This is a genomic window from Gemmatimonadaceae bacterium (assembly GCA_020852815.1).
In the GTDB taxonomy this organism is placed as follows: domain Bacteria; phylum Gemmatimonadota; class Gemmatimonadetes; order Gemmatimonadales; family Gemmatimonadaceae; genus SCN-70-22.
On sequence record JADZAN010000010.1, the window covers coordinates 1 to 115,343 of the forward strand.

A 115,343-nucleotide genomic window follows, 5' to 3' on the forward strand; every position below is an offset into this window, starting at 1 on the left:
GAGACGGGAGTGCGAACGGCGCCTTTGGCGCCGTTCGCGTTTGATGGGGTGCGGGCTTAAGTGTGGGTACTCCCCCGCAAACTCCCCGCCACGCACCTCGCACGCGACCGCCCGAATGCCCCGCCGCCCCGCGCGGGGCAATGCCGCGCGCACTCCCGTCGCCCGTCTCCCGTCCCCCCTCTCCCGTCCGCCGTTCCCACACACGGACTATCTTCCCCCCATGCCGCCAGAGAATCGAGACGGGAGATTGACGCCAACCGCCGCAGCGGCGGTGCGCGCGGCGATCCGTCTCGCTTCTGGCCGCGAGGTCTGTTTCGTCTGCAAGGTCGATGACGACCAGAACATCGTTGCGGCCCGTGTCGTCGCGCGGGGGGACGTCAAGTCGGTGCTCGCGCTCCCGGGCTTCGCGCAACGCGGCGAACTCCTCCTGCACAACCATCCGTCGGGGAATCTCGAGCCGTCGGGCCCCGACCTCGAGATCGCGGCGCGCATGCACGACGCCGGCGTCGGTTTCGCCATCACCGACAACGACGCCAGCGAGGTCTACGTCGTCGTCGAGGTCCCGCGCGAGCGCAAGCAGCACCCGGTCGATCCGCGCGCGGTCGACCAGGTGCTCGGCGTCGCCGGCCCCATCGCGCGGCTGCACCAGCGATTCGAGGACCGGACGGCGCAGCGCGGCTACGCGCGCACCATCGCCCGGCTCTACAACGGTGGCGGCATCGGGGTGCTCGAGGCGGGGACGGGGGTCGGCAAGTCGTTAGGCTACCTGGTCCCCGCGCTGCGCTGGGCGGCGTTGAATGGTGAGCGCACGGTGGTCTCCACCAACACGATCAACCTGCAGGAGCAACTGGTCGGGAAGGACCTCCCCTTCCTGGCCCGCGCCCTCGACGACCAGCCGGTGCGCTTCGCCCTCCTCAAGGGGTGGCACAACTACGTCTGCCTGTTGCGGCTGGAGCAGGCGCGCGCCGCCGGCGCGACGCTGTTCGACACCGGCTCGGTCTCCGACGTGGAATCGCTGGCCAAGTGGGCCGAGCGAACGGGCGACGGTTCGCTGAGCGACCTCGTGGCGCCGCCGCGCCCCGAGGTGTGGGACGAGGTGGCCGCGGAGCCCGACCTCTGCCTGCGGCTGCAATGCCCGCACTTCGACCGCTGCTTCCTGTTTGCCGCGCGGCGACAGGCGGCGCAGGCCGACGTCATCGTCGTCAACCATCACTTGCTCCTGGCGGATCTGGCGGTGCGCCGCGCGTCGCAGAAGTGGGACGATAGTGCCGTCCTCCCCCCGTACTCGCGCCTCGTGATCGACGAAGGGCACCACATCGAGGATGCCGCCGCGTCGCACCTGGGGGCCACCGCCACGCGACGCGCCCTGCAGCGCCTCTTTGGTCGCCTGGAGCGCCGGGGCAAGGGGCTCCTCCCGACGCTGTCGGCGCGGCTCGGCGCCCGCAGCGACCTGCTCTCGGTTGCCTCGCTCGACCTCGTGCACGCGCGGCTCTTCCCCTCGGCCGTGGCGGCGCGGGAGAAGGGCGGCGTGGTCTTCGACCTGCTCGACGGGCTGATGTTCGAGGCCAGCACGCCGGTGTTGCGGCTGACGGATGCCTTCGCCGACCACCCGATCTGGAAGGCGGGGCTGGCCGCGGCACTCGAGGACCTGCTGCGCGAGCTGGCCCTGCTGGGCGACAACCTGCGACTGGTGCGCGAGCGACTGGAGACCGACGAGAAGGCGCTGGAGGCGCACGCCGCGCTCCTCGGCGAACTGCGCGGCGTGGCGCGGCGGCTGGACAACGCGGGGAATGCGCTGCGCGAGGGGCTCGCACCCTCGGGGAAGGCCAAGACCGTCCGCTGGCTGGAAGTCCGCGGCAAGGAGCGCAACCTCGCCGTCACCTCCGTCCCGCTCGACCTCGCTCCCATCCTGCGCGAGGATCTCTTCAAGCGGCTGGAGACGGCGATCGTCACCAGCGCCACGCTCACCGCTGACGGGAAGTTCGACTTCGTGCGCGCGCGACTTGGCCTCACCGAGAGCGACGTGGAGCCGGAGACGCAGGCCTTTCCATCGCCCTTCGACTATCCGTCGCAGGCGATGCTCGCCATCCCGACCGACATTCCGGCGCCTAACGTGGATCCGCGCGCGCACTTCGACGCCGTCGTCGACGCCATCGCGGCGGTGGCGTATGCCGCCGGCGGCGGCGTCTTTGCCCTGTTCACCTCGCACCGCGACGTGCGCGAGGCGGCGCAGGTGCTGCGCGAGCGAGGCGTGGACCAGCGATTCCCGCTCATGGTGCACGGCGAGGACCAGCGAGCCGCACTCCTTCGCCGCTTCACCGACGCCGGCCACGCCATCCTCCTCGGCACCGCATCGTTCTGGGAAGGCGTGGACGTTCCCGGCGACCCGCTGCGCGCCCTGGTGCTGAGCAAGCTCCCCTTCAAGGTCCCGAGCGAGCCGCTGACCGCCGCGCACTGCGAAGCCATCGAGGCGCGCGGCGGCGACGCCTTCCGCGAGTACATGATCCCCCACGCCGCGCTGCGGCTCAAGCAGGGCTTCGGCCGGCTGATCCGCTCCGCCACCGATCAGGGGGTCGTGCTCCTCATGGACTCCCGCGCCGAATCCAAGCCTTTTGGCCGCGACATGGTCGAAGGCCTCCCGCCTGCCCGCCGCCTCATCGCCCCATGGGACGAGGTGGCCCGCGAGATCACCCGATTCTACGCTCGCCCCGGCAAGCCAAAGACAGGATGAGACGGTAGCTTTCAGCGCACGTCCGCAGCCTTCGCTGGGGAAAGGGCTGGACCCCAGCTTTCGCTGGGGAAGGGCGCAGACCCCAGCTTTCGCTGGGGAAGGGCGCAGACCCCAGCTTTTGCTGGGGAAAGGGCTGGACCCCAGCTTTCGCTGGGGAAGGGCGTGGACCCCAGCTTTCGCTGGGGAAAGCCTCTCGTCTTCTCGTCTTCTCGTCTTCTCGTCTTCTATGAACACCCCCAGCAAAATCGTCTGCATCGGCCGTAACTACGTCGACCACGCCAAGGAACTCGGCAACGATGTCCCCGTCGAGCCGCTCTTCTTCCTCAAGCCGCCGTCGGCAATCATCGGTGATGGCGACGCCATCATCCTCCCGCCGCAATCCGACCGCGTCGAGTTCGAGGGGGAGATCGCGATCGTCATCGGCCAAACGCTCACCAAGGCGACCGAGGCCCAGGCGATCGCCGGTATCGCCGGCGTCGTGGCGCTCAACGATGTGACGGCGCGTGACCTTCAGTTCAAGGACTCGCAGTGGACCCGCGCCAAGGGGTTCGACACCTTCTGCGCCGTCGGGACTCCGAAATCCGGGAGCTTCGACTTCGCCTCGCTCGAGGTGGTGACGCGCGTGAATGGGGTCGAGCGCCAGCGGGCCAAGGGGTCGGACATGGTCTTCTCCGTCCCGTTCCTTCTGTCGTACGTCTCGCACGTGATGACGCTGGTGCCGGGCGACCTCGTCGCCACGGGGACGCCGGCCGGGGTGGGGAAGCTGGCCGCGGGAGACGTGGTGGAGGTGGAGATCGTGGGTGTCAGTACGGTCAAGAACCCCGTTCGGGGGTAGGAAACGAGGGAAACCGGTTCTCCGTTCGAGGTTACCAACGACCAGCCCCGATCGCAGAAACTCACCCGAACTGACCACGCGCTGACCGCGCTGACCACCCTGAGCCTCCGGACCGCCCTGACCGCCACGCGATGCTGACGCTTCACCCCCGACACAACCGCGACCTGCCGACCACGGCGGCGCGCTCGGCGCGCGTGACGCTGGTGTCGGTGCTGGTGCACGTGGTGGCGGTGCTGGCGATCTTCAAGGCGGTGCAGTCGACGGGCGCGATCCAGCGAATCTTCACGCCGAGCACGTCCTTTCGCTTCGAGCAACCCCGGGAGCGATTGACGTATCTCTCCGTGCAGCCGACGTCGGTGCCGCCAACGGTCGTCGCGCCGACCGCCACCTCGTCACGCGCCTCAGTGGAGGGAGAGGAGCGCGCCGGGCGCACCACGGGCGGCGCGGGGACCCCGGGGCCGGCCATTCCATCGGTCCCGCTGGTGGCGCCGAGCGCGGTTCCCAGCGGGATTCCGGCGCCGGGCGCCGGCTTCGACGTGAACGCGGGGACGCCGGCCTCGGGGCCGCTGGCCAGCGGTCGCGGCGCCGTGAAGGGATTGCAGCCGGGCTACGTGGACCCGCGCCTCTGGCCTAACGCGCCTGCCATCGAGTACGCCCCCAAGACCGACGAGGAGCGCCTGGACTCGGCGGTGGTCACGAGCATCATGCGCTATCGCGACTCCGTGCTCGCCAACACCTACACGCCGAACAAGTTCGAGCGCGGCGACTGGACGTATCGCACAAAAGACGGAAAGCGGTACGGTGTCGACCAGCAGTTCATCCGACTGGGCAAGTTCTCGATTCCCACCGCCTTGCTCGGGCTCCTCCCGCTCAACCAGATGCAAGGGAACCCGATCGAGAACGATCGGCAGGCGCGACTGGCGGCGATGCGCGCCGACATCATGCGTGGCGCAGAGGCGGCGATGAACGAGGAGGAGTTCCGCGCCGCCGTGAAGAAGATCCGCGCCCGCAAGGACAAGGAGCGCAAGGAAGCCGAGGAGCGGAAGAAGACCGAGGCCAAGCCGATCTCGGAACGGTAGCGCCTCGCGTTGCGGCGACGCGTGACGTCCGTCGCCCGTCCATTCGGCTTACGCCCCAGGTTCCATGGGCGCGGGTTCGTCATGCCACGTCCTGAAGATGGCCGTGACGACGCCCAGCACGGAGAAATCGTCGCTCGGCCCGAGGAAGAGTTCGCGCGCGTCGCCGTTGGTGGCCGAGAGGGAGAGGACTGCGCCCTGTCGCTGCACCACGCGCACCAGGACGTGCGGGCCGATGCGGGCGGCGACGAGGTCGCCATCGCGGGCGCGCGTGGACGGGGCCACGAGGATCCAGTCGCCGTCGTGCACGCCGCGCGCCATCATCGCGTCGCCGCTCTGTCGCAGGAGGAAGGCGTCGGACGACGGGACAAAGCTGCGATCCATCGCCACCCACCGCTCCCTGTTGTCGTCCGTTAGGTAAGGCTCAACCGGGTTGACGCGCGCGTAGAGTGGGACGGGTTGCACTTGTCCCATGGACGACCAGCCGACGATGCGCACGCCGCGCGAGCGCGCCCCTTCGCGTTCGATGAATCCCTTCCCGGCGAGCGACTGCAGCACCTCGGCCACCGTCTTGGTGGACTTGATGCGGAATCGCTTGCCGATCTCACGGACGCTGGGCTGGAAGGTGTTCTCCGCCAGGAAGTCCAGGAGGTAGTGATACACGCGCCGTTCGAGCGGCGTGAGCGGGTCGTTCATGCGGAGCTGGAAGGCGCGGGGCGCGGTGTAGGGTAGACCGCGGGGGACCGACGTTGCACCAGTGCGGGCGCTGCGTCAACCGCCCTCGCTTGGGGGGCGCGATTTACGCCGCGCGAGCGGTGAGATGCGTCACCGCCCGTTCCAGCCGAGCCAGCGACCGGTCTCGACCGATCGCCAGGAGGACGTCGAAGATCCCCGGCGTTGCGGCAACGCCCGTCAGGGCGACGCGCATGGGCTGGAAGATCTTCCCGGCCCCCACGCCGCGCGCCTCGCCCAGCGTGCGCAGCGCCGTTTCCATCGCCTCGGCCGTCCAGTCGCTGCCAGCGAGGCGGTCGTGCACCGCACGCAGGAGCTCGGCCGTTGCAGCTGCATCTTTCCATTGCTTGGCTTCGGCATCGGTGTCGTAGGCAAAGTCGTCCACGAAGTAGGGGCGACACTGGGCCACGAACTCGTTCACCGTGCGCGCGCGCACGCGCAACAGCTCCATCAGGTGGTGCCACCACCCCGTGCGCGACGCCAGCTCGTCGGCGGTGGCGAGCCCCGCCTCGACGATGAAGGGGCGCAGGTACGCGTCGAGCGCGTCGAGGGGCATCTGCGTCATGTGCTGTCCGTTCATCCACTCCAGCTTCTTCATGTCGAAGATCGCCGCCTTCTTGAGGAGGCCGTCGGCGGAGAAGTAGTCGATCAACTCCTGCCGAGTCATCACCTCGCGGTCGCCGCCCGGCGACCACCCTAACAGCGCAAGGAAGTTGCACATTGCGTCGGGGAGGATGCCGAGCGCGCGATAGTCACCCACCGCCGTGGCGCCGTGACGCTTGGAGAGCTTCTTCCCGTCCATGCCGTGGATCATCGGCAGGTGGGCAAAGGTCGGGAGCGGCGCGCCTAACGCCTCGTACAGGAGGATCTGCTTGGGCGTGTTGGAGATGTGGTCGTCGCCGCGCATGACGAGCGTGATCGCCATCGCGATGTCGTCGGAGACCACGGCGTGGTTGTAGATCGGCGTCCCGTCGGAGCGCAGGATGATGAAGTCGTCGATGTCCTTGTTGGGGAACTCGATGCGGCCGTGCACGAGGTCGTCCCACCCCGTTACCCCCTCGGGAACGCGAAAGCGGATCGTGTACGGGTCGCCGCGCTCGAGGCGCAGCTGCAACTCGGTCGGGGCGAGCGCGGCCATCTCCCGCTGGAAGTGGAACTGCTCGCCGCGCGACTCGGCCTCGGCGCGCAGCCGCTCCAGCTCGGCCGCCGAGGTGAAGTCGCGATAGGCGGCGCCGCTCGCCAGGAGGCGATGCGCGTCGCCCTGGTGGCGCGCGAGGTTCGCCCCCTGGAAGGCCACCTCCTCGTCCCAGTCGAGCCCCAGCCACTCCATCCCCTCGAAGATTGCCCGCGTGCTCTCATCCGAGCTGCGCGCCCGGTCGGTGTCCTCGATGCGAAGGAGGAACTTCCCGCCCGTCTTGCGGGCGTACAGCCAGTTGAAGAGCGCGGTGCGCGCCCCGCCCACGTGGAGGTAGCCCGTGGGTGAGGGGGCAAATCGAAGGCGCGGGGGAGTGGTCACGCGAGGAAGACGGGTCAGGAAGTTGGGTTCGATCCAGCGGGACGCGGTACGACACGCCCCGCGAGCATCAGAAAAGAGAGACGGGAGACGGCAGACTCGCGTCTCCCGTCTCCCGTCTCAGGTCCCGAGTATTTGCAGCGGAGACGGAGGGATTCGAACCCTCGATACAGGTTGACCCCGTATGCCGGTTTAGCAAACCGGTGCCTTCAGCCTCTCGGCCACATCTCCAGGTGGTGCGGATCTCTGGCCGGCGGAACGGTTCTCGCTTCGCGCCGGACCGGGAGGATGTTAGTCCCGGGTGGGGGGGAGGTCAACGGAGCGAGGGGGCGGGGGAGTGAGGGCGGCGGTGCGCGTTCGGGGCGCGGGCGCGAGTGCGAGTGCGTTGTGCCGGCCCCTCCCGTTCTCGAAGGAGACGAGCGTACGCAGCGGACGGACCGGCGCGTGGCGTCGTCCCAATGCGCGGATGCCGGGAACCCCCTCTTTCGAGATCCTGGACCTCTTCGTGCGCGCCGGCATGGGTGACGCCGTTTCTCAGCAGGAGACGCGGGCATATCTTGCTGAGGGGGACACGCTCGCGGTCAACGGGAAGCGCCAGCGGATCGCCGGAGACGGAAGCGCCTTCTGACCTCAAACCACGCCTCGCTGCGCGTCACGGCACGCGGGGCGTCCGACGTCGCGTTTGAGGTTCTGGTGCTCCACGATCGGGCGCTCCGGCGCGCGGAGGTGCAGGTCATCCGCAGCGTCACCCCGTTCGACTGCGCCCTCCCCAATGGCGACCTCACGATCGTCGTGCGCGCGGCCGATCGCGCGCCAGAACTCACGGTCGAGTACGTGCTCGAGTCGGGAGGAGAGCCGCTGCTTCGAGGGCGCACAACGTTCGACACACCCGTCATTCACGTCCGCGGCGGGCGCATCACCTGCGCCGGCTTCACGCGCGAGGAGTGCGGCGCGGCCTGACGGGGGACCGTGTCACCGTGCTCCTGACGACGCCAAGGACGGTCGCAATTCGGCCGATGCACTACGGCGACCGGCGCGTCACGTCGCGAAGCGATGGAATCGCGCCTTACAGGCGACCGTTGCACTTGGAAACTGGCGATGCACGCGCTCGAGCTCGCGGGTCGCGCGTGACAGCGCTTGTTTCGTGCGTGGCAGTGCTTGACTCGTGCGTGACAGGGCCCGCGTCGCGCGTGGCAGCCGCGCGACGGATTCTCAAGACGACGAACCGTCTCGCCCTACCGCTGCGGCGGTCGCGACTGCCCAGGGGCGTCGGTGGTGCGATCGCTTCCCACACCCACCTCACGCACGCCGAACAGGAACGGTTCGCTCCCCTTGGGCTGCACCCGCAACCCGACAGCCGCCATCGCCGTCCGCCCGGCCGGGATGTTCGCCACCCAGGCGTTCCCCTTCGACGCCCACCGCACCCCGACTGCTCGCTCTGATGGCTGATCCGTGACCGCGACGTAGCCGAAGGCGGGATTGAACAGGACGTCCTGATAGTCGAAGGCGATGGACGACGCGGGGAACCCGCTGTGGTCCACGACCGCCTTCCAACGACCGGCAGCAGGCGACTCGATGCGTATCATCTCGCCGCCGCCCGACGGGTCTCCGTCGGCGCGTGCCGCCACGCACTCCTTCTTGGTGCAATCGTAGAGGTACAGGTCGAGATCTCCGCTGCTCCCCGCCGCCGGCCGCACGCGCGTCGAGAGCATGGTCGTTCCCGGCGGGACCTCGATGTCGAATAGCTGCTGGGCGCGAGGCGCCAGCGTCCCGGTCGAACGACGCGCGGCTCCCATGGGCATCCCGATCGCGTTCCCGTCGGGGAGCACGCCGAAGGTATTGGTGAGCGTCACGTCGAACGCGCCCCCGGCGGCGAGCGCCCCGGCGGCCGTGGCGCCTAACGCCGTCACGGTCACGGTCACGGCGGTGGGCGGGACCGCCGAGTCGATCTTGGCCTGCTGCCAGTCGAAGGTGCGCGTGTCGTCCACGTCCTGGAGGCGCACTTCCCAGGTTCCCGCGACCGGCTCGCTCACCCAGTACGTGGCGTTGTTGCTGGCCGGTGCGCCGAAGCCGAATCCAGCACCCGAGCCCCCCGTCGCTCCCGTGGTGACCATCGACGCGGTGCGCGTGTCGGGACGCATGATCGCGACGGCCGGCTTTCGCTTGGTCGACGACACGTCGACGCGAAGCGCCGACACGCCCGAGGGGATGCGATAGTATAGATGGGACATGCCGGGGCGCGGGATCTCGACCTTCTGCTGCGATCGGTAGCCGCTGTCGCTCGCCAGGAGCTGTGCCGCCACCACGGTGGCCTGCGTGCGATACTCGATGCCGGGTGATCCCGCATAGTCGAGCGTGAGCATCGCCGAGTGCACGCCGGGTGCGGTTGGCGCAATGCGGACCGGGACGTCGACCGGCGTGCGGAGCGGGAGCGTCACGGATGCTGCCGAGCTGTAGGCTCCGAGCTCGTTCCCCTTCCAGCCGATGGCAAAGGTGAGCGGCCCGCGCGGACCCGTGGTGCGCGTGAACGTGATCACGCGCGTCCCGGTGTCTCCCGTGGTCCACCCCTCGCGCTCGAAGATCCCAACGCCGACGTTAGGCTCGGCGAGCAGGTGGCTCGTCGCGTGCTGGACCGGTGCTCGGCTCACGATCGTGAGCGCCGTGCGTGCGGTGTCGAGTGCCTTGAGCGCTTCCCAGGCGCCGGCCACGTTCACCACACCGTTCCCCTGCTTGTACGAGGGGAGGTGCGCGATCCAGCGTCCGGAGTTCATGATGGCCTGGCGCAGCCGGTAGGCGTCGAATGACACGCCGCTCTGTCGTGCCGCGCTGATGAGGAGTGCGACTGCCCCTGCGGTTGTCGGTGTCGCCGTGGAGGTGCCGCCGGCGATGTTGTAGCCTGGTGGGAGTTGCATGAGCCCGGGGATCGCGGTCCCCTCGAGGAATCCGCGCCCGGTGCTGACGTAGTTCGAGGGGGCGATGATGTCCGGCTTCTGCGCGCCGTTGCCCATTGGGCCGTATCCACCGGTGATGAGCAGGTTGTCGTCCATCGCCACTCGCACGCCGTGGTTAGCCATGAAGTTCGCCTTGCTCTCGTGCGCGCCGATCGAGATCGCGCCCGGTGCCAGGGCGTAGTCGTCGATCGCCGCCAGCACGGCATAGTTGTGCGTCGGGATGACGAGCGGCTTCTTGTACCTGGCGATCAGCCGACCATAGATCACCGTCGGCACCAGTCGTCCGTCGAAGAGCAGGTAGTTGCGGGCGATGACCGAACTCTGCTCCAGGAAGACCACGTCCACGGCGGGGTGCTTCATTGCGATGATCACGGCCTCGGTCTGTCCGTACGCCGCGCCGCCCTCGGCCACATTGACCAGGCGCGCGCCCGGCGCAACGCCGTCGAAGCGCCCCGCGGTGCCTCGGCTCGCCGCCGCGGCGCCGACCACCAACGACGCGTGGCTGGCCACGCCAAAGTTGAGGGAGACGAGCTTGCGCGCGCGATCGGTCTGCACGGCGTAGCTCACGCTCTCGCGAACTGGCGTGGCCGGGTTGTCAATGCCGAGCACCCCGAAGTCCGGCCGGACTGCATAGTCGGTGTAGGGTTTCTCGTCGCGAAAGTCGTGGTCCTGGTCGGTGTCGAGCCAGACGTCGTTGCTCGCCTCGTTCCACAGGACGCCGAACAGGCGGCTCGATCCTTTCGGGTTCCCGTCGCGATTGAGGTCCTTGTCGATCCCGGCGCGGTTGAGCGAGTCGAAGACCGCCTCGTCGAGGATGGCGATGCGATAGGGGCCGGCCGCAGGCGCCGTGTAGGCAACGCCGTTGTAGCTGAAGCGGCCGTCGGTGCCGGCGCTCACCGAGTCCTTCATGCGCAACCACTGCCCGTCGTTCTCGTCGTCGATGTCCACGGCCGTCATGTACCCGGCGATCTTGCGCGTCGGCGTGCCGTCGAGGGTCCTCGCCACCTGCAACTCGGGGAGGAGGGCGTCGAGGTTCTGGTCGATGATGGCGATGCCCACCCCGCGTCCATCGAACGTGGGGTTCGCGCGCCGCCAGTCGATCGCCCCCATGTCGGTGAGCGGATCGTAGCGATCAGTGAGGGGGGTCTCGGGGAGGGGCGGTGGCCAGCGCCCCTTCGTCGTGTCGCGCACGACGCCAAACGTCCCGTGCGGGACCGTCCATGGAGCGAACGGGAGAACGGAACCGATGCTGGTTGCTGCCGACGGCTCCGCCGGTGACCAGGCGCTGGCGGGGACCTGGTCGTTGGCCCGACCAAAGGCGCGGCTGATTCCGGAGATCGAGACGTCGACGCTGTGGATGTTCGCGTCGCCGACCAGGCGGTCGACGCTGTCGAGCGGGAGGTGCACGCGCAGGTAGTCCACGTCGTCGTCGCGATAGCGCACCGTACCGCCCAAGCGCTTGGCGAGGAGCGCCGCCTTTGCATTGGCGCCGGGCATCGCCGCGACCACGAGCGTCACACCGCTGTCACCGCGCGCGCGGGCGGTGGCCAACTCCCCTCGCGCATCCTTGAAGAGGAACGCTCGTCGCGGCGGATCGACCGATTGCTGGGCGGAGATCGTCGAGATCGCGACGAGGAGCGAGGCGGAGAGGGCGAGCGGCAGCGCGCGCATGACACACCGGTGTGGTGGGGGGATCGTCCAATCTCAGGACGGGTACCGATGAAGTCGAGGGGGGCGCGTGGAGGAGCGGACCACGTACGCCGTCCGCCAAGCGGAGTGCGGAACGCTGGTCAATCACAATCGCCGGGAGGGCATCATGGGAGCAACGGTGCAGCACGCTCCAGTGGTCGCGCATCCAGGCATCATACGGGCTCGAGAAGAATGTCGCGTCTGGATTGCACGCGGCGGTCTCGCGTTAGTCGCCGTCTTGATGGCCTGTTCAGATCGCCCGGCCGTCATCGAGCCACGCCCGCGCGTGAATCCGGCCTTCGTGACTGGGGCCGCCGCTGCGGCTCTACAGGCCGATGGACGCTTCGCCCTTTCGCCAGCGGTGGTCTCGCCGCCCGGCCAGCTCAATGCGGACCAGGCCAAAGCCGTCGCAGTCCGGTATGTGCGCGAGGTGGCACCCTTCCTCCTGAACTCCTGGATAGCCGCACATGGTAGTCCCATCGCGCCGGCAACCCTTTCCGCGTGCGATCGCGCGCTCTATGCGGCCAGCCCCTACGCGCCCTTGCCGACAACGGTCTCGGAGCTCTCGGTACGTAAGTTCGGACCGCACTGGATCGTACCGCTCTGCCCACCCGCCGGGCCGCCGCAGGTGGTGGTGAGCTTCTCGGCGCTCGCCACAGAGGTAGCGGCCGATCTGAATGCCAGCACGAGCGTCTTGCGCATCGCGCGGGCGGACTTGTTGACATTTGGTCTACCCAGAGGGACGGTGGGCGGCATGTACAGTCCGGAGAGCGTGGCCTCGTACGCATTCACGAAGACAGGTCAGCGCGTGAGTAGCGTGCCAGAACTCGTAATGACGCCTATGCCGCAGGTGCCTGCCCTTGCACGCTGGTCGTTGTCCATCGAGGGATCGGTCACGCTCAAGGGCTCCGAGAGTGGCGCATCTCGCCAACGATCATCGCTGATGATCGGCTTCACGGATCGCTTCACGGAATCCGGCCTGCTCGACCGGAATCCGAGCGCCGCCGCCAAGCTCCTGTCGTGGACCGATCCGGTTACCAAGGTGACTTTCACACCCGTGCTGCTGTCGTCCGCGCCAGTCGACGTCGAACTGGTGACGCGGGAGAAGCCATGACCTTCGGGCGCATTCCGCTCTGACAATGTGTGTGAGACACCGACCTCCCCGCAGTTTGGTGTTCGAGGGTGATCGAGGATGTCGTTGTGTCGTCTGCTCTTGCCTCTTCCGTTGTGACTGCGCTGTATGCGGGGGTGTCAGCCACCCAGAAACCAGGAGCGGTTCACCGCGCCATCCTGCCTAACAGTTGCTGATTCGGTACGCTGGCACGTCGTCTTCCTACCTGCTGCAATCGGTGAGAGCGCCGTCGTTCTCCCATCACGCTGGATTCGAGGCAATGCGCTATTCGTCTCGCTGTGTCGCGGTGCTGTTGATCCACGCCGTCTCCGTCGCGGGGTGGTCGCAATCGCCCGCGCGGTGGACCGTCGCACCCAACCCCACGGTGACCATCGGCGGGGCTGCGGCAGACACCACCGACCTCTTGACCGCCGCAGTCGGCGCAACACGGTTGCCGGACGGAAGAATTCTCGTTGGGGACAATGCCGACTTTTCCCTGAGACTCTTCACCGCCAGCGGCAGGTTCTTGCGCGCGTATGGAAGGAAGGGGAACGGCCCGGGCGAGATCGGTCAACTCGGCGCGCTTCTGCGCTGTGGTGACTCACTGGTAACGTTTGATCTGGACGGTGACCGCGCCTCCGTTTTCTCACCCGATGGACGATACGTTCGCAGCTTCCGGTTTGATGCGCCCGGCGCTAGCCGCTCTCCGTACCAATCCCGCTGCAATAGTAACGGCTTCTTCGCGCACTTCGGGTGGGAACCCGAGAGTGACACTAAAACCGGAGTGTACCGCCCGCTGGTTCCATTCTGGCTTTCGGGAACGAACCCTGCAGTCCGACGCGTCTTCGGGCGCTTCGCCGGCTCAGAACGTTATGGAAGCGTGGCGACAAACGGAGTCTTCGGGTCGCGTCCCCTGCCGCTCGGAAAACAGCCGGTGGTCGCGGTCGGGACGAACCGGGTGTACTTGGGCACTGGGGATCGCTACGAGATCCTGGTGTTCGATTTCTCGGGAAAGCAGTTGGCGCCGATTCGAAAGGGCGGCGTCGATCTTGAGACGACGAGTGACGACATCCGCTACGCCAAAGAGCGGGAGATCGCCAATTCTGGGCCACGTGCGCGCGCGAGTGTTGAGCGGGATTACAGCGCGATGCCGTTGCCAAAGACGGTCCCAGCATACGCAGGGCTTGTCGTCGACGCGGACGGACACCTGTGGGTGCAGGATTACCCGCGTGGCAGGGCCACGACCGTATCGTGGTCGGTTTTCGCACCTGACGGGCGATTGGTCGCGGAGATTCCTCTTCCCGTCCACCTCGAAGTGTACGAGATCGGCAGGGATTATGTGCTCGGGCGTTTCTTGGATCCGGATGAGTCGGTACCGCAGATCAGGCTGTACCGGTTGAATCGATCTATGCGTCGCTAATCACTTCCCGCGCTTGGCCAGTCGGTGCTCGCAATCCGCCAGGCTTCGTCGAGGCGCGCCTGAGTTGGTTCAGCGAGAATAGTCGCCGGACGCCACGGTGAGCGGCTGCAAGCGCGCCAGCTCGACGCGCCCCGGACCACGGGCGGCTCCTTGGTCGCGCGCGAGTGACGGACCTCGTTGACCTCGCACAGCCAGTCGGTGAGCTGCCGCGGCAGGTCCTCCGTCAGATCGACGCAGCGGCGCGCGCGGAAGAAGGCCCGCTTCACGAAACCCACCAGATTCTCCACCGCCCCCTTCTGATCGGGACGGCGCGGGGTGCAGAGCTCGATGCTGACGCTTCCCTGAAGCCGTAGTCGAGTACGACCTGCGCGAGCGTGGGATTCCACACGATGCGCGCGCCGTCGCGTCGGACGACGACGGTCTTGGGATTGTCGAAGACAACGCGCAGCGGCACGCCGCCGCTCGCGGCAAAGCTCGCGAGGAGGCTGCGCACGAGGGGCTCGACGCGCTCCGTCGCCACGACGACCACGTGCATCCAGCGCGAGTACTTCAAGCGATAGGCCGCGAAGTGGATCCGGCGGCGCGCGTCGCTCGTCACTCGTCAGGCGGACGTCGACCTGGCCGAAGTCGAACTGGGCGTGCCTCGCCGGCGACCCCCTCGAAGCGCACCATCACCTCGGCCGGGATCTCGGTGCGTGCCCCGGCAATCACCCAGTTGGTCGTCGAAAGGCCGAGCGGCGTGCCGGCCTCCCGTAGACGGCGCCAGATCTCACCCGGGGCGAGCCCCGGCTCCGTGGTGAGCCAGTCGCGCACGGTCGTGCGCAGCGCCGCATCGACACGGGGGCGCCCCAGCCGCCGCGCGGCACGCGCCGCGGCGTCATCCGCCGCCGTGACGGCGGGCTCCTTGGCGATGCGCTCCACGGTCAGCCGCGAGATCGCGTACTGCTGCGCCACGGCGCCTGGCGTGACGCCGCTGGCGAGCAGCGCCTGGACGGCATGTCGGTCGAGCATCCTGAGCATCCTCCTCGGCGCCTCCCCGGGTGGGGGCCCGGCCGGTGCCGGGCACGACGCCATCGTGGGTCAGCGGCCCGCGGATGCGACAGACTTCAGAGAAGAAGTGCGACGGATTCTAGAGAACCCACAGCGCCCGGAGCGCGGCGCGCTCAGTCGCCTCGAACACGCTCCGGCGACTGCCAGAGAGCTTCTGGAAGGGGCGGTCGTTCACGCGCTCGCAGCCCAGGGCGAGCGCCTGGTTGAGGGCGGCCAGCGAGTGGAAGACCTGGTGGCGGAGCGGCGCCAGGATCTCGCGCTCGACGATCTGCACCGTCGTCTCGACCTTGGCCTTGTCGCGCGGATGCCGGACCCGCGTCGGCAGCACGGCGGTACCGTAATGCGTCGCCAGATCCTGATAGGTCGGGTGGACCGTCGGCTCGTAATAGCACGGCTGCCCCACGGCACTCTTCAGGTTGTCCGGGACCAGCAGCGCCGGCACGCCGCCCAGGGACTCCAGCATCCGCACATGGGCGCCGATCCAGTCGGGCAGCGCCTGCGTCCAGGTGGCCTCGACGTAGAGCAAGTGGCTCGCGCCTAACGCGCCGACGAAGATGTGCGGCGCGCCTCCTCGCCCGTGTCGAGATCGACGACCGGCATGGTCATGCCGGCGTAGTCGACAAAGACGCGCTCCCCGGCGACGTGCACCTGCCGGAGCACCGGCTCAAGCGTGTCGCACCACGCGTCGTAGTGCCGGCAGAACTGGGTATACGGATACCCGTCGGGCGCTGTCGCCTTGTTCTCGGCCCAGAGCAGTTGGCGCGTGACGCCCTTCTGCTTGAGCTGCTGGTGCACCGTCGGCCAGTCGGGCATCGGCCGGCTGGCGGTCGGCGGCGCCGCCGCTCGCCGGAAGAGCTGGGCCTCGAGCGCCGCCTCGTCGAGAGCCGGTGGCAGGGGCCACGGGAGCCCCGACGGCTGGAAGCGGGCGAGGTACTCGTGCACGGTGCTCTGCGAGAGCGCGAGGCTCTGGGCGATCTCGCGCTGGCTCAAGCGCTGGTCGAACCGGAGGCGCAGGGCCTCCCCTACCATTCGCATCGGGATCCTCTCGGCAGGCACCGCCTCGCTCCGGATTGAAGTCCGGCAGAAGCTGGCCCCGCGGTGGGATCCCGCACCCCTCAGGTCACCAGGCGGTTACCCGGTGATCGCCTTCGGCCGAAATGGGTGATCGGCTTCGAGCGAAACGGCTGATCCGCTTCCTCCGAAATGGGTGATGGGCTTGGAGCGAAATGGGTGATCGCCCTCGACCGAAACGAGGGATCGGCATCGACCGAAATACGCACGCGCACCTCAGGACTGAACCGCTGTTGCCGCTTCGATGTGCTCATCGCTCCAATCTCCCACAGAGTGGAGCCTCCAGTAATCCCGGGGCGGTTCACATAACCCTCGCCTAGTGGAGCCGCCGCAGCGTCCGCTCAAGTCGTGCTCCGCGCCATAGACGCCTCGGTGTGCAGCAGTCACCGCTATGGGAAACCAACACCCCCACCACCCGACCCAATAGATCGCTCGAGGCGAAGAACCCAAACTCGCGTGAGTCTTGACTGTGCTGCCTATTGTCACCCAAGAGAAAGTACTTGTCTGTCGGCACGACAATCGGGCCCCAATCCTCATTGGTGGGAAAGAAACCGCGCATGCTGGGCCGCTTCACGTAGTCAATCTGCCACTGCATGGCTATCGAGGCGCCGTTGAGCCGCAATGAGTCGGTTCGTGCATATGGCTCATCAATGGTATGATCATTGACGTACAGCTGCCCGGCACGCATTTCAACAGTCTCCCCGGGCAAGCCCAGGATGCGCTTGACCACCCGAAGATCGCCGACGCTCATCCGTTCCGGAAGGCGCGCCAATACCAAGTCGTTGCGCGCCCACGAATCGCCCCGAGCGTACGTAAGACCGGTCGCACGTCCCAGCCACGTGGGGCGCACCGCGAGCAATACATCGCCGGCCTGTACGGTGTCGAGCATGGACGTGCCGCGGGCGATGGCGGTGATGACCAAATACTTTCGCAAGACCAGTCCCAGCATCAGCACGGCCACCCACAGGCTGACAGTACCTAAGACGCGGCGACATCCGACACCCGGCATCAGTGACAGCTCAGGTCCGGGGGCCGACGGTACCGCAGCGCCACCACGTCGCGCTTGCCAAGCCGATCTTCCACCCACCCTAGAATTTCCGAAGACGTGATCGTCCGTGGGACGATGTCTCCCACGAGGCGTATCGCTCCAACAATCGTTCCGCGCTGTGTCAATACATGCCAATCATCCCAGGCCGCCTTCCCCACAAAGTCGAATCGCACCCACAAGCATCCCTCCTCGTCCATCACGAGACCATCGACTGTTGGAAAGAACTCCGGCCACGTCATCGCCTCGAAGGTGTGGCGAAGCTCCCGGCGATACTGAGGCTTCGTTCGATCCAGTTGCTCTGCAACGACGCGAGCAATGCTGGAGTCGGCTAAGGGACGCGCGTTCGCATCGGTCAACGCGATGAGACTGACGAGAGTGCCGGATGGGGTGAATTGCCCGATACGAAAGCTGTCGCCTGTCGTGAGGAAGAGCGTCGAATCGCCCATGGCGAATTGCGGGCTGCGGGCGAAGTCGCCGAGTCGCCCCACCTGCTCGGGCCAGCGATACGAATCTGCCCCAAGGACGCGAACGACGCTGCGAGCGAGCGAATCACTGGGGGTTATCAGTACGATGGGCACCACAGGGCGAAACGGCCCGAAGCGATTCGTCCGCGGTGTCTGGGGCGGCCCTTCGCCAACGAACACGCCGCGCTGGTTGCACGAGAGACGAGAGCCGAGCGTGCCACCCCCCTGGACGCGCATGTACCTGGTGCCCGTCACGTGTCCGTCGGTATCGAGCGAGGTTCTCACCCCCATGATCGGGTCGTAGACCTCCAGTCCGCGCGCGCCGCAGCGGCCCAACCACGTCGGAAACTGATACTCTCCGGGGCCGCCGCCTTTCCGCCCCCACCGCGTCGGATTGCCGGACGCTGATGCTCCCCGTGAGAAGACCAGCACCTGTGCGCCTGGTGCATCTGCGACTACCACGCGGCCATCAGGTAGGAGGGTGACGTCCTCGGGGTTGCCGAGTTCTGGCGACGAGTCGTGTGCAGCAAGTACGAGAGCTGTCTGGGCGGTTGCCCAGCGTGGCGCCTCGAGTAAGGCCGCAACGGTAATACGGTGAATCGTCGTCATCGAGGAGGGGGACCATGCAGCAAGTTCTGCGTCTGTCGTCGACGTTCCGCGATCTCCGCGACCGCAACAGACGAACGCTCCAAAAGCGCAGAAGAGCGCCGTACTGCGTAGCATGTGAGTCCACGCCTGCCATTCTCGGCATAGCCGCCTTGAGTCCAAGCGGCGCCGCCCGATCAACGGCGGTACTCGATGCGGCGATTGCCCTATCGTCATATGCGCGCTGATGTTCTTCGTTCTCAACTATGCGCTGGAGAGGGGCACCGTACGCGACTGTGCCCCTCTCTATTCTCAGCTGTGATGCATCATCGGCGCGAGGTCAGTTGCACCAGGGGGTTCCGACCGTGCACTTGTTGCTTTGAGAAGCCGGCGCGCTACAGTCTGCGCAGCAGATGTTTTGGTGTGTAACGCAGTCTTCGCATCGGACTGTGGACGCCAGTCGTCCGACGCTACTAAGGTTGCTGCCAATCGGTGCGAAGGTCACAAGTGCCAGTCCGGTCGTCACGGCGATGAGCTTACTGAGCATGTCGCTCCTCCTGAAAGCGAGTGGTTGCCCGAAGCTTGAAGGGTGAGTTCGTGTCGTCAATTCGCAGAACCGCAAATGTTGTTCGTTCCGCGCAATACCGAGTTCTACTGCACGTTCCGCAGCTGCATAACGACGCGGAGGAGAGCAGCGGAAAGTCCACCATTTTGGAGCGCAGATCCCGGCGATTGACCCAGATGGCGGCGAAAGTGGCTCGACCACGAGCTGGTGGATTGATGACCACTTGTGGCCGCGACTGCCTTTTGTGACTTACCGGCGACTTCAAGGGCCCACAGGGAATGGAGGGCGTGAATCGTTCCAATCAAGGCGCGAGGGGTCATGCCAGTGTCTCGTTTGATACGCCACTCCAAGGTGCGGGGCGGGATTCCGGAGAGCTGGCTCAGGCGATCTACTCCGAAGCGTCGATGTCCGGCGACAATGAGAAGCGCGAGGAGATCAACGGTCGGCACCGTTAGGCCTCGCAAGAGAGCACGGGCGAGCTCGTAGGCTGAGCCGTTCGCAGCGACCGCGCCTCCCGGAACCGCAGCGTCAGAGATGGGTTCCACCTCGCGGAGGGACAACCGAGCGGAGGGCAAATGGTCGGCGACCACGAGAAGGAGACGCGCGAGACCGATGGACGCGCGCACGCGAAATGTCACGAAGGTGGCTGAGGCTATTCCTCGCACGGTCTGCCCAAGCAAGACAAGATCCTGCTCGTCCCGTGGGGTGACGTCGGCGACGAAGTGCGAGGAGCGTTCGAGTGTCAACTGCGTCCGCAGATCGGAGAACGTTGCGACAAAGGTTAGCTGGCTCGCCGTGGGCCGAAGCTGCTGCAGGACACTACGTTCCTCGGGGGACTCTAGATAGGCCACAAGGCGAGCACCCTCACGTCGCGAATGTCCCACAGCCACCTGCTCGAACGTCATGACAACGCGCGCGATGTCGAGCGCTCGTAGAGCGGCCATCTTCCGCCCACGTGCGCGAGGGCGTCGCGATAGCAACGCCGATCCTCGTGCTCGCCAAGTCTCACGAAGGGCAGGACGAAGGTATCTCCCATCCTTACCGAGCCATTCGTGTCGGCCACAGCAAGTGCAAGTGCGACCTCTGCCGTACGGCATTTTGATTCGGGGATGCCAGTCGTCCAGACGCCGTCTCACAGACTGCAGGCGACGGGCAAGTCGGGCGCTCGCTCGACGGAGGAACGCGGCGCACGATGCGCCATCCCTTCGTCACTGGACACTAGGGTTACCCCTAGTCTGCACGCACGGCGGAACCAGAGCAGCCGCGGCAGTAGTTCTTGCGTGCTCGGTACAGAGAGCCGCACGAGGCTTGCGACGCGGCTGTGCGGTCCGATTGCTATCTCGGCGCGCTAAACGCTCAGCTCGGCGCTGCCTTCAGTTACGCCTGCCTAAGCGCCCGCGCGACGATGTACTTGGGGAGCGCGAACTCGCGCGCCAGCTGAACGAGCTCGCCGTCGGGCCAACGCCCGTTCGGCTGCAGCTGGTCCGCCGAGCGCGCCGCGAGAGCCGCCACCTGATCTGAGCCCCCCCGCTTTCGTGGACACCTCCCATCGACCGACTATCGTTCGGGTACGGAGGTGACATATGGGACGGAAGCGACGCGCGTTCAGTACCGAGTTCAAGGTGGAGGCGATCCGGCGCGCGGGTGAGCGCCGGGAGCGGGGCACGGCCCTCACGGTGATCGCGCGTGAGCTGGGCATCACGGCCGACCTGCGGCGGCGGTGGACCCGCGAGCTCGGCGATGCGTCGCCTCAGGCGGTGACCAGTCGACAGGAGTTCGAGGCGGAGAATCGCCGGTTGCGGCGGGCGAACGACGTGCTGCGGCAGGAGCGCGACTTCGCAAGAAAGAACGGCGGCGTACTTCGCGAAGGAACACCGGTGAGCGCGAAGTACGCCTGCATCGCCGCGCATGCCGACGCGTTCGCGATCACGCGGATGTGTCGGGTGCTGGGCGTGAGGCCGACGGGGTACCACGCGGCGCAGCGGCGGCCGCCGAGTGCCCGGGCGCAAACGGACGAAGCCGTGCTCGTCGCGAGTCGCACCGTGCATCGGCGGCGTCGGACGCGCTATCGCGCGCCGCGCGTGCACGCTGAGGTACGGGCCGAGGGCCACCGCGTCAGCCGCAAGCGGGTCGCGCGGTTGATGCAGACCGACGGACTGGCGGGGCGCCGGCGCCGACGGTTCGTGCGCACCACCGACGCGCGGCATGGCCTCCCGGTCGCCGCCAACATCGTCGCGCGCCAGTTCGCGCCGGCGACGATTGGGGCGCCGGATCGGGTATGGGCGAGCGACATCACGTACCTCCCGACGCCTTAGGGGTGGCTGTATCTCGCGGTTATCCCGGATCGAGCCACCCGGGGGGTGGTGGGCTGGGCGACAGCGTCGACGTTAGGCGAGACGCTGGTGCTGACGGCGTGGCACCAGGCCGTCGTGGCGCGTCAGCCCCCGCCGGGGCTCGTGGTCCACTCGGATCGCGGCCGTCAGTATGCGGGTCGGGCGTTCCAGGCCGCGCTCACCGCGGCGGGGGCCGTGCCCAGCATGAGCCGAACCGGCGATTGCTGCGACAACGCCGTGGCGGAACGCTTCTTCGCGACGTTGAAGGGCGAGCGGGTCCCCGACGCCGCGTGGCCCGATGCCCGCGCGGCGTGGCGGGATCTGTGCGCGTTCATCGAGGTGTGGTACAATCGGCAGCGACGGCATTCGACCCTCGGGTACCGGACGCCCGCCGAGTACGAGACGGTCCTCCGCACCAAGGGCCGAGCAGCCTAACCGAGGTGTACACGAAAGCGGGGCAAGCCTAATCCGCGGTGATGCACGTGTACGCTGGCCTCTCGCGCCCCTGCGCGTCCCGTGCGTTGCGAGTGTTTGGCGTGCGCGTGATAGGCGCTGGGCGTGCGACGCGAAACTTCACCAGCGCGACGTCGCCGAGCTCGCACTGTTGCTCCCTGCATGACCGTCCGGGAAGAGGGGAAACGCCACGAACTTGGCTGACCTCGCGCCACACCCGTGTACGAACGGCGCTATGGATAGCGCGCGTTAGTACTCGTGTAGTGGTTCACCGGAAACCGCACTTTCGGGCGATCTGAGCGAATGACACGCTTCCCTCGACCGGCGAGTGGCCGGGACGCGAAGGGAGGCATGCCATGAGTGAGCAGACGGGCCGGGTGAGGCTGGGGCCGCGCGCGAAGGGGCGGCAGTTCACGGCGGATGAGAAGCTCAACGTGCACTGCGTACAGCCGCTACGTGGTCCACTGGGAGCTGTTGACGACGATGCGTGCGAGCGACGTGCGGCTGGTGATCCAGTAGGCCCTCGAGGTCACGGGGGCCGCGCGACGATTGGTGAGGGACGTCGGGAGCCAGTTCACCGCCGCAGAATTCAAGTGCCTGGTGCGGCGCTTCTCGGTGGAGCACATCCGGATCCGGACGTATCATCCGGAATCGAACGGCCTCGTGAAGCGCTCTCATCGCGCGACGCGGGAGGCCCTGTGTTGGTTCAGCGAGAGTATGACGGGTGGGGCGGGTGTTTAGTGTAGCACCGCGGTGTGACGATCGCTCCGGATGCACGGGTGGACGACGTGTGGCGCCGGGCGGCGCGCGCCGCTTCGAGCTGATGACCACGGCGATGCGCTACGTGCCGCAACGGCCGCTCGTTGCCCCACCCCTCAACGAAATACTCCACCCGTGCAGGTGGCGTATTCGAGGGAGCACATCGAAGCGGAGGGCAAGGGATTCGAACCCCTAAGTCCTTGCGGACGCCGGTTTTCAAGACCGGTGCAATAGCCATTCTGCCAGCCCTCCCGACTGACGGATAATGGCCATGTGAGAGGCGCCGGGCAACAGGGCGGACAAACGGGGCGGGCTGTCGGCGAGCGGCCGATCGCCGCATCTTCTCGCCCCATGATGACCCGTACTGCCATCGTGCGCTTTGCTCCATTCGCTCGCCTCGTCGCGTGTGTCGCGCTAGGCGTGGCCCTTTGGCCCGCACGAACCACCGCGCAGCAACCGGCGCGCGCACGCGCGTGGGAAGGGACGCTCACCCTCCCCACCTACGACGAGGGAGCGCCCGACCCGAACGCCCCCTTCGATCTCCTGCAGCCGGCGGGGCGCCCCAACTATCCGTACACCATCCGCGACGTCCTCACCGATCGCCGTCGGCCGCGCGCGTGGCGCGCCCTCTTCCTGGAGAACGAGTTCCTCAAGTGCTCGGTCCTCCCCGATCTGGGGGGGCATCTGTACTCGTGCACCGACAAGGTGAACGGGGAAGAGATGTTCTACGCCAATGGGGCGATCAAGGTCTCCAATATTGCCTATCGCGGCTCGTGGGCGGCGTTCGGCATCGAGTTCAACTTCCCGGTCTCGCACAACTGGATGACGACGTCGCCCGTGGACTTCGCGCTCCGCGAGGAGCCGGACGGGAGCGCCTCGGTGTGGGTGGGAAACGTCGACCGCCCCTACGGGATGCAATGGACGGTGCAGCTCACGCTGCGCCCCGGCAGCGCGTTGTTGGAGCAATACACGACGCTCTACAACCGGAGCGACGTGCGCCGGCGCTTCTACTGGTGGACCAACGCCGGCGTGCGGGCGCATGACGACACGCGGATCCTCTATCCGATGAAGTTCACCGCGTCGCATGGCTTTGCCGACGTCGACACGTGGCCGGTCGACGCGCGGGGGACGGACAACTCGGTGCTGAAGAACCACATCTACGGCCCGGTGTCGCGCTTCGCGCACGCCAGCCGTGAGGGGTTCATGGGGATCTGGCACCCGCGCACCAACGCCGGCGTGGCGCACTATGCCCTGAGCGAGGAGCTGCCGGCCAAGAAGATCTGGTCGTGGGGGGTCGATGCCGACGCGCTCGATTGGCGGCGGCAGCTCTCCGACGACTCCAGCGCCTACGTGGAGATCCAGGCGGGGCTCTTTCGCGACCAGGAGACGTACGGCTTTTTGCAGCCGCAGGACCAGGTGTCGTTCCACGAATACTGGATGCCGCTGCGGGGGCTGGGGGGGCTCACGCGGATGAACCCGAACGGCGCGTTGCACCTGGAGCGTGTTCCCCTCGGCAAGGACTCGGTGGAGCTGCGCGCCACGGTGCAGGTCACGCGCACGGTTGCGGGTGCTCGCGCCACGCTCTCGCTGGGGGCGACAGTCGCGTTGACGACGAGCGGGCTCACCCCGGGTGAGCTGGTGCGGCTGTCGACGCGCGCCCTGGCCAGCGCACCGCCGGCCACCTTCACGCTGCGCGACGGCACCGGAGCCACGCTCCTGCGCCAGGTGGAAGGGGTCTACGACTTCCTCCCCGACTCGCTCGTCAGGCGCGGGAAGCAGCCGGTGGCGACCTGGCCCGCCGCGGCTGACCGGCGCGAGGGGGACTGGCTCACCTTCGCCGAGGACCGCGAGGTCAACGGCGACATGCTGGGCGCGTTAGGCGCCTATCGAGCCGGGCTCGCGGTGAATGCGCGCGACCTGGCACTCCTCCGCGCCACGGCGCGCCTCGAAGTGACGCTGGGCTTCCATGCCGCGGCCCAAGGGCATGCGAGTGCCGCCCTCGCCTTGCAGCCGGCGGACCACGAGATGGCGTACTACCGCGGGCTGGCACGCCTGGCCATGGCCGACACGGCGCGCGCGCGCGTGGACTTCGAGCTGGCACGCCAGTATGGCCCGTTGCGGCCGGCGGCGATGCTCGCCCTGCAGCGCTGCGGCCCCGCGGCGAACGACGATGCGCTCGCCTGGGCCGGGCGCTTCGCCGCCGACTCGGGCGCGACGCCATCGGCACGCCTGCGCGACATGCGGCTGGTCGCCGCCTGGCAGGGCGCGCGCCCGGTTGCGCCTGGCGACGCACCCCCGACCTCCGTGCGCGAGGACGCACAGGCCAACGCGCGCGAGTTTCCCACCGGCAACCTCGCGCGCTGGCTCAACCGCCAGCTGGCCGGCGGCGACGACGCGCTCCTGGTGCACCTGGCGGGCGACCCGCAGCGCATTCTCGACATCGCCGACGCGCTCCTGGACGCGCACGCCAACACCGAGGCGGCGGCCCTCCTCGCCACGCGCTGGCCCGACGATGCGCGCGTGGTGCGCGAGGCGGGGATCCCGCATCCCAACCGGCACCCGATGGTTTGGCTCTACCGCGCCTTTGCCGCACAGCGCGCGGGGCTCGACCCCACCGCCGCCCTCGACACCGCCGCGTCGCTCCCGCTGGGCTACGTCTTCCCCAACCGGGCGCGCGAGCGCGAGGTGCTGGCGTGGGCTGAACGCCTTCGCCCGCGCGACCCGTCGATTCGCTACCTGCAGGGGATGCTCGCCCTGCAGGGCGGCGAGGTCGAGCGCGCGATCACCCTGTGGCAGTCGGTGGTCGCGGAGCGCCCCACCGGGATCCCCGGTCTCTATCGCAACCTCGGCGCCGCCGCGCTCATCGCCGGCAACACGGCGCTCGCAGCCGACATCTTCGCCAGGGGGACGTCCGCCGAGCCCACCAACGCCGCCGTCTGGGTGGGGAACGACTCGCTGTTGCAGCTGACCGGCGCGTCGGCCGCCGCGCGTGCGGCGCAACTCGATCGGTATCCCGACAAGGCGGGGATGCCGACCGCGCTGGTCTATCGCTACGCGCGACTCCTCGCCGCCGCCGGCCGCTTCGACAACGCCGAAGCGCTCTTCGCCGACCGCTTCTTCTCGCGCGTGGAAGGGGGGATCAATCCGCGTGGCGAGTGGATCAACGTGCGCCTGGCGCGCGCCGAGGCGCTGGCGAGTGTAGGGAAGTGCGGGGAAGCAAACGCGATCGTGCGGGGGCTGGGTCGAGCGGTCCCCCGCCTGGCGTTCACGCGCGATGGGATGGGGGAGCAGGTGGGGCGCGCGGAGAACGTGAATCGTGTTGGTGGGGTGCGTGCGCGGTGTGGGGGAAGGGGGTAGGGCGGACGGGAGACGGGAGACGGGAGACGGGAGACGGGAGACGGGAGACGGGAGACGGGAGTGCGCGCGGCGGGGCCGCGCGCTGGGGGGGGCGGGGGCGTGTGAGCGGTTGACTCTCTCCCGTCCCGCCAGAAGCGCGAACCGATCCCGAGCCATCCACCACCAGCGCCCACTCCCCCCAAGGGTGCCGCGCAGCGGCCACCCCACCCTCAGCGCTGCCGAAAACGCGAACGGCGCCTAACGGCGCCGTTCGCACTCCCGTCCCCCCCCAGCCTTCGCTGGGGCAAGCTTTCCCCCGTCCCCCGTCCTAGTTCTTCCGTGTCGTGTCCTTCGGCGCCACATTCAACGGCACCGCCGGCTTCACATCCCCTTGCATCGGCGTCGGCGCCGACTGCTGCAACGCCTCGAAGTTGAAGAACTCGGCGATGCGCGTCGACTGGGCGACCTGCTTGGCCGCGTCGAGCGCCTTGTTTGCACCTGCCGGGTCGCCGATTGCCGTGAGGACGTCGTGCATCATGAAACCGGTCGACACATAGAGCGCCGGGATGCCCACCGAGGCCTTGTCGGGCCACCCGCCCTTGCGCACGAACGACTGCTGCCCCTCGAAAACGTTCTCCCAGAGCGCCTTGCTGCGCTGCACGTCGACCCATCCCTCGCCCGGGACGAGGAGCGTGTCCTTCGACGCCATGGGGGCGTGGTCGAGGAGGCGACGCGCCAGCCCCTGCGTCACCAGGTACTCGTCCAGTCCCAGTTCGCGCCCGTAGCTCCCGGAGGTGCGCGAGAAGTAGATGGGACGCCCCGGGTTGTCCTTGATGATCTGGAGCACGAAGTAGTCGGCGCGCGTGAGCAAGCGCGGCGGGATCTTCGTGCGCAGGCCGTAGCCCTCGAACACCACCGTGTCCGGAAGCTCGAAGTACAACGGGACCGAGTCCGCCTGCTGCAACGTCATCTTTACCGGCGGCCCCGAGGGCTTCTTCCAGTTCCCGCCCTTGTAGATCGCCGGCCCCTTGGTGGCGTCGTAGTCGCGCACCGGGTTGCGGATCAGTTGGCGCGTGTACCAGTCGGTGTTGAGGAGCGACGTGTTGGCGACCACGACGTCGGGCCGGATCCCCTCCACCTCCTGCGCATACCACAGCGGGAAGGTGTCGTTGTCGCCGACCGTCACCAGGACGCCGTACGGCTCCACCGAGTTGAGGAGGTCGTGCGCGAACTTCGCCGTGGTGTCGTCACCCTTGCGCGTCGCCGCGCTCCAGTTGCCTACCAGCGGAAAGAAGGCGATGCCCAGCACCGGCGTCGCCATCAACCAGCTGCGCTTCCTCGGGAGGTCGAGCGTCTCCTTGCCGAGCTTGACCTGCTCGCTGCCTAACAACGCGGCCACCGATTCCCACACGAAGGCCAGCCCCAGCGCCGCCCATACGGACCACGCCGAGAAGCTCCAGAGGTAGAAGTAGTCGCGGTCACGCACCTCTCGCTCGACCGCATCCCCCAGTTCCGGCGCCTGGGAATAGCCGTAGCGGAAGTTGAGGTACTTGATGAGCAGGAGCGTCATCGTGAACATCAGCGGCCCGAAGAACCAGAACGACTGGCGGTCGCGCTTCCAGTGCACCCACCCGCCAAAGAGGCCGAGGACGAGGTACAGCGCGGCCAGGACGCCTTGCAGCGTCTGGTGCTCGCCGTACGGGTCGCGCCACCACTGCCACTTGAAGTACATCCAGTACATCGAGACCTGGGCCGGATAGACACGGCTCGGGTCGTTAGGGTCCGGGGCGCCATACTGCCCGCGGTTGAAGTTGTAGACGAAGCGCTCCCACGTGACCTTGTCGAAGGTGCACTTGGCGGTCAGCTCGGTGGTGCAGGCGGTCGGCTCGCCCTCGGCGATGGCCGGGAAGTGCGCGGCGCGAATGGGCTGCGTGGCGAACGGCGTCATCCCGAACAGGACGGCACCGACGCAGGCCAGGATCAGCTTCCAGCGGAGAATCGTCCTGGGGCGGCGGACCATTACCGCAAAGGCGAAGGCCGGGGCGGCGAGGAAGCCCGCCATGTGGTTGGAGAAGCCGAGTCCCAGCAGGTAGGCGATGAGGACGAGGAGCTTGTCCGCCTTGGGACCGTCCGGGTCATCACACCAGCGCACCGTGAGCCAGGCGACGACGGCGACGCCGATGAGGGCGACGGTGTAGACCTTCTCGTTGACGACCGACTGCGACCAGACCGTGAACGCCGTGGCCCCGATCAGCGCCGCCAGACCGCCGCCGACGATGCGCTGCCACCGTTCGCTGAACCACGAGACGAGGACGCGCTCGGTGATGAGGAACCACATCGCCGCCGACGAGGCGGAGCAGAGCGCGGCGAGGATGTTCACCTTCATCGCCACGCTCCCGCCGATGGGGAGGATGGAGAAGACGCGCCCGAGGAGGACGAAGAAGGGATTGCCCGGCGGGTGCGGGAGCCCGAGGATGTACGCCGCCGCGATGTACTCGCTCGTGTCCCACATGGCCGTCGAGGGGCCGATCGTGAGCATGTAGAGCGTGAAGACCAGGGCGCCGGCGATCGCCGCGGCCAGGTATGAGGGGCGGTAGTCGAGCTCTGTCTGGGACATCAATCTCTAACTAGAAGACGAGAAGACGAGAGGACGAGAAGACGAGGGGCCTGCCTCAGCGAAGGCTGGGGCCTGCAAGACGAGAATCGGCGGTCTCGTCTCTTGGGCACGGGACGGGGGGGGAGCGTTGCCCGTTCCGGGCGGATTTTGGCTCCTCATGCAGCCGGGAAGGATACCCTCGGTCCCCCGGCGTTGGAAGGCAGTCCGCCCCAGCACCGCCGTCTGCCCCGCTCTCGTCGTGAAGTCAGGCCCCTCGTCTTCTCGTCCTCTCGTCCTCTCGTCCTCTCGTCCCCCGGCTAGTGGCGAAAGAGTCGCTGCCCCGTGAACACCATCGCGATCCCTTTCTCATTCGCGGCTGCAATCACCTCGGCGTCGCGCACCGAACCGCCGGGCTGCACGATCGCTGTGATCCCGGCCTCGACCACCACGTCGATCGAGTCGCGGAAGGGGAAGTAGGCGTCCGATCCCACCACCGATCCGGCGGTCTCGAGCCCCAGGCTCCGCGCCTTGTGAACCGCCATGAACGAGGCGTCGACGCGCGACATCTGGCCGGCGCCAATTCCCACCGTGGCGCCGTCGCGCGCCAGGACGATGGCGTTGGACTTGACGGCGCTCACCGCCCGCCAGGCAAAAAGGAGGTCGATGCGCTCCTGCTCGCTCGGCGAGCGCTCGGAGACGACCGTCCACTCGCCGATGCCTAACGAAGCCGGGGGACGATCCTGCAGCAGGAAGCCGCCGCGCACGCGCTTGAAGTCGAGCGACCCCTCGCGCCACGTGGCCGTCCCTTGCAGGAGGCGCAGGTTCTTCTTCCGCCCCAGGATCTCCACCGCCTCCTCGCTGAACGAGGGCGAGACGATGCATTCCACGAACAGCGACGAGATGGCCTCCGCCGTCTCGGCGTCGACCGGGACGGTGAAGGAGATCACGCTCCCGAAAGCCGAGACCGGGTCGCAGGCCAGCGCCTTCTTGTACGCGTCGAGTGCGCCCAGCCCCGTCGCCAATCCGCACGGCGTGGTGTGCTTGATGATGGCGCACGCCGGCTCTCCCGCGAACGGATCGGTGGCCAGCAGCGCCCCTTCGAGGTCGAGGAAGTTGTTGAACGAGAGTTCCTTTCCTCCCCTCTGCACGAGCCCCGCCAGCCCCTCGCCTGCACGCTCGATGTAGAAGGCGGCCTCCTGCCCGGGGTTCTCGCCGTAGCGCAACGTCTGCTTGCGGGTGACGGCGATGGGGACGACGTCGGGGAAGTGGTCGCCGCGCTGCTGGGCAAACCAGGTGGTGATGGCGCTGTCGTATGCCGCGGTGTGCGCGTAGACCTTCTCCGCCAGGCGCCGCCGCAACGCCGGGTCGCCAGCGCCCGAGGTGATGGCCTCCAGCACCTTGGCGTAGTCGCTCGGGTCCACCACGACCCAGACCGCGGCGAAGTTCTTTGCCGCCGAGCGCAGCATCGACGGGCCGCCGATGTCGATGTTCTCGATCACTTCCTCGGGATGCACGCCGGGTTTGGCCGCCGTCTCGCGGAAGGGATAGAGGTTGACGCAGACGAGGTCGATCGGGTGGATGTCATGCTCGGCGATCGCCGCCATGTGCTCGGGGAGGTCGCGTCTGGCGAGGAGCCCGCCGTGCACCGCCGGGTGCAACGTCTTCACGCGTCCGTCGAGCATCTCGGGGAACTGGGTGACGTCGGAGACATCGCGCACCACGAGGCCTGCCTCGCGCAGCGCGCGCGAGGTGCCACCGGTGGAGACCAGGTCCCACCCCGCGGCCACGAGGGCGCGGGCGAAGTCGACCAGTCCGGACTTGTCGGAGACGGAGAGCAGGGCGGTAGGCATGGGGGCAACGACGGAAGAGTCGTGGAAGGATTGGCGAGGAAGTCGCGTTCCCGGTCGCGCTAGCCGAGGAGGGCGTTGATCCCTTCGGCCGCGGCGCCCGGGTCGGCGCGCAGGGCAAAGTGCGTGGGGGCGAGGTGGCCCGGCGCGCCGTGGACGCGCCCATCGTCGCCTAACGTGATGACACCCGCGGCGAGCTGCTGCACCACACGCGGAAAGAGCGCGTGCTCCACGGCCAGGACGCGGCGGGCGAGCGTCTCGGCATCGTCACCGGGAAAGACCGGGACCGGCCACTGCGCGATGATGGCGCCGTGGTCGTACTCCTCGTCGACGAAGTGCACCGTGGCCCCGCTCACGCGCGCGCCGTGCGCCACCACGGCTTCGTGCACGTGGTGCCCGTACATCCCCGGACCTCCAAAGGCGGGGAGCAGCGCCGGGTGGACGTTGACGATGCGCCCGCGATAGGCGCGCGTCACCTCGGCGGGGATCATGCGCAGGTAGCCGGCCAGGACCACCAGGTCGATGCCGTGATGCGCCAGGAGGGCGAGCATCCCGTTGCTGCGTTGCTCGCGCTCCATGGCCAGGGCGGTGATGCCATGGCCGCGGGCACGCGCCAGCGCCCCTGCCGACGCGCGGTCGCAGGCGACGAGGACGATCTCGCCCGGGCGCGCGGCGCCAAGGGCGGTGAGGTGCTCCTGGATCGACTGGAAGTTGGACCCGCCCCCCGAGGCGAGCACGGCGATCTGCTTGCGCATGGCGCCGCATGTTAACGCAGGCGTTGGCCGGGGAGTAGAGTTGACCGGGCCGAGCTGAGGTTCGTGGAGCCTCAGATTCTCACGATCACGCACCCGCGGGGCGCCGCGATGGGTATGACCCTCAGCCTCGACCCTCGCCGGCCGCCGATTCCCTTCGCGTCCATGCACTCATCGAGTGTCAATTCATGCTTGCCATGCGAGTATGCGGCAACCCGAGTGGTCCCATCATTTCGAGTGCGTGCGGAACCGGAAGTTTCCCCGACGAGCGCTTGTCGACCTCCCAAACTGCCGATTCGGCGACGTGCCCGTCGGAAACGCTGGCCACAAAGATCTCATCGCAGGTGTCCTGCGCCGTGCTTCACTCGCGAACCAGCAGTTGCGGCGGGTGCTGGAGTCCAGGTGTCGATACATCATGCGTTGCTCGATATTCGGGCGCGGAGCGTGTTGAATCCGTGGCCTGTTCCTTCGGCATCAGAGTACTAGGGAATCCGTTTGCAGCTGAGGCTGCATCGGGCAGGTGCAAAGGCAGCTTGCGTCTTGGGGTGACGGCCGTACTATTGGCGCTCGCTGGACATCATCCTGCAGCGTTCCACGCAATTCGACATGCAGTTTCGATGACACCACGGCTGCGACCATCGTGCGATTCAGGAGATCCTGCGCCGCGTTGGACTCTACGCCTCATGCGTCTACTCTTCCCGTATCTAGTGTCCGCCGTCGCCGCCTGCGGCGACTCGGCGCCCGACGCGGGGTCGCACTCCTCACGAGTTCTGTGGCGCCTGCCGTTCGCACCGAATGAGCTCTTCTCATGGGGAGGAGTCCCCGCAGTTCGCGATGGGAGGGCGTACTGGAAGACGATGAATGGACTACTCGCCTTGGATATGATCTCAGGCGAGCGGCGATGGACAACGCCTCTCCCGATTCGCAGTCTGCAGGCTCCGAACGTACTGTGGCACGATGGGTTGCTTGCCATCGCCGACTGGTGGGGTGTGACCGTAGCCGATGCTGAGACCGGAACGGTGGTCTGGACCGCCGCGGACACGACGAGGCGGCACGATACCTTTCTCGATGCACGTGATGGAACGCTGTTTCACTTTCTTACGTCGGACTCGAATCGCCCTGGCCCCTACCTCGGTGTTCTGAAGGCTGTCGATTTGCGGACAGGTACGCCGAGGTGGGAGCAGGTACTGCTGCGCCATGAGACCTTTTCTGTACTGCCCCAGGGTGTCGTGATCGAGGGCGACGCGGTGTATGCGGTGGGGAGTCGCAGTCTGAGCGCCTCAGGGCACCTGAAGACGATCTTCGTCAGCGCGTTGCGTAGGATTGACGGCGCGTTGCTCTGGCACGCCGAGCTTCCGGGCGAGTTCCACGCGGCATCAACCAATGCGACGATCTTCGGATCCCTTCTCCTATTGGGCGACGGTTTCGGTTCGGGATTCCTGGCACTGGACCGCACCGATGGACACGAAGTGTGGAGGCTGTCGGGCGAGTCGGGATTCTACGGACCCACCTACGCGCCGCTTGTGCGGGACGGCATCGGATACGGCGTGTCCAGCGACCGACACGCGTACGCGTTTGACGCGGCCACGGGACGTCAGCTTTGGACGACGAAGCTTCCCGCGAGCGCGCACCAGCTCGCGCTTTGTGGCCGGTTCCTTCTGGTCGAAAACCAGGCAGTGATGCTTCTGGATCGCACGAGTGGCGCCATCGTTGATTCGCTCCTGACGAACCCCGATGGCAGTGAGATCCCGAGCAGCGGTTTCGCTGTCTCGGATCGCATCGCTGCCATCAGCACAGACCGGGAGATTGTAGGGTTCTCCTGTGAGTAACATGACCGAGGGGCACGGCTCACATGGGCAGTTCAGCTGATTGCGAACTCGCGTGTGCGTGGCGGGCGCCCGAATCGGGCAGCCCCCGCGGGGTCATGGCCACCGGGCGTGCCGCGCGAGAGGCAAGCGCCGCAGACGTATTCACCCCTCGCTCGCCGCAATCCACTCCTCGATCGCCTCACCCAGCGTATGCGCCACGTCCGCATGCGTGCGCGCCCAGTGCACCTCGCTGAACGGCGTCGCCGGCGACGGAACGAGGACGCCGATCCCGCCCAGTTCGAGCGCCGGCTCCACATCGCGCCGGCGATCGCCGACATACAGCGAACGCGTGAGGTCGATGCCATGGTCGCGCGCGGCGCGGAGGTACATGCCGGTGGCGGGCTTGCGGCAGTCGCAGGCCCCGGAGACCGAGGGGTGGTGCGGGCAGTGATAACTGTCGTCGAGGCGTGCCCCTGCGTCGGCCAGGAGCTGCGTGAGGCGGCGCCGTGTTGCCTCGTACTGCGCTTCCGTCAGGAGCCCCTGTGCGATCCCGCTCTGGTTGGTGACGACGATGGCCAGCAGCGCGCGCTGGTTGAGCGCGATGATATGCTGCGCCACGTCGGGAAGGACGCGCACGCCGTCGGGATCGGCCAGATAATGCGCGTCCTCGATGAGCGTGCCGTCGCGGTCCAGAAAGGCGGCGGGGCGGAGCGTCATGCGGCGCTCGCGGTGAGCGTGTCGCGCAGGGCCTGCGCGAGCGCGCCGTCGAGCGACGGGGGGATGGAGCGCAGGTCGAGGAGGAGGCGGTCGCGCTCGATGCGACCGACGATCGCGGTGGCGCCGTGCCGCAATGCGGCGTCAAGGGCGGTGGCGTCGCCGTCGAGCGCCAGCGCGGCCGACGGGATGCGCGAGGAGGGAAAGGCGCCGCCTCCGACAGTTGCAACGCTGTCCACCACTGCCGCATTGCAGCCGGCGACGCCGGCGGCGCGCACCGCCTCGCCCAGGGTGGCGACGCGCGCGCGCACGACCTCGAGCGGGGCGGTGAGCATGGCGAGCGCGGGGACCTCGCGCACGGCGCGCGCCGGGTCGCGGTAGAGCGCCAACGTTGCCTCGAGCGCGGCAAGCGTGAGCTTGTCGACGCGCAGCGCGCGGCACAGCGGGTTGCGGCGGCACGCCGCCACCGCCTCCCCCTTGCCGAGGATGATCCCCGCCTGGGGCCCGCCCAGGAGCTTGTCGCCGCTCATGAGCGTGAGGGTGGCGCCGTCGCGCACCACGTCGGCCGCCAGCGGCTCGCCCGAAAGCCCAAAGGGGGAAAGATCCACCATCAGCCCGCTCCCGAAGTCGTGAATGAGCGGAATGGCCTGCTCGGTGGCGATGGGGGCCAGGTCGCGCAACGACGCCTCGGCCACGAAGCCGGTGATCTCGAAGTTGGAGCGATGGACCTTGAGCAGCGCGCCGGTGCGGTCGCCTAACGCCGCGCGGTAGTCGTCGGCGTGCGTGCGATTCGTCGTCCCCACCTCGCGCAGCACCGCACCGCTGCGCGCCATGATGTCGGGAACGCGGAACGATCCGCCGATCTCCACCAGTTCGCCGCGCGAGATGACGGCCTCGCGGTGGCGGGCAAAGGTGTTGAGGGCGAGGACGAGCGCGGCGGCGCAGTTGTTCACCACGATGGCGTCCTCGGCACCGGTCAGCTCTCGCAGCAGCGCGACGCTGTGCACATACCGCGAGCCGCGGCGCCCCTCGTCCACGTCGTACTCCAGGTTGCACGCGCCGCTGGCCGTGCGGGCGATGGCGTCGAGCGCCACCTGTGCCAGCGGGGCGCGCCCCAGGTTGGTGTGCAACACAACCCCGGTTGCGTTGAACACGGCGCGCAGCGATGGACGCTCGAGGTTCGACAGCGCGCGCGCGACGCGCGCATTCCATTCGTCGTCGGCCGCGGGGGCGCTCGCGCGCCCCTCGCGCACGTCGGCGACCACCCGGCGTGCCGCCTCGGTGAGCAGTGCGGCGGGAGCGTGCGCGCCCAGCGCTCGCACGGCGTCGCGGGCGAGGAGCGAGCCGATGGCGGGAAGTGCGCGTCGTGCGTCGCCCATGCGTGCCTAACGCAGCAGGTGGCGCAGGCGCGCGTCGAGCGCGCCGCGCGCTTCTGGCCCGCCGGGCGCGCCGACGGTATCGCGCGCGGCGGCGCTGTCGGCCTTGGCCTTGCCCCCCGCTTTCGTCGTGTCCTTCTTCGTCGTGTCCACCTTGGGCTTGGGCGTGCTGAAAACGCGCTCCGACGAACGCCGGCGCCGCAGGAGCGACGGAAGCTCTACCGCGCGAATGCGGTACTGGGTCCCGGGGGCGAGCGGCGCCGCGGTGGTGATGATCAACTCGTTCACCGGCGACGGCTTGCTGGGCTTGGGCGGTGGTTCCTTGGCGACCGTGTCGCGACCGGTGAGTCGGTCGATAGCCGAGTCGATCTGCGCGCGGCGCGGCGGGAGTGTGCGGCGGTTGGTGGGGGGCGGGGGCGGGGCGGGCGCCTTGGCGCTGTCGCGCTTGGCAGAGTCGGCACGCGACGAATCCTCCTTTGCCGCGCGGCGTAGCGAGTCCTGGATTGCCTTGGTCTTGCGCCCTCGCTCCTGCGCCAGGTCGTAGGCCTGGCGCGACTGCGTGCGGGCGATGGCCACGACGCTCGAGTCGCGCTTCTTGAGCGAGAAGTGCGACGCGTCGATGACGAAGGCGGTATCGAGCGCACGATCGAGCTGCAGGCGAATCGTCATGGAGTCCATCAGCGTCACCGTCTGGATCCCGACGCCGATGGTGTCGTGCACGTACGCCAGGATCTCGCGCCGCGCCGAGTCGACGAGGGCGACTTTCATCGTGTCGTACAGCTCGCGCGGGTCGAGGAGGCGGTTCTTGTTCTGGTCGATGATGCCGCGCAACAGGTACTCACCCACCGGGAGGTTGGCGAGGTCGAAGCGCCCCAGCGAGTCGGCCAGCGTGAGGTAGCGCAGCGAGTCCTTCGACGTGGGGATGGGGAAGGCCTCGATGAGCGCGAGCTGTCCCGGCTTCTCGCTCTGCCAGTCGAAGATGTTGCCGCGGATGTGCGCCTTGGCAATCACCGGCCCCGTGGAGAAGACAAACTCGCGGGTGACGGAATCGACGTTCCCTTCGAGGTCGGTGAGCCCCGGGAGCATGCGCACATGATACGTCGTGTTGGCGCGGAAGCCTCCCTTGGGCGAGACGGCGATGAAGTCGCGGCGCCACGACACGCTCGGCTCACCGTACGAGGGCGAGATGAGGAAGAGTCCGGCGAGTGAACTCGCGCCCATGGGGCGCTCGTTGATGACCTTGTCGAAGTCGAAGGCAATGCTCCCGCCGCGAACGTTCACCGCATTCGTGTCGGGGCGCATGCGCAGGATGCGGGGCGGGTCGTAGGTCTCCGGCCCGCCTGGCGGCGTGCTGGCCGACGCGCAGGCCAGCACACCGGCCAGTACGCCGGCCAGCACCGCGAGCGGGAAGGCGCGCGCGGCTACCCGCACAGCGCGGCCACCTTGCTGGCGAGCTGCTCGCGCCGCGCCGTCCACTCCTGCTCCTTGCGCCGTTCGCCTTCCACCACGTCGGGCTTGGCCCTGGCGATGAAGTTCTCGTTCTGCAGCCGGGCGCGGAGCCCCGTCAGCTGCTTCTCCAGTGCGTCCAGCTCGCCGGTCAGTCGCGCGCATTCCTTCTCGAGGTCGATGGCCCCCGCCAATGGGAGCACTATCTCAGTACCATCGGAAAGGACCTGATGTGCCGCCGCGCCGGCCGGGGCGGCCTCGGCCACGCTGAGCGTGCAGCGCGTGAGGCGCTCGATGAGCGCTCCCTCGCCGGCGAAGATCGCGCGGGAACCCGCACCCGGGATCACGACCCCCTCGAGCTGCTTTCCCGGGTTGATCCCGTACTCACCGCGCAACTGGCGCACCGCGGAGACCGCCTCGATGACGCGGGCAAACTCGTCAGGGCGTCCGGGGTGGCTCGCCGTGGTGGGCCACGCCGCCGTGCAGACAAAGGTTCCGTTCACGTGCACCGGGAGCTTCTGCCACAGCGCCTCGGTCACGAAGGGAACGATCGGGTGCAGCAGCCGCAACGCCTGGTCAAAGGCGTACACGAGCACGGCGCGCGCCACGTTGCGGTCGTCGCCCGGCGTCGAGAGGCGCCCCTTGACCGATTCGAGGTACCAGTCGGCCAGCTCGTTCCAGACGAAGTTGCGCGCCGCCTCGGTGTACTCGTTGAGGCGCAGCCCGATGTAGCGCTCCTCATCCTTCCATCGCGTCCCGTTCGGGCGCGCCGGCCCCAACGCTGCGTTGCAGGCGTCGATGGCAACGTTCAGCCGCCCCAGGATCCAGGCGTCGGCGCGCGTGAAGTCGTTGACCGGGATCGCATCCAGCGCGAGCACGTGGTCGTCGCCAACGTTGGTGAGCAGGAAGCGCCCGATGTTCCACAGCTTGGTGACGAAGTTGCGCCCCGGGGCAAAGGAGCGCTCCAGGTCCCTGGGGTCGAGGATCGTGTCGGCGCCGAGCCCCATACCGGCAATCACTGTGTAGCGCAGGGCGTCGGCACCGTACAGCCCCACCACGTCGAGGGGATCGATCCCGTTCCCCAGCGACTTGGACATCTTCACGTGGTTGGTGTCGCGCACCGTCCCGTGCAGGTACACGGTATGGAACGGCGCCTCGCCCATGAAGGCAAAGCCCGTCATGATCATGCGCGCCACCCAGAAGAAGAGGATCTCCGGAGCGGTGACGAGGAGGTCGGTGGGGTAGAACGCCTTGAGGTCGGGGGTGTCGTCTGGCCAGCCTAACGTGGAGAACGGCCAGAGCCCGGAGGAGAACCAGGTGTCGAGCACGTCCTCGTCCTGGCGCACCGCGCCCGAACAGGCGGGGCAGCGGTGCACGTCCTCGCGCGAGGCGGTCACCTTGCCGCACGCATCGCAATACCAGACGGGGACGCGGTGCCCCCACCAGAGCTGGCGCGAGATGTTCCAGTCGCGGATCCCCTCCAGCCAGTTCACGTACACCGCTTCCCAGCGCTCGGGAAGGATGCGGATCTCCTTCTCGCGCACGGCGCGCAGCGCCGGCTCGGCGAGCGGCTTCATCTTCACGAACCACTGCTCCGAGAGGCGCGGCTCCACCACCGTGTCGCAGCGGTAGCAGCGCCGCACCGAGTGCGCATGCGGCTCTATCTTCACCAGTCGCCCCAGCGCCTCGAGGCGCCTGACGATCTCCTCGCGCGCGGCAAAGCGATCCATCCCCGTCATGTCCTCGGGGACGCGACCGCCGGCGTCCATCACCTCGCGCAGCTCGCCCGTTGGCGTGAGAATCACCGGCATGGCCAGCGAGTGGCGCTGCCCCACGTCGAAGTCGTTGGCGTCGTGCGCCGGCGTGATCTTCACCGCGCCGGAGCCGAAGGCAGGGTCGGTGTAGTCGTCGGCGATGATCGGGATCTCGACATTGGCGATGGGGAGCCGCACCGTGCGCCCGATGAGGTCCTGATACCGCTCGTCGTTTGGGTTCACCGCCACGGCCACGTCTCCCAGCATCGTTTCCGGGCGCGTGGTGGCCACCACGATGAAGCGCGGCTCCTCGTTGGCGTTCACCTGCGTGATGGGGTAGCTGATGTGGTACAGCTTCCCGTTCGCGTCATGGTGCTCCGCCTCCTCGTCCGAGAGCGAGGTGAGGCAGCGCGGGCACCAGTGAATCACGCGATGCCCGCGGTAAATGAGCCCGCGCTCGAACAGCCGCACGAAGGCCTCGCGCACGGCGCGCGACAATTGCGGCGAGAGCGTGTACGCGGTGCGCGTCCAGTCGGCCGAGGCGCCAATGGCGCGCAGCTGCGACAGGATCGTCCCGCCAGTCTCGTTCACGTGCTGCGCGGTGCGCGCAACGAAGGCGTCGCGCCCGAGGTCGAAGCGCGTCAACCCCTCCTTCGCCAGCTGCTTCTCCACGACGTTCTGCGTGGCGATTCCGGCGTGGTCGGTCCCGGGGACCCACAGCGCCTCGTCGCCGCACATGCGCCGCCAGCGGATCACGACGTCCTGCACCGTGTTGTTGAGGCCATGCCCCATGTGCAGCACCGCCGTCACGTTCGGCGGCGGGATGACGATGGTATAGGGCTCGCGATCGCCCGCCGCGCGGCGCGATCGCTCGGCGCGCGCGGTGAAGACGCCGGCGTCCTGCCACTGCGCGTAGAGCTCGCGCTCGGTCGCCGCGTGGTCGTATTGCGGGGGAAGTTCGGAGGTCGACATGGGAGGAAATGTAAAGGGGCCGCCCACCCGGGGCGGCCCTCCGTGATCGTGCAGGATGGGAGCGGCGCTCAGGTGGTTGCGTCGTCGGATGTGGCTACCTCGTCCTCGTCGTCGCCGTCGCTTGCACGGTCGGCGGCGCTGCTGCCGGCGGCGGCAACACCAGCGCGAGCGCCGGTGCGAGCGCCGGTGCGGGCGCCGTCGCGTACGGCGACGTCGACAATCACCTGCTCCACGCCGTCCACACGCGCCGCGATCCGTCGCGCGATGCGCAGTTCACGCTCGGCGCGCACCCACCCCGTGAGTTCGAGCACTCCCTCGTCGTCCACCGAGATCTCGAGGGCGCGGCGGCGCAGCACGGGATGGCGCCTAAAGGCGGCGAGCACCGCCGTCTCGATCGCCTCGGGGTCGAACGCCTCGACGATCTCGTCCTCGGCGTCGTGGTCCAGGTCATCCTCGTCGGTATCGGCATCGAGCCCCGCCATCGCGCGCTCGATGTCGTCGACCTCGAACTCGTCCAGGTCGGGGTCGGGGCGGCGCCGCCGCGTCCCGCCGAATGCCTGGCCACGGCCGGCGGCGCGCTCGTCGAGTCGCCGGCGCAGCCCGGTGCGGGCGTCTCCCAGCAGCGCGGTCACGATGCGCTCGATCCCAACCGCGTCGAGCACCGAGCCGAGCGCCCCCGCGGGGAGCGCGGCGCGGATGATCCTGAGCAGCGGACCACGCCGCCCCTTGAGCAGGCGACGCAAGCCGCGCCACCCCCCCAGCCGCTGCGCCACCAGGGCCCCCGCCACCACCCCGGCAATGATCCCCGCGGTGACGAGCACGGTGTGCCCGGATTCGGAATCGTCTTCGATGTATCGAGCCATGCGCGAGGTCGGCCTGGTGTCGAAGGAAGTCGCGGTACGTGGCGCCGCAGAGAGCGCCCCGTAGCCCAAACTTGCTGTCGTACGATAACTTGCGCGTCGTGAATATGCGATCTGCGCCCCCCGGACCGTCGCGCGATGCGTCGAGCGCCACACGTCTCCTGCCGTGGCTCGCGCTCGCCTTGGCGATAGCCGCCGGAGTGGTCCTCGCCTTCCGATATGGGGTGCGAATCACGCCGCTCATCGACAGCGTCCGTTAACCGGTTCGGTTCGCGCCGTCGATCCCCGTACCCCGCCTCGCGCTCGCAAGTTCATCGCTGGCCACGTATCTCGGCGCAGCGCGCATTCACCGCCCGTGCATCACTCCACCCGTCTTCACCCTCGTCCCGAACGCCGTCCCATGTCCGCACCACTCACCCTCACGCTCCCCAATGGCGATGAACGCCAGGTCGAAGCCGGCACGCTGCCGCGCGACGTGGTGGCCTCCATCGGGCCGCGCCTGTTGAGCGCGGCCGTCGCGGTCACGGTGAACGGCGAGGTGCAGGACCTCATGACGCCGCTGCGCAGTGGCGGGGCGTTCAAGGTGCTGACGGAAAAGGACGCCGAGTCGCTGGCGGTGCTGCGCCACTCCGGCGCGCACATCCTGGCCACGGCGGTCCGCCGCCTGCGCCCCGACGCCAAGATCGGCTTTGGCCCGGCCATCGACGACGGCTTCTACTACGACTTCGAGGTGGAGAAGCCGTTCACGCCGGAAGATCTCGAGGCGTTCGAGGCGGAGATGCGGCGAGTGGTCGCCTCGAAGTTCCCCTTCCAGCGCGAGGAGGTGGACCGCGCCGAGGCCAACGTGCGCTTTGCCGACGACCCGCTCAAGCTGGAGCGTATCGCCGACCTTCCCGAGGGCGAGGTGATCTCGACCTATACGGACGGGCCGTTCATCGACCTGTGCCGCGGCCCGCATGTGCCCGACACGTCGTACCTCAAGCACTTCAAGCTCCTCACCACGGCCGCCGCCTATTGGCGCGGCGATGAGAAGCGCCAGATGCTGCAGCGTATCTACGCCACCGCATTCTGGAAGAAGGAGGAGCTCGAGCAGCACCTCTTCCGCCTGGAGGAGGCCAAGCGTCGCGATCACCGCGTGGTGGGGAAGGCGCTCGATCTCTTCCTGTTCCACCCGTTTGCACCTGGCGCCGCCTTCTGGACCGAGCGCGGCACGACGATCGTCAACACGATCAACGACTACCTCCGCGAGCTGCAAAAGGACGACTACAAGGAGATCAAGACCCCGCTCCTGTACAACAAGGCGCTGTGGGAACAGTCCGGCCATTGGGGGAAGTACCGCGAGAACATGTTCCTCGTGCTCAACTCCGAGACGGAGGAGCACGACATGTCGCTCAAGCCGATGAACTGTCCCTCGCACTACCTGCTGTACAACAGCAAGAAGCACTCGTACCGCGAGCTGCCGCTGCGTTACAACACGTACGACGTGCTGCACCGCAACGAGATCACGGGGGCGTTGTCCGGGCTCACGCGCGTGCGGCAGTTCCAGCAGGACGACTGTCACATCTTCCTGATGGAGTCGCAGATTGCCGAGGAGGTGCATCGGCTGCTGCACTTCATCCTGGGCTACTACCGCACCTTCGGGCTCACGGCGACGCTCAAGTTTGCCACGCGCCCGCCGATGCGCGTGGGCTCGGACGAGATGTGGGACCGCGCCGAGGCGGCGCTCAAGGCGGCGCTCGACTCGACGGGGATGCCGTACGAGTTCAAGGCCGGCGACGGCGCGTTCTACGGCCCCAAGATCGACTTCGACGTCACCGACTCGTTAGGGCGGGCGTGGCAGCTGGGGACCATCCAGCTCGACTATGCGGCGCCGGAGCGCTTCGACATGTCGTACACGGGCGAGGACAACGCCACGCACCGCCCGGTGGTGATCCACCGCGCCGTGTCCGGCTCGTTCGAGCGCTTCATGGCGATCCTCATCGAGCACTTCGCGGGGGCGTTCCCGGTGTGGCTGGCGCCGGAGCAGGTGCGCATCCTCCCCATCACCGACGACCTCGCCCCGCAGGGAGAGGCGGTGACGGCCAAGCTGCGCGCTGCCGGGATCCGCGCCACGATGGATGCGCATAACGACACGCTCAACTACCGAATCCGCGAGGCCGAGCTGCAAAAGGTCCCGTACATGGCGGTGCTTGGAAAGCGCGAGGCAGAGCAGGGGACGCTCGCCGTGCGCATGCGCGGGCAGGGGAAGAAGCAGGACATCGTCCCGGTGGACGACTTCATTGCCCGCGTGCGGGAACAGATCCGGACGCGCGCGCTGGAGCTGGCCTAGCCGATGTCGGGTGCGCGCGGTTCCCTGCTGCGTGTACTCGGCGTCGGGTTCGGCATTGCGGTGGCGGTGGGGGGCGGGGTTGGCGTCGGCATCCTGCGCACGCCCGGCGCCATAGCCGAGGCGCTTCCGCATCCCGGGCTCATCCTCCTTGCCTGGACGTTAGGCGGGGCGTATGCGCTGCTGCAGGCCAACAACCTGGCCGAGCTGGCGGCGGCGCACCCGCGCTCCGGCGGGCCGTACGTCTTTGCGCGGCGCGCCCTGGGTCCGTACGGTGGCTTCGTGGTGGGGTGGTCTGACTGGCTCTCCCTCGTGGTGGCCACGGCGTACCTCCCGCTGGCGCTGGGCGAGTTCGCGGCGCGACTCGTGCCGTCGCTGGCGGGGCGCGAGTCGCTCATTGCCTTTCTCGCGCTCGCCACGCTGCTCGGCGTGCAGCTGCGGGGGGTGGTGGCGGGGAGCCGCGTGCAGGAAGTGGTGGCGTTGCTCAAGGCGCTCGCCCTCGTGGCCTTCGTGGCGCTGTGCTTCGTTGCCGCACCGGCGGCGGGGGAGGAATCCGCTTCCACCGTGGCATCGGCGAAGCCTGTGACGCTCGTTGCCTTTGCCGGTGCGTTGCAGCTGGTGATAGGCGCGTACGGCGGTTGGTATGCCGCCGCGTTCTTCGGCGAGGAACAGACCGACCCGGGGCGCGCCATCCCGCGTGCCCTCCTCTCGTCGGTGCTGGTGATGATGGCACTCTACCTCTCGGTCAACCTCGCCTACCTGCGGGTCCTCCCCATGGGAGAGTTCATGGCCACCAAGCTCCCCGCCGCCAGCGCCATGCAGCGCGTCTTTGGCGGGGCGAGCGACCAGGTGGTGACCGCACTCTCCGTCCTGCTGATGATCGGGATCGTCAATGCGCTGGTGATGATCGCACCGCGTGCGCTGTATGCCCTGGCGTGCGATGGACTGTTCGTGCACCAGGCACGCGCCGTGACCCGCGGCGGGACGCCGGTTGGGGCGTCGATCGTGACCGTCGCCGTGGCGGTCGCGCTCGCCGCCACCGGGACCTTCGAGCGCCTCTTTGCCCTCACCGCCTTCCTGATGATCGTGGTGGATGCGTCGAACAACGTGGGGCTGCTGGTGCTGCGCGCGCGCGAGCCAGCGATGCCGCGCCCCTACCGCGCCATCGGCGCCCCGGCCACGACCGTCATCGCGCTGGCGGTGGCGCTCGCTCTCCTTGCCGGCTTCACCGCCAGCGACCCGCGCACCGCCGCCATCGGCGCCACCTTCATCGCCTGCAGCTACCCGATCTATCGCCTCGCCGCGCGCGGCGCCGCGGCGCGGGGCGCTGCCTAACGCCTTGCCCGGGAGACTCGCCATGCCGGTCGTCAATCTCGCCGAGAAGTTTTCCCGCTTCGCCGACTACTGGCACCCGCGCATCGTGGGCGAGCTCAACGGACAGCATGTCAAGGTGGCCAAGCTGCTGGGCGAGTTCGACTGGCACTTCCACGCCGACGAGGACGAACTCTTCCTCGTGACCAAGGGGGTGCTCACCATGCAGCTGCGCGACGGCGACGTGAACATTCGCGAGGGCGAGTTCTACATCGTCCCACGCGGGGTGGAGCATCGGCCGGTGGCCAGCCAGGAGGTCCACGTCGTCCTCTTCGAGCCGGCGTCGACATTCCATACCGGCAACGTGGTGACCGAGAAGACGCGCGCCACGCTGGACTGGATCTGAGCCACCGCGGGGACGACGCAGCGGGGCGCGGCGCCGGCGGGACACACCTTTTCGCGCATTCGGCTGTCGGAGTACGTTGATCGCACCCCGACCTCCTGCCGATGCCCTGGAATCGCCGGACGCTCCGGATTTCTCGCGCCGCCACGCGGCGGCTTGCGCCGACCGTCTCGCTCGTCGCCGGCGCTGTCCTCGCTGGCATCACGGCCGGCTGCCTTGCCGCGCCGCTCAAACTCTCCAAGGACGATTCGAACGTCGTCCTCTCGCGACAGCTCATTCCGGCGCCCGACCCTTCGCAGCGCGGGACGTACGCCATCAAGTCGCTGTACTATGGAAGCGGGACCGACAAGCGACGCGCGGTCTTTCGCGACTCGGTGACGCTCAAGACCGCCACCGTCGACGGAAGCAAGCTCGCCGCCGCCCCGAATCCCGAGCAGGGCAAGGCGCGCAAGGACTACTGGGGATTCGACTTCTCCAAGCTTCCCGTCAACGGGCGCGTCTGGTATCCCGACGGCGCGGGGCCGTTTCCGCTCGTGCTCATCGTGCACGGCAACCATAACATGAAGGAGTTCTCGGACCCCGGCTATCGCTATTTGGGGGAACTCCTCGCCTCGCGCGGCTTCATCCTCGCCTCGGTGGACGAGAACTTCCTCAACGGGTGGATGTCGAACGAGAATGACGCTCGCGGCTGGATGCTCCTCAAACACCTGCAGGCGTGGCGTGGCTTCAACGACTCGACGGCGTCACCGCTGCGGGGCAAGGTCGACATGACGCGCATTGCCCTCATGGGACACTCGCGCGGCGGCGAGGCGGTGGCGGTGGCAGGGGCATTCAATCGCCTGACGCACTATCCGGACGACGCGACGGTCACCTTCGACTTCAACTTCGACATCAAGTCGCTGGTCGCCATCGCCCCCATCGACGGACAGTATCGCCCGGCCGAGAAGCCGACGCCGGTCTCGAACTACAACTACCTCCTGATTCACGGTTCGCACGACGGCGACGTGTCGGCCTTCAGCGGGTTGGCGCAGTACGAACGGTTGCACTATCCCGATGGTGGTGCGTGGTTCAAGTCGGCCATCTATGTCTACCGCGCCAACCATGGGCAGTGGAACACGGAGTGGGGGTCGCTGGATGGCGGGGAGCGTAGTGCGCGCTACCTGGACATTCGCGGGCTCATCTCCGAGGGCGACCAGCGACGCTTTGCCGAAGTCACCATCACCGCCTTCCTCGAGGCGACGTTGCGGGACCGGCGCGAGTACCTCCCCATGTTCCGCGACCATCGTGTAGCTGGCGGGTGGCTCCCGAAGACGATGTACATCACGCGCTTCGAGGATGCGTCGTTCCGCGCCGCCGCCACCTACGATGAGGACGTGGACGTGTCGCATGGCACGGTGCGCGGCGTGTCGCTGGCGGGCGACTCGCTCGCCACCTGGAAGGAGGCCTCGATCCCGTTCCGCTGGCGCGGGAGCAACCAGGGGCACAACGCCGTCCTCCTGGGCTGGAACAACCGCATTGCCGGCGACGACACCACCAGGCGCGGGCGACCGGCGTCGTACACGATGAGCATTGGCGATTCGCTGCGGAGCGCCTGGCGCGTGGACGAGGGCAGTACGCTCGTTTTCTCGCTCGCCCCCACCGATGCGCGCCCTGGCCCGCGCCAGCCGGCGAGGGATTCCTCCGCGAAGGACTCGGTCGCCGCGAAGAAGGGCGGCGCCAAGTCGCCTCGGAAGCCGGCGGCGAAGCCGCACCCCAAGCCGGCCACCGACTCGACTCCGCTCGACCTCAGCTTCGAGGCGGTCGACGCCGATGGGCACCTGGCGCGCGTGGCGCTCTCTTCATACGGCGTCCCGCGGCGACCGCTCGCCGTCGGCGTCTATCGCCGCTCCGGTCGCGACAAGCAACGCTTTGCCAACACGTACGAAATCGTCCTGCAGACCTACACCATTCCGCTCGCCGACTTCGTGCGCGCTGCGCCCGGCTTCGACGCGCGCCGCCTGACGAGTGTGCGCTGGCGCTTTGACCGGAGCGAGGCCGGCACGGTCTGGCTCGACAATGTCGGCTTTGCGCGGTTTGGGGGCGAGTGGAGCGCGGCAGCTCCGGGAGGCGACCGATGACCGCTCACCGCACGGCACAGGCGCTCGCCGCGGCGGCGACGCTCACGTTGGCCCTGGCCGCACCGCTGCAGGCGCAACGCGAGCGCCATGCACCGCTCCTGTTGCAGCTCCCGGTCACCGCGCGCACCATGGCGATGGGCGGGCTCACCGCCGCCACGCGCGACGTGGAGTCGGTCTTCGGCAATCCGGCACTTGTCGGCGGGAACAACGCCGTGTCGCTCTCGCTGGGCCGCTACGCCAGCGGCGCCACCACCGGGCACCTCGCCACGGCGATGAACGTCGGGATGCTTGGCGTCGGGGTCGGCGTCGCGCTCCTCGATGCGCCGCAGCACGCGCTGGGACCGGCGCTGGACAGCGACGTCCTCACCGACGAAGGCACCCTTGCCGCGTCGAACCTGGCGGCGACGGTCGCCGCCTCCCTGGCGTGGAAGGGGTTTCGCTGGGGAGCGGCGGCGCGCTACGTCGAGTCGCGCCGCGGCGCACAGCGCGGCAGCAGCCCGTCGTTTGACCTCGGTATCTCGAAGAACCTCCTCTCGGGACAGCTCTCGACCGGGCTGGTGCTGCAATACCTGGGGCGCGACCTCAACGACAGGATCAACACTCGAGCGCTTCCCACGCGCATCGCGTTCGGGCTCGCCGGCGGCGGGAAGAATATCGGGAAGTGGATCGACGTGGGTGCGTCGGCCAACATCGCGGTGCGCGAGGATGGCGAGGTGTACCCAACCGGTGGCGGCGAGCTGTCATGGCTCCCGCTCGAGGGGGTAAGCCTCACCGTGTGGGGCGGGGCACGGCGCCCCGAGCTGCGCGCACAGCGTCCCCTCACCGGCGGTGTGGGGGTAACGCTCGATCGCCTGTCGCTCGACTACGGGTGGGAGGACATGCGCGGCGCGGGCGGAGCACATCGGGTGACGCTCCGTCTGCGCTGAGTTTCGGCGGCCGCCGTGCGCCGCCGGTGGGGGCTGAAGCGCGTGAATCGCCGAGTCACCACACGCCTGTAATCGATTACCGGACGCGCGCCCAACCCGGAGCGCCGAATCAGGAACTTCCGCGGCGCGCGTTGGCGGGAACCTCCGTTGTTCGCGTCGCGCACGGCGGGTTAGCTTTGCTGCGCTCCCCCCCCATTCGGGGAGGGACTCACTCCCGTCGTCTCTCGCCATGTCCGATACATCGCGCACTCCCGTCATCGTCGCGGCCACGCGCACGCCGATCGGGAAGTACCTCGGCGCCCTCGCCTCATTCAGTGCCCCGGAACTCGGCGCCATCGCCATCCGCGAAGCGGTCAAGCGCGCCGGTGTCCCCGGCGATCAGGTGAACGAAGTCGTGATGGGGCACGTGCTGCAGGGGGGCACCGGCCAGGCGCCGGCGCGTCAGGCACTCATCAAGTCGGGCCTCCCGACTTCGGTCTCTGCCCTCACGATCAACAAGGTCTGCGGTTCCGGGCTCAAGGCGGTCATGCTCGCCGCGCAGTCCATCAAGGCGGGCGACCACCAGGTGGTCGTGGCCGGTGGGCAGGAGTCGATGTCCAACGCGCCGCACTATCTCTACAACTATCGCGGCGGCGTGAAGATCGGCGACCAGACGCTGGTGGACGGGATGATCAAGGACGGGCTCTGGTGCGCCTCCTGCGGCGTGCACATGGGGAGCCACGCCGAGTACACGGCGCGCAAGGCGACGATCTCGCGGCAGCGGCAGGACGAGTTCGCGGTGCAGTCGCACCTGCGGGCGTCGGCGGCGCAGGAGGCGGGGAAGTTCGCCGCCGAGATCGTGCCGGTGGAGATCGCGGGAAAGAAGGGCTCGACGATCGTCAGTGCCGACGAGGGGCCGCGCAAGGATTCGACGGTCGACGCGTTAGGCAAGCTGCGCCCTGCATTTCCCGACAAGGACGCCACCGACCTCACGGTGACCGCGGCCAACGCGTCGTCGATCAACGACGGCGGCGCGGCGCTGGTGGTGACGTCGGAGGAGTTTGCGCGCGCGCACGGCCTCCCGATGCTGGCGCGCATCGACGCCTACGCCACCGGCGCCGTCGACCCGCGCGACCTCTTCTTTGCTCCCGTGAATGCCGTCGGCAACCTGATGAAGAAGGAAGGGACGTCGATTGGCGACTATGACCTCATCGAGGCCAACGAGGCGTTCGCGTCGCAGTCGCTCGCCGACGGTGACGCGTTAGGCTGGGACTGGGATCGCGTCAACGTGCACGGCGGTGCGATCGCCCTGGGACACCCCATCGGCGCCAGCGGCGCCCGCGTTCTGGTCACGCTGCTGCACGCGCTCGCCGACCGCGGCAAGGCGCGCGGATTGGCGACGCTGTGCCTGGGTGGAGGCGACGCGGTAGCGCTCTCGGTCACCCGCCTCGGCTAGTCCAGCACGACGCCGCGCGAGCTCATGTCTCCGGCCGATTCGGGAGAGCTTCGCGCGGCGCCGGCGCCGGCGTCCGCGAACGTGGCGGAGCGCCCGCGCCTCTCTGTGGGGTGGCGCTTTGCCGTCTTCGTCCTTGCGTCGTCGGTGGGGGTGCTGGGGTGCCGGGCGGTCATCCCCGCCGCGGCGGCGCTGCTCGAGGTGGCGACCGGCGTGCGCCTGCCGGCGTTCGTGATCACGCTGTCGGTCGGGCTTCTCATCGGGCACTGGTGGACCTTTCGCCAGGTGGAGCCCGACGGGTGGCACAAGGTGCTGCTCGACCGCTCGGCGTTCAGCTGGCGGGCGTTGGGCGGCGGCGCGTTGTTAGGCGCGTCGGCGGTCGGTGTCCCCAGCGTGTTGCTCCTGGCGATCGGCTGGCTCAAGCTCGAGCCGATGCCCGCGGGGAGCGTGCTCGCCTCGGCATTCTTCACGCTGGGGCTCCTGGCGCCGGCGGCGCTATGGGAAGAGCTCGTCGCGCGCGGCTACGCGCTGGCGCTCCTGCGCGAACGCTTCGGGGCGCGCGTTGCCATCGCGGTGACGAGCGTGGCATTCGGGCTCATGCACCTCGAGAACCGCGGCGCAACGTTCCAGTCCATCGCGCTGGTAACGCTCGCCGGAATCTTCCTGGGGAGCATCGTGGTGGCGATGCGCTCGCTCTACGCTGCGTGGTCGGCGCACGTGGCGTGGAATTTCGTGATGGCTGGCGTAATGCACACCTCGGTGAGCGGACTGGGGATGGGGACGCCGAACTACCGCACCGTGGATGCGGGACCCGACTGGGCAACCGGTGGGATGTGGGGCCCCGAAGCCGGAGTGTTTGCCGGCGCGGGGATGCTGGTAGCGATGTTCTTCCTGCTGCGGCGTCGCGATCATCCCGTCCAACGGGATGCGAGTGACGGCCGTACCGATGCATAACGAGAACGGAGTGGAACGACCATGCCTGAATCGATTGCGGTGATAGGCGCGGGGCAGATGGGGAACGGGATCGCCCACGTCTTCGCGCAGAGCGGCTACCCGGTGGTGATGATCGACGTCTCGGCCGATGCACTGGCGCGCGGGCGCTCGACCATCGAGAAGAATCTCGACCGGCAGGTGAAGAAGGGGACGCTCGACGCCGCCGCCAGGGAGACAACGCTCGAACGCCTCACGACCAGCTCCGACATCGCCGCCATTGCCGGCGCGGCGCTGGTCATCGAGGCGGCCACGGAAAACGTCGACCTCAAGTACCGCATCTTCGCCGATATGGACCGGCTGGCGGCGAGCGGTGCCATCCTCGCCACCAACACCAGCTCGATCTCCATCACCGACATCGCGGCCCGCACCAAGCGCCCGGAGCAGGTGATCGGGATGCACTTCATGAATCCGGTCCCGGTGATGCAGCTGGTGGAGGTCATTCGCGGCCTCGCGACGAGTGACGCCACCACGCAGCGCGTCCTCGAACTGTCGAAAGCGGTGGGCAAGACGCCGGTCGAGGTGAACGATTTCCCCGGCTTCGTCGCCAACCGCATCCTCCTCCCGATGATCAACGAGGCCGTCTTCGCGCTGATGGAAGGGGTGGGGACGGTCGAGGCGATCGACACGGTGATGAAGCTCGGGATGAATCACCCCATGGGCCCGTTGGCCCTGGCGGATCTCATCGGCCTCGACACCTGTCTCGCCATTCTCGAAGTGCTGCACAGCGGACTTGGAGACTCGAAGTACCGCCCCTGTCCATTGCTGCGGAAGTACGTCGCGGCGGGGTGGCTCGGCCGCAAGACCGGCCGCGGATTCTACCAATACAGCTAAGGCTGGACGAGAAAGCCGCTCACTCACATCCCCTCTCGTCCTCTCGTCTTCTCGTCCTCTCGTCTTCTCCCCCATGAGTTGGGCTCTCATCCCCCTTTCCGAAGAACAGCGCGCCATCCAGCAGACGGCGCGCGACTTCGCACTCGCCGAGCTCGCGCCCCACAGCGAACGATGGGACCGCGAGGCGATCTTCGAGCGTGACATCGTCGGAAAGCTCGGCGCGTTAGGCTTTCTCGGCATGCTCATTCCCGAGGCCTACGACGGCCTCGAGCTCGACACCTGCACCTATCTCGTTGCGCTGGAGGAGATCGCCGCGGTCGATGCGTCGGTCGCGGTCCTCATGAGCGTGCACAACTCGCTCCCCACGCAGATGCTCCTGCGCTATGGAAACGAGGCGCAGAAGCAGCGCTACCTGCGCCCCATGGCGCGCGGCGAGTGGCTTGGCGCGTTTGCGCTCTCCGAGCCCGATGCCGGTTCCGACGCGGCGTCGCTGCGCACCCAGGCGGTGCGCGACGGCGACCACTACGTCCTCACCGGCGTCAAGGCGTGGGTCAGCGCCGGAAGCCATGCCGACGTCATCCTCGCCATGGCGCGCACCGACTCGCCGAGCGACCGGAAGGGAGCGCGCGGCATCTCGACCTTCATCGTCACCCCCGACCTCCCCGGCTTCGCGGTGGGGAAGAAGGAAGACAAGATGGGGCTCCGCGGCTCGGCGACCACGCAACTCGTCTTTGATGAAATGCGCGTCCCTGCCGAGAATCTCCTCGGCGAGGAAGGGATGGGCTTCGTCTACGCCATGCAGTCGCTCGACAACGGGCGCCTGGGGATCGCGGCGCAGTCCATCGGCATCGCCCGCGCCGCGCTCGAGCACTCGGTGCGCTACGCGGCCGAGCGCAAGCAGTTCGGGAAAGCGATCAAGGAGTTCCAGGCCATCCAGTTCAAGCTGGCCGACATGTCCACGCGCGTCGCGGCGTCGCGCGCCCTGTTGTACGCCGCAGCGGCCGCCAAGGATCGCGGCCAGCCCATCACGCAGTTCGGCTCCATGTCCAAGCTCATGGCGTCCGAGACTGCCATGTGGGTCACCACCCAGGCCATCCAGATCTTCGGCGGCTACGGCTACGTGAAAGACTACCCCGTGGAACGTCTCTTCCGCGACGCCAAGGTCACTGAGATCTACGAAGGCACGTCCGAGATCCAACGCATCGTCATCGCCCGCGAGCTGTACGCGAAGTCGTAGCCGTTTCCCTCATCCCCAGCCTTCTCGTCCTCTCGTCTTCTCGTCCCCAGCCTTTGCTGGGGCAGGCTTCTCGTCCTCTACCCGATTGGTCATGAATCTCTTCGAAACCATAGCAGGCATGGGCCACGAGCAACTCGTCGTTTGTCACGACAAGTCCTCGGGCTACCGCGGCATCATCGCCATCCACGACACCACGCTCGGCCCCGCCCTGGGCGGGACGCGCTTCTGGCAGTACCGGAGCGACGAGGAGGCCATCATTGACGCGTTGCGCCTGGCGCGCGGGATGACCTACAAGAACGCAGTGGCCGGCCTCAACCTCGGCGGCGGCAAGGCCGTCATCATCGGCGACAACCGCACGTCCAAGCGCGAGATGATCTTCCGCGCCCACGGGCGCTTCGTCGAGTCGTTAGGCGGGCGGTACGTCACGGCGGAGGATGTTGGCACCAGCACCGCCGACATGGACTTCGTCCACATGGAGACTGACTACGTCGCCGGCCTCGCCACCAAGTCGGGCGATCCGTCGCCGGTGACCGCCCGTGGTGTCTTCCGCGCCATCCAGGCGTCGGCCAAGCACCGCTGGGGATCGGAGTCGGTGGCCGGGCGCACGATCGCGGTGCAGGGACTCGGCAACGTTGGCCACTACCTGTGCAAGGAGCTGCAAGCCCATGAGGCCAAGCTCGTCGTCACCGACATCGACGCGGCGCGCGTAAAGCGCGTGGTCGAGGAGTGCGGCGCGCGCGCCGTGGAGTCGGATGCGATCTACAGCGTGCAGGCCGACATCTTTGCCCCCTGCGCCCTGGGCGGGATCATCAACGACGACACGATTCCCAAGCTGCGTGCCGAGATCATCGCCGGCGCCGCCAACAACCAACTGCTCCTGGCCGAGAAGCACGGGGCCGAACTCGAGAAGAAGGGGATCCTCTACGCCCCCGACTTCGTCGCCAACGCCGGTGGCGTGATCAACGTCTACAGCGAACTGGCGGGATGGACCTCGCAGCGCGCCCTTCGCAAGGCCGACGAGATCTACGATACCACGCTCGGCGTCTTCGAGATCGCCCGCGAGCAAGGGATCCCGACGTACGAAGCGGCCGATCGCCTGGCCGAACGCCGACTCAACGCGGTGGGTGGCCTGGTGCGCACCTGGCCGCAGTGGCCACGCAAGTCGTAGAAGACGAGAGGACGAGGAGACGAGAAGCCTGCCCCAGCGAAGGCTGGGGACGAGAAGCCTGTCCCAGCGATGGCTGAGAACGAGGGCGGGCGCGGGGGGGGGCGCGCTCGCCCCCTCTGGCATCCCCCCCGCGAGTGCTAGCTTCCAAGGGTCGCACACTCGTCCTCTCGTCTTCTCGTCTTCTCGTCTTCTCCCAAAGAAATGTGTGAAGTGATCCCCATCGCCTCCGACCACGCCGGCTTCGAGATGAAGCAGAAGCTGGTCGAGCGCCTTCGCGCCCTGGGGTACGAGCCGCAGGACCTCGGCACCAACTCGCCCGCGTCCACCGACTACGCCGACTTTGCGCACCCGGTCGCGTCCAAGGTGGAACACGGCGACGTGAAGCGGGGCGTGTTGCTGTGCGGCACTGGGCTCGGGATGTCGTACGCGGCCAATCGCCATGCGCACGTGCGTGCCGCGGTCGCCTGGAGCCCGGAGATCGCCGAGCTGTCGCGGCAGCATAACGATTCCAACATCCTTGTCCTCCCGGCGCGCTTCGTCTCCGAGGAGGATGCCAACGCGATTCTCGAGACCTGGCTCAAGACCCCGTTCGATGGCGGGCGTCACGAGCGCCGGATCGAGAAGATCGAACCTTCGCCGGAGTCGACATGAGCGAGTGGAAGTCGTGGGACCGCTGCCCACCCGGGACCGCCCTGCGGGGCGCCGACCCTGACATTGCCCGCCTCATCGAGCGCGAGATCGAGCGTCAGTCGGAAGGGCTCGAGCTCATCGCGTCGGAGAACTTCGTCTCGCCCGCCGTCCTCGAGGCCATGGGGTCGCCGCTCACCAACAAGTACGCCGAGGGGCTTCCCGGCAAGCGCTACTACGGCGGCTGTGAAGTTGTAGACGAGGTCGAGCAACTGGCCATCGATCGCGTGAAGCGGCTCTTCGGCGCGGAGCACGCCAACGTGCAGCCGCATTCCGGGGCGTCGGCCAACAGCGCGGTTTGTCTCGCGTTGCTCAAACCGGGCGATACCCTGCTGGGGCAGGACCTGTCACAGGGCGGACACCTCACGCACGGCTCGCCGGTCAACTTCTCGGGACTGCTCTATCGCGCGGTGCACTATGGCGTGACCGACGCCGGCTACATCGATTACGACATGCTGCGCGACGTGGCGCGGCGCGAGCGCCCCAAACTGATTATTGCCGGGGCCAGCGCCTATCCTCGCGTCATCGACTTTGCCGCCTTTGCCGAGATCGCGAAGGAGGTAGGGGCATACCTCATGGTGGACATGGCGCACATTGCCGGGTTGGTCGCCACGGGGCATCATCCCTCGCCCATTCCGTTCGCCGACGTCGTGACCTCGACGACGCACAAGACGCTGCGCGGCCCGCGCGGAGGGCTCATCCTCTGCAAGGGCGAACACGCGAAGACGATCGACAAGGCCGTCTTTCCCGGCTCGCAGGGCGGTCCGCTGGAGCACGTCATCGCCGCCAAGGCGGTGGCCTTCCGCGAGGCGCTGCATCCGTCGTTCACCGACTATTGCGGGCAGATCGTGAAGAACGCGCAGGCGCTGGCCCACGCGCTCCTCGCGCGCGGGTACGAGCTGGTGTCGGGGGGCACCGACAACCACCTCATGCTCGTGGACCTGCGCAGCAAGGGGCTCACCGGCAAGGTCGCCGAGCAGGTGCTGGACAAGGCGGGGATCACCGTCAACAAGAACACCGTCCCGCGCGAGACGCAGTCACCGTTCGTGACGAGCGGGATCCGGGTCGGGACGCCGGCGGTCACCACGCGCGGGATGAAGGAAGGCGAGATGGAGGCCATCGCATCGCTCATGGATACCGTGCTCGCCGCTCCCGCGGATGCTGCCACGGTGCACGCCGAGGTGAAGGCGCAGGTCAAGGCGCTCACCGATGACTTCCCGCTCTACCCGACGTCGTCACCCGCTGCGGTGGCGTGACGCGGTGGGCGACGCGGTGGCGTGACGCGCATGCCTAACGCCGGCGCCTGACGGCGTTGTCGGACGGTAGAGCTTATGAGACGAGGGGGACGCCCGCCAGTGCGAGCGTCCCCCTCGGTCGTTTCCCGCGCTTCGCCGTGGCGGGTGCCTACATGAACGCGCTGCGCACCACGAACCAGACGTTGGCCGGGCGCTCGGCCAGGCGACGCATGTACCACGGGAACCAGTTGTTGCCGTAGCTGATGAGGCAACGGACCGCATGTCCTTTCGATGCCAGGTCGCGCTGCTCGGCGGCGCGGATGCCGTACAGCATGTGGATCTCGAACTTTCCCGGGGCAACGCCTAACGCGGCGGCCTTGGCCACGAGCTGCTGGACGATCGCCATGTCATGCGTCCCGAAGACGGGGATCGCCTTCCCCCTGGCGGCCGCCTCGAGGAGCGTGGTCCCCAGCGCGACGTAGGCGGCGTCGGTGTCGGCCTTGGCGGGGAAGGCGACCGACGCGGGCTCCGCGTACGCCCCCTTCACCAGGCGAACGGCCGGGTTGATTGCCAGCAGCCGCTCGAGGTCCTTTGGCGTGCGGAAGAGGTACGACTGGAGGCAGAGGCCGACGTTGTCATGCGTGGCCTTGAGCTTCTCGTAGAGTTCGAGCGTCCGGTCAACGTAGCTCGAGTCCTCCATGTCGATCCAGAGGAGCTGTCCCTGGGCCGCGGCGGCATCGGCGATCGGCGCGATCTGCTGCACGCAGTAGTCGACCGAGGTGTCGAGCCCCAGCTGCGTGGGCTTGACCGACACCTGCGTGGGAAGCTTGCGCCTGACGATCTCGCCTAACGCCGAGATGTAGTGGTCGCGCACCTCGTCCGTATTGCGCTCGCCGGTGAGCGTCTCGCCCAGCCGCGTGATGATGGTCCCGATCTGCGCGGGGACGAGCTGCTGCGCGGCGTCGAGCGCATCGGAGAGCTTCTCGCCGGGCATGAACCGCTTGACGGCGCGGCGGGCAAAGGCGCGCTGCGTCATCTGCGACGCGAGCCACTGGGATTTCGAGGCGCGGAGAAGAACGGAACGCGCGATGGACATGGTGCGATGGTTGGCGGGGCGGATGGAGGAGCTGCGCGCCCGGACGGGATGGAGCGGGCGCGGAGCGCCGGGCCACGCGCAGCCGGCGCGGTCCAAAGATGCCATGTGCGCGCGCGCTTCGCAGCGGGCGTTCGCCGTTCCCGAGGCTCTCTACCTCGGAATGGGCGCCGGCGGGCGATCGTCGAACGACGCCACCATGAGAACCGTGCTCAGCGCCGAGAGGACGATGGCGGCAACGGCCCCGAGGTACCCCTGCAGCGAGAGGTGGAGCGGCGCATCGGCCAGGGCGGCGAGCCCGTGGGAGGCGCCGCGGGAGAGCGCCTGGATGGCACTCCATGCGAGGGCGCCCGAAGCGGCGGGGACGATTGCCTGCGCGAAGCGGTTGCGCGGGACGCGCAGCGCCTGGAGGAAGAGGGCCAGGACCGACAGCCACAACGCGACCTGCAGCATGGGGTACGCGCGGCGAATGCCGGCGAATGCTGCGGAGCTGCCGGGGGCAGGTGCGCAGAGGGCGGGATCGCCGTAGCGCGGCCACCAGCGACAGTCGGTGCGCGTGTCCGTCGCGGATCGGCCCAGGCGGGAGAGGCCGACCGCGGAGAGTTCGTACGTGGTTCCGTCAGGTGCTGCGGCGCGCCCCCACGGTTGCGTGGAGGCGCGCTGCAGGGCAACGGCGGCAAGGAAGACAGCCACGGCGCTCACCAATTGGCGGCCGCGGCGCCCGGTTACCGCCAGCGCCACCTACTTGACGTGCTTGAACGTGAGCTTGCGCAGCGCTCTCGACATCGTGGAGGCGTGCACGCCGAACTTCTCGGCGAGTTCGTGCAGCGCCAAGCCGCGCTTGTGCATCTGACGGGCCTTGCTGACATCCTTCTCCGTCAACTTCGACGCGAAGTTGTCACTGCCCTTTCGATTGGCGGCGCCTGCATAACGAGCAGGTTGCCGCCGTGACGAGAACCGCGTGTCGCGCTTGCGTCCAGGCATACGGCACTCCGAGGCTGGGAGTGAGGGGGAGACGCATCCGAGGGGTTGGTGCGTCGGGGACAATGTAATGCGAGGGACATACCGCGAGGAACAAGAACTTTGCGGGGATCCGGCGACCGCACCCCGATCCCCCCGGGGTCATGCAACCGTCATCGCCGCCCTACAGGCGGCACACCGCCACGTCACCAGCCTGCATTCGCCGCGAGCGCTGCCTTGCCTGCTTCGTCATGCCCAGCACGTTGGTCGTGCCGCAGGCCAGGGCCGTCACCAGGCTTGGCTCCGCACCGTCGGGATGCAGCGTGCCGCGAAACTGAACCGCCAGCCACAAATCGCGCAGCGACCCGCCCGGCGGGAGCGGGACGGCCAGCGTGGTGCGCGGGAGCGAGCGCCGCTCGCCCGTGCGCAGCACATCGGCCACCGTCACCGCCCCGCTGACGCCCAGCGGAACAGGGAGCCCCGCCGAGTCGCTCGCCACGACCGCGCGCATCGTGACGTCGTCGAGCGGGACACTGTCGGCAGTGCCGCCGCCCCGATACTGCACCCATCCACTGTCCACCACCAACGAAAGTACGTCACCCTCGATGGCCACCGAGGCGTCGACCTCGCCGTGCACCGCCTCGCGCGCGGGGACCGTGACGGCGTGCAACCGGACGGGAGGGGGAGGGGCACAGGCGGTCCCGCTCGCTGCCGTCAGGTACAATACAGCGCGGCGCGCCCCGCGCCATCCGTAGAAGTACCTAACGACCCCGTTCGGCAGCCGTCGGCTGCCGGCGCGGCACAACATGCCGGTACCGGACCACTCGGCCGGCACGCCTTCCGCGATGATTTGTTGGGTGGTTCTAATCCGACCGGCCATGGGCGAGGTGCTGGCGTCGGGAAGACGAGGGAAACACTCGATGAGGAAGGCGAAGGCGGGAGGGGAGAGAATCGTGCCGCACGTGCCGGAGGGAAGGACGATTGGATATGCTACCTACCTACATCGCGCCTGCGAAAACGCAAGAGGCACATCGCACGATAGGTGACGTACACGGCGAGGCGCAACCGCCGCGCGTCGAGAAGCCCGGCTGGAGCGTGGCGCCAAGCCGCGCGCTGCCGCGCCGAACCGCGCGCCTGGCGAGACCGTCGAATGCCAGGGGCCGGGGTGGCGAGCCGCAACATTCGACGTCGTCCGCAATCGCTCCCGTCGCGCAAAGCGCCTGACCCGTCAGGCACAGCGCGCCCCTTGCCTCTAGGCGCATCATGGCGCCGCCGATAACTTCGGGCTGGTGGCCAACGCCTCCCCCCATGGCTCCCCGCCGCCCATGCTCTGCAGCTGACGGACCGCGACGCCTCCGATGACTCCTGACCACGCCGTACCGCCCGCCGACACCACCGCGTCCAGCGCTGCCAACGGAAGCGCCGACGAGGGGACGTTCGCCGTCACCCTCACGCTCGAGCGCGGCTATCGCTTCGCCGTCGATCCCGAGCTTCCGGGGGCCGAGCACTTCCACATCGACGAGTCACCCCCGTTGGGCGAGGGCAGCGCCCCCAATCCGTCGCGCGTGCTTGCCTCGGCCATGGCCTCATGCCTCGCGTCGTCGTTGGCGTTCTGCCTGCGCAAGGCGCGCATCGAGCTCAAGGGGCTCCGTGTCGTGGCGCGCGGCACGCTGGTGCGCAACGAGCGCAAGCGACTGCGGGTGGGGAGCCTGCACGTCGAGCTCTTCCCGGAAGTCGCCGAGAGTGACGTGGAGCGCATGCAGCGCTGTCTCGAGATCTTCGAGGACTTCTGCGTCGTCACGGAGAGCGTGCGAGGCGGAATCCCGGTTGTCGTCGGTGTGGAGACGCACACGAGCTGAGCGACCAGCCCTCGAGTCCGGTCTCGCGCTTGCTGCGAGCGACGGCCGCCCCACGGAATGCTGAGCCGCGAGCTCGGTGTCGATGCATCACGGGCGTACTTCGCTCATCAGTCCGACCGTGTTGCCTTCGGAATCGCGGAGGAACGCCATCCACAGCTCGTGGTCCGGCATGCGCGCCACGAGTTGCGGACCGTGAAGGAACTGCACCCCGCGCTCGACGAGTGTCTCGTGGGCCCCCTCGAGGTCGTCGACGACGTAATACAGGATCGCCCCTGGATGGAACGCCTCACCGCCCTCCGGTTCGGAGATCATGAGGCGCACGCCCCCGCAGTCGAAGAATGCCAGCTTGGGCGGCGCCTCGAAGAGGAGTCGAAGGCCGAGCACGTCGCGATAGAAGGCAACGGCGCGCGCGAGCTCGGTGGCGGGAATGGCAACCTGGCCGAGCCGGGTGATGGCGGTCGAGGGGGTGCTCATGCACGCTCCAGTCGGAGTAGAGACGGTGAGGGGCCGGTCGATGCCGAGTCGTGGCACCGCGGGCATCGCGTGGCACGGCGTGGCACCGCGATTCCGCCGTCCGGCGATGATTGTTAGCTTTGCTAACGAATATGTCAGGCGGAGGGATTCATGGCAAGCAACCGCCGGCGCGAGCGGGCGCAGGGGCGAAGCTCAGCGGCGCGGGTCGCGGACCGGCTCCATTCGTCGGCGATTCATCTGCTTCGGCGCCTGCGGACTGAGGACCGGCGCACGGGGCTGAGCGGACCACGCGCGTCGGCGCTGTCGGTCGTGGTCTTTGGCGGTCCGCTGACGCTGGGCGAGTTGGCGGCCGCCGAACAAGTCAAGCCGCCCACGATGACGCGCCTGATCACGGCGCTGGAAGAGCGCGGCCTGGTCACGCGCGAGAGCGACGCGAGCGATGCGCGTCTCGTGCTCGTGCGTGCGACTGGCGAGGGGATTCGACTGCTGCAGGAGGGGCGCGCGCGTCGGATCGCCCGCCTGCAGGTGGCACTCGAGGGGCTGGACGACGCGCGCCTCGCCACGCTGGACGAGGCGACCGCCATCCTGGGCGAGTTGCTCCCGCAGGTGTGATCCGCTGTGGGGGCGCGCCCCCGCGGGAGGGCGGTCCCGTGAGGGTGAAGGTCGCGCCTAACGACGAATGCGAGCCCGCTGCTCGGCCGCCTTCTCCACCAGGCGACGCAACTCCTTGATCGGTTCCGGTGCATCGTCCACCTGCAACCGCAGCACGACGTCGTTGTTGAGCCACACGCCGCCCCCCTTCTTCACGATCACCATCGCCGCCGACTGCATTCCGCGCGTGTCGCCGCCCGCCCCTTGTCCCGCCTCGAGCGCCGCCAGCAGGCGGAGCGACAGGTGCCCTTTCGTCTCCTCGAAGGCCTTCACCATCGAGGTCACCACCGCTTCGCCGGCGAGGATGTTCCCCTGGGCTGAGCAGTAACGCCCCTGCCGGTCGCCGGCCCAGGTGCTGGCCTTGGGGCCGGTGTAGGCGGCGACATCGCCCTTGGCGTTCATCACGGCGAACTGGCGTCCGAACTTGGTCCAGTCGGTGGGACGCGGATCGGGGTCGTCGCCCCAGACCATCTGCACCACGTCCTTGGGGGACAAGCCGTTGCGCAGGAGGGTGAGTGCCTGCGGTCCGTAACTCACGTCGACGATGGCCTGCGTGGCCACGACCCCCACCCCCGCCTCTGCCCAGAGCACGCCGTTCCCCACCGAGAAGACGCGCGACTGCACGGCGCCGCCAACCTCTCCAGTCTCGGGGTCGTAGCCGAGTATGGAGAAGGTCGCCACGGGTGGCCACGGGAGTGCACCTGCCGCGTGCGGGTCCGCGGCCGGCGGCCGCTGCTGTCCGTGCGCCGCGCCCGCCGAGCTTGCGAGGGCGAGGAGTAGGAGTCCCGCGCCGGCGCTGGCGCGTCGCAGCGCGTGGGCGGAGCGTTTGAACGGAGGGTAACCTGCGTGGCGGACAGGGTGGGACACGGCGACCTCGAAACGTGGAATGTCAGCGCGGCGCGGAGCGTTGCATCTTGGCGTGAATGACGGGTCGTGGGGAAGGGGCGGCGCTTCCCCAGTGCCCGTCGCGGGCGGCGGCGACCCTTCATTAGGATAGACGCATCGAAGCGACATTCCATCAAGAGAGATCGCGGCGGCGCCGACACTCGAGAGGGAGCGGAACAAGTGTGGGTTGTGTCCCTGTTTACGCGTCCGCATTTTTATCCAACTGCTCGGACTTTCTGTTTGGCGGGTGCAAGACCCGCGGGAGAACTGCGAGGGTGGCGGAGTTGGCTTTTCGAGACGGGATCTGGGATCAGATCCGCCTTCAAGAGACCAGGTTCCATGAGCACGCGTATCTCTTCGTGCTTGCGGCACTCGAGTTTCAACAAGGGCGAATCGCGGAACGTCGGCACATCGACGGGCGAGAGCTCGCGGCGGCGGTTCGTGATCTCGCGCTCGAGAAGTTTGGTGTGATGGCGCGGTTGGTACTCGAGCACTGGGGCGTGCGGGCGACGGCGGATGTCGGTGACATCGTATTCACGATGGTGGACTTGGGGCTCCTCATGAGCCAGCCTACCGATTCGCGCCTCGACTTTGTCGACGTGTACGAGTTCGATCACGCCTTTGAGCAAGCGTATCCCTGGAGCGCAGCTCATCTGGCGTGATCTCGTGTCGCGAGGTGCAACACGATTCTTTCACGCGCTTGGAGGCGTAGTGACCCAACCCATGGATTTCCCGAATTGCCAGAAGTGCGAAAAGGGCGTTCTTCTCCCGCTCAGCGACTACGGACGCGACGGTGCGCCAATCACCTACAAGGCGTGGGTGTGCAGCAATCCGGAGTGCGGCTTCAACATCCGCATCGATAACGGCGAGATCAGCTTCGGTCGCACGGTCGGCCAGTCACACAAGTAACCTTTCCACGCTCTCCCCGGTCGCGACACGCTCCATGACCCCCCGCGTCGTGACCTCCGATCAAGCCGTCGCTCGCGACTCGGCCGCGATCGCAGCGGGGATCCCATCCATCCAATTGATGCGACGTGCCGGCCACGGTGCGGCGCACCTCATCCTCGGGCGGCTCGATACCGCCCGCGGGAGGCGCGCGCTTGTCTGCTGTGGTCCGGGGAACAACGGGGGCGACGGATGGATCGTCGCCGCCGCGCTGGCGCGCGCCGGCGTGAGCGTACACGTCGACCAGGCGCTGGAGCCGCGCACCGCCGATGCCGTGACGGCGCGCGATGAAGCCGTCGGCACGGTGTCGTTAGGGGTGCCGACGGAAGCGGTCGATGTCGTCGTCGATGCGCTCCTGGGAACGGGCGCGCAAGGTCCGTTGCGCGGCGCCATTGCCGACTCCGTCGCGCGCATCGCCGAGGCGCGCGCGCACGGTGCGTTCGTCGTCGCCCTCGACCTCCCCACGGGGCTCGACGCCACCACCGGCGAGCTGGCGCGTGGCTGTGTGCCGGCAGACCTCACCATCACCTTTGGTACGGTCAAACGCGCGCAGGTGCTGTCGCGCAGCGCCTGCGGCGAGATCGTTGCGCTCGACATCGGGCTCGGCGCGCACGCCGACCTCCCCGATGGCGCCCCCGCGTTGGTGGACGCGGCATGGGTGGCGCGGCACACGCCGGCCATCGCCGCCGAGGCGCACAAGGGGACACGCCGTCGCCTCCTAATCGTGGGAGGAGACCGGGGGATGGCGGGGGCGGTGGCGCTGGCGGCGCGCGGGGCGCTGCGTTCCGGCATCGGAATGGTGCGACTCTGCGTCCATCCCGACAGCCTGGCCCCGCTCCAGTCGGCGGTCCCCGAGGCCACGGCGACCGATTGGCCGCTGGCAGCTCCAGATGCCGGGCTCGTCGCGTGGCCCAACGTCCTCCTCATCGGCCCGGGGCTTGGAAGTGGCGACGAGACCCGCGCCCGCGTGGAGGCGTGGCTCGACGCGTGGACCGGGCCGGTCGTGGTCGATGCCGACGCGCTGAATGCCTTTGCCGGCAACGAGTCCGCGCTGGGCGACCTGCTCGACGCGCGGCCGGCAATCGTGACCCCACATCCGCTGGAGTTCGCCCGCCTGATCGGTGTGGACGTCGACAGCGTCCTTTCGGAACGTTTCGAGGTGGGGGCTCGCCTGGCGCGGGCGCTCCACGCCACGGTGCTGCTCAAGGGGGTGCCGAGCGTGATCACCGCACCTAACGGCGAATCGCTGGTGAGCGCGGCGGGGACGCCGGTCCTTGGTACGGCGGGGAGCGGCGACATTCTGGCGGGCATCGCGGCCACGCTCCTCGCGCAGGGGGGCGACCCCTTTGCCGCGGCGGCGTGCGCGGCGTGGATTCATGGGCGCGCCGCCGAGATCGCGAACACCGGGCGTCCGGTGCGGGGCGTGGTGCTCGACGACGTCGTCCGCGCCTTGGGTATCGCCTGGCGTCCCATTCCCGCCGAGAGCGCCGACATCCTTGCCCGCCTCCCGCGGGTCGGCGACGCCTGACGGAGCGGAGGGACCGTGCCGCACATCTCCCTCGCCTCGGGGCGCGAGTTCGACCTTGTCCGTGCCATGCTGGCTCGCTGGGGGGAGTTAGCCAGCGGCGTGGGCGACGATGCCGCGGTGCTCGACATTCCGCCGGGCGAACGTCTCGTGGTCAGCACCGACAGCTCGGTGGATGGCGTGCACTTCCGGCGCGAGTGGCTCACGCCGGCCGAGATCGGCTATCGCGCAACCGCCGCGGCGCTCAGCGACCTCGCGGCGATGGCGGCCACCCCGCGGGGGCTCGTGGTCGCGCTCACCCTTCCGGAGTCGTGGCTCACGACGGTGGAGGCGCTCGCCGACGGGATTGGCGAGGCGGCGCGCCTGAGCGGAACGCCGATCGTTGGGGGCGACATTGCGCGCGCGTCGGAGCTGTCGATCACGGTGACCGTCATGGGGTCCACGGCGCTCCCGACGCACCGCAACGCGGTGCGCCCCGGCGACTGCTTGTACGTGACGGGCGTGCTGGGAGGGCCGGCCACCGCGCTGCGCGCGCTCGAGCGTGGGGAAGTGCCCGAGCCGCAGGCGCGCGAGCGATTCGCCCGCCCGCGAGCGCGCGTGCAGGAGGGGATCTGGCTGGCGCAGCATGGTGTGCGGGCTATGATCGACATTTCCGACGGCCTTGCATCGGAGCTGCGTCACCTCGCGGTGGCGAGTGCGGTGGAACTCCGCGTCGACGTGGACCGTGTCCCCGTGATGCGCGGTTGCACGTTGCCCGATGCGCTGCGCGGGGGCGAGGAGTACGAGCTCCTGCTGGCGTCGCCGCATCCTATCGATGCGAACGAGTTCGCGCGCACCTTTGCCCTTCCGCTGAGCGAGATCGCGCGTGCGCGCGCGAGCGAGACTCCGGCGGTGGTGGGAGTGCGGGGCGCGACGGGGGAGCGCGTTGACCTCAGTGCGGGGTACGATCACTTTTCGACGTGATGCGTGCGCTTCTCGTCGGACTGACGTTCCTTGTGACCACACCCATATTCGGGGGGCTCGCCGTTCTCGGAGCATTGCTGGGCCGCCCCGATGTGCACGGATCGGTGTTCGACTGGGCCCCGCGCCTGTGGGCCCGTTCCATCCTGTGGGCGGCGGGCGTTCGTCTGCACCTGCACAACCCGGAGCGCGTCGCGCCACGCTCGGCGCGGATGTATGTGGCCAACCACGTCTCCTGGTTCGATGTCTTCGCGCTGCTGAGCATCGTTCCGCGAAACAAGTGGGTGGCCAAGGCGGAGCTGCTCAAGATCCCGATCTTTGGTCCCGCGGCCCGGCGCGTGGGGACCATCTTCATCGAGCGGCAGAACCGGAAGGCCGCGTTCGCCCAGTACGATGCCGCCGCGGCGATCATTCGTAGTGGGGCGTCGGTGATCGTCGCCGCGGAAGGGACGCGCGCCGACACGTATGCGCTCCGAGCGTTCAAGAAGGGGCCATTCGTCCTCGCCATTGCGGCCGGTGTCCCGATTGTCCCGACCGTGGTGCACGGGACGCTGGCCGTGCATCCGCGCGGGTCGTGGCGCGTCACGAGCGGTGACGTGCACGTGCACTTTCTCGAGGAGATCCTCACCGAGGGCTACTCGTACGACCGCCGCAATGAACTCGCCAAGTTGGTGTGGGACCGCATGGCCGAGGCGCTGCGCACGTTGTACGGCATCGAGAGCGCTCCCGAAACCGAACGCGACCCCGCCGGAATCGCCGACTAGCCAAGTATTTCATCGTTAGCCCCCCTCGTCTTCTCGTCCTCTCGTCCTCTCGTCTTCTCGCCTCACAGGAAGCCATGTCCACCATCCTCGACATCCACGCCCGCGAGATCCTCGACAGCCGCGGCAATCCCACCATCGAAGTCGACGTGACGCTGCAGAGCGGCGCCGCCGGCCGCGCCGCCGTTCCGTCGGGGGCGTCGACGGGGGAGCATGAGGCGCTGGAGCTGCGCGACGGCACCGCCGGGCGCTACCTCGGAAAGGGGGTGCAGACGGCGGTGAAGAACGTCATCGAGACGATTGGTCCGGCGCTGCGCGGGATGGATCCCACGGAGCAGGTCGAGATCGACCGCGCGATGATCGACCTGGACGGTACCCCCAACAAGGGAAAGCTGGGGGCGAACGCGATCCTTGGCGTGTCGATGGCGGTGGCGCGCGCCGCGGCCGTGGAGAGCGGGCTCCCGCTCTATCGCTACCTTGGCGGCCCGCTGGCGCGCACCATGCCGGTCCCGCTCATGAACATCCTCAACGGCGGCGCGCACTCCACCAACACGGTCGACTTCCAGGAGTACATGATCGTCCCCGTGGGTGCGGAGACCTTCGCCGATGCACTTCGGATGGGCGCCGAGGTCTTCCACTCGCTCAAGAAGGTGTTGGTGAAGCGCAAGCTCAGCACCGGCGTGGGCGACGAAGGCGGCTTTGCCCCCGACCTCAAGAGCGACGAGGATGCGCTGCGGATCGTGATCGAGGCGATCGAGGCGGCGGGCTACGCGCCCGGCAAGGAGATCGCGCTCGCGCTCGACTGCGCCGCCTCCGAGCTGTTCGAGAAGAAGGGGAAGAAGTACACGTTCAAGAAGAGCGGCGCCGGGACGCGCGATGCCAAGGGGATGGTCGAACTCTACGCCAAGTGGCTCGAGGAGTACCCGATCGTCTCCATCGAGGACGGCCTGGCCGAGGACGACTGGGACGGGTGGGCGCAGCTCACGGCCACGTTAGGCGATCGCTGCCAGCTCGTGGGCGACGACCTCTTCGTGACCAACACCGAGCGCCTGGCCAAGGGGATCGAGAACGGCATCGGCAACTCGATCCTCATCAAGGTCAACCAGATCGGGACGCTGACCGAGACGCTGGAGGCGATCGAGATGGCGCGCGCCGCCGGCTACCTCTCCATCATCTCGCATCGTTCCGGCGAGACCGAGGACACCTTCATCGCCGATCTTGCGGTGGGCACCGGCGCGGGGCAGATCAAGACCGGGAGTGCATCGCGCACCGATCGCGTCGCGAAGTACAACCAACTGCTGCGCATCGAGGAGATGCTGGGCGACATCGCCGAGTATCCCGGCGGCGCGATCTACGGGCTGTGATGCGCTGCGGATCGTTGGTCACCGCGGTGGGCAACGGTGAACCGTGTTGAAGCGGTTCGCCGTTGCCCTCGGGCTCGTCCTCGCGGCCTACTTCGCCATCCAGGGAGGCGAGTACTCGACCACCGACCTGTTCCGGCAGCGCAGTCGCGAAGCGATCCTGCGGCACACGATCGACTCGTTGCAGCATGATGTGGATTCGCTCACCGCGCTCAAGAAGCGTATCGCCACCGATCCCGCCTTGCAGGAGCGCATTGCGCGCGAGGAGATCGGGATGGTGCGGAGCGACAAGGAGCTGATGTACCGGTTCGATCCGCCCGACAGCGCCAACGCTCGGCGGAAGTAGCGGATGCCGTGGCGGGAGGCACAGGGACGCCGCGCGCAACGAAAGCGCGCGAACCTGGGCGCTCCCGCCGGCTCCGTGCGTTCACTTGACTTCACCATGCACCGGTCTAGATTCCGCCTTCCCTGACGCGGGGTGGAGCAGCCTGGTAGCTCGTCGGGCTCATAACCCGAAGGTCGCGGGTTCAAATCCCGCCCCCGCTACTTCTCAAGTTCGAAAGTGAACGCGGTCGGTGCCGTTGGCGCCGACCGCGTTTCTTTCATGCGCACCGGGCGCGACTCTCGCGCGCTGCGCCCTCTCGGGCGCGACCGTCAATAGCTACCGCCGAAGCCGGCGAGCAGGAAGGTGGTCTCCGACCCCGAGACGAGGTACGGGACGCCGAGTCGTGCCGCCTGACGCAGCGCGCTCGTGAGCAAGGTGTCGGGGGTCTCGACGGAGAGTGCGATGAGCGGAGCGGTCCCCGCACGCATCGCCGACGGCGAGCCGCTGCCGGCGCCGGGCCAGACCTCCCAGTCCATCGTCCAGCGGTCGCGCTGGAAGCTGAAGCCCTGGGGAAGGAGCGGCTGCAACTCCGCGGGAACGCTCCCGCGCGACGCCTCCGACGGCCAGTCCTGATGTTCGGTGTTGTAGTTGTAGGCGGCCACGCGCACTGCCTGCACGTCGCCAATGATGGCTCGTGCCTCGGCCTGGCGCCGAAGCTCGGTGTATCGTGGGAAGCCCATGCGGACGACGATCCCGAGGATCGTCAGAACCACGAGGAGTTCGGGAATCGAGAAGCCGCGACGTCGAGTGCGCATCAGTGCCCGGTGGCCGAGATGACGTCCTCGGCCTGGCCGAGGTACGATTGAATGGGAGCGCTGGAGTCGAAGGTGTAGGTCTGGTCCAGCACCTTGGTGCTGAGGGTGAACGAACCCTCGGTGCCCGGGATGTACCTGATGTCGTATCGATCCACGCCGGCTTCGAACAGCGAGTTGGGGAGCCGGCCCTGCGTGACGCGGAAGTGCGTCACCGATTGGGCGGCGAGGAAGAGGATCAATCGCCCGCTGGCGCGCGTCACCTTGGGATCGGGTGGCGCGTAGCGCGAGGAGGATGGGTACGGGGCGAGCCATGCGGCGGCGCAGAGGAGCGCGAGCGTGCCAATCACCGCGCCGCGTGAGCGGGGGCGCTGCTGCACGGTGGCTTCCTCGGCGAGTTCCTTGCGCTTCTCGGCGAGGAACTCCTCGACGAGCGACTGGACCTTCGCATCGTTCGAGGGCGACGCTTTCGGGGCGGCGACGCGCTGCATGGGAGTCGGGCGATCGGGAAGTCGACGCGCGTGGACCCCAGGGGACTACCCTGGGCGCGTGGGACGCTCCTTGTGATCTTCGACAGGAGCGCGTCCCGTCTTTAGCGCACCAAACGCCGTGGGGTGAGCGTGACGCCGACCCGGCGTCCCCCTATGACGGGGGGGCGGAGGTGATTAGAATTCCCGTCCCGCCGAACCGTCGCGCGGTCGTGCGACGAGACGGTGTGTTGGCTGGGTAGCTCAGGTGGTTAGAGCACGGCACTCATAATGCCGGGGTCGCCGGTTCGAATCCGGCCCCAGCTACTGGTAGGGCGGCTGGCGGGAGACGCCGCTGGCACCTGGACGAGAATGGCGCCCGCGATCGAGGAGATCGCGACTTTCCTGAGCGGCCGCGAACGGGCCGTCGCCGATGCAAGCTCCCCGTGTCATCCCGCCTGGCGAAGGGGTTCCCCCGGTCATCGTCGTCGACGCCAGCGATCGGCCATTGCGCCTCGCCGAGAAGCTCTCGGTGCACCAGACCGGGACGCTGCATCGTGCGGTCTCGGTCTTTGCCTTCGACGCGTCGGGCGCGATGCTGGTCCAGCGACGGGCGGCGGGGAAGTATCACTCGGGCGGGTTGTGGTCCAACAGCGCGTGCACCCATCCGCGCGACGGCGAGTCGCCGGCAATGGCGGCGCGCCGGTGCCTGCGTGAGGAGATGGGGGTGGAGTGCGTGTCGCTGGAGCCTGCGTTCGCCTTCATCTATCGCGCGCAGGTCGCGCCCACGCTGGTCGAGCACGAGTACGACCATGTCTTCGTGGCGCGCGTGGTGGAGGAGCCTTCGCCCAATGCGGACGAGGTCTCCGCGTGGCGTCGCCTGACGCTGGATGAAGCTCGCGCCGAGCTGGCCGCCGACGATTCGCGCTTCTCCGCGTGGTTCCCACTGGCGCTGGAGCGACTGGCGGGGCTGGAGGTGACGGCGCGCGCCTCCCAGCCGTTGGCGCCGGGGGAACAACCAGGTTCGTGAATGACAACGGGCGCCCGTCGCTTGCACGGGCGCCCGCTGTCTGTCACTGGGCGTTAGTGGAACACGCCAGAGTCGGTGTCGCCGCTCAGGGGACGACGAACGACTTGGTGATCGAGTTGGTCAGGCCACCGGCGTCGGTGACCTTGAGCGTGGCGGAGTACGACCCTGGGGGTCCGACGAAGATCCGCTTGATGGAGCCGGTCCACGTCTCGGCGCCGCGCGAGGAGACCGTCCAGGTGTACGACGTCACGCCGACGTCGTCGGTGGACGAGGTGCCGTTGAAGCTGCACGATTTGCCATTGCCCCTCACGGCTGGCGTGCAGCTGCTGACGGTGAAGTTGGCCACGGGGGGCTGATTGGTCGGCGGCGTGGTCCCACCGATGTTGCCCACGTAGAGGAGCCGGTTCGCCGTTCCCGTGCCGGGGTTGGTGATCTTGCCGGTGGTGGCGTCGGCCTTCATGGCCGCCTCGACCTGTGCCGGCGTGAACGCCGGGTTCTTCGAGAGGTACAGCGCGGCGGCGCCGGCGGCGTGCGGCGAGGCCATGGAGGTGCCGCTGATGGTGTTGGTGGCCGTGTTGCTCCCGATCCAGGCGCTCTTGATGCTTTGTCCCGGGGCAAAGATGTCGGTGCAGGTGCCGTAGTTGGAGAAGTACGCGCGTGCGTCGGTGTTGGTGCTCGCGTTGGTGCTGATGACGCCATTCACCACGCCGCGGCGCGCCGGCGAGTAGTAGCAGGCATCATCGGTGTCGTTGCCCGACGCGACGGCGAAGGTGACGCCGGCAGCGACGAGGTTGTTGGTGGCATTGTCCACCGTGCTGCTGGCCCCGCCACCGAGGGAGGCGTTGGCGACCGCGGGGAGCTGCTTGTTGGCAATGACCCAGTTGATACCGGAGATGACGCCGGCCCACGTGCCGGAGCCTGAGGCGTCGAGGACGCGAACGGCGTGGAGGGTGACGCTCTTGGCGAGTCCATAGGTCGTGCCGCCGACGGTGCCAGCGACGTGGGTGCCGTGCCCGTTGCCGTCGTTCGTGGTGCCGTTTCCGGTGAAGTCAGCGCCGTTGCCGACGCGCCCGGTGAACTCGGTGTGGGTGGCATTGAGCCCGGTGTCGATGATGTAGGCGTGGACGCCGGCGCCGGTGTTGGGGTAGGTGTAGCTGTTGTTGAGCGGGAGGTTGCGTTGGTCCACGCGGTCCTGCCCCCAGGAGCCTACGGGAGACTGGACGCCGGTGGCGTGGACGACTCCGTTCGGCTCGACGAAGTCGATGTCGGCGCGGCGGCGAAGCTCGGTGATGGCGGCGGGGGACATGCGCACGGCGAAGCCGTTCACGGCGCGATCCCAGCGCGCCGTCACGGTGCCGCCCCGCGCACTGGCTTCGCTGACGGCGCTGGACTGCGCCGTCATGTCGCCGGGAGTGCGGAGCACGACGAGATACTCGTTGGGGACGACCTGCGTGCTGACGTTGCCCTGCGGCACGATGAGGGGAGCGAGGCGTGCGCCGGCGCTCGGCGAGGTTGCGTCGGCACACGCGGTGGCGGCGAGGCCGACAGCTGCAATCATCAGGTACCCGTGCTTCACAAGACCTCCAGGTTGGGGATCACGACCGTGCGACTCTCCGCGGGGCGGACGCGAGCGCGTTGCCGGGGCACGCATCTCGTTCTGTTGCGGCCCTCCCTGCCGAGGAATCACGCCGAACATCCTCGTGCAATGTGCGCGCCCGCGCATACGGCCCCGTCCGACGGGAACGGCTAGCGCCCCGTGCGCTGCGCGCCCCGCGGAGCGGCGCGCAACACTACAGGGGTCGGTCGCGCGCGTCAATGCGCCGGCGCATTCGCTTTGCGTGCTTTGACTCTCTTTCACGCGCGCATGCCTCAGCCTGTCACGAAGTGTACGCCACGTCACAAAAAAGCGAGGCGCCGATGCCACGCCACGCGGTCATCCGTGCAGCGCGCGCGCGCGTCACCGTGCGGCACCGGCGATAGTGCCGCGCCGAGCGAGCCGATACTGCCATGCAGGCGGTGTGTGCGCGGTCGTTCCCGCGCGCTCGTCGCTCACGGTCCTTTCCCATCCTTTCATGCTTGGCGACCTCTTCAAGCGGTATTTCGCGCCGACACGTTCCGGAGTTGCGCCTGGCGGGAGCGACCCCGGTGGCGCGCCGGCCACCGACGCCCCGCGCGCAACGCACGGCGCTACCTCCAGGCCGCTCGACGCGACCGACGGGAGTGCCGCTGCACCGCTGGCCGGGCTGCACGCCGTGCCGCGCGACGCCGACGCGCGCGAGATGCAGGAATGGCTGGAACTCGATATCCGCACCCGCATTGGCGAAGTGAGCAACGTGCTCGGTCGCGCCGACCGCGAGACCGACGCGCCCCGTCTCCTCGATGCACTCCTGGAATCGTTCGAGGCGGTGGTGCGACAGCCGCCGCTGGCCGCGCAACGCGCGCTGAGCGTCACGCGCGACGTCAATGCGCCCACGTCGAAGCTCGTCACGCTCGTCGAGAGCGATCCCGGGCTTGGCCAGGCACTCCTGCGCTACGCCAACTCGGCCTACTACGCCACAGCCGGCGGGCGCGTCGTCTCGCTTCACGGCGCGGTGCAGCGCGTGGGGACATCGGGGGTGCACAACGTCGTCCTGAGGACGATGGTCGACGGGATGCTCTGCCGTCCGGGGAGCGCCTACCAGGATCTCGTGAACCTGTCGTGGCAGCACATGGTGCGCGTGGCCCCCATCACCCGTTCCCTCTCTCCCGCCTTCAGGGCAGTGCCTGACGAGGCCTACGCACTCGGGCTGCTGCACGACGTGGGCAAGCTCGTGATCTTCGATCGCCTCGGCGAGCTTCGCAAGTCGCTGCGGCGCGAGGTGAAGTTTCCGTCGTCGATCGTGAGCGTGGTGTTGCGCATGCTGCACGAGCCGCTCGGCGGACTGGCCGCTCTGCAGTGGGGGCTTGGCGCCGGCGTGTCACATGCGATCGCCACGCATCACCGCTCGCCGGTGCCGGAGATGTACGATCCGCGCTGCGAACTGCTGTACCTCGCCGAGCGTATCGATCTCGCCCGCGTCCGCGGTAGGCCGGTGGAGCTGGAGCGCTGGTGGAAAGATGGACTCGTGGTGACGCCGCTCGACACCATCGAGCGGGGCGTGGCGTCGCTTCCCGAGGACGTCGAGGAGCCCGTGCTCGCCTGACGAGTTCGCGTCCGAGCGCCTGTCGAGGTGTCGCTCGCCAAACGAGCCGGCGCCGGTCAGGTCAGGAGCACGGGACGCGGCGGAGGGAGGGCGTCGCCGTCGGCGTGCACGGTGCGGTCGCGGGCCCACGTGCGCAGTGCGCCTAACGACTCGGCCATGGTGCGCGAGAGCGGACGCGTGGCTGCCAGTTCATGCACGATGCGCCCCTGCGTCAGCGCGGCGTTGTCGCTGAAGGCGGCGTATTGCGCGGCGACGATCGCCTGCTCGATCTCCGCCCCGCTGAAGCCGTCCGACGCCGCCACCAGCGGTTCGAGCGACATGCTGGCCGGATCGCACCCCCGCTTGCGCAGGTGAATCTCGAAGATCGCGCGGCGCGACGCGGCGCGCGGGAGGTCGACGAAGAAGACCTCGTCGAATCGCCCCTTGCGGATGAACTCCGGCGGGAGCGCCGAGACGTCGTTGGCCGTCGCGACGACGAAGACGTCGCCCCGCCGGTCCTGCAGCCATGAGAGGAAGCCGCCAAAGACGCGCCGCGAGACGCCGCCATCCTGCTCACCCCCCGACGAGGCGAACGCCTTCTCGATTTCGTCGATCCAGAGGACGATCGGTGCCATGCGCTCGGCGGTGCGCAGCGCACGCTTGAAGTTCTTCTCGCTGTCACCGATGTACTTGTCGAACAGGAGCCCCGGGTCGAGGCGCAGCAGCGGGAGCGACCATTCGTGCGCGACCGACTTGGCGCACAGGCTCTTCCCACACCCCGGGACGCCGAGGAGGAGGATTCCCTTGGGGAAGGGGAGCCCCGCCGCCTGCGCGCGCTCCGGCTCGAGGACGGCGGCCCGGCGTCGCGACAGCCATGCCTTCAAACCTTCGAGCCCTGCCACGCCCGCCATCCCGCTCTCGGTGGACCAGTACTCGAGGAGCCCGTCCTGCTCCACTGCCTGACGCTTGGCGTCGGTCACGCGCGGGATGTCGGCGGCGCTGAGCGCCCCGTCGATCATGATGAGGCGCGTCAGGATCTTCTCCGCCTCGGTGAGCGAGAGGCCTCCCAGATTGTGCAGGAGGCGGGCGCGGTCGGAGGGGGAGAGGTCGAGGCGCACCGGCATGCGCGCGGAATTGTCGCGCACCACGCGCTCCAGGAGGGCGCGGTACTCCTCGGCCTCGGGGGCGGGGAGCGAGACCACGATGGCGTGTGGGCGAAGCGACTCGGGGAGCGTCACGTCGCCGCCCGAGATCACGAGGGCCCCACGCCGCATCCCGAACCGCTCCACCACGTCGTGCAGCTGCGAGACCACGAGCGGGTCCTGCAGGTGTGCGCCGAGCGCCGGGAAATGAAAGATGCCGGCCCCCTCGCGCTCGACGTGCCGCAGCGCGTCGGTGGGGAGGGCGGTGTCGTCGGCAAAGGGCTCACCCGCCCCGGCGCCGCGACGCACCCCCTTGGAGCGACGCCATTCGTGATAGTGCAGGGAAAGGCGCGAGGCGACATGCCGAAGGACTTCTTCGCTCCGCTCGTACTCCCAGGTGTCGAGGACCACCAGAGGGTAGCGGGAGCGAATGAGGAGTTCCAGTTCGTCGACGAAGGAGGCGCGGGTCATGGCGGATGTGTGACGTGATCCCCCTAATGACTGTCCGATTGGTGGGGCGTCACCTGCAACTACCGGCCGACGGCGAGGGGGAGAGGCTTCCCTTTCGGAGGCGGGCCGGTGTTAAACTTCCCCTCCCACTTTTCTGGCCAGCCGCATGTCGAAGTCGAGCCGCACCGCCAGCATCACCGCCGAGAACGCCGCGGTCGAGACGCCGCGTTCCCACGCCGATCGCATGTTCCGCGCGGCGCAGGAGTGCATTCGCCAACGCCAGCGCTATGCGCGCCTTGTCGATCGTGGGGCGCACGAAGACGAGCAGCAGGGAGCGTTGCGGATTGTCTGCATCTGCGACGACGTGCTGGCGTCGAGCGGGAAATCATATGAAGCGGTGACGGGGACCACGCTGCACCGCGACGAGGACTGGTGGCACAAGGCCAACTCGCTCTGGCATGCGTCGCGCGAATACAGCCGTCGCCATCGTGGGTGTGACGAGACCAGCAAGAAGCTGACGAACCATTCGCCGCAGCGGCTGCGCGAGTTGGCGGTAGAGTATGAGTTCGAGGCATCGGCGCTGCTGGCCCTCCAGCATGCGGTCTCGGCGTATCGCAAGGCGGCGCCGGACGCGGAACTCGAGCCCAACGGGGCCGCGCGCGTCGCCTGAACAGCGCCCTGGGCCGGATGATCGAGCGCGCTCTTCACGGGGCGCGCTTTGTGTTTCCGGTGGCTGTGCACCTCCAACGCGAGGTCTACCGAGCACGATCGGAACGGGAGCGCTCCCTCGTCCGTTGATGGGACCTCATCATCCTCGCGGGCATTTCGGCTAGACGCACTGGCTAAACGCCCTGGCAGACGCTTCGGCGGGCACCTTGGCTGGAGCGTCGGCGTACGGGCCGGCGGGCGTCGCGGCCTAACGAACGCGCGCCCCGTTCGTCCAAGCACTCGGCTCATCCCGTCGCCGAGGCGCGGCGGAGCATCGTGGCGCAGCTTGGGGATGAGAACGCTCACCTGCGTCGGTGGTTGGGGCTCGCGAGGATGCGAGTTGGGAGGTGAGCTGGGACGCGAGTCAGGAGGCGAGCCGCGGCGCACTGGCGAACACCTGCGCACGAGCGGAACGTAGGCGCAATTCGTACGTACACCGTGCACGCGCGCAACGAGCACCCGACGACGCTGGGGGACGGGATTGGATCGTCTGGTCGAGCTGCTGTTCAAGTACCGACCGTTCGCCTTTGCGAAGGGGACGCTCGCGTTCGCCTCCGCAGTGCCGGCGTGGGTCATCGCGCTGGCCGGGGCGTTGGCGGCCGTGCTGGCGGTGACGACGTACCTGCGCCACCCGGGTGAGCTGACGGCGCGCACGCGCGGTGCGCTGGCCGCGCTGCGCGTGGTGGCGATTGCCGGACTCACCCTGGCGCTCATGCGCCCGGTCCTCGTGCTCAGCAGCTCCATCACGCAGCGCAACGTGGTGGCGGTCGTGGTCGATGACTCGCGCAGCATGCAGGTGCGCGACCTGGACGGCGATTCGCGCGCCGACGCCGTGCGGCGACTGGCCGGCGCACCCGATTCCGCGCTGCTGCGCGCGCTCGCCGACCGGTACCAACTTCGCGTGTTCCGGTTGGGGGGCGGTGGGCGGATGGCCGATGCGTCGGGAATAGCCTTCGACGGAACGCGCACACGGCTGGCGTCGTCGCTCTTGCGTATCGAAGACGACCTGAGCGGTGTGCCGACCGCCGGCATCGTCCTGCTGAGCGACGGTGCCGACAACACGGCGGCGACGCCGGGGGAGGCGGGGGTGAGCGAGCAACTGCTCTCGCTGCGCGCGCGTCGCATCCCGGTGTACGCGGTGGGGGTGGGGCGCGAGCGATTCGAGCGGGACATCGAGGTGGCGCGAGTGGATGCGCCACGCGCGGTGCTGCGCGATGCCTCGCTCTTCGTGCAGGTCGTGCTGGTGCAGCGCGGATACGGCGGCGAGCGGATTCCCGTGGTGGTGGAGGATTCGGGACGGATCGTGGGGACGGCGACGGCGCTCCTCCCGCGCGATGGGGAAGCGGTATCGGTGCGCATTCGCGTCCCGGCTACCGAGGTGGGGGCGCGACTGCTGCGCGTGAAGGTGCCGGCGCAGGCGGGCGAGATGATCGCCGAGAACAACGAGCGCTCGACCATGGTCATCGTGCGCGATCGGCGCGAGAAGATTCTCTATGTGGAGGGGGAGCCGCGCTTCGAGCTCAAGTTCCTGCGTCGCGCCGTGGAGGCGGACGGCAACATTCAGTTGGTCACGCTCCTGCGGTCGGCCAGGGACAAGTACTTGCGCCTGGGCGTGGACGATTCACTCGAGCTGGCGGCCGGCTTTCCGCGCACGCGCGAGGCGCTGTTTGCCTACCGCGCGGTGGTGCTGGGGAGCGTCGAGGCGTCGTTCTTCACCGCCGACCAGCTGCGGATGCTGGGGGACTTCGTGAGCGAGCGCGGCGGCGGGCTGCTGGTGCTGGGGGGGCGCGACGCGTTAGGCGAGGGGGGATATGGCGGGACGGCGGTGAGCGATGCGCTCCCGCTGGAGCTGCAGGGGGTGCTGGGCGACGTCCCGGTGGTGGTGACGCTGCAGGCGACGCCGACGGTGGCGGCGGCGGGGCATCCCGCGTTGCAGCTCGCGGACAACGACAGCAGCTCCAAGGCGCGCTGGGCGACGATGCCGGCGCTGACCTCGGTGAACCGCCTGGGGCGCGCCAAGCCGGGCGCCACCATCCTCCTCAGCGGGACGGCGAGCGACGGCGTCACGTCGCGTCCGCTGCTCGCGGTGCAGCGCTACGGGCGCGGGAAGGCGATCGTCTTCGCCGCGCAGGACTCGTGGCTGTGGCAGATGGACGCGCAGGTGGCGGTGGACGACCAGACGCATGAGACGTTCTGGCGGCAGATGCTGCGCTGGCTGGTGAGCGACGTTCCCGATCGCGTGGAAGGGGTGGTCGCTGAAGAGAGCGGGCCGGGGGAAGGGGTCGCGCTGCGGGCGGAGGTGAGCGACTCCGCCTATCGCAAGGCGAACGGGGCCACGGTGGTGGGGACCGTGACAACGCCGAGCGGTGTCTCACAGGATGTGGCGCTCGAGTGGGCCGTGGAGCGCGACGGAGAGTACCGCACCACGTACGTCCCCGAGGGGAACGGGGTGCACGCGGTGCGGCTGCGCGCGGTAGTTGGTGGCGACACGATCCCGGGCGAGGCGACGTACGTGCGGGTCGCGGTGCCGATGCAGGAGTACTTCGGGGCCGAGATGCGTCCGACCATGCTGCGGCAGATTGCCGAGGAAACCGGAGGACGCTTCTACCGGGCGTCGGAGGCGGGAGACGTGGCCAAGGACCTGGTGTACAGCGCGAGCGGCGCGACCGTGGTGGAGAAGAAGGACCTGTGGGACATGCCGGCGTTGCTGGGGCTGGTCCTGCTGGCCCTTGGGGGGGAGTGGGCGCTGCGGCGGCGGCGGGGGGTGGCGTGATGCGACGCCGGTGGGGCGTGGCGCGTGCGCGCGCGTTGCTGCTGGCGGCGGTGTGCTGCGGCGCGGTCGCCGCACGCGCGGCGCAGGCGCAGGCGGGCGCCGCCCCGCGCACGGCGATCCTCCTCGTGGCCGGCGTCGGCGGCGAGAAGCGCCTGACAGACGCCTATCACGGCTATGCAACCGCCATTGCCGACGCCGCCTCCAGGCGCTTCGGCATCCCGGATTCGCTCATCGTCGTGCTCGCCGAAGACTCCACGCGCGCGCGCGTGCGTGCCCGTTCCACGCGCGAGCAGATCCTTGCGTCGATCGGCCGTCTCTCGGCAGGGATGCGCGCCGGGGACCGCCTGGTAATCGTCCTCTTCGGCCACGGCACGGCGCAGGGAAACGAGTCGCGCTTCAACATTCCCGGGCCGGACATGTCGGCCGCCGACTTTGCGGCCGCGCTTGCGCCGCTGCGCGACGTTAGTGTCGTCGTCGTCAACACGACGAGTGCAAGCGGTGACTTCGTCAAAGCGCTGGCCGCCCCGATGCGCGTGGTGGTGACGGCGACGCGCACGCCGCGCGAGCAGAACGAGACGCTGTTTCCGGCGCACATCGTGGCCGCGCTCACCGGGGCGTCTGGCGCCGCGGACAGCGACAAGGATGGGCGCGTGAACCTGCTCGAAGCGTTCACGTACGCCCGCCGCGAGGTGGAGCGGGTGTTCGAGCAGGGCAACCGCATCGCCACCGAGCACGCCGTGCTCGACGACGATGGCGATGGCGTGGGACATGGTGACGCGAGCGAGAAGGGGCCCGATGGACCGCGGGCGCGGGCGCTCTTCCTTGAACCCGCGGGGGGGGCCACGCTGGCGGCCGATCCGCGCGCGGCGACGCTGCTGGCCGAGCGGCGCGAGCTGGACGGGCGACTCGAGGCCTTGCGCTCGCGCCGCTCGACGATGAGCGAGGAGGCCTATCAGAAGGCGCTCGAGCCGCTGATGGTGGAGCTGGCGAGAAACGCGAGTGCGCTCAAGGCGCTGGAGGGGAAGAAGCCGTGAACGCATTCCGCCGTTTGGGGCTCGCGGCCCTGCTGGTGTGCGTTCCGCCGGCGGCCTGCGCGCAGGACGCCGACGCGGGATCGCTGGCCGCGCGTTCGGTGGCGGCGCGGCAGGGGGGGCGCTACGAGGAGGCGATCAAGCTGGCGCGCGAGGCACTGGCGCGTGACAGCGCCCACGTGGCGGGCACGCGCAACCTCATGCGTGCGCTCACGGACGTGGGGCGTCACGCGGAGGCCATCGACGTGGGCGAACGCTTTCGCCGCGTCACGCACGGCGGGCGCGAGGGCGACGTCTTGCTGGGCGATGCGTATCGCGCACGTGGCGACGTGGCAGCCGCGCGGGCGGCGTACGAGCGCAGCCACAGTGGGCGCGACTCGCTCACGGCGCGCTTGCAACTGGCGACGCTCGCCCTGGAGGGCGGGGCCCGCGATGAGGCCATGCGCACCTTCGACGCCTTCATCGACACCTACAACAGCAGTCGCGCACGCCTCAGCGCCGACGAGTTGCGCGCCGTGGCTATCGCCTGTCGCTACCTGGGGCGCAACGATCCGCAACTGTTCAAGGATGCCCTCAAGGCGTACGACGAATCCATTGCCGCCGACTCCACCAACCTGGATACGCGCACCGAGCTGGGCTTCCTCTTCCTCGAGAAGTTCAACGCGGCCGATGCGCGTGCCATGTTCGATGCCGTGCTCAAGGTCAATGCGCGCCACCCGCGCGCGCTCCTCGGGATGTCGCGCGTCCTCTCGTTCGACGGCCGCGGTGATCCATCGGCTTACGTGCGGCAGTCGCTCGAGGTCAATCCGGGCGACCCGGAGGCACGTGCGGTCTCCGCGCTCCTCCTGATCGACGTCGAGCGCTACGACGACGCGGCGAACGAGGCGATTCGCGGGCTTGCCGCCGACACCGGCGCCGCCCCGCCGCTGGTGGCGCTCGCCGCCGCACGGTGGCTCTCCGGCGATTCGGCCAACTTCAGGCGCGCACTGGCGCGGGCGCACGCGCGCCTGGTGGGGTCGGCCGACGCCGAGGTGACGCTGGCCGACGTGGCGGCGCGCAACCGGCTGTATCGCGACGCGACCGCCTTCGCCGCCCAGGGCGTGGCGCGCGATCCCAGGGCGGCGAGAGCGCGGGCGTTGTTAGGCGTGAACCAGCTGCGCATCGGGCAGGTGGCCGAGGGAAAGGCGAACCTCGACCGCGCCTTTGCCATCGACCCCTACGACGTGTGGGCGAAGAACACGCTCGACCTGCTGGACACGTTCGATGGCTACGCCGAGGTGCGCACACCGCGCTTCGTCCTCGTGATGGAGAAGAAGGACGCGCCGCTCCTCTCGCTCTACGCGGGGCCGTTGGCGGAGATGGCCTTCGACTCGCTGTCGGCGCGTTATGGCTATCGCCCCACCGAGGCGGTGCGCATCGAGTTTTTCCGCAGCCACGCCGACTTTTCCGTGCGCACGGTGGGGCTGGCGGGGCTGGGGGCGCTGGGCGTCTGCTTTGGACCGGTCGTGGCGATGGATTCGCCGGCCGCGCGCAAGGTGGGGGAGTTCAATTGGGGGTCGACGCTCTGGCACGAGATCGCGCACACGTTCACGTTAGGCGCGACTGGCAATCGCATCCCGCGGTGGTTCTCGGAGGGGCTCTCGGTGCTGGAGGAACGACGCGCGCGCGCGTCGTGGGGGAGCGACGTCTCCCCGGAGTTCCTCGCCGCGTATGCCGCGGGGATGCTTGCCCCGCCCTCGCGCATGAACGATGGCTTCATGCGGCCGCGCTTTCCGCAGGAGGTCATCCTCTCGTACTACCAGGCGTCGCTCGTGGCCGAGTGGATCGAGGAGCAGAAGACGATGGCGGGCATTCGGGGCATGCTGGCGGCGTATGCTCGCGGCGCGAACACGGCCACGGTGGTGCGCGACGTGCTGGGCTACGACACGCCGACCTTCGATCGCGAGTTCGACCGCTGGATTCGTGCGCGCTTCGCGCGCGAGTTCGCGGCGGTGTCGATGGAGGGCGGGAAGGGGAGTGGGCACGAGGAGGCGATACGGTGGAAGGGGACGTTCGCCGACGCGATGCACGCCGCGACGGCGGCGGCCGAGCGCCAGCGCTGGGACGATGCCGTCCGCGAGCTGGAGCGGGCCAAGGGACTCTTTCCCGCCTATACCGGTGAGGACTCGCCGTACCGGACCTTGGCCGAGATTCACCTCACGCGGGGCGACAGTGCGGCGGCCATGCGCGAGCTGCAGGCCATGACGTTGCGCAACGAGCTGGCGTTCGACGCGAATGTGCAGCTGGCGGCGCTGGCGCAGGCGCGGCGCGACACCGCGGGGAGTGCGGCGGCGCTGGAACGCACGCTCTTCATCTCCCCCTTCGACCTTGGCGTCCATGAGCGACTGGCCGAGCAGGCCGGGCGACTGGGGCGTCACGCGGTGGCGATTCGCGAGCGACAGGCGGTGCTGGCACTCGATCCGAGCGATCGCGTCGAGGCGCTCACGCAGCTGGCGCTCGCCTACGCCGACGCGGGTGACGTGGCCCAGGCGCGGCGCGAGGTCCTGCGCGCCCTGGACCTCGCCCCTAACTACGAGAAGGCACAGGCGCTCCTCCTCACGCTCCAGGAGAAACGGCCATGAGACGCTGGCAGCGATGGGCACTTGCGGCGGCGGTGCTCGTTCCCGCACTCGCCCTCACCGCGCAGGGCTTCCGGCGCGGGCGCCATTCCCCCGGGCGCGATCCGGTGGCCAACGTCACGTACGACGGACGGTTCACCTTCGTGCGCATGAAGTTCGAGCCGTTAGGCGGCGGCTGGGACCTCAAGTGGGATCATGACTACCCGCGCGCCGAGAACCACTTCATGAAGATCCTCTCCGAGCTGACGACGGTGAAGCCGCAACTCGAGGGGAGCAACATCCTGGCCTTCGACAGTCCGGAGCTGTTCCGCTACCCGGTGGCCTACGTCTCCGAACCCGGCTTCTGGACCATGACCGAGGCGGAGAAGGCGGGGGTGCAGGCGTACGTGCAGAAGGGGGGCTTCCTGATCTTCGACGACTTCGTGGGGAACCACTGGTACAACTTCGAGCGACGCTGGCAGGAGGCCTTTCCCGGCCTCACGCTGGTGAAGCTCGACCGCACGCACCCCATCTTCGACTCGTTCTATCACATCGAGTCGCTGGAGATGTCGCACCCCAACTTCCCGGTGCAGGCGGAGTTCTGGGGCGCGTACGAGGACAACGATCCGTCCAAGCGCCTCGTGATGATCGCCGACTACAACAACGACATCGGTGACTACATGGAGTGGTCGGATGAGGGCTTCCTCCCCATTGCACTCACCAACGAGGCGTACAAGCTGGCGGTGAACTATGTCGTCTACGCCATGACCCACTGACCGCGGTCGCACCAATCGTCGCCGTCGGGCGACGCGCGCAACGACGAACGCTCCCTTGCCCCACCCCCCCAACTGAGGAAACCGTGTCGACGACAGCCCCGGAAAGCGTTGCCCTCGAAGCCCCCGACGATCTCGCCCTCGCCGACAGGCTGCGGGGCGGGCAGCAGCAGGTCATGGCCGAGCTGCGCAAGCTCATCATCGGGCAGGAGCACGTGGTGGAACAGGCGCTCATCGCGCTGTTCGCGGGGGGGAATTGCCTCATCGTGGGCGTCCCGGGGCTGGCCAAGACGCTCCTGATCCACACGATGGCACAGGTGCTCGACCTGCGGTTCTCGCGCATCCAGTTCACGCCGGACCTCATGCCGTCGGACATCACGGGGACGGACATCATCCAGGAAGACCCGGAGACGGGGCGCCGTCGCATGGCGTTCGTCCCCGGGCCGATCTTCGCCAACATCGTGCTGGCCGACGAGATCAACCGCACGCCACCCAAGACGCAGTCGGCGCTGCTGGAGGCGATGCAGGAGCACCGCGTGACGGTGCAGGGGCGCACCTACCAGCTGGACGAGCCGTTCTTCGTCTTCGCGACGCAGAACCCGATCGAACTCGAGGGGACATACCCGCTTCCCGAAGCGCAACTGGACCGCTTCATGTTCCAGGTCGTGATCGACTACCTCAACGAGGACGACGAGCTCAAGGTCGTACAGACGACGACGGCGATCCAGAGCCACGTCTTCCGGCACGCCATCACGGGACCGGACATCGTCGCCTTCCAGCGACTCGTCAGGCGGGTCCCGGTGGCCGAGTCGGTGGCGCGCTACGCGGTGCACCTGGCGAGGGCGTCGCGCCCGGTGTCGCCGACGGCGCCCGACTTCATCAAGCAGTGGGTGTCGTACGGGGCGTCGACGCGCGCCGCGCAGTACCTCGTGCTGGGGGGAAAGGCGCGCGCACTCATGCAGGGGCGCTACCACGTCTCATTCGACGACATCCAGGCGCTGGCCGCCCCGGTGCTGCGGCATCGCATCCTCACCAACTTCCACGCGCAGTCGGAGCGGGTGACGACGGACCAGATCGTGGCCAGGCTGGTGGAGGCGGTGCCGCTCCCCAAGGCGAGGCTGTAGGCCGTGCCCGCGCCCGGCGCCGCGGCCTCCGCCAGCCGCAATGACACGCTGCAGCCCGGGGTCCGGTTCATCGACCCGGTGGCCCTGGCGCGCATCGGCAACCTGGAGCTGGTGGCGCGGTGGGTGGTGGAGGGGTTCATCTCCGGGCTGCACCGCTCACCCCACCTGGGATTCTCCACCGATTTCGCCGAGCACCGGCCCTACGCGCCCGGTGACGACATCCGGCATATCGACTGGCGCGTGTACGCGCGCACCGAGCGCTACTACCTCAAGGAGTTCGAGACGGAGACGAACACCAACTTCATGGTGCTCCTCGACGTCTCGGCGTCGATGGGGTACGGGTCGACCGGGATCACGAAGCTGGACTACGCCAGGTTCCTCGCGGCGAGCCTCGCGTACTTCTCGCATCGCCAGCGGGACCGCGTTGGCTTCGCATCGTTTGGGGGCGACCTCGTCGACTACGTCCCGCCGTCTGCCAGGCACCTGCCGCAGGTGCTCTTCGCGCTCGACCGTGCGGTGGCGCGCGGGGGCGGCGCGCTCGCGCGACCGCTGGCCAAGATCGCCGAGAGCCAGCGCCGGCGCGGCTTCATGCTCGTCCTGTCGGACCTGTACGAGGAGCCCGATCGCGTGATCTCGGCACTCGGCCCGCTGCGCGATGCGGGGCACGACGTGATCGTCATGCACCTCCTGGACCCGCTCGAGCGCAGCTTCGACTTCAGCGACGCCTCCACCTTCGAGGATGTGGAGAGCGGGGTCCGGCTCCCGGTCGTCCCGTCGCGATTGCGCGCGGAGTACCGCCGCCTGGTGGCCGATCATGTCGCCACGCTGCAGCGCAGGCTGGGCGAGCATCGCATCGACGCCATGTTCATCGACACGTCGCAGCCGCTGGACGCGCTCCTGTTCGAGTACCTCGTGCGCCGCGAACGGTTGCGGACGGTGCGCTAGCGCGATCGCCATGCAGCTCTCCTTCCTCGCCCCCCTGTTTGCGGCCGCGCTGGCGGCGATCGGCATCCCGATCCTGGTGCACCTCGTGCACAAGGAGCGCAAGGACGCCATCGCCTTCCCATCGCTGATGTTCCTGCAGCGCACGCCGTACCAGCACGCCAGCCGGCAGCGCATTCGCGACTGGCTCCTGTTCGCGGCGCGCTGTCTCGTGATCGCGCTCCTGGCGGCGGCGTTCATGCGACCGGTCTTCGCGCGCACGACGCAGGCGGCGGCGACGACGCGCGGCGAGACGGAGGTGGTCGTCCTCCTCGACCGGTCGCTGAGCATGCGCTATGGCAACCGGTGGCGACTGGCGCAGGAGGCGGTGCGCGCACGCATTGCGTCGTTGGGGCGCGGTGACCAGTTGACGCTCGTCCCGTTCGACGTGCGGGCCGGCGCGGTGAACGATGCGTCGTCGGATGCGTCGGTGCTGCGCGCGGCGCTGGACACCATCCAGCCCGTGGATGCGGGGACGCGCCTGGCGCCGGCAGTCGGGGTGGCCCGCCGGCTGCTCGGGGTCTCGCGGCTGCCGCGCAAGGAACTGGTGGTGGTGAGCGACTTCCAGCGCAGCGCGTGGGACCTGGGCGACGATGTCGCGATGCCGCCGGCGACGACGATCGTCCCCGTCGATGTCTCGACGGACCGCGTGGTGGACCGTTCGGTGCGCTCGATCGAGATGCGGCGCGACCCCGCCGCGCCTGGCGAGCGCGTGATCGTGGCGGCGCGCATCGTGAACGTCGGGGGGGCGGTCAAGGGCGTCGCGGCACAGCTGGAGGTGGCGGGGCGCGTGGTGGAGCGGCGCCAACTGGACCTTGCGGCTGACGGAGGCGGCACCGTCGCCTTCTCTCCCGTGGCGGTGCCGGCCGACGGAGCGCCGGCGCGCATCGTGATTGCACCTGATGCCCTCACCGCCGACGATGCCCTTCACTTCGTGCTGCGCCGGTCGGCATCGCTCGGCGTCCTGCTCCTGACGCATCCCGAGGCTTCGAGCGACCGCGCCGTCTTTGCGGCGCGCGCTCTGGCCATTGGCGATCAACCGGCCTTTGACGTGAGGGCGATGACCGCGAGTCGCGCCACGGCGGCCGATCTCGAGGGACGGCGGTTGCTCGTCCTGAACGATGCGGGGTGGCCGGCGGGAATCGGTGCGCCGCGGCTGCTGGCTTTCGTGCGCGGCGGTGGCGGGATGTTCAACGCGCTGGGCGAGCGCTCGTCGCCGCGCGGATGGCCAACGGCGGCGGCGTCGCTGCTGCCGGGCGAGATTGGGGCGCCTGTCGATCGGCTGGGGGAGCGGGGCGCGGTGCTGGGGTATGTGGATCGGTCGCACCCGGCGCTGTCGGTCTTTGGAGGGTCGCGCAGCGGTGACCTGTCGGCGGCGCGCTTCTTCCGGTATCGCCCCATCCTTGCAACTGACGGAGTGCTGGCTCGGTTCGACGACGGCGCGGCGGCGCTGGTGGAGCACCGCCTGGGGCGCGGCCGACTCCTCACCTGGGGGAGCAGCCTCGATGGGTTGTGGAACGACCTGCCGCGCCAGGCGGTCTTCCTTCCGTTCCTGCAGCAGCTGGCGCAGTACACGGCCTCGTACCGCCCGCAGCGCGCGTCGTTCGCCGTTGGGGAGTCGGTCGACCTGCGCGAGGGGATGACCGGCGACAGCATGGCGCTGGCGACGATGCGCTTCAGCGTGATTGCGCCTGACGGCGCACGCCTCGGGGTGGGCGGGGCGGGCGAGCCCGCCGTGCTCGAGTTGCGGCGCGCCGGCTGGTACGAGGTGCGCCGATCGGGGGCGCCCAACGACCGGGCGCGGACCGTTGCCGCCAACCCGCCCCCCTCCGAGCTCGAGTTTGCGAGCTTCGATCCGGCGCGACTCACGAATGCGCTCGCCCCCGCGGGGGAGGTGGCTGATGCGGCGGCGCCCGCGGACCCGATCGAACAGTTGCGGGCCCAGGAGCGCACGCAATCGATCTGGTGGTACCTTCTGGTGGTGACGGCGCTCGTCCTGCTGGCCGAGGGGATCCTGGCCAGCCGGGTGTCGCGCCGCCGGTTACAGCCGAGGTAGGAGACGAGCCATGGCAACGTTCGCCGAACCGACCGTTTCGGGCACGCCCCCATTCATGGCCGCGCTGCGGCGCGTGCGACGGCGCTGGCGCTGGCGGCACGCCGCCGTTGGGCTGGCGATGACGCTCGTCGTCCTGCTGTTTGCCTTTGGTGTGGCGGCCGCGGCGCTGCAGGCGGCGCGCTTCTCGCCGGAGAGCGTGCGGGTCGCGCGCTGGCTGCTCGCTGCCCTGGCGGCGGCGGTGGGAGGGCGGTGGATCGTGTGGCCGCTCGTCAGGCGCCTCCCGGATGCGCGGCTGGCGCTGTATGTGGAGGAGCGCGTGCCGGAGCTGGGCGGGGCGGTGCTGAGCGCGGTCGAGGTCGCGGCCACCGCGGTGCCCGACGAGGCGCGCTCGCCGCTCCTCACGCAGGGGCTCTTTGCCGACGCCGGTCGGCGACTGACGCGCTCTCCCGCCGTGGCCCGCATCGAACTGGCTTCGACGCAGCGCGCGCTCGCGCTGAGTGTCATTGCGCTCGCCTCGGCGGTGGCGCTGGTGCAGTGGGGGCCGTCGTGGATGGGACAGTCGGCGCGGCTACTGCTATCGCCGTGGCGCGACGTGGCAGCGGCGCCGGTGTACGCGATCGATGTCACGCCCGGCAACGCGACCATCGCCCGAGGGAGCGACTTCGAGGTGTCGGCAGCGCTCCTCGGCTTCCGGAGCGACGTGGTGGAGCTTGCGGTGCGTCGCGGGGCAAATGGCGAATGGGAGCGACTGCTGATGGGGCCGGGCAAGGACTCCACCCGCTTCACCGCGCGCCTCTTCGACATCGGGGAGAATGCGGAGTACTTCGTGGAATCCAACGGGGTTCGCTCGGCGCCGTTCACGATCGGCGTGCGCGACTTGCCAGCGGTGCGACGCACCGATCTCGGGCTGCAGTACCCGGCCTACACGGGGCTTGCGCCCGAGCAACTGGAGGATGTGGGCGACATCGCCGCGGTGAAGGGGACGCGCGCCACGGTGCGCGTGCGGGCGACGCGCGCCGTGCGCGGGGGACGTCTGGTCCTGGGCGGCGACTCCTCGATTGTCCTCTCGCGCCTGGATGACAGCACGCTGACGGCGAGCCTGGGCGTGCGACGCGATGGCTTCTACCGCATCGAGCTGGAGGCGACGGACGGCACGCGCGTGGCGGGGAACGTCGATTACGTGATCGACGCGCTGGAGGACCGCGCACCGCAGGTGCACATGCGCAAGCCGGGACGCGACGCGCGCCCGTCGAGCGTCGAGGAGGTGTTGATCGAGGCCGAGGCGACCGACGACTACGGCGTGGGGAAGCTCGAGCTGCATTACCAGGTGAACGGCGGCGAGGAGAAGGTCGTGGTGTTGAGCGAGGGGCGCGGCCGGCGGCCGCGCGAGCTGAGTGCCGGCCACACGCTCTTCCTGGAGGAGATGTCGTTGCAGGCGGGGGACGTGATTGCCTACTACGCCAAGGCGTGGGACAACGACGCGGTGTCGGGAGCCAAGAGTGCGTCGACCGACATCTACTTCCTGACCGTCCGTCCGTTCGACCGCGAGTACAGGCAGAGCCAGCAGGCGGGGGGCGGTGGTGGCGGGGCGCAGGGTGAGAATCCGGGGACGCTGGTCGCGCGGCAACGCGAGATCATCGCCGCGACGTTCAAGTCGCAGCGCGATCGTCCGGCCGTCGAGACCCCCGAGTTCCGCTCCGACGTGACGACCATCCTGCTCGCGCAGCGCAAGTTGCGGTCGGACGTCGGCGAAACGCTCAACCGGCTCAGGCGCCCCGCGGTGCAGGCGGCGGACACGACATTCAGGACCATGGCCGAACTCATGCCGCGTGTGCTCTCGGAGATGACCGATGCCGAGACGCAGCTGAGTGGCCGCAAGCTCGCCGAGGCGCTGTCGCCCGAACAGCGCGCGTTGCAGCTGTTGGAGAAGGTCGACGCGCTGTTCAAGGAGGTGCAGGTGAGCCTGCAGAACGGCGGCGGTGGTGGCGGTGGGGGAGGCAACGCCGAGGCCGAGGACCTGGCCGACCTGTTCGAACTGGAGACCGACAAGCTGCGCAACCAGTACGAGCAGGTGCAGGGGTCGCAGGAGCAACAGGCGCAACGCGAGGTGGACGAGGCGCTGGAACGCCTCAAGCGGCTGGCGGCCCGCCAGCAGCAAGAGCGCGAGCGCTCGCGCCAACGCCTGCAGGGGGCGCCGTCGAGCGGTGGCGCCGGAGGCGGCGCGCAGCGCCAGATGGCCGAGGAGGCGGAGCAGCTGGCGCGCCGCCTGGAGAGGCTCTCGCGCGAGCAGAACTCGAGCGAGATGCAGGAAACCGCACGCGCCCTGCAGGACGCCGCCAACGCAATGCGCCGGCAGGCGTCCAGCCAGGGGCAGGAGGGGAGCGCTCGCGGCTCCGCAGCACAGGAACGGTTGGATGAGGCGCGACGCCTGCTGGAGCAATCCCGCGGCGCCCAGTCGGCGCGCGGGATGCAGGGCGCGGCAGAGCGGGCGCAGCGACTGGCCGAGCAGCAGCGCGACGTGCGAGACGAAGTGCGCCGATTGGGTGACGCCAGCGATCGCAGCTTACGCCTGGATCGGCTCGATGCGCGCAAGGAGCAGATGGCGCGTGAGGTGGAGCAGCTGGAGCAGGAGCTCGACCGCCTCTCGCGCGAGGCGCTGCGCGACCGCGGCGAGGGGGCAGGGGCGTCCCGCCAGCTGCGCGACGCCGCCAACGAGATCCGGCGCAAGCGCATCGACGACATGATCACCGCGTCGCGCGACTTCGTGCGGCGTCAATCGAAGGAAGTGGTGGAGAGCTTCGAGGGGGAGATCGGGAACGCGCTCGACTCGCTCTCGGCGCAGGTCGCTCGCGCGGCCTCCGGCGCTGCGAACGACAGCACGCAGCGTCGTGCGCGGTCGCTGGCGCAGGCCCGCAACCTCGTCCGCTCGCTGGCCTCGCTCGACGAGCGCATGCGGGAGCGCATGCGCGAGCGCATGCGGGAGCGCATGCGGGAGCAGAATGGCGGTCGCTCCGGAGATCCGGCTGGCGGGTCGGCGGGCGATCAACCGTCGCCTAACGGCGCCCAGGGACAGCGGAGTTTGTCCGGCCAGCAGGGCCAGCAAGGCCAGCAGGGCCAGAGTAACCAGAAAGGCCAGAGTCGCCAAGCTGGTCAGCAAGGCCAAGGCGGCCAGCAAGGCCAGAGCGGCCAACAAGGTCAGGGCACGGCTGGCCAGGGCGGTCGCGGCGAGGGAGAGCGCGGTGGCGGTGCCCAGCTCCCCACGCCTAACGGCAGCCAGATGGGCGGGTCGGGGCAGGGCGGACCGGGGGGCGGGCGCCTCTCGCCCGAGGATGCGCGCCAGTTCTCGCGCGAGCTGCGCGGCGAACGCGAGAGCGCCGAGTCGCTGCGTCGTGAGCTTGCGCGTGACGGAGTCTCCACCGCCGATCTCGACCGGCTCATTGCCCGCTTGCGATCGCTGGAGTCCGGACGTTCCTTCAACGATCCGGAGGAACTGGCGCGGTTGCGCCTCGCCACGCTGGAAGGCTTCAAGGAGTTCGAGTTCTCGCTGCGTCGCCAGCTTGGGGAACGCGAGCGCGAGGGGCCGGTGCTCGGCGGTGGGAACGACGTCCCGCCGGGTTATCGCGACCTGGTGAGCGAGTACTTCCGCTCCCTCTCGCGCAAGGCCAAACCCTGAGGCGGCAGGCGAGTCGCGTTGCGCCGCCCATTCACCACTCGATCGACAGGACTCATGTCTCACGTGCACGTGATTCGCACGACCCGCCCCGAAGCCACGGAGTACGCGCCCTACTACGGCGGCTACATCGGGCACGTCCCCACAGGCGATGTGGTGGAGACGCTCGCCACGCAGGCCGAGGGGTCGCTCGCCTTTCTTCGCACCATCGGCGAGGAGGTTTCGCTGGGACGGTATGCCCCGGGCAAGTGGAGCATTCGCGAGGTGGTGGGACACATCATCGACGCCGAGCGCATCTTCACCTATCGCGCGCTGCGCTTCGCGCGCAACGACGAGACGGCGCTCTCCTCGTTCGACGAGAATGCGTACATCGGCAACGCCAGCTTCGACGATCGTTCGCTGGCGTCGTTATGCGACGAGTTCGAGGCGGTGCGGCGGGCGTCGGTCCTGCTCTTCGCCTCGCTCAACGCGACGGAGTGGATGCGCCGCGGCATCGCCAGCAACAACGCGATGTCGGTGCGTGCCCTGGCGTGGGTCACGGCTGGGCACGAGCTGCACCACGTGGCGCTCGTGAAGTCGCGCTACCTGTGAGCGCCCCGGAGGTCTGGCTGCGGGGGCCCGTGGCGGGGATCGCGCCGATGTTGCAGCCGGCGGCGCATACCTTCCTCCAGGTTGGCGAGGAGCTCTCGCGCCTCCTTCGCGGCGCGCCGGCCGCGGAGGTGCGGGCCACGCCCGGTGGTGCCCCCAGCATCGCCTGGCACGCGCGGCACCTGGCGGCAAGCACCGATCGCCTCCTGACCTACGCCGCCGGCCGCCCCCTCGACGAGGCGCAGCTGCAGCGGCTGCGCGATGAGCGCGCCACGCCGGCGCCCACCGTCGACGGCGACGCGCTCTGGGCCGAGGTCGAGACGGCGCTGGCCGACGCCCTTCGACAGCTGCACGAGTGGTCTTCCCGCGCCGGTGAGCTCCTCGCCCCGCGCACCGTCGGACGGGCGGCGCTGCCGTCGACCGTATTCGGTCTCCTCTTTCACACGGCCGAGCACGCGCAACGACACGCGGGGCAGATCGCCACCACGGCGCGCATCGTCCGCGCCCCGCGCGGCGACACGGCGACAGCGAGCTCGGCCTAACGCGCCGCGCCCTCGCGTTGCGGCTGGCGCCCGGGCACGACTAGCTTGCGAGGCGTCGGGGAGGGTGCGGTCTTCCCCGTTCGCGCGCGGCCGTCCAGCGCGGCGTTGACGTCGCGTCCGGCCGCGCTCTCCCGTGAGCCACCACGCGCCCAAGGTGCCATGAACGCATCGACTTACCGCTGCCGCCTCCTGGCCGCAGCCCTGTTCGTCCTTCCCTCCGTTGCCGCCGCGCAGGACAAGCCCAAGCCGCGAGAGTTCAGCGCAGACCTGGGCTACGTCAGCACCACCGGCAATACCGAGGTCTCCACCTTCAACCTGGGCGAGAAGCTCATCCTTCGCGCGGGCCGCTGGGAGCACAAGCAGCAGTTCGGCTCCATCTACGCCAGCCAGGACGGCAAGCAGACGTCCAACCTGCTCTTCACGAACTGGCGCAGCGACTGGTCGTTCCACCCGCGCCTCGCGTTGTTCGGATATGCCGGATATGACCGCAACACCTTCGCCGGGATCTCGCGTCGCTTCGAGGAGGCGCTCGGCCTGTCGGCCAAGCTGGTCACGCTTGCGTCCGACACCTGGGCACTCGAGGCCGGGTTGGCGATGAACCAGCAGCGTGCCACCGATGGCGCGGAGGACAGCTTTGCCTCGGTGCGCAGCGCGACCTTCTACCGGCACAACTTCTCCAAGACCGCGTACTTCCAGCAGGGCGTGGAGTTCCTCCCCAATCTCGAGACGTCGGAGGACTACCGCATGAACACCGAGTCGGCGCTCGTGGCACCGCTCTCGACGCACGTCGCCATGAAGCTCGGCTATGTGATCCGCTTCGACAACCTGCCGGAGCCCGGGCGCAACAAGAGCGATCGCATCTTCACCACCGGGCTGCAGTTCAACTGGTAGCTCGCCATCGTGCGCGGGCGCGTCCGGCCATCGGGCGCGCCCGTCGCGCGGCGCTCAACGCCAAACTCAGTGCTGCGGTCAGCAGCACTCTCAGCGTAGTGATCAGCGCGTCCTGCGTCGCTGGCCGCTGCCGCTCGTTGGGGGGCGCGGTCCATCGCCAACCGCCCCCACCGCCACCGTCGCCTCCGCGACCGTCGCCTACGCCACGTCGCCTACGCCACGTCGCCGGTGCGCGGCGTGTCGTGCAGCTTGACCGGGGCCGCCGCGCGCTTCCGCAGCTGCAAGTTCAGCATCTCGACCAGGAAGGAGAAGGCCATCGCGAAGTAGGTGTACCCCTTCGGGATGTGGTGTCCCAGCGCCTCGGCCACCAGGTTCGTGCCGATCAGCACCAGGAACGAGAGCGCCAGGATCTTCACCGTCGGGTGCTGGTCGACGAAATCCGAGATCGGGTTCGCCGCCAGGAGCATCACGCCGAGCGCGATGACGTTCGCCCCGATCATGATCGTGACGTGATTCACCATGCCTACCGCGGTGATCACCGAGTCGAGCGAGAAGACGATGTCGACGACCATGATCTGCGCGACCACCGCACCCAGCGCCGCCTTCTTGATCGACGCGCTGCTGGCGTGCTCGATCCCCTCGAGCTTGTCGTGGATCTCGTAGGTGGCCTTGCCAATGAGGAAGAGCCCGCCGATGAGGAGGATGAGCGAGCGTCCGCTGAAGCCGATGGACCCAATCGTGAACAGCGGCGCGGTGAGCTTCACGATCCACGCGATCGAGAGGAGCAGCAGGATGCGACTGAAGAAGGCCCCGAGCAGCCCGAGGCGACGCGCCCTGGTCTGCTCCTCGCGCGGCAGCTTTGAGGAGAGGATCGAGATGAAGATGATGTTGTCGATGCCGAGGACGACCTCGAGCACCGTCAACGTCAACAGGCCGATCCAACTCTGGGGGTCGGCGAGCCATTCCATTCAGGGACTCCTGGGCAAGCGTCGGTGGGGGCCGAATAGCACAACCCGGCAGGGGCGTTGCGCCCACTGCCGGTGAGGAAACGTAGCCGGGGGCGGCGGCGTTCCGAAGGGGAGCGCGCCGCCTGCCGGCCGGCGGCCCTTCACGACGACCGGCCGCCTCGCGCGAGCGCGTGACGCGCCGCCGCGCGCCACCGTGAACCGCCGCGCGCCACCGTGAACCGCGGCGCCCGGCTCGCGCCCCGCGCCCTCCCGACTCGTTAGGGCGTGAGGTCCGGCTGGTAGGTCTCCACGAACTCGAGGAAGCGCGAGACCTCGAGGATGTCCTTCCCCACGAAGCGAACGGTGTGCGCGTTGACCCTCGTCACGATCGGGAGGTAGGCCAGCGTCTCGGCGGCGCGGTAGTGCTTGAACGAGATCTCGGCCGTCACCGGGCCGCGCATGACAAACGGTGCAATGCGTGCCCGCTTCTCGATCCCCGCCTTCACCTTGGCGCGAATGAGCGCCTGCCCCGCCTTGGGAACGAGCGTTGCCGCCGAGTGGAACGAGATGGCGCGCTTCACGATCGCTCCCTCCATCCCGGCCGCGAAGGGCGAGACTTCCGCCACCGCGGCATCGTCGCCCGAAATGGCCACGACCGGAACGCCGAAGTGCCCGGCGAGCGCGGCGTTGATTCCCCCCTCCGGAACTTCGCGCCCGTTGAGCGTTACGCCGGTGAGTGTGGCGCTCGACATCGTGTGCGCGCGCACCCCGCGCACGTTCGAGGTCCCGGCATGGTAGCCGACGAAGACCGCAGCGGCGAACGACGAGTCGACTCCTTCCATCATCATCATCGGGCGCGGCCAGGAACGAATCACGGTGACATCCTCAGGGAGGAGGTCCAGCAGGAGGTTCTGCCCGTTGCCATGCGAGTCGCTCACCACGATCTCGGTCGCGCCGGCGTCTCGCGCCCCCTGGATGGCCGCGAGTGCATCCGCCGTCATCCACTCGCGGGCGCGCTGATACTCGAACGAAGTCGGGCCGAGTTGGTCGGCGCTGACCACACCGGTAATCCCCTCCATATCCACGGAGATGTAGACCTTGAGCGGGCGCTGCGCCTGCGCTGGAGCCGCGGCGAGGAGACTCGCGACCATCAGGGCGGCGAACGAGCGATGCACGGCGAACAGGGAGCGCTGCGGGCGGGAGCGACGCATGGGAGACGTGAGAGAGTGGTGGCGCGCCGAGCTCGGTGCGCGGATGCTGGCGGGAAAGTCGACGCACCGTAGGCTGCACTTCCTCTCGCGCGCGCACAACCGGCGAGCGATGGCTGGTGGCGAGGGCGGTGACAGGCGCCGCGCTCCCGCGCCCAGTTCGTCACGCCGCCGTGCGGTGAGTACACCTTCGGCGCTACCTTCCTTGGCGCTGGCGCCAGCCACTCGGCAGTGTCCCCTCACTTCCACTCGCCCACATGACCGAACAGGAGCTGCGCTATCCCATCGGCCGCTACGCGCCACCGCCTGGCTACGCGCCCGAGTGGCGGCAGGCGTGCATCGACCGAATTGCCGCGACGCCGGCAGCGCTCCGTGACGCCGTTCGCGGGCTCGACGACGGGGTGCTCGACATGCCGTACCGGCCGGGGGGATGGAGCGTGCGGCAGGTGGTGCACCACGTCCCTGATTCGCACCTCAATGCCTACGTTCGCCTCAAGTTGGCGCTGACGGAGGAGTGCCCGACCATCAAGCCGTACGACGAAGCGGCGTGGGCGCTCCTCTCCGACAGCAAGGACACCCCGATCGAGGTATCGTTGCAGCTGCTGGCGAGCGTGCACGACCGCTGGGTGCGCGTCATGCGATCCATGTCCGACGCCGATTTCGATCGCCGCTACGTGCACCCCGATACGGGGCAGCACACGCTCTCGCACCTCGTGGGACTCTACGCGTGGCACGGCGCGCATCACGTGGCGCACGTGACATCGTTGCGCGCGCGGCTTGGCGTGTAGGACGGCCGCGTCTCCCGCATCGTCCCCGGGCGATGCACCTCCAACTCCACCTTCGTCCGCGAGACCGATGATCTCACTCAAGCTCCTGGCGCCGGTAGCCGTCGCCGTGCTGGCATTCGCCGCGCCGCGCGCCGGGACGGGCGACACCGTCGTCCTCGTCGTGCGACACGCCGAGAAGGCGGGGCCGAGCGGAGACGTCCCCCTTTCCGCCGCCGGCGCGGCTCGCGCGCAGGCGCTGGTCTCGATCGGGAAGGAAGCCGGCGTCTCGGCGATCATCACGACACAGTTCCAGCGCACGCGGCAGACGGCGGCACCGCTCGCCGAGGCGTTAGGGATCACCCCCGAGGTAATCGACGTGAAGGGCGGGGTGGCCGAGCATGTCCAGGGGATTGCCTCGGCAATCCGGGCGCGTTTCGCGGGGCGAACCGTCCTCGTTGTCGGGCACAGCAACACCGTGCCGGCCATCGTCGGCGCGTTGGGAGGGCCCAAGCTCCCAGACATCTGCGATGACCTGTACGATGATCTGTTCACGGTCATCGTCAGCGCCGATGGGACCGCCCGTCTGGTGCACGCGAAGTACGGCGCACCCAGCGTCGCCGGCGCGGCGTGCCCGGCCATGGCGCGGTAGGGGCGCGAGGGCGCGAGCTGACGCCGCGTGAGGGAGAGCGTCGGCTCGGGTGTCTCACTCGTGGGACGGTGCCCTGTCAGCGCATGAGGACAGCTCACCGTGGCGCCAGGGCATTGTCCCAGCGAGAATGCGGTACGGGCGATTGGCCCGCGCCGTGCATATTGAGCGTAGGGCCGCGCTCCGCCGGCAAGCTGGTAGGAGGTGGCGGTCCCGGTCGTTCGCGTTAGAGTCTTGCCTCACCCTCGAGGATCCGATGCGCATTCGCCTCGTTCGACTGCTCGTTCCGGTGTCGCTCTTCGTGGTGGCGTGCGGCCGCGACACGTCCAGGACGACCGGAATGTCCGAGGACCTGAAGAAGGACCTCGAGGCCTCCACGTCCAAGTTCGAGCTGGCTGGCGCCGACAACGCGCGCCCCATGGCGTACGTCTCCGAGCTGGAGCAGGTCAACGGGGCCGCACCGGTGGAGCGTACTCCGCAGCGGCGCCGTGTCGCGACGCGATCGGCCAACGTCCAGCTCCCCGAGGAGAAGTCGTCGCCGGCGCCGCAGGTGGCTGACGAGGTACAACTGGCGCAGGCGCCGGAAGAGACCGCGCCGGTTCCTGCCCCCGCTGACGAGGCTCCGCGCGTTCCTACCGTCGCACCGCGCCCGTCGGCCCTGCCGGTCGACGTACCAGGGGGTGGAAGCGGAGGCGGCTACGGGAATGGCGGGATCGGCGGTCGGGGTGATGGGCGAGGGGAGGGGATTGGTGACATCATCGGGATCGTCATCCGTGGCGGTGGCGTGGGAGTCGACCACTGTCCGCCGCGCCGCCGTGGCCGTCCGCGCATCCCGGTCAACTGGTAGCGCCGAACCGTCGACGGCTGGAGCGGGAACCGCCGCACGACCACGGGGCGGGAGAGCGTTAGGCTCTCCCGCCCTCGTCGCATCGGCGAGTGCTCCCTGTGGGTGCGCACACGCCGGCGCAATGACTGGCGACGGCGCTTGAGCAACGCCATACTCCGCTCGCCGTTCGAGGACGCCTCGATGGCGCCGCGCGAGCGCTGCCAAAGCGCGGCGCAAGCGCGGCGCATGCGCTGTCTGTGCGCCGCGCGTCCCATCCCGTTGCACACATCCAGACTTCCAGCCGCCTTTCCCGTGCTCACGAAGGACTTCCCGGACCATCACGACGCCGAACTCGTGCTCAAGCTGTATGAGTTGCGTCGCGAGAGCGTCATGCGCGAGTCGCGCCAGCAACTGTTCAGCGCCTTCAACCCCGCAACATTCGACGACGTGCTGGCGGTAACGAAGCACGACCATCCGCTCAATGCGGCGTACCGCCAGGTGCTGTCGTACTGGGAGATGGTGTACGCCATGGCGCGCCACGGCGTGATGCACGCCGACTTCATGCTGGAGAGCAACGGCGAGGGGTTGATCCTGTACACGAAGGTCGAGCCGTGGCTCGCCGAGTATCGCGCGCAGATCAACCCCATCGCCTTCCGCAACGCCGAGTGGGTGGCGAAAGAGACGGAGATGGGGCGACTGCTCGCCGAACGATTCCGTGCGCGTGTCCGCGCGTCGCGCGCCGCGGGGAAGTGACGATGGCCGCCAGGCGCAAACGCACGAAGCAGGTCGCCGAGCCGCAACCGTTCGCGGTCCGGCGCTCCGCCATCCAGGGGCGCGGGTGCTTCGCCTCTCGCGACATCCGCAAGGGCGAGCGCATTGCCGAGTACCAGGGTGAGCGCATCACGTGGAAGGAGGCCGACACGCGCTACGACGACGACGCCAAGCGTCGCCACCACACCTTCCTCTTTGCCGTGACGACGCGCACGGTGATCGATGGGGCGGTGAACGGGAACGATGCCCGCTACATCAACCATTCGTGCGATCCCAACTGCGAGGCGATCGACGACCGCGGACGCATCTTCATCGAGGCGATGCGTCCCATTGCGGCTGGCGAGGAGCTGTTCTACGACTACGCCTACGCGCGCGACGAATCGACGACGGAGGAGGACGAGCAGCTGTACCTCTGCCGGTGCGGCACCGCCAAGTGCCGGGGAACGATCCTCGAGGCACCGCCCAAACGGAAGGCGAAGCTCCCCAAGACCCACCACGCCGCGGCTCGCCACCCGCACGAGCATCTCGCGCGCGCCGGCACCAAGCAGAAGGGGGCGAGCGACGGTCAGCGCCCGACGGGGAGGTCGAGACGACGCGCGCGATGAACGACGCCTACGCGGCCGCGATGCGCGACTCGATCCTCGCGCACCCGTCGATGCGCGCGCTGCTCGCCGGGGCGATCGACTACGCGGGGCTCTTCCCGCCGGCATCGCTCGAGTTGCCGGCGGTCGTGGCCAACTATCGCGACTACCGAGCCAGCGCCGACTCCTGGTCGTTAGGGCGCCTGGTGGTCCCGGCTGCCCGGCTCGCCGAGCTGGCGCGGGTCGCGTCAACGGCGTGGGGCAACAGCGCGACCCCGTGGCGCATCAGTGCCCTTGCCGGCGCCGATCCCGCGGCGAACGGCGCGGCGGGCGCCGCGGCCGACGCCGAGCGCATCGCCGCGTTCAACGTGGCGTGCTTCCCTCACGCCTGCGTGGACAGCGTGGAATCCAGGGTCGCGTCGGTGGAACAGGTGCGTGCGCTTGCCGGCGTCTTTCCCTCCACCGAACACTATGTCGAGCTGCCGCTGGCCGCTGAGCTTGCGCCCTTGGTCCGCGCGGTGCAGTCGATCGGCGCCCGCGCCAAGGTGCGCACCGGCGGCATCACGCCGGACGCCATCCCCGCACCGCGCGACGTGGCGCGCTTTCTCCGGGCCTGTGCCGACGCCGGCCTCCCGTTCAAGGCAACCGCGGGATTGCATCACCCCATGCGCGGCGAGTATCGCCTGACCTACGCCGCCAATGCAGCGAAGGGAACGATGTTCGGCTACCTGAACCTCTTCCTCGCCGCCGCGCAGGCACGCGCCGGCGCACCGCTGGAGCAGCTCGTGCTCACGCTGGATGGGCGCAATCGCGCGATGCTCGGCATTCATGATGACGAGATACGGTGGGAAGGGGGGCGCGCGTCGGTGAAGGCGCTCGCCGCCATGCGGCACGACTTCGCCATCGCCTTCGGCTCGTGCTCCTTTCGCGAGCCGCTGGACGACCTGGGAACCCTGTACGCGGAGTAGCGCGAGCGTCGCATGCTCAACGAGACCCATCGCCCCGACCTTCGCTCATGGGTGGCGAGCGCCAACGATGGCGCGACCGACTTCCCTGTGCAGAACCTCCCCTACGGCGTCTTCCGGCGCCGCGGGAGCGACGAGGCATGGCGTGTCGGCGTGGCCATCGGGCGCATGATCCTCGATGTCGCGGCGGCGAGTGCGGCCGGGCTCCTCGACGACGATGCCGGGCAGGCGGCGCGCACCTGCGCATCGCCGTCGCTCAATGGGCTCATGTCACTCGGTGCGCCGTCGTGGTCTGCGTTGCGTCGCGCCTTGAGCGAGCTGCTGCGCGCCGATACCGAGACGGGACGCTCCGCGCAGGCCGTGGCGCCATCGCTCCTGGTGTCGCAGCACGACGCCGAGTTGCGGCTGCCGGCGCACGTGTCCGACTACACCGACTTCTACGCGTCGGTGTTCCATGCCACCAACGTCGGGGCGATGTTCCGCCCGGACAACCCGCTGCTGCCCAACTACAAGTGGGTCCCGATCGGGTACCATGGGCGTGCCTCGTCGCTGGTGGTGAGCGGGACGCCCGTCGTGCGCCCGCATGGACAGCTGGGGAGCGATGACGGGGGGGCGCCGACGGTGGCGCCGAGCCGCCGCCTCGACTACGAGGCCGAACTCGCCCTCTTCGTGGGACCGGGAAACTCGTTAGGTCGGGTGATCCCCATCGAGGATGCGCAGGAGCACCTGTTCGGCATTGCGCTCCTCAACGACTGGTCGGCCCGCGATGTCCAGGCGTGGGAGTACCAGCCACTCGGCCCGTTCCTGGCCAAGAACTTCGCGACGTCGCTGTCCCCGTGGGTCGTGACGTTCGAGGCGCTGGCCCCGTACCGGGTTCCAGCCTTTGCCCGCGCCGACGGCGATCCTGCCCCGCTCCCCTACCTCGCGGATGCCACTGACCAGTCGCGGGGCGGCCTCGATGTCTGGATCGAGGTGTGGCTGCGTACGGCGCGCATGCGGGAGGACGACGCGCAGGCGGTGCGCCTGTCGCGCGGCAACGCGCGCGAGCTGTACTGGACCATGGCGCAGCTCCTTGCGCACCACGCCAGCAACGGCTGCAACCTGCAGCCGGGCGACGTGCTGGGGAGCGGAACGATTTCCGGCCCGGCGAAGGACTCGCGCGGGTGCCTGCTCGAACTCACCTGGCGCGGGACGGAGCCGGTCACGCTCCCCAACGGCGAATTGCGTCGCTTCCTCGAGGATGGCGACGAAGTGATCCTGCGCGGTTCGTGCGAGCGCGCCGGGTATGCCCGCCTCGGACTTGGCGAGTGCCGCGGCGTGGTGCAGCCCGCCATCACCCTCTGACCTGCCACGGAGCGAACTCATGGACGTCGTCCTCACCCCAGCGGCGCCGATCCCGGCGGGACACTACTCGCAGGGCATCGTGCACAACGGCATCGTCTACGTGGCGGGACAGCTCCCCATCACGCCGGGAAGCAGCGAGCATGTCGTGGGGAGCATGGAAGAACAGACCGAGCGCACGCTGCGCAACGTGGATGCCGTGCTGGTGGCGGCGGGGAGCGGGTTGGACAGAGTCCTGCAGATGACGATCTACATCAGCGATGTCGCGCTGTGGGGCGAGGTGAACCGGGCGTACACGCGCATCATGGGGGCGCACAAACCGGCGCGTGCAGTCGTTCCGGTCAAGGAGCTGCACTACGGCTATCAGATCGAGATCCAGGCGATTGCGGCGGTGGGGGGGTGAGAGGACGAGAAGACGAGAAGACGAGAAGACGAGAGGACGAGAAGCCTGCCCCAGCGAAGGCTGGGGACGAGGGGACGACGCGACGAAGGACTTCGGCTTTCACTTTCGAGGGGATATGCGCAAGGCGAGCGTGATGCTGCTGGCGGGCGTGGTGTTGCAGGGGGCGTTGCAGGTGACGGTTGGGGGTGGCGAGGCGGCGGCGCAGGCCGCGCCACCGGCCCCTCCCGCGGCGCCGGCAATCGAGTATACGCGATCGGAGGTCATGATCGCGATGCGCGACGGCGTGCAGCTCTACACCAAGGTCTTCGTGCCGAAGAATGCCGCCGGGCCGCTCCCGATCATGTTCATCCGCACGCCGTACGGCATCCGCGGCATGGAGCCGGCCATGCTCAATGCCGGCTACGGCTTCCTGGCGAAGGATGGGTACATCTTCGTCGGACAGGACATTCGCGGGAAGTTCAAGTCCGAGGGCGAGTTCGTCATGCAGCGCGCGCCGCGCCGCGATCGCAACGATCCCAAGGCGATCGACGAGAGCACCGATGCCTATGACACCATCGAGTGGCTCCTGAAGAACGTCGCCGGCAACAATGGGCGCGTCGGGATGACCGGCGTCTCCTATCCGGGGTGGCTCACGGCGATGGCCATGCTCGACCCGCACCCGGCGCTCCGCGCCGTGTCGCCGCAGGCGTCACCGGCCGACATGTGGATTGGTGACGACTTCCACCACAACGGGGCGTTCCGCCTGAGCTACGGCTTCGAGTACGCCACGATGATGGAGTCGGGGAAGGAGATGACGCAGTTCGCCTTCGACGACTACGACACTTACGACTGGTACCTCAAGATCGGGTCGCTCAAGGCCATCAACGATTCGCTGCTCAAGGGAAAGCTCCCCACCTGGAACGACTTCTCTCGCCGCCCAAACTACGAGGAGTTCTGGCAGCGGCAGGCGATGAAGGGCTACCTCACGCGCGTCACCATGCCCACGCTCAACGTGGCCGCGTGGTGGGACCAGGAGGACTTCTACGGCCCCATCACGATCTACCGCGCGCTGGAAAAGCACGACGCCAACAACCAGAACTTCCTCGTCGTGGGCCCGTGGAACCACGGCGGCTGGATGGGTGGCGAGGGATCCTCGTTAGGGAACATCCAGTTCGGGCAGCCTACAGCGCGCTTCTTCCGCGACTCGATCATGGCGCCGTTCTTCGCGAAGTACCTGCACGACAAGGGGACGCTGGCGCTGCCGGAAGCGCTCGTCTTCGAGGCGGGGAGCAACCAGTGGCGTCGCTACGCGGCCTGGCCGCCCCGCGAAGCCGTCTCGGCGCGCGCCCTCTACATGCGAGAGGGAGGGAAGCTTGGCTGGGAGCCACCCAAGGCCACCGGGCCGAACGACTTCGATAGCTACGTCTCGGACCCAAACAAGCCCGTGCCGTATCGCCCGCGACCCATCGCGCCCACGTATGGCCCCGGGTCCACGTGGCGCCACTGGCTCACCGATGACCAGCGCTTCGCGCACAACCGCCCCGACGTCGCCTCGTGGGAACTCCCCACGCTTAGCGAGGACCTCACGATCGCTGGCGACGTCACGGTGACGCTGCACGCGGCCACGACGGGCTCCGACGCCGACTGGATCGTGAAGCTCATCGACGTGTACCCCGACACGGGGATGACGCCGTTGCAGATGAATGGCTACCAGTTCATGGTGGCCAACGAGGTGTTCCGCGGCCGCTATCGCAAGAGCTACGAGAAGCCGACGCCCATCACCCCCAACACGCCCACCGAAGTGACGATCGACCTGCACACGCAGGCGTACACCTTCAAGAAGGGGCACAAGGTGATGATCCAGGTGCAAAGCACCTGGTTCCCGCTCATCGACCGCAACCCGCAGAAGTTCGTCCCCAACATCTTCGAAGCGAAGCCGAGCGACTTCATCGTGGCCACGCAGCGGGTGTATCGCACGGCGACCCGGGCGTCGAAGATCGTGCTTCCGGTGGTGAACAGGGCGGTGCAGTAGGGGAAGCGACACCGGCCCCAGCGACAGCCTAAGGCGAGATCACTCCAACGACACGAAGCCATGGCGTATGAGCTTGCAGGGAAGGTTGCCCTTGTTACCGGGGGGACGCGCGGGATCGGGCGGGCCATCGCCACCGAGCTCGCCCGCGCGGGGGCGCTGGTCATCGTCAGCTCGCGCAAGGAAGCGGCGGTGACGGCAACCGTCGAGGCGTTAGGCTCGGCTGGGCTCAAGGCCGACGGGATCCCGGCCAACGTGGGACGCCTCGATGACCTCAACACGCTCGCCGAGCGCGTGCTGGGCACACACGGCGGGATCGACGTCCTCGTCAACAATGCGGCGGTCAATCCGGTGTATGGCCCCTCGCTCGAGACGACCCCCGAGGCGTTCGCCAAGATCATGGACGTGAACCTCCGCGCGCCGTTCGAGCTTGCCAAGCGATTCTATCCCTCGATGGCCGCGCGCGGCGGCGGCTCGATCATCAACATCTCCTCCATTGGCGGCGTGTCGCCCGAGCCCAACCTCGGGATCTACAGCGTGAGCAAGGCGGCGCTGCTCAGCCTCACGCAGGTCCTGGCGCGCGAATGGGGGAAGGACAAGGTGCGCGTGAACGCGATCTGTCCCGGGTTGATCAAGACGGACTTCAGCCACGCGCTGTGGGGAAACGAGCAGGTGCGCGCGCAGGTGTTGCGCAGCCAGCCGATCCCGCGCATGGGCGAGCCTGACGACATCGCCGGGCTCGCACGCTTTCTCGCTTCCGATGCCGCTTCGTTCTGCACGGGCGGGACGTACATGGCCGACGGCGGCTACACGATCTAAACATCCCTCGCACGCGCGAGGACGACATGTCGAACGCCTCAACGCTGCGCTCGCAGGTCCGCGACTTCGTCGATACGGTCCTGCTTCCCCTGGAGCATCGCTACCTCAACGAACCATGGGGAGCGGTGCTCCCCGCGCTCGATGCCGCGCGCGCCGAGGCCAGGCGACGCGGGATCTGGGCTCCCCACCTCCCCGCCGCACTGGGCGGACGCGACCTTCCCTTCCTCGATTTCGCCGGGATCAGCGAAGAACTGGGGCGCACGCCCATTGGCCACTACACGCTCAACTGCCAGGCGCCCGACATCGGCAACATGGAGTTATTGCACCGGCACGGGACCGCGGCGCAGCAGCTGCAATGGCTCGAGCCGCTGGCGCGCGGCGACATCCGGTCGTGTTTCGCGATGACCGAACCCGAGCGCGCCGGCTCCAACCCGATCTGGCTCGAGGCGCGTGCGGTGCGCGAGGGCGACGAGTATGTCATTACCGGCCACAAGTGGTTCACCTCATCGGCCGACGGTGCGGCCTTTGCCATCGTGATGGCGGTGACCGATCCCGATGCGCCGCCACACCAGCGCGCCTCGCAGGTCATCGTCCCCGTCGGCACGCCCGGTTTCTCGCTCGTGCGCAACATCAAGGTGATGGGCGACGAGGGGAACGGGTGGGCAACACACGGCGAGGTGCGATTCGACCGCTGTCGCGTCCCGGTGTCGAACCGCATCGGCGACGAGGGCGCGGGCTTCGCGCTGGCGCAGGAGCGACTTGGTCCCGGGCGCATCCACCACTGCATGCGCTGGATGGGGATCTGCGAGCGTGCCCTCGACCTGACGTGCCGCTACGCGGTGTCGCGCGAGCTCTCTCCCGGTGTCCCACTCGGCTCCAAACAGGGAGTGCAGCACATGATCGCCGAGTCGCGCGCCGAGATCGATGCGGCACGGCTGCTCATCCTCGACACCGCGCGCCAGATCGACGAGAAGGGGGCCAAGGCGGCGCGCGAGTCCGTCTCCATCATCAAGTTCTTCGCCGCGGGCGTGCTGCAGCGCGTGCTTGACCGGGCCATCCAGGTGCACGGCGCACTGGGGATGACCGACGACACGCCGCTGGCCTATTGGTTCCGCCATGAACGTGCGGCGCGCATCTACGACGGCGCCGACGAGGTGCACAAGAGCGTGGTGGCGCGACGAATCCTCAAGGGGTACGGCATCACCGTGCGCGAATGAGCGAGTCGTTTGTCGACCAGGCCGCGCCCGTGCGTGATGGCGAGGCGCTCGACGTCGAGGCGCTGCGCTTCTATCTCACGCGGCATGGGCTCGCCGGTGACGAGGAGCTGCAACTCTCGCAGTTCCCGCGTGGTTTTTCCAACCTCACCTACCTTGTCACCACCGGCGGGCGCTCCTTCGTGCTGCGGCGGCCGCCATTTGGCGTGGGGAAGGGAGTGGCGCACGACGTGGTGCGCGAGGCACGGCTGCTGGCGGCGTTAGGCGCGGCCTACGCGAAGGTCCCGCGCATCCTCGCCATCTGTGACGATCCCGCCGTCATCGGCGCCCCGTTCTACCTGATGGAGCGCGCGTCAGGGATCATCCTGCGGGACCGCCTGCCGGCGGGGCTGGCGCTGGATGCGCCCACGATGCGGCGCGTGAGCGAGGCGGCGGTCGATACCCTGGCCCAGATCCACGCCGTCGACTACGCCGGCGCCGGGCTCGCCGCGCTGGGCAATCCCGTGGGCTATGTCGCGCGACAGGTGAGCGGCTGGGCGCGGCGATTCGAGGCGGCGCGCACCGGCGACCAGCCTGACGTGGATCGCATCGTCGAGTGGTTGCGCGCGTCGCCCCCCGCCGACGAAGCGGCAGCGCTCGTCCACAACGACTTCAAGTACGACAACCTGGTGCTCGACCCGCACGACCCCGCGCGCGTCATTGCGGTGCTCGACTGGGAGATGGCGACAATCGGTGATCCCTCGCTCGACCTCGGCACCACGCTCGCGTACTGGGTGGAGGCGAACGACCCGCCCTTGCTTCGCTCGTTAGGGCTCGGCGTCACCGCGCTGCCCGGAAACCTCACGCGCGAGGAGGTGGTGGCCCGCTACGAGGCGGCGACGGGGCGTGGGGTGGCGCAGCCGGTGTTCTGTTACGCGTTCGGCCTGTTCAAGGTCGCCGTCATTGCACAGCAGATCCTTGCGCGCTACGTGCGCGGCTTCACGCGCGACGAACGCTTTGCGCGGTTGGACCTGGCGGTCGCCGCGCTGGGCGAGGCGGCGGTGCGCGCCGTGGACCGCGGGCGGATCGGCAACCGTTAGGCGCTCCGACGGCCCGCCGGTGGCGCCCGCCCACTGGCCGGCGCCGCGGGCGGGAGTGGGTTCACGCCGGGTAGACCTCGAACACGCCGGCCGCCCCCATGCCACCGCCGATGCACATCGTCACCAGGCCATGACCGCCGCCGCGCTTGCCGAGCTCGTGCACGAGCTGCGTGGTGAGCTTGGCTCCCGTGGCGCCTAACGGGTGCCCCAGGGCAATGGCCCCGCCATTCACGTTGACCTTGTCCATCGGGAAGCCGAGGTCGCGCGCCACCGCCAGCGCCTGCGACGCGAACGCCTCGTTGAACTCGATGAGCGACAGCGCCGACAGCGCGATCCCCGCCTTGGCCAGCGCCTTGGGAACCGCCTTGATGGGCCCCACCCCCATGATGTCGGGGTCCACGCCGGCCACGGCGTAGCCGGCCAGTCGCGCCAGCGGGCGCAGCCCCAGCTCCCGCGCCCGCACGTCGCTCATCAGGCACACCGCAGCTGCTCCATCGCTGTAGGGCGAGGAGTTCCCGGCCGTGACGCTCCCCCCCACCTTGAATGCAGCTCCGAGTTTGGCCAGCCGCTCGACGCTGGTGTCCGTGCGCACGAGTTCGTCGATCGCGAAGAACCCTTCCTCCACCTCCTTCGTCGTCCCGCGCCACGTCACGCGCTCCACCGGGACCGGGACGATCTGGTCGGCAAACGCCCCCCGCTCGATCGCCGCCGCCGCCTTGGCATGGCTCTCATACGCGTACTGGTCCTGGTCGGCGCGGCTCACCTTCCACCGATCGGCCACCCGCTCGGCGGTGAGCCCCATGGCGATCATCTCCTCGGTCATCCCGGGATGGAGCCGCGTGTGGTAGCCCGACATCGGGACCTGGCTCATCATCTCGAGGCCGCCTGCCACCACCACATCGGCCATCCCGCTCATGATGGCCTGCGCCCCCATCGCCACCGTCTGCAGCCCCGAGGAGCAGAAGCGGTTCACCGTCACGGCCGGCACATCGACCGGGAGCCTGGCGCGAAGCACCGCGAGGCGCGCCACGTTGAGCCCCTGCGCCCCCTCCGGCATGGCGCACCCCCAGATGACGTCGTCGATGGTGCGCGGATCGAGGTCGGCGCGCTTGATCGCCTCCTGCAGCACCACCGCCGAGAGGTCGATGGGATGCACACCGGCGAGCGAGCCGTCCTTCTTGCCGCGCCCCACCGCCGTGCGCACCGCGCTCACGATCACTGCATCTGGCATGTTGGTCTCTCTTGGTCGCGCGAAGAGTTGGGGAGGGAGCTAGTTCCGGAGCGGCTTGCCCGTCTTGAGCGTGTGCACGATGCGCTCCTGCGTCTCCCTGGTGCCGAGGAGGGTGAGGAACGCTTCGCGCTCGAGGTCGAGCACATCCTGTTCGGTCACGTCGCGCGGCGGGCCATCGCCCCCCGAGAGGACGTAGGCCACGTGCGTGGCGATCGTCACCTCGTGCGCGGTGATGTAGCCGGCCTCGCGCATGGCCCACACGCCGTAGGTCAGGTTCCCCATCGCCTCCTTGCCTAACGCGCGGATGCTCATGGGCGGCGGCGCCACGTAGTCGGGCGCGAGGTCGAGGACGCGCGCCTTGGCGTCGGCCAGGAGGCGGTCGCGGTTCATCGAGATCCGGTCCGAATCGCGCAGGAAGCCCAGGGCGCGCGCTTCCAGTGCGCTGGTGCTCGTCGTCGCCATCGTGATGACCTTGAAGGCGCGCTTCACTCCCTCGAAGGGGTCTGCTTCCTCGTACTTCGACAGCTCGTTGGTGAAGCGGAAGAGGAGTTCCTTGGTCCCGCCCCCGCCCGGCAGTAACCCGACGCCGACTTCCACCAGTCCCATGTACAGCTCGGCGTGCGCCTGCACGCGCGCGGCGTGCAGCGAGAACTCGCACCCGCCGCCCAGCGCCAGCCCGAACGGCGCGACCACGATGGGGAAGGGGGCGCGCCGCAGCGACATCACCCCCTGCTGGAAGCGGTGAACGGCTCCTTCCAGCAGCTTCCATTCGCCCGCCTGCACGCCCTGCACGACCGCGCCGAGGTCGGCGCCCGCGGAAAAGGTGCGCGGGTCGCTGTTGCCGATGACCAGCCCGGCATATCCGTCAGCCGCAATTCGCCGCTGCGCCACGTCCAGCATCTCCAGCACCGGGGCGCCCAGCGTGTTCATCTTGCCGCGGAACTCGAGCAGCAGCACCCCGTCGCCAATGTCGAGGATGGCGGCGCCGTCGTTCTTGTCCACCGCGCCGGTGCGCACGTGCACGAGCGGGAGGTCGATGTGCGCCGGGATTGGCTCGATCGGCGCATAGTCGCCGGCAAAGGTCAGGGCGCGCGGCCCGCTGCTCAGGTCGCGGTAGAACGACTCCTGTGCCTTGCGCAGGAGCACCGGCTCCCCAAGCCCGCGCTGCGCCAGGCCGGCACGCACGAAGTCGAGCCCCATCGCATCCAGTTGGCGGAAGGGTCCCATCTCCCACGCATATCCCCATTCCAGCGCCCGGTCCACCGACACGATGTCGTGCGCCAGCTCCGGCGTCTTCTCGATGGTGTAGTGCCCCACCGTCAGCAGCAACGCGCGCACGAACTCGGCGTGCCTGCCCCCCGCCGTCGTGAAGGCCTTGAAGCGCTGCTGCAGTGACGACTTCTCGAGGAAGGCCAGCTCAGGGAAGACGGGCTTCACCTGCGGCTTGTACTCCAGCGTCTTCCAGTCGAGCGTCAGGATCTCCTTCTTCTCCTTGCGGTAGAAGCCGCCCCCCGTCTTGTCGCCCAGGCGCCCCATCTCGACGAGCCGCGTGACCCACCCCGGAAGCGAGAAGTCCTCGCCCGTGGTCTGCGACGTCCCCGCCGCCACATGCGCGAGCACGTCGATCCCCGAGATGTCGCCCGTGCGGAACGTGGCCGACTTGGCGCGACCAATGAGCGGGCCGGTGAGCGCATCGACCTCGTCGATCGAAAGGTCGAACTCCTCCATCAGCCGCAACGCGCGCGTCATGCCGAAGATGCCGAGCCGGTTGGCGATGAACCCCGGGACATCCTTGGCCAGCACCACCCCCTTGCCCAGGACACGCTCGGCAAAGTCGCGTGTTGCCGACAACGCATCGGCCGAGGTCTCCGGCGTGGGGATGAGTTCCAGGAGGTGCAGGTAGCGCGGCGGGTTGAAGAAGTGCGTCCCCAGGAAGTGGCGGCGGAACCCTTCGCTGCGCCCCGCCAGCAGGAGTCGCATCGGGATTCCCGACGTGTTCGACGCCACGATCGACGCCGCCTTGCGCACGCCCTCCAGCCGCTCGAACAGCTCGCGCTTGGGAGCCACCTGCTCGATGATCGCCTCGATGATGAGGTCACAGTCACCGAGCATGGCGAGGTGGTCTTCCGTGTTGCCCGTCGCCACCAACGCCGCTCGCGATCCCTCCATGAAGGGGGCCGGCTTGGCCTTGAGTGCGCGCTGCAGCGCCCCCTTCGCGACGCCGTTCCTGTCGGGGTCGCCCGGTATGTCCAGGAGGACGACTGGGAGTCCCGCCGATGCGGCCAGTGCCGCGATCCCGCTCCCCATGGCTCCGGCGCCGATCACTCCGACCTTCGCGATGCGCATGTGCGTTGTGTGCTCGAGATGGAGGAGAAGCCTCATCGCTGCGGCCGCGTGTGGCGCGGCTCGCGCAAGATTCCACCTCGGCTGTATCGGCGGTAGTGGGAAAGTCGCGATAGGCACGGGCCACGGCCTCTTCCATGCCACTTGGCGTTCGACTACGCTCTGGACATGACAGGCTCCAAGCGCCCCGGGCGCTTTCTCCTTGCGTCTGCCCGCGCGTCGCGCGCCCTCGTGGCCGGGCTGCTGGCGGCGATCCCTGCCATGGCCATCCCAGCGCATGCGGCCCTGGCCCAGGGAGCGCGCGATTCGCTCCTCGTCCCGGGCGTCTCGCTCGCGCTGGCCACATGGCGGGCCGAGCGTGTGCGCGACGTGCGCTACGACCTCGTGCTCGACGTCACCGCCGCCGACACCGCCACCGGTCGCGTGGCGATTCGCTTCGCCCTCAAGCGCCCCGGCGACGTCATTCTCGACTTTCGCGGCGCGCTCACCGGACGCGTGCGCGCCAACGGGCGCGTGCTCGGCAACGTGCCGTACAACGGCGCCCACCTGCGCATTCCCGCGAATGCGCTGCACGCCGGGAACAACCGCGTCGACCTCGAGTTCGCCACGCCCATTGCGGCTGCCGGCGCCAGCATCATCCGCGTCAAGGACCCGAGCGACTCGGCCACCTATCTCTACACGCTCCTCGTCCCGTCCGACGCGTCGCTCCTCTTTCCCTGTTTCGACCAGCCCGATCTCAAGGCGCGCGTCACCTTCACGCTCACCACGCCGTTCGGGTGGAAGGCCGTGGCCAACGGCACACGGCTGCGCAGTGCCCCCACCTCACGCGGCGTCGTGACCACGTTCCGCGAGACCGAGCCGCTCAGCACGTACCTCATCGCATTCGCCGCCGGGCCGTGGGAAGAGGTGCAAGCCAGGGGGAGCCGAAAGCCGATCTCGCTCTTCGTGCGCAAGTCACGACTGGCCGATGTGGACGCCGATTCGATCATCCTCGCCAACGATCGCGCGGCGACGTGGCTCGAGGACTACTTCCAGACGCGCTTTCCCTTCCAGAAGCTCGACCTCGTCCTCGCACCGGCCTTTCCCTTTGGCGGGATGGAGCACCCGGGGGCGGTCTTCTACTCCGAGGAACGCTTCGTCTTCCGCGAACGTCCCACCCTCCCGCAGAAGCTCGGTCGTACCGCCACGATCTATCACGAGATCGCCCACCAGTGGTTCGGCGACCTGGTGACCATGGCGTGGTTCGACGACCTCTGGCTCAAGGAAGGCTTCGCGACCTACATGGCGGCGAAGATGCAGGACGCCATCGATCCCTCGTCCGAGGCGTGGAAGACCTTCTACCTGCGCAACAAGCCCGCCGCGTACGCCGTCGATGCCACCGACGGGACGACGCCGGTGTGGCAGCGCCTGGGCAACCTGGACCAGGCCAAGAGCAACTACGGCGCGATCGTCTACAACAAGGCGCCCGGGATCCTCAAGCAACTCAACTTCCTGGTCGGCGACGAGGCGTTCCGCGAGGGATTGCAGCTGTTCGTGAAGCGCTACGGCTACGCGAACGCCACGTGGCGCGACCTCCTGGATGCCATCGCCGTTCCCGCCAGGCGCCCGCTGCGCCCATGGGGGGACGACTTCATCCTGCGGCCGGGACTTCCCGTGCTGGAGCAGAAGCTCGACGTGCGCGATGGGCGCATTGCGCGCTTTGCCATCGTGCAGCGCCCCGCACGCGCACTCTCCGGGACGCGAGCGTGGCCCATGCGGCTCGAGCTGCTCGTCCTCCCCGAGAGCGGGGAAGCGCAGCGCATCCCGCTCACCATCACGCGCGACACGACTGTCGTCGACGAGCTGACGGGACGCGCCGCCCCCAACCTCGTCTTCGCCAACTCGCGCGACCAGGGGTACGCCCTCACCCTCCTCGACCCGCGCAGCGTCGCCTACGTCGAGCGGGAGATCGGCAACGTGCGGGATCCCTTCCTGCGCGCCATGCTGTGGGGAGCCATGTGGGACCTGGTGCGCGAGGCGCTCGTCTCGCCCGATCGTTTCGTTCGCGCCGCCCTGCGCGAATTGCCGCGCGAGCGAGACGAGCAGATCGTGAGCGGGATCATCGCGCGGCTCACGCGTGCCGCGACGGCCTACCTGTCGCCGGTCTCGCGCGATGCCTTCCTCCCCGATGTGGAGCGCACCCTGCTGGCGGGAGCCAACAACACCGAACTCCCCTACGGCATCCGCAAGGCGCACTACGACGCCTGGGTGCGCGTGGCGACCACGCAACCAACCGTCGACATGCTCGCGGGGATGCTGGACAGCGCCACGGTGGCCGGTGAGCCGCTGCGTCCCCCCACGCGCTGGGCAATCGTGACGCGGCTGGTCTCGTTAGGCCATCGCAGCGCCGACTCGCTGCTGCGCGCGGAGACGGCACGCGATCGCTCGGCCGAGGGAGCGCGCCGCGCCTTCGTGGCCGCGGCGGCACGCCCTGACTCCGCCACCAAGCGCGCCTACTTCGAGCGCTACTTCTCCGACAAGTCGCTCAACGAAGACTGGGCCACCGCCTCGCTCGACGGCTTCAACACGCTCGAATCGCAGTCGCTCTCCCTCCCGTATCTCACCGCGGCGCTCGACTCGCTCCCGTGGATCCAGCGCAATCGCCGAATCTTCTTCGTCGGGGCGTGGATCGGCTCGTTCATCGAGGGGCAAACGAGTGAGCGCGCGCTGGCCATCGTGCGCGAGTTCCTCGACACACGGCGCACCCTCCCAACCGACCTGCGGCTGAAGGTGCTGCAGTCCACCGACGAACTCGAACGCACCGTGCGCATCCAGCGCACTTTCGGCATTCCGTCGCGCAGCGCCTCGCCTCCCTGACGCGGAGGGAGCTAGGCCGGGTTGGATTCCTCCAGGAGAGCAGGGCGCCCAAGCGCTCGTCCACCCCCGAATTGCGGCACCGAGCCGTCGATCGCACGCCACAGCCGTCCGCCAGCGCCGAGTGGGCGTACGTCTCCTGCCTCGCGTGATGCGGCGCACTTGGCGGGATGCGGTACCGGGTGAACAAGATTCCAGGGGATGAATTACGGCAAGTGCGCGCCGCAACGCCTTGTTTGACAACAGGATGCGAGTCGCTATCTCACCCGATACATGCAATTCCGGAGGCTGGCGGGCACGTACTCTGCTTCAATTAGCAGCGCGCAACCTTGTGCAAATAGCCGAGGAGGCGAATTATTGCCTCCCAACTCAGCCCGGTGGTCGGAGCCCATGCTTGCTCCTCTCAGCCCGCTCGACGCCTATCGCAACGATCTCGACCGGGATCATCGCCGGTCGGAATTCGGGAACGCCGATACCGTCTGGCTCTTGTTGTCCCATTGTCTCAGCCGCCTGAGCAAGGTGGGTGAGGTAGTGCGTGACCAACTTGCCCTGCAGTCGGCCAATGCGCTGCGCGACCTTGCCGACTCGGCGCAGGGGACTTTCGTGGGCGACGCCGCGCACCTGAACGACCTGCGCATGATGATCGCCGGGCTGTCGGCGATCGAGACCCGCGCCGGCGCCAATTCCGTCTCGCGCGCCTGCCGTGGCTTCGCGGCGCGCATGGCCGAGTCGGGGGCGCTATCGGTGGCTTACTCGGTCCTCGGCTCTGCGCGGACCGTTGCCGCCGATGCCTCCGATCGCGAGCGCGGGCTGCTGGCCGCAGACCAGGCACGCGTTGCGCGCCAACTGGGTGAGCTGGACAGCGCCGACGAACTGTACCGCACCGCCAGCGCCATTGGCGAGCGGTCCTCCGACGACGAGCTGCTCTCTCGCTCCTCGCTGGGGCGCGGCGTCATCGCGCGTGTTCGCGGCAACTACCCGCGCGCGCGCGCCTTCTTCCAGCATGGACTCAACCTGGCCACGACGGCGGGATCGCGTGAACTGGAGTTCTTTGCGCACCAGGGCCTCACCATTGTCACCTGCGTGACCGGTGACCCGGACGCTGCGATTCGCCACGGGTGGGAGGCCTTCCGCCTGGCGATGGGCGATGTCACGCGCGAATCGGAAACGCTGACCAACCTGGCCCAGCTTTGCCTCGAGTACGGGTACCCTCGGGCGGCGCTGCGCGGCTTCTTCTCGGCGTTGGCCCGCACCGACAGGCTGCGCGTCAGGCTGTCGGCGCTGGGCGGGGCAGCGCTCGCGGCTGGCCGCCTCGAGGATCTCCCGCTTCTGACCCGGCTGCAGAGTGAACTGCTGCAGACGATCGAGGAGTCGTCGCTGCCGTACGAGAACGCCCAAGGGCTCTATCACCTTTCCGCGGCGTATCTGGCGTTGGGCGACGAGGTGACCGCCGAGCGCTTCCGCCAGGAAGTGGCGCGTATCGCGGTCGCGCGCGGGTATTATGAGCTGTCGCATCAGGTGGAACGCGCCGAGCTCGCGCGGGACGCCCGGTTGGAGGCCCAGCGCGAGCTCGGAGACTCGTCTCGCGACGTCGTGACTACCTTGGAGCGCTTCGAGCCCGACGCCGAAGCGCTCGCCTTCGCCACTAGATGTGCGGATTGACGAAGTCGATGTGCGGATTGACGAAGTCGATGTGAGGATTCACGAAGTCCGAATTGATGCACTTCGCTGACTTCGCGTCACAGCGCGCGGCGCTGTCGGGACCCATCGGGGACGACGAGCAGGCGGCGACGCTGACGACGACGAGGGCGTAGGCGGCGAAACGAGTTGCACGGTTCATACGGTGGCCTCAGGGCGAAGTGGTGGTTGGGGGAAACCTGTCATGTCCTCGCGTACGACACCGACACCGTATGGGCAATCCCCATACATGGTGTAACCTCGTCCTTGAAATCACCGGATGATCGTTGCCGCCCTGGTATGGGATCCGGCGTCGCGGGCTCGGCTGAACGAAGCGCTGCGCGGGCACGCGACCGTTCGCTGGTGTGAGCGTCAGTCCGAACTGCTGGCCCTCGTCGAGAGCAACCTCGCCGGCGTCGCGGTCGTCGATACGCGCGACCGGGAGGGGCAATCCACCCTTCCCATCGTCAGGCAGGTGCGCGAACGCTTCCCCAGCGTCCCGGTCCTCCTGTACTTCGCCATCTCTCCCGACACATCGCGCGACGTGCTCGCCTTTGCGCGCGCGGGGATCAACGATCTGGTCCTTCGCGACGTGGACGACCTGCGCCACTCCCTGCGCTCGGCGCTCGCCGCGGCGGCGGATCATTGCTCGGCTCGCTCGATCGTCGCCGAGCTCGAGACGCACTTTCCGGCCAACGTGGTCCCCATGGTGCAGTTCTGCCTGGAGAACGGGCGACATGCCATCACCGTCGAACAGGTGGCCGAAGCGCTCAACGTCCATCGCAAGACGCTCGTGGGGCGGCTCAAGGGGGCGCACCTGCCAACGCCCAGCGCGCTCATTTCATGGTGTCGCCTCCTGACCGCGGCCCGCCTGCTCGAGGACCCGGGGCGTTCGGTTGAACAGGTGGCGCTGATTCTCGACTTCCCGTCCGGGACGTCGATGCGGAACATGATGAAGCGCTACACGGGACTGCGCCCCAACGAGATTCGGGAGAACGGCGGGGTACGATGTGTCCTGCACGCGCTCAAGCGCGAGTTGGCGATTCCCGCCGGCGGCGAGAATCGAGCGGCCAGCTGACTGCTTGGCGCTGGTCTCACGGCGCCCATGGAGCGGTGCCTTGCGCGCGGGCCTTCCCTGACGAGCATCGGACGCGTTAGGGGAATCGCTGTCCGCCCTTGATGACCACGCGCACGTCGCGCATGACGGTCATGTCGGCGAGCGGATTTCCCTTGACCATGATGATGTCGGCGTAGCGCCCAGGCGCGAGCACCCCGATGTTGGCCTCCTGCCTGAGGAAGCGCGCGGGCCACAGCGTGGCGGATTGAATCGTCTCCATCGGCGAGACGCCGAACTCGACGAACTTCACCATCTCCCGCCAGGTGGCGTCGTTATGGAACATGGCGGGAATGCCGGCGTCGGTCCCGATCATGAAGCGCACGCCGGTCTCGCGCAGCTGGCGGAACTTGGTGGGGAGGAGCGGGAGTCGCGACGGGAAGAGCGCGTAATACGGGAGTTGCGGGATGTGCTCCAGCGACGCGCGGATCTCCTGCGCCATGTCTTGTGGCATGAAGGCGCGCCACGCCGGGTCGTCGAGGCGTTCGGGGAAGACGGAGCCGGTTTCGTAGAGCGTGTAGAGCGGGGAGACGGTCGGCGTCCAGTACAGGGAGGAGTTGCGTTCGCGCAGCTGCTGCAGCACATCGTCGGGGTAGCCTGGGGCGGTGCCGAGCCCGGTGTGCTCGAAGTTGTCGACGCCATGCGTGAGCCCCACGCGGATCTCGGCCATGCGATGGGCGTGCGCGACCACCGGCTTGCCGTTCTTGTGCGCGGTGGCGACGACGGCGGCGACTTCGGCGTCGGTCATCTGGTCCTGGTCGATGAGCTTCACGACGTCGACGCCGGCGTCGATGATGCGTTGCACCTTTTGTCGCGCGTCGTCGGCGCCGTTCACGCCCCAGCGAAACGCCTCCTCGTACTTCTCGTAGGCTTCGTGCTGGATGAATGGCCCGGAGACGAAGAGCCGCGGGCCGGGGATCTCGCCAGCCGCAATGCGCCGCTTCACGCTCAGGATGTCCTCGAGGCGGGCCCCCAGGTCGCGCGCCGAGGTGACGCCCGCCGAGAGCAGCTGGCGGGCGGCGATCGGCATCACGACCGAGGCGTCGCGGGTGCCGTAGAGGTCGTCCCATCGCTTGTAGTCGCCGTGCCCCACGATGTGGAGGTGCACGTGCATGTCGATGAGGCCGGGCATGACCGTGTGGCCATTGGCATCGATGATCGGGGTGCCGGCGGGGACCTTCACCTCGTTGTCGCGCCCGACGGCGACAATGCGCTCGCCGGCCACGAGGATGACGCCGTTCTCGATTACCGGGCCGCCGTAGCCGTCGATGATGCGCCCGCCGACGATGGCGAGGGTGGGGCGGGGCGCGCCCTGGGCAGCTGCAACGCGCCACCCCGGGATAACGGCCAGGGCGGCGAGGGCGGCCACGGCGGTCGCGGCGAGAAGGCGGGAGCGAGCAACGCCGAACGATCGAACGCGCATGGGCATCAGGCGTGGGAGG

Annotated in this window: 96 protein-coding genes and 4 tRNA genes (1 of these 100 running past the window's edge); 62 read left to right on the forward strand and 38 right to left on the reverse strand. The window is 68.6% G+C overall.

Annotated elements, in window-relative coordinates:
- Positions 1-220: 220 nt before the first annotated feature.
- The 3 genes from IT359_05345 to IT359_05355 all read left to right on the forward strand — a co-directional run bounded on the left by IT359_05345 (position 221) and on the right by IT359_05355 (position 4,645).
- Positions 221-2,731, forward strand: coding sequence for a hypothetical protein (locus IT359_05345; GenBank protein MCC6928403.1), 2,511 nt, complete (start codon positions 221-223; stop codon positions 2,729-2,731).
- 226 nt (positions 2,732-2,957) lie between these two features.
- Positions 2,958-3,566, forward strand: a complete 609-nt coding sequence (locus IT359_05350; GenBank protein ID MCC6928404.1) for a fumarylacetoacetate hydrolase family protein — start codon at positions 2,958-2,960, stop codon at positions 3,564-3,566.
- A gap of 131 nt (positions 3,567-3,697) precedes the next feature.
- Positions 3,698-4,645, forward strand: coding sequence for a hypothetical protein (locus IT359_05355; protein ID MCC6928405.1), 948 nt, complete (start codon positions 3,698-3,700; stop codon positions 4,643-4,645).
- Positions 4,646-4,693: 48 nt separating this feature from the next.
- On the opposite strand, the gene lexA is transcribed toward IT359_05355, so the two are convergent.
- The 3 genes from lexA to IT359_05370 form a co-directional block, all read right to left on the reverse strand.
- Positions 4,694-5,338, reverse strand: a complete 645-nt coding sequence (gene lexA, locus IT359_05360; GenBank protein MCC6928406.1) for a repressor LexA — start codon at positions 5,336-5,338, stop codon at positions 4,694-4,696.
- Positions 5,339-5,441: 103 nt separating this feature from the next.
- Positions 5,442-6,890, reverse strand: coding sequence for a glutamate--tRNA ligase (locus IT359_05365; protein MCC6928407.1), 1,449 nt, complete (start codon positions 6,888-6,890; stop codon positions 5,442-5,444).
- Between the two features lie 138 nt (positions 6,891-7,028).
- Positions 7,029-7,118: transfer RNA gene (locus tag IT359_05370), tRNA-Ser, on the reverse strand.
- 462 nt (positions 7,119-7,580) lie between these two features.
- Between IT359_05370 and IT359_05375 the strand changes: the two genes are divergently transcribed.
- Positions 7,581-7,847, forward strand: a complete 267-nt coding sequence (locus IT359_05375; GenBank protein ID MCC6928408.1) for a hypothetical protein — start codon at positions 7,581-7,583, stop codon at positions 7,845-7,847.
- A 275-nt stretch (positions 7,848-8,122) separates the two neighbouring features.
- Here IT359_05375 and IT359_05380 read toward each other — a convergent pair whose 3' ends face one another.
- The gene (locus IT359_05380; GenBank protein ID MCC6928409.1) at positions 8,123-11,509 is read right to left on the reverse strand and encodes a S8 family serine peptidase; all 3,387 of its coding nucleotides are present in this window, start codon (positions 11,507-11,509) and stop codon (positions 8,123-8,125) included.
- Between the two features lie 304 nt (positions 11,510-11,813).
- Here IT359_05380 and IT359_05385 point away from each other — a divergent pair, with 304 nt between their 5' ends.
- Positions 11,814-12,641, forward strand: coding sequence for a hypothetical protein (locus tag IT359_05385; protein MCC6928410.1), 828 nt, complete (start codon positions 11,814-11,816; stop codon positions 12,639-12,641).
- Positions 12,642-12,918: 277 nt separating this feature from the next.
- Complete coding sequence (locus IT359_05390) at positions 12,919-14,058, forward strand: hypothetical protein (protein ID MCC6928411.1); 1,140 nt, start codon at positions 12,919-12,921, stop codon at positions 14,056-14,058.
- On the opposite strand, the gene IT359_05395 is transcribed toward IT359_05390, so the two are convergent.
- From IT359_05395 to IT359_05430, 8 genes are all read right to left on the reverse strand, one after another.
- The gene (locus IT359_05395; protein ID MCC6928412.1) at positions 14,055-14,333 is read right to left on the reverse strand and encodes a hypothetical protein; all 279 of its coding nucleotides are present in this window, start codon (positions 14,331-14,333) and stop codon (positions 14,055-14,057) included. The two genes, IT359_05390 and IT359_05395, sit on opposite strands and share 4 nt — an antisense overlap.
- Positions 14,321-14,656, reverse strand: coding sequence for a hypothetical protein (locus tag IT359_05400; protein ID MCC6928413.1), 336 nt, complete (start codon positions 14,654-14,656; stop codon positions 14,321-14,323). Before IT359_05400 ends, IT359_05395 begins: the two co-directional genes overlap by 13 nt.
- Positions 14,653-15,069 carry a hypothetical protein gene (locus IT359_05405; GenBank protein ID MCC6928414.1) on the reverse strand — a complete coding sequence of 139 codons (417 nt, stop codon included), beginning with the start codon at positions 15,067-15,069 and terminating at the stop codon, positions 14,653-14,655. Before IT359_05405 ends, IT359_05400 begins: the two co-directional genes overlap by 4 nt.
- Before the next feature lie 118 nt (positions 15,070-15,187).
- Positions 15,188-15,664, reverse strand: a complete 477-nt coding sequence (gene istA / locus IT359_05410) for an IS21 family transposase (protein ID MCC6928415.1) — start codon at positions 15,662-15,664, stop codon at positions 15,188-15,190.
- Positions 15,646-16,143: a winged helix-turn-helix transcriptional regulator gene (locus IT359_05415; protein ID MCC6928416.1), complete on the reverse strand. Its 498-nt coding sequence runs from the start codon at positions 16,141-16,143 to the stop codon at positions 15,646-15,648. Before IT359_05415 ends, istA begins: the two co-directional genes overlap by 19 nt.
- A 352-nt stretch (positions 16,144-16,495) precedes the next feature.
- Positions 16,496-17,188, reverse strand: coding sequence for a signal peptidase I (lepB, locus tag IT359_05420; GenBank protein MCC6928417.1), 693 nt, complete (start codon positions 17,186-17,188; stop codon positions 16,496-16,498).
- The gene (locus IT359_05425; GenBank protein ID MCC6928418.1) at positions 17,188-18,300 is read right to left on the reverse strand and encodes a hypothetical protein; all 1,113 of its coding nucleotides are present in this window, start codon (positions 18,298-18,300) and stop codon (positions 17,188-17,190) included. The genes lepB and IT359_05425 overlap by 1 nt, the downstream gene beginning before the upstream one ends.
- A gap of 627 nt (positions 18,301-18,927) precedes the next feature.
- Positions 18,928-19,746, reverse strand: coding sequence for a helix-turn-helix domain-containing protein (locus tag IT359_05430; GenBank protein MCC6928419.1), 819 nt, complete (start codon positions 19,744-19,746; stop codon positions 18,928-18,930).
- Positions 19,747-20,463: 717 nt separating this feature from the next.
- On the opposite strand from IT359_05430, the gene IT359_05435 reads away from it, so the two are divergent.
- Both IT359_05435 and IT359_05440 read left to right on the forward strand, forming a co-directional pair.
- Positions 20,464-21,156: an IS3 family transposase gene (locus IT359_05435; GenBank protein ID MCC6928420.1), complete on the forward strand. Its 693-nt coding sequence runs from the start codon at positions 20,464-20,466 to the stop codon at positions 21,154-21,156.
- A 6-nt stretch (positions 21,157-21,162) separates the two neighbouring features.
- Complete coding sequence (locus tag IT359_05440; protein MCC6928421.1) at positions 21,163-21,609, forward strand: DDE-type integrase/transposase/recombinase; 447 nt, start codon at positions 21,163-21,165, stop codon at positions 21,607-21,609.
- A 946-nt stretch (positions 21,610-22,555) separates the two neighbouring features.
- Here the strand turns inward: IT359_05440 and IT359_05445 are convergent.
- A tRNA-Ser gene (locus IT359_05445) sits at positions 22,556-22,638 on the reverse strand.
- Between the two features lie 99 nt (positions 22,639-22,737).
- Between IT359_05445 and IT359_05450 the strand changes: the two genes are divergently transcribed.
- The gene (locus IT359_05450; GenBank protein ID MCC6928422.1) at positions 22,738-25,743 is read left to right on the forward strand and encodes a DUF5107 domain-containing protein; all 3,006 of its coding nucleotides are present in this window, start codon (positions 22,738-22,740) and stop codon (positions 25,741-25,743) included.
- Between the two features lie 307 nt (positions 25,744-26,050).
- Here the strand turns inward: IT359_05450 and IT359_05455 are convergent, their stop codons facing one another.
- The 3 genes from IT359_05455 to purN all read right to left on the reverse strand — a co-directional run bounded on the left by IT359_05455 (position 26,051) and on the right by purN (position 30,920).
- Positions 26,051-28,339 carry a DUF2723 domain-containing protein gene (locus IT359_05455; protein MCC6928423.1) on the reverse strand — a complete coding sequence of 763 codons (2,289 nt, stop codon included), beginning with the start codon at positions 28,337-28,339 and terminating at the stop codon, positions 26,051-26,053.
- Positions 28,340-28,635: 296 nt separating this feature from the next.
- Positions 28,636-30,168 carry a bifunctional phosphoribosylaminoimidazolecarboxamide formyltransferase/IMP cyclohydrolase gene (gene purH, locus IT359_05460; GenBank protein ID MCC6928424.1) on the reverse strand — a complete coding sequence of 511 codons (1,533 nt, stop codon included), beginning with the start codon at positions 30,166-30,168 and terminating at the stop codon, positions 28,636-28,638.
- 59 nt (positions 30,169-30,227) lie between these two features.
- The gene (gene purN, locus IT359_05465) at positions 30,228-30,920 is read right to left on the reverse strand and encodes a phosphoribosylglycinamide formyltransferase (GenBank protein MCC6928425.1); all 693 of its coding nucleotides are present in this window, start codon (positions 30,918-30,920) and stop codon (positions 30,228-30,230) included.
- 704 nt (positions 30,921-31,624) lie between these two features.
- On the opposite strand from purN, the gene IT359_05470 reads away from it, so the two are divergent.
- Positions 31,625-32,746 (forward strand): PQQ-binding-like beta-propeller repeat protein, encoded by a 1,122-nt coding sequence (locus IT359_05470; protein MCC6928426.1) that lies wholly within the window; start codon positions 31,625-31,627, stop codon positions 32,744-32,746.
- 141 nt (positions 32,747-32,887) lie between these two features.
- Here the strand turns inward: IT359_05470 and IT359_05475 are convergent, their stop codons facing one another.
- The 5 genes from IT359_05475 to IT359_05495 form a co-directional block, all read right to left on the reverse strand.
- Positions 32,888-33,442 (reverse strand): HAD family hydrolase, encoded by a 555-nt coding sequence (locus tag IT359_05475; GenBank protein MCC6928427.1) that lies wholly within the window; start codon positions 33,440-33,442, stop codon positions 32,888-32,890.
- Positions 33,439-34,818 carry an L-seryl-tRNA(Sec) selenium transferase gene (selA, locus tag IT359_05480; GenBank protein MCC6928428.1) on the reverse strand — a complete coding sequence of 460 codons (1,380 nt, stop codon included), beginning with the start codon at positions 34,816-34,818 and terminating at the stop codon, positions 33,439-33,441. Before selA ends, IT359_05475 begins: the two co-directional genes overlap by 4 nt.
- A gap of 6 nt (positions 34,819-34,824) precedes the next feature.
- Entirely contained in the window at positions 34,825-36,246 is a 1,422-nt protein-coding gene (locus IT359_05485; GenBank protein ID MCC6928429.1) for an Ig-like domain-containing protein, read from the reverse strand.
- Positions 36,237-38,987 (reverse strand): valine--tRNA ligase, encoded by a 2,751-nt coding sequence (locus tag IT359_05490; GenBank protein ID MCC6928430.1) that lies wholly within the window; start codon positions 38,985-38,987, stop codon positions 36,237-36,239. The genes IT359_05485 and IT359_05490 overlap by 10 nt, the downstream gene beginning before the upstream one ends.
- Before the next feature lie 68 nt (positions 38,988-39,055).
- Complete coding sequence (locus IT359_05495) at positions 39,056-39,850, reverse strand: BON domain-containing protein (GenBank protein MCC6928431.1); 795 nt, start codon at positions 39,848-39,850, stop codon at positions 39,056-39,058.
- A 397-nt stretch (positions 39,851-40,247) separates the two neighbouring features.
- On the opposite strand from IT359_05495, the gene thrS reads away from it, so the two are divergent.
- The 12 genes from thrS to IT359_05555 all read left to right on the forward strand — a co-directional run bounded on the left by thrS (position 40,248) and on the right by IT359_05555 (position 54,534).
- Complete coding sequence (thrS, locus tag IT359_05500; GenBank protein MCC6928432.1) at positions 40,248-42,176, forward strand: threonine--tRNA ligase; 1,929 nt, start codon at positions 40,248-40,250, stop codon at positions 42,174-42,176.
- A 3-nt stretch (positions 42,177-42,179) separates the two neighbouring features.
- The gene (locus IT359_05505; GenBank protein MCC6928433.1) at positions 42,180-43,508 is read left to right on the forward strand and encodes an APC family permease; all 1,329 of its coding nucleotides are present in this window, start codon (positions 42,180-42,182) and stop codon (positions 43,506-43,508) included.
- Between the two features lie 22 nt (positions 43,509-43,530).
- Entirely contained in the window at positions 43,531-43,890 is a 360-nt protein-coding gene (locus IT359_05510) for a cupin domain-containing protein (protein ID MCC6928434.1), read from the forward strand.
- A gap of 101 nt (positions 43,891-43,991) precedes the next feature.
- The gene (locus IT359_05515; GenBank protein MCC6928435.1) at positions 43,992-46,004 is read left to right on the forward strand and encodes a hypothetical protein; all 2,013 of its coding nucleotides are present in this window, start codon (positions 43,992-43,994) and stop codon (positions 46,002-46,004) included.
- Positions 46,001-46,930: a hypothetical protein gene (locus tag IT359_05520; protein MCC6928436.1), complete on the forward strand. Its 930-nt coding sequence runs from the start codon at positions 46,001-46,003 to the stop codon at positions 46,928-46,930. Before IT359_05515 ends, IT359_05520 begins: the two co-directional genes overlap by 4 nt.
- 229 nt (positions 46,931-47,159) lie before the next feature.
- Positions 47,160-48,365, forward strand: coding sequence for an acetyl-CoA C-acetyltransferase (locus IT359_05525; GenBank protein ID MCC6928437.1), 1,206 nt, complete (start codon positions 47,160-47,162; stop codon positions 48,363-48,365).
- A gap of 24 nt (positions 48,366-48,389) precedes the next feature.
- The gene (locus tag IT359_05530) at positions 48,390-49,316 is read left to right on the forward strand and encodes a CPBP family intramembrane metalloprotease (GenBank protein MCC6928438.1); all 927 of its coding nucleotides are present in this window, start codon (positions 48,390-48,392) and stop codon (positions 49,314-49,316) included.
- Between the two features lie 21 nt (positions 49,317-49,337).
- Positions 49,338-50,186, forward strand: coding sequence for a 3-hydroxybutyryl-CoA dehydrogenase (locus IT359_05535; GenBank protein ID MCC6928439.1), 849 nt, complete (start codon positions 49,338-49,340; stop codon positions 50,184-50,186).
- Between the two features lie 73 nt (positions 50,187-50,259).
- Positions 50,260-51,423, forward strand: a complete 1,164-nt coding sequence (locus tag IT359_05540) for an acyl-CoA dehydrogenase family protein (GenBank protein MCC6928440.1) — start codon at positions 50,260-50,262, stop codon at positions 51,421-51,423.
- 91 nt (positions 51,424-51,514) lie between these two features.
- Complete coding sequence (locus IT359_05545) at positions 51,515-52,591, forward strand: Glu/Leu/Phe/Val dehydrogenase (protein ID MCC6928441.1); 1,077 nt, start codon at positions 51,515-51,517, stop codon at positions 52,589-52,591.
- A gap of 201 nt (positions 52,592-52,792) precedes the next feature.
- A complete protein-coding gene (gene rpiB / locus IT359_05550) occupies positions 52,793-53,242 on the forward strand; it encodes a ribose 5-phosphate isomerase B (protein MCC6928442.1) in 450 nt (149 codons plus the stop codon).
- Entirely contained in the window at positions 53,239-54,534 is a 1,296-nt protein-coding gene (locus IT359_05555; GenBank protein MCC6928443.1) for a serine hydroxymethyltransferase, read from the forward strand. Before rpiB ends, IT359_05555 begins: the two co-directional genes overlap by 4 nt.
- A 148-nt stretch (positions 54,535-54,682) precedes the next feature.
- On the opposite strand, the gene IT359_05560 is transcribed toward IT359_05555, so the two are convergent.
- The 4 genes from IT359_05560 to IT359_05575 form a co-directional block, all read right to left on the reverse strand.
- Positions 54,683-55,609 carry a proline dehydrogenase family protein gene (locus IT359_05560; protein MCC6928444.1) on the reverse strand — a complete coding sequence of 309 codons (927 nt, stop codon included), beginning with the start codon at positions 55,607-55,609 and terminating at the stop codon, positions 54,683-54,685.
- Between the two features lie 150 nt (positions 55,610-55,759).
- On the reverse strand, positions 55,760-56,299 hold the full coding sequence (locus tag IT359_05565) for a hypothetical protein (protein MCC6928445.1): 540 nt from the start codon (positions 56,297-56,299) through the stop codon (positions 55,760-55,762).
- A 48-nt stretch (positions 56,300-56,347) separates the two neighbouring features.
- Entirely contained in the window at positions 56,348-56,590 is a 243-nt protein-coding gene (locus tag IT359_05570; GenBank protein MCC6928446.1) for a hypothetical protein, read from the reverse strand.
- A 160-nt stretch (positions 56,591-56,750) separates the two neighbouring features.
- A complete protein-coding gene (locus tag IT359_05575; protein MCC6928447.1) occupies positions 56,751-57,236 on the reverse strand; it encodes a hypothetical protein in 486 nt (161 codons plus the stop codon).
- A gap of 688 nt (positions 57,237-57,924) precedes the next feature.
- Between IT359_05575 and IT359_05580 the strand changes: the two genes are divergently transcribed.
- Positions 57,925-58,425 carry an OsmC family protein gene (locus IT359_05580; GenBank protein ID MCC6928448.1) on the forward strand — a complete coding sequence of 167 codons (501 nt, stop codon included), beginning with the start codon at positions 57,925-57,927 and terminating at the stop codon, positions 58,423-58,425.
- Between the two features lie 87 nt (positions 58,426-58,512).
- On the opposite strand, the gene IT359_05585 is transcribed toward IT359_05580, so the two are convergent.
- Positions 58,513-58,899: a VOC family protein gene (locus tag IT359_05585; protein MCC6928449.1), complete on the reverse strand. Its 387-nt coding sequence runs from the start codon at positions 58,897-58,899 to the stop codon at positions 58,513-58,515.
- Between the two features lie 150 nt (positions 58,900-59,049).
- Here IT359_05585 and IT359_05590 point away from each other — a divergent pair, with 150 nt between their 5' ends.
- Positions 59,050-59,511 (forward strand): MarR family transcriptional regulator, encoded by a 462-nt coding sequence (locus IT359_05590; GenBank protein ID MCC6928450.1) that lies wholly within the window; start codon positions 59,050-59,052, stop codon positions 59,509-59,511.
- A 57-nt stretch (positions 59,512-59,568) separates the two neighbouring features.
- Here the strand turns inward: IT359_05590 and IT359_05595 are convergent, their stop codons facing one another.
- Entirely contained in the window at positions 59,569-60,231 is a 663-nt protein-coding gene (locus tag IT359_05595; GenBank protein MCC6928451.1) for a DUF1028 domain-containing protein, read from the reverse strand.
- Positions 60,232-60,710: 479 nt separating this feature from the next.
- On the opposite strand from IT359_05595, the gene IT359_05600 reads away from it, so the two are divergent.
- The 8 genes from IT359_05600 (at position 60,711) to IT359_05635 (ending at position 66,533) form a co-directional block, all read left to right on the forward strand.
- On the forward strand, positions 60,711-61,097 hold the full coding sequence (locus IT359_05600) for a hypothetical protein (protein ID MCC6928452.1): 387 nt from the start codon (positions 60,711-60,713) through the stop codon (positions 61,095-61,097).
- Between the two features lie 61 nt (positions 61,098-61,158).
- Positions 61,159-61,344, forward strand: a complete 186-nt coding sequence (locus IT359_05605; GenBank protein ID MCC6928453.1) for a hypothetical protein — start codon at positions 61,159-61,161, stop codon at positions 61,342-61,344.
- Positions 61,345-61,378: 34 nt separating this feature from the next.
- Positions 61,379-62,908, forward strand: coding sequence for an NAD(P)H-hydrate dehydratase (locus IT359_05610; protein MCC6928454.1), 1,530 nt, complete (start codon positions 61,379-61,381; stop codon positions 62,906-62,908).
- A gap of 15 nt (positions 62,909-62,923) precedes the next feature.
- Positions 62,924-63,868 (forward strand): thiamine-phosphate kinase, encoded by a 945-nt coding sequence (gene thiL, locus IT359_05615; protein ID MCC6928455.1) that lies wholly within the window; start codon positions 62,924-62,926, stop codon positions 63,866-63,868.
- Positions 63,869-63,900: 32 nt separating this feature from the next.
- The gene (locus tag IT359_05620; GenBank protein ID MCC6928456.1) at positions 63,901-64,629 is read left to right on the forward strand and encodes a 1-acyl-sn-glycerol-3-phosphate acyltransferase; all 729 of its coding nucleotides are present in this window, start codon (positions 63,901-63,903) and stop codon (positions 64,627-64,629) included.
- 74 nt (positions 64,630-64,703) lie between these two features.
- Complete coding sequence (eno, locus tag IT359_05625; protein MCC6928457.1) at positions 64,704-65,990, forward strand: phosphopyruvate hydratase; 1,287 nt, start codon at positions 64,704-64,706, stop codon at positions 65,988-65,990.
- A 43-nt stretch (positions 65,991-66,033) separates the two neighbouring features.
- A complete protein-coding gene (locus IT359_05630) occupies positions 66,034-66,333 on the forward strand; it encodes a hypothetical protein (GenBank protein ID MCC6928458.1) in 300 nt (99 codons plus the stop codon).
- A 126-nt stretch (positions 66,334-66,459) separates the two neighbouring features.
- Positions 66,460-66,533 (forward strand) — tRNA-Met (locus IT359_05635).
- Positions 66,534-66,641: 108 nt separating this feature from the next.
- Here the strand turns inward: IT359_05635 and IT359_05640 are convergent.
- Together IT359_05640 and IT359_05645 are read right to left on the reverse strand one after the other, a co-directional pair.
- On the reverse strand, positions 66,642-67,127 hold the full coding sequence (locus IT359_05640) for a type II secretion system protein (protein ID MCC6928459.1): 486 nt from the start codon (positions 67,125-67,127) through the stop codon (positions 66,642-66,644).
- Positions 67,127-67,615 carry a hypothetical protein gene (locus IT359_05645; protein MCC6928460.1) on the reverse strand — a complete coding sequence of 163 codons (489 nt, stop codon included), beginning with the start codon at positions 67,613-67,615 and terminating at the stop codon, positions 67,127-67,129. The genes IT359_05640 and IT359_05645 overlap by 1 nt, the downstream gene beginning before the upstream one ends.
- 229 nt (positions 67,616-67,844) lie before the next feature.
- Between IT359_05645 and IT359_05650 the strand changes: the two genes are divergently transcribed.
- A tRNA-Met gene (locus tag IT359_05650) sits at positions 67,845-67,918 on the forward strand.
- Between the two features lie 106 nt (positions 67,919-68,024).
- Positions 68,025-68,621: an isopentenyl-diphosphate Delta-isomerase gene (gene idi / locus IT359_05655; protein MCC6928461.1), complete on the forward strand. Its 597-nt coding sequence runs from the start codon at positions 68,025-68,027 to the stop codon at positions 68,619-68,621.
- Positions 68,622-68,706: 85 nt separating this feature from the next.
- On the opposite strand, the gene IT359_05660 is transcribed toward idi, so the two are convergent.
- Positions 68,707-70,197, reverse strand: a complete 1,491-nt coding sequence (locus IT359_05660) for a S8 family serine peptidase (protein MCC6928462.1) — start codon at positions 70,195-70,197, stop codon at positions 68,707-68,709.
- A gap of 496 nt (positions 70,198-70,693) precedes the next feature.
- Here IT359_05660 and IT359_05665 point away from each other — a divergent pair, with 496 nt between their 5' ends.
- Positions 70,694-71,803, forward strand: coding sequence for an HDOD domain-containing protein (locus tag IT359_05665; protein MCC6928463.1), 1,110 nt, complete (start codon positions 70,694-70,696; stop codon positions 71,801-71,803).
- 56 nt (positions 71,804-71,859) lie between these two features.
- On the opposite strand, the gene IT359_05670 is transcribed toward IT359_05665, so the two are convergent.
- Positions 71,860-73,395 (reverse strand): AAA family ATPase, encoded by a 1,536-nt coding sequence (locus tag IT359_05670; protein ID MCC6928464.1) that lies wholly within the window; start codon positions 73,393-73,395, stop codon positions 71,860-71,862.
- 145 nt (positions 73,396-73,540) lie between these two features.
- Between IT359_05670 and IT359_05675 the strand changes: the two genes are divergently transcribed.
- From IT359_05675 to IT359_05730, 12 genes are all read left to right on the forward strand, one after another.
- A complete protein-coding gene (locus tag IT359_05675) occupies positions 73,541-74,044 on the forward strand; it encodes a hypothetical protein (GenBank protein ID MCC6928465.1) in 504 nt (167 codons plus the stop codon).
- Positions 74,045-74,563: 519 nt separating this feature from the next.
- On the forward strand, positions 74,564-76,855 hold the full coding sequence (locus IT359_05680; GenBank protein ID MCC6928466.1) for a hypothetical protein: 2,292 nt from the start codon (positions 74,564-74,566) through the stop codon (positions 76,853-76,855).
- Positions 76,855-77,889, forward strand: coding sequence for a hypothetical protein (locus IT359_05685; protein MCC6928467.1), 1,035 nt, complete (start codon positions 76,855-76,857; stop codon positions 77,887-77,889). Before IT359_05680 ends, IT359_05685 begins: the two co-directional genes overlap by 1 nt.
- Positions 77,886-80,507: a tetratricopeptide repeat protein gene (locus tag IT359_05690; protein ID MCC6928468.1), complete on the forward strand. Its 2,622-nt coding sequence runs from the start codon at positions 77,886-77,888 to the stop codon at positions 80,505-80,507. The genes IT359_05685 and IT359_05690 overlap by 4 nt, the downstream gene beginning before the upstream one ends.
- Entirely contained in the window at positions 80,504-81,259 is a 756-nt protein-coding gene (locus IT359_05695) for a DUF4159 domain-containing protein (GenBank protein ID MCC6928469.1), read from the forward strand. Before IT359_05690 ends, IT359_05695 begins: the two co-directional genes overlap by 4 nt.
- 173 nt (positions 81,260-81,432) lie before the next feature.
- Positions 81,433-82,380 (forward strand): MoxR family ATPase, encoded by a 948-nt coding sequence (locus tag IT359_05700; protein MCC6928470.1) that lies wholly within the window; start codon positions 81,433-81,435, stop codon positions 82,378-82,380.
- Between the two features lie 3 nt (positions 82,381-82,383).
- Positions 82,384-83,325: a DUF58 domain-containing protein gene (locus IT359_05705; GenBank protein MCC6928471.1), complete on the forward strand. Its 942-nt coding sequence runs from the start codon at positions 82,384-82,386 to the stop codon at positions 83,323-83,325.
- 10 nt (positions 83,326-83,335) lie between these two features.
- On the forward strand, positions 83,336-85,417 hold the full coding sequence (locus tag IT359_05710; protein MCC6928472.1) for a BatA and WFA domain-containing protein: 2,082 nt from the start codon (positions 83,336-83,338) through the stop codon (positions 85,415-85,417).
- 10 nt (positions 85,418-85,427) lie between these two features.
- A complete protein-coding gene (locus tag IT359_05715) occupies positions 85,428-89,090 on the forward strand; it encodes a hypothetical protein (protein ID MCC6928473.1) in 3,663 nt (1,220 codons plus the stop codon).
- Positions 89,091-89,144: 54 nt separating this feature from the next.
- A complete protein-coding gene (locus tag IT359_05720; protein ID MCC6928474.1) occupies positions 89,145-89,678 on the forward strand; it encodes a DinB family protein in 534 nt (177 codons plus the stop codon).
- Positions 89,675-90,217, forward strand: a complete 543-nt coding sequence (locus IT359_05725; GenBank protein ID MCC6928475.1) for a DinB family protein — start codon at positions 89,675-89,677, stop codon at positions 90,215-90,217. Before IT359_05720 ends, IT359_05725 begins: the two co-directional genes overlap by 4 nt.
- A 159-nt stretch (positions 90,218-90,376) precedes the next feature.
- On the forward strand, positions 90,377-91,108 hold the full coding sequence (locus tag IT359_05730; GenBank protein ID MCC6928476.1) for a DUF481 domain-containing protein: 732 nt from the start codon (positions 90,377-90,379) through the stop codon (positions 91,106-91,108).
- A gap of 212 nt (positions 91,109-91,320) precedes the next feature.
- Here IT359_05730 and IT359_05735 read toward each other — a convergent pair whose 3' ends face one another.
- Entirely contained in the window at positions 91,321-92,076 is a 756-nt protein-coding gene (locus IT359_05735; GenBank protein MCC6928477.1) for a TerC family protein, read from the reverse strand.
- Between the two features lie 257 nt (positions 92,077-92,333).
- The gene (locus IT359_05740) at positions 92,334-93,266 is read right to left on the reverse strand and encodes a M55 family metallopeptidase (GenBank protein MCC6928478.1); all 933 of its coding nucleotides are present in this window, start codon (positions 93,264-93,266) and stop codon (positions 92,334-92,336) included.
- Between the two features lie 254 nt (positions 93,267-93,520).
- Here IT359_05740 and IT359_05745 point away from each other — a divergent pair, with 254 nt between their 5' ends.
- From IT359_05745 to IT359_05800, 12 genes are all read left to right on the forward strand, one after another.
- Positions 93,521-94,051, forward strand: coding sequence for a putative metal-dependent hydrolase (locus IT359_05745; GenBank protein ID MCC6928479.1), 531 nt, complete (start codon positions 93,521-93,523; stop codon positions 94,049-94,051).
- A 67-nt stretch (positions 94,052-94,118) separates the two neighbouring features.
- Positions 94,119-94,679: a histidine phosphatase family protein gene (locus tag IT359_05750; GenBank protein ID MCC6928480.1), complete on the forward strand. Its 561-nt coding sequence runs from the start codon at positions 94,119-94,121 to the stop codon at positions 94,677-94,679.
- A gap of 253 nt (positions 94,680-94,932) precedes the next feature.
- Complete coding sequence (locus IT359_05755) at positions 94,933-95,523, forward strand: hypothetical protein (GenBank protein MCC6928481.1); 591 nt, start codon at positions 94,933-94,935, stop codon at positions 95,521-95,523.
- A gap of 138 nt (positions 95,524-95,661) precedes the next feature.
- Complete coding sequence (locus tag IT359_05760) at positions 95,662-96,255, forward strand: hypothetical protein (protein MCC6928482.1); 594 nt, start codon at positions 95,662-95,664, stop codon at positions 96,253-96,255.
- A gap of 2 nt (positions 96,256-96,257) precedes the next feature.
- Positions 96,258-96,878 (forward strand): SET domain-containing protein-lysine N-methyltransferase, encoded by a 621-nt coding sequence (locus IT359_05765; GenBank protein ID MCC6928483.1) that lies wholly within the window; start codon positions 96,258-96,260, stop codon positions 96,876-96,878.
- Entirely contained in the window at positions 96,875-97,822 is a 948-nt protein-coding gene (locus IT359_05770) for a hypothetical protein (protein ID MCC6928484.1), read from the forward strand. The genes IT359_05765 and IT359_05770 overlap by 4 nt, the downstream gene beginning before the upstream one ends.
- A gap of 12 nt (positions 97,823-97,834) precedes the next feature.
- The gene (fahA, locus tag IT359_05775) at positions 97,835-99,163 is read left to right on the forward strand and encodes a fumarylacetoacetase (GenBank protein MCC6928485.1); all 1,329 of its coding nucleotides are present in this window, start codon (positions 97,835-97,837) and stop codon (positions 99,161-99,163) included.
- Positions 99,164-99,182: 19 nt separating this feature from the next.
- Complete coding sequence (locus tag IT359_05780; GenBank protein ID MCC6928486.1) at positions 99,183-99,563, forward strand: hypothetical protein; 381 nt, start codon at positions 99,183-99,185, stop codon at positions 99,561-99,563.
- 133 nt (positions 99,564-99,696) lie between these two features.
- Entirely contained in the window at positions 99,697-101,574 is a 1,878-nt protein-coding gene (locus tag IT359_05785) for a CocE/NonD family hydrolase (GenBank protein ID MCC6928487.1), read from the forward strand.
- 60 nt (positions 101,575-101,634) lie between these two features.
- A complete protein-coding gene (locus IT359_05790) occupies positions 101,635-102,390 on the forward strand; it encodes an SDR family oxidoreductase (GenBank protein MCC6928488.1) in 756 nt (251 codons plus the stop codon).
- 26 nt (positions 102,391-102,416) lie between these two features.
- Positions 102,417-103,607: an acyl-CoA dehydrogenase family protein gene (locus tag IT359_05795; protein MCC6928489.1), complete on the forward strand. Its 1,191-nt coding sequence runs from the start codon at positions 102,417-102,419 to the stop codon at positions 103,605-103,607.
- On the forward strand, positions 103,604-104,683 hold the full coding sequence (locus tag IT359_05800) for a phosphotransferase family protein (protein ID MCC6928490.1): 1,080 nt from the start codon (positions 103,604-103,606) through the stop codon (positions 104,681-104,683). The genes IT359_05795 and IT359_05800 overlap by 4 nt, the downstream gene beginning before the upstream one ends.
- Positions 104,684-104,744: 61 nt before the next feature.
- Here the strand turns inward: IT359_05800 and IT359_05805 are convergent, their stop codons facing one another.
- Both IT359_05805 and IT359_05810 read right to left on the reverse strand, forming a co-directional pair.
- Positions 104,745-105,914, reverse strand: a complete 1,170-nt coding sequence (locus IT359_05805; GenBank protein MCC6928491.1) for a thiolase family protein — start codon at positions 105,912-105,914, stop codon at positions 104,745-104,747.
- Between the two features lie 39 nt (positions 105,915-105,953).
- Positions 105,954-108,260 carry a 3-hydroxyacyl-CoA dehydrogenase/enoyl-CoA hydratase family protein gene (locus IT359_05810; protein ID MCC6928492.1) on the reverse strand — a complete coding sequence of 769 codons (2,307 nt, stop codon included), beginning with the start codon at positions 108,258-108,260 and terminating at the stop codon, positions 105,954-105,956.
- Between the two features lie 165 nt (positions 108,261-108,425).
- On the opposite strand from IT359_05810, the gene IT359_05815 reads away from it, so the two are divergent.
- Together IT359_05815 and IT359_05820 are read left to right on the forward strand one after the other, a co-directional pair.
- Positions 108,426-111,113: an ERAP1-like C-terminal domain-containing protein gene (locus IT359_05815; protein ID MCC6928493.1), complete on the forward strand. Its 2,688-nt coding sequence runs from the start codon at positions 108,426-108,428 to the stop codon at positions 111,111-111,113.
- A gap of 600 nt (positions 111,114-111,713) precedes the next feature.
- Positions 111,714-112,772 (forward strand): hypothetical protein, encoded by a 1,059-nt coding sequence (locus IT359_05820; GenBank protein MCC6928494.1) that lies wholly within the window; start codon positions 111,714-111,716, stop codon positions 112,770-112,772.
- Here IT359_05820 and IT359_05825 read toward each other — a convergent pair.
- Positions 112,756-112,950, reverse strand: a complete 195-nt coding sequence (locus IT359_05825; protein ID MCC6928495.1) for a hypothetical protein — start codon at positions 112,948-112,950, stop codon at positions 112,756-112,758. The genes IT359_05820 and IT359_05825 overlap by 17 nt on opposite strands.
- Positions 112,951-113,067: 117 nt before the next feature.
- Here IT359_05825 and IT359_05830 point away from each other — a divergent pair, with 117 nt between their 5' ends.
- Entirely contained in the window at positions 113,068-113,865 is a 798-nt protein-coding gene (locus IT359_05830) for a helix-turn-helix domain-containing protein (GenBank protein ID MCC6928496.1), read from the forward strand.
- A gap of 76 nt (positions 113,866-113,941) precedes the next feature.
- Here IT359_05830 and IT359_05835 read toward each other — a convergent pair whose 3' ends face one another.
- On the reverse strand, positions 113,942-115,330 hold the full coding sequence (locus tag IT359_05835; GenBank protein MCC6928497.1) for an amidohydrolase family protein: 1,389 nt from the start codon (positions 115,328-115,330) through the stop codon (positions 113,942-113,944).
- Positions 115,330-115,343 carry the final stretch of a nitronate monooxygenase gene (locus tag IT359_05840; protein ID MCC6928498.1) on the reverse strand. 985 nt of this gene lie beyond the right edge of the window, so 14 of the gene's 999 nt are visible here — the last part of the coding sequence; its start codon lies off the right edge, out of view; the stop codon is at positions 115,330-115,332. The genes IT359_05835 and IT359_05840 overlap by 1 nt, the downstream gene beginning before the upstream one ends.

Coding starts and splice junctions, on each gene's coding strand:
- IT359_05745 (MCC6928479.1), top strand. CDS start 93,521: ATGACCGAACAGGAGCTGCGCTATCCCATCGGCCGCTACGCGCCACCG.
- IT359_05830 (MCC6928496.1), top strand. CDS start 113,068: ATGATCGTTGCCGCCCTGGTATGGGATCCGGCGTCGCGGGCTCGGCTG.
- rpiB (MCC6928442.1), top strand. CDS start 52,793: ATGTGTGAAGTGATCCCCATCGCCTCCGACCACGCCGGCTTCGAGATG.
- fahA (MCC6928485.1), top strand. CDS start 97,835: ATGCTCAACGAGACCCATCGCCCCGACCTTCGCTCATGGGTGGCGAGC.
- IT359_05750 (MCC6928480.1), top strand. CDS start 94,119: ATGATCTCACTCAAGCTCCTGGCGCCGGTAGCCGTCGCCGTGCTGGCA.
- IT359_05695 (MCC6928469.1), top strand. CDS start 80,504: ATGAGACGCTGGCAGCGATGGGCACTTGCGGCGGCGGTGCTCGTTCCC.
- IT359_05425 (MCC6928418.1), bottom strand. CDS start 18,300: ATGACGACGATTCACCGTATTACCGTTGCGGCCTTACTCGAGGCGCCA.
- purN (MCC6928425.1), bottom strand. CDS start 30,920: ATGCGCAAGCAGATCGCCGTGCTCGCCTCGGGGGGCGGGTCCAACTTC.
- IT359_05430 (MCC6928419.1), bottom strand. CDS start 19,746: ATGACGTTCGAGCAGGTGGCTGTGGGACATTCGCGACGTGAGGGTGCT.
- IT359_05730 (MCC6928476.1), top strand. CDS start 90,377: ATGAACGCATCGACTTACCGCTGCCGCCTCCTGGCCGCAGCCCTGTTC.
- IT359_05755 (MCC6928481.1), top strand. CDS start 94,933: ATGCGCATTCGCCTCGTTCGACTGCTCGTTCCGGTGTCGCTCTTCGTG.
- IT359_05555 (MCC6928443.1), top strand. CDS start 53,239: ATGAGCGAGTGGAAGTCGTGGGACCGCTGCCCACCCGGGACCGCCCTG.
- IT359_05570 (MCC6928446.1), bottom strand. CDS start 56,590: ATGCCTGGACGCAAGCGCGACACGCGGTTCTCGTCACGGCGGCAACCT.
- IT359_05675 (MCC6928465.1), top strand. CDS start 73,541: ATGTCGAAGTCGAGCCGCACCGCCAGCATCACCGCCGAGAACGCCGCG.
- IT359_05785 (MCC6928487.1), top strand. CDS start 99,697: ATGCTGCTGGCGGGCGTGGTGTTGCAGGGGGCGTTGCAGGTGACGGTT.
- IT359_05825 (MCC6928495.1), bottom strand. CDS start 112,950: ATGAACCGTGCAACTCGTTTCGCCGCCTACGCCCTCGTCGTCGTCAGC.
- IT359_05350 (MCC6928404.1), top strand. CDS start 2,958: ATGAACACCCCCAGCAAAATCGTCTGCATCGGCCGTAACTACGTCGAC.
- IT359_05490 (MCC6928430.1), bottom strand. CDS start 38,987: ATGTCGACCTCCGAACTTCCCCCGCAATACGACCACGCGGCGACCGAG.
- IT359_05645 (MCC6928460.1), bottom strand. CDS start 67,615: ATGCAGCGCGTCGCCGCCCCGAAAGCGTCGCCCTCGAACGATGCGAAG.
- IT359_05580 (MCC6928448.1), top strand. CDS start 57,925: ATGACTCCTGACCACGCCGTACCGCCCGCCGACACCACCGCGTCCAGC.
- IT359_05530 (MCC6928438.1), top strand. CDS start 48,390: ATGTCTCCGGCCGATTCGGGAGAGCTTCGCGCGGCGCCGGCGCCGGCG.
- IT359_05415 (MCC6928416.1), bottom strand. CDS start 16,143: ATGCGAATGGTAGGGGAGGCCCTGCGCCTCCGGTTCGACCAGCGCTTG.
- IT359_05525 (MCC6928437.1), top strand. CDS start 47,160: ATGTCCGATACATCGCGCACTCCCGTCATCGTCGCGGCCACGCGCACG.
- purH (MCC6928424.1), bottom strand. CDS start 30,168: ATGCCTACCGCCCTGCTCTCCGTCTCCGACAAGTCCGGACTGGTCGAC.
- lexA (MCC6928406.1), bottom strand. CDS start 5,338: ATGAACGACCCGCTCACGCCGCTCGAACGGCGCGTGTATCACTACCTC.
- IT359_05475 (MCC6928427.1), bottom strand. CDS start 33,442: ATGACGCTCCGCCCCGCCGCCTTTCTGGACCGCGACGGCACGCTCATC.
- IT359_05380 (MCC6928409.1), bottom strand. CDS start 11,509: ATGCGCGCGCTGCCGCTCGCCCTCTCCGCCTCGCTCCTCGTCGCGATC.
- IT359_05515 (MCC6928435.1), top strand. CDS start 43,992: ATGCCCTGGAATCGCCGGACGCTCCGGATTTCTCGCGCCGCCACGCGG.
- IT359_05640 (MCC6928459.1), bottom strand. CDS start 67,127: ATGCGCACTCGACGTCGCGGCTTCTCGATTCCCGAACTCCTCGTGGTT.
- IT359_05520 (MCC6928436.1), top strand. CDS start 46,001: ATGACCGCTCACCGCACGGCACAGGCGCTCGCCGCGGCGGCGACGCTC.
- IT359_05795 (MCC6928489.1), top strand. CDS start 102,417: ATGTCGAACGCCTCAACGCTGCGCTCGCAGGTCCGCGACTTCGTCGAT.
- IT359_05510 (MCC6928434.1), top strand. CDS start 43,531: ATGCCGGTCGTCAATCTCGCCGAGAAGTTTTCCCGCTTCGCCGACTAC.
- IT359_05505 (MCC6928433.1), top strand. CDS start 42,180: ATGTCGGGTGCGCGCGGTTCCCTGCTGCGTGTACTCGGCGTCGGGTTC.
- IT359_05455 (MCC6928423.1), bottom strand. CDS start 28,339: ATGTCCCAGACAGAGCTCGACTACCGCCCCTCATACCTGGCCGCGGCG.
- IT359_05535 (MCC6928439.1), top strand. CDS start 49,338: ATGCCTGAATCGATTGCGGTGATAGGCGCGGGGCAGATGGGGAACGGG.
- lepB (MCC6928417.1), bottom strand. CDS start 17,188: ATGCCGGGTGTCGGATGTCGCCGCGTCTTAGGTACTGTCAGCCTGTGG.
- IT359_05805 (MCC6928491.1), bottom strand. CDS start 105,914: ATGCCAGATGCAGTGATCGTGAGCGCGGTGCGCACGGCGGTGGGGCGC.
- IT359_05610 (MCC6928454.1), top strand. CDS start 61,379: ATGACCCCCCGCGTCGTGACCTCCGATCAAGCCGTCGCTCGCGACTCG.
- thrS (MCC6928432.1), top strand. CDS start 40,248: ATGTCCGCACCACTCACCCTCACGCTCCCCAATGGCGATGAACGCCAG.
- IT359_05835 (MCC6928497.1), bottom strand. CDS start 115,330: ATGCCCATGCGCGTTCGATCGTTCGGCGTTGCTCGCTCCCGCCTTCTC.
- IT359_05450 (MCC6928422.1), top strand. CDS start 22,738: ATGATGACCCGTACTGCCATCGTGCGCTTTGCTCCATTCGCTCGCCTC.
- IT359_05810 (MCC6928492.1), bottom strand. CDS start 108,260: ATGCGCATCGCGAAGGTCGGAGTGATCGGCGCCGGAGCCATGGGGAGC.
- IT359_05545 (MCC6928441.1), top strand. CDS start 51,515: ATGAATCTCTTCGAAACCATAGCAGGCATGGGCCACGAGCAACTCGTC.
- IT359_05700 (MCC6928470.1), top strand. CDS start 81,433: ATGGCCGAGCTGCGCAAGCTCATCATCGGGCAGGAGCACGTGGTGGAA.
- IT359_05665 (MCC6928463.1), top strand. CDS start 70,694: ATGCTTGGCGACCTCTTCAAGCGGTATTTCGCGCCGACACGTTCCGGA.
- IT359_05790 (MCC6928488.1), top strand. CDS start 101,635: ATGGCGTATGAGCTTGCAGGGAAGGTTGCCCTTGTTACCGGGGGGACG.
- IT359_05710 (MCC6928472.1), top strand. CDS start 83,336: ATGCAGCTCTCCTTCCTCGCCCCCCTGTTTGCGGCCGCGCTGGCGGCG.
- IT359_05560 (MCC6928444.1), bottom strand. CDS start 55,609: ATGTCCATCGCGCGTTCCGTTCTTCTCCGCGCCTCGAAATCCCAGTGG.
- IT359_05670 (MCC6928464.1), bottom strand. CDS start 73,395: ATGACCCGCGCCTCCTTCGTCGACGAACTGGAACTCCTCATTCGCTCC.
- IT359_05720 (MCC6928474.1), top strand. CDS start 89,145: ATGTCTCACGTGCACGTGATTCGCACGACCCGCCCCGAAGCCACGGAG.
- IT359_05735 (MCC6928477.1), bottom strand. CDS start 92,076: ATGGAATGGCTCGCCGACCCCCAGAGTTGGATCGGCCTGTTGACGTTG.
- IT359_05800 (MCC6928490.1), top strand. CDS start 103,604: ATGAGCGAGTCGTTTGTCGACCAGGCCGCGCCCGTGCGTGATGGCGAG.
- IT359_05590 (MCC6928450.1), top strand. CDS start 59,050: ATGGCAAGCAACCGCCGGCGCGAGCGGGCGCAGGGGCGAAGCTCAGCG.
- IT359_05495 (MCC6928431.1), bottom strand. CDS start 39,850: ATGGCTCGATACATCGAAGACGATTCCGAATCCGGGCACACCGTGCTC.
- IT359_05740 (MCC6928478.1), bottom strand. CDS start 93,266: ATGCGTCGCTCCCGCCCGCAGCGCTCCCTGTTCGCCGTGCATCGCTCG.
- eno (MCC6928457.1), top strand. CDS start 64,704: ATGTCCACCATCCTCGACATCCACGCCCGCGAGATCCTCGACAGCCGC.
- selA (MCC6928428.1), bottom strand. CDS start 34,818: ATGGGCGACGCACGACGCGCACTTCCCGCCATCGGCTCGCTCCTCGCC.
- IT359_05540 (MCC6928440.1), top strand. CDS start 50,260: ATGAGTTGGGCTCTCATCCCCCTTTCCGAAGAACAGCGCGCCATCCAG.
- IT359_05345 (MCC6928403.1), top strand. CDS start 221: ATGCCGCCAGAGAATCGAGACGGGAGATTGACGCCAACCGCCGCAGCG.
- IT359_05765 (MCC6928483.1), top strand. CDS start 96,258: ATGGCCGCCAGGCGCAAACGCACGAAGCAGGTCGCCGAGCCGCAACCG.
- IT359_05585 (MCC6928449.1), bottom strand. CDS start 58,899: ATGAGCACCCCCTCGACCGCCATCACCCGGCTCGGCCAGGTTGCCATT.
- IT359_05815 (MCC6928493.1), top strand. CDS start 108,426: ATGACAGGCTCCAAGCGCCCCGGGCGCTTTCTCCTTGCGTCTGCCCGC.
- IT359_05605 (MCC6928453.1), top strand. CDS start 61,159: ATGGATTTCCCGAATTGCCAGAAGTGCGAAAAGGGCGTTCTTCTCCCG.
- IT359_05390 (MCC6928411.1), top strand. CDS start 12,919: ATGCGCTATTCGTCTCGCTGTGTCGCGGTGCTGTTGATCCACGCCGTC.
- IT359_05355 (MCC6928405.1), top strand. CDS start 3,698: ATGCTGACGCTTCACCCCCGACACAACCGCGACCTGCCGACCACGGCG.
- IT359_05715 (MCC6928473.1), top strand. CDS start 85,428: ATGGCAACGTTCGCCGAACCGACCGTTTCGGGCACGCCCCCATTCATG.
- idi (MCC6928461.1), top strand. CDS start 68,025: ATGCAAGCTCCCCGTGTCATCCCGCCTGGCGAAGGGGTTCCCCCGGTC.
- IT359_05770 (MCC6928484.1), top strand. CDS start 96,875: ATGAACGACGCCTACGCGGCCGCGATGCGCGACTCGATCCTCGCGCAC.
- IT359_05685 (MCC6928467.1), top strand. CDS start 76,855: ATGCGACGCCGGTGGGGCGTGGCGCGTGCGCGCGCGTTGCTGCTGGCG.
- IT359_05780 (MCC6928486.1), top strand. CDS start 99,183: ATGGACGTCGTCCTCACCCCAGCGGCGCCGATCCCGGCGGGACACTAC.
- IT359_05405 (MCC6928414.1), bottom strand. CDS start 15,069: ATGCTCGACCGACATGCCGTCCAGGCGCTGCTCGCCAGCGGCGTCACG.